The following is an 80,804-nucleotide window of genomic DNA, read 5'->3' as shown; positions in this document are numbered from 1 at the left end:
TCGGTCAGACGGTTGCGGAAATGCCGGATCGTGTTTTCGTCAGGCGTGCGGTCTCCTTGCCAGAAAACCCAGATGGCATCCAGTAATCTTGCGCCCTTTGGGTCACACTATTGCCAAAAGGATGCGTTTAATCCTTTCATGTCATATTTGCTGTGACAATCAGGGGCGTTGTCGGTATGTCCGTTGAACCAAAAGTCGCCCGGCACGGCCTTGGGAGAGGGTGCGAGAAAATCGCGCCGTGCCGGGTGTAAATCACAAAGCTTGAGTTTACTGTTTCAAGCGCTGGTTCCGGCCGGCGTGTGTAGCTTTTTGTCGACGGATCGATGTGGCAAAAGCTTTGCGCATCAACGAGTTGAGTATCGGATTTTGATCCGCGATAGATCGCCTGATCATCCAGCCTGCCGGCCTTTGTCATGCCGGATTCAGGCAAGGATGGCGCGCGCGAAAGGGCATGGGTGCCACAATTGCCGTAGAAGTCGCGCGATGCAGGCGGGTTAAAACTCAGGCATTCAAAGGTTTGGGGCTGGCGATTGGTCTAGTGCAGCCGTGCGGAACTGAGGCAGTCATATCCGGGGAAGGACAAAGCCTGGATCGTCCATCATCCGGGCGATGCCATTGCGATGCTCCCTTGCCGGAGCCGGTGCTGTGGACCGTGCGGCGGGCAGGGGACTTTGAGCTTACACAATGCCAAGCATTGACGAGATGATTGTGAACGATAGCAGCGAGCGAACCGGAATGTGTTGTCTGGAATGTGATCGGGCGCTGGTTTGTTGAAGCCTCAAAAGATTTCGCTCCCGACCTGTCCTTGGAGCGTTTCAACAAGGAACGACAAACGCGCCCGAACTTTACGTCCGGACGCGGGACAGGACTTGCTTACCCTCCGTATTCTCAAACCGACCGTATGTTCAAGCCAATGTCATTTGCGGCCTGTTCGCCAGCAGGTTGTCAACCACGCCGGGGTCGGCGAGCGTCGATGTATCGCCGAGGTTAGAGACGTCGTTTTCGCCGATCTTGCGCAGGATGCGGCGCATGATCTTGCCCGAGCGGGTCTTGGGCAGGCCGGGGGCGAACTGGATTACATCGGGCGTGGCGATCGGGCCGATTTCGCGGCGTACCCAGGCGATCAGTTCCTTGCGCAAGGCCTCGTCGGGTTCGACTTCGACGTTGCAGGTGACAAAGGCGTAGATGCCCTGACCCTTGATGTCATGCGGCATGCCGACGACGGCGGCCTCGGCGACTTTCTGGTGTGCGACCAGCGCAGATTCGATCTCGGCAGTGCCCATGCGGTGGCCTGACACGTTGATCACGTCATCGATGCGCCCGGTGATCCAGTAGTAGCCGTCTTCGTCGCGGCGGCAGCCATCGCCGGTGAAGTAGTGGCCCTTGAAGGTGCTGAAATAGGTCTGGAAAAAGCGGTCATGATCGCCCCATACGGTGCGCATCTGACCGGGCCAGCTATCTGTGATGACCAGGCAGCCATCAGTTGCGCCTTCCAGCCGGTTGCCCTCGGTATCGAGCAGCGCGGGCTGCACGCCGAAGAACGGGCGGCTTGCCGAGCCGGGTTTGAGCGGGGTTGCGCCGGGCAGGGGCGTGATCATCGCCGCGCCGGTTTCGGTTTGCCACCATGTATCGACAATCGGGCAGCGGCTATCGCCCACGACCTTGTGATACCACTCCCAAGCCTCGGGATTGATCGGTTCGCCCACTGATCCGAGCAGGCGCAGCGAGGCGCGGCTTGTCTTTTTCACCCATGCATCGCCTTCGCGCATCAGCGCGCGCAAGGCGGTTGGGGCGCCATAGAAGATCTCGACCTTGAACTTGTCGACCACTTGCCAGAAGCGGCTGGCATCGGGAAAATTGGGCACGCCTTCGAACATCACCGTCGTCGCGCCGTTCATCAGCGGACCATAGACGACATAGGAATGGCCGGTCACCCAGCCGATATCTGCCGCGCACCAGTAAATCTGGTTGGTACCATCAGCATGGGGACGATAATCGAACACATATTCGTGCGTCATTGATGCCCACACCGCATAGCCGCCGGTGGTGTGCAGCACGCCCTTGGGCTTGCCGGTGGAACCCGAGGTATAGAGGATGAACAGCGGGTCTTCCGCGCCCATTTCTTCGGGCGGGCATTCGGCAGATTGCTGTGCGGCAGCGCTCACCCAATCCAGATCGCGCCCTTCGACCAAGCCGACCTCGGCACCCGTGCGGCGCAGCATGATCACGGTATCGACGCTGGGGCAATGCTTCAGCGCCTCGTCCAGGTTGGCTTTGAGCGGCACCTTGCGGCCCCCGCGCAGTCCTTCGTCCGAGGTGAGTACCACGCGGCTGTCGCAATCGCTGATCCGGCCCGCCAACGCATCGGGGCTGAATCCTGCAAACACGATCGAATGGATCGCGCCGATGCGGGTGCAGGCGAGCATCGCCACCGCGGCCTCTGGCACCATCGGCAGATAGATCGTCACCCGTTCACCGCGCTTTACCCCGCGCGATTTCAGCAGATTGGCAAAGCGGCAGACGTCTTCGTGCAACTGGCGATAAGTGATCTCGCGGTGGGCCTCGCCAAGGCCGTCTGGCTCCCACAGGATTGCGATGCCATCGCCGCGCGTCGCCAGATGGCGGTCAAGGCAATTGGCCGAAAGGTTCAGCGTGCCGTCTTCAAACCAGCGGATGCCGAAGTCCGCCTCATGGAACGAGGTGTTCTTGACCTTGGTGAAAGGTTTGATCCAGTCGAGGCGGTTCCCGTGCTCCGCCCAGAACGCCTCCGGATCCTCAACCGACTGGCGATACATCGCAAAGTATCCTGCCTCGTCGACCAGCGCATTTTCTGACCACTCAACTGGAACCGGATAAACTGCATCGCTCACGTCACGCTCTCCCAGAAACACTGTCACCCATGTCCAAGTTTGCAGAGTTCGGGTCAAGGGTTGTGAAGCGGTATAGTGGCAGCATGTTGTGGTGAAAACAGCCGATTACATGCAACAAAACTTCGGGGTATGACGCTTGCTTGCTGCTTCTGTGGGCGGACGAATTGCACTAGCCTGACTTGGAAGCGCGGGAGAGACGCATGACGGGCACCACAACAGCCAACCCCTCAAAGGCGGCTGGCAATGAAAAGATGATTATCACGGCCTCGTCACTGGGCACGGTGTTCGAATGGTATGATTTTTACCTCTATGGCCTTTTGACCGCGATCATCGCGGCCAAGTTTCTGACTGGTCTGAACCCCACAACCGCGTTCATCATGGCGCTGTTGGTGTTTGCCGCAGGGTTCATCGTTCGCCCGTTTGGTGCATTGGTGTTTGGCAGGATCGGCGATATGGTGGGGCGGCGCTTCACGTTTATCGTGACGCTGCTGGTTATGGGTTTGTCGACGTTTCTGGTCGGCTGTCTGCCAACATACGAAACGGTGGGGGTTGCTGCGCCGATCATGCTGGTAATCTTGCGCATGTTTCAGGGGCTGGCTTTGGGCGGCGAATATGGCGGGGCGGCGACGTATGTGGCTGAGCATGCACCCGAAGGGAAGCGCGGGCTCTATACTAGCTGGATCCAGATTACCGCTACCGCCGGCCTTGCCATGGCACTGTTGATCGTGATCCTCGTGCGCTCGCCGGTGACAGGTGTGGGCGAGGAAGCGTTCAGGGACTGGGGTTGGCGTATTCCCTATCTGCTTTCAGGCCTGTTTCTGGTTATCGGGCTATGGTTGCGCTTGAAGTTGCATGAATCGCCGGTGTTCCAGAAAATGAAGGACGAAGGCACGTCATCCAAGCGCCCGCTGACCGAAGCCTTTGGCGACTGGAAAAACCTGAAGATCGTGCTGGTCGCTTTTTTCGGAGCCATCGCCGGACAAGCTGTGGTTTGGTATACCGGTCAGCTTTACGCGATGTATTTTCTTGAGAAAATGCTCAAGGTTGATGGCCTTAACGCCAATACACTGATCATTATGGCTCTGGCCTGCGCCACACCGTTTTTCCTGTTTTTCGGCTGGCTGTCTGACAAGATCGGCCGGAAGAAGATTATTCTGACAGGGTGTGCGCTGGCTGCGCTGACGATGTTTCCGGCATTCCACATGCTGACCGGGGCAGCCAATCCGGCATTGGCGCGGGCTTTGGCGACAGCGCCGGTCAAAGTTACGGCGAACGCGGCGGAGTGCTCATCGCAGTTTGATCCGGTTGGCGGCAACACGTTTGACACAACCAGTTGCGATATTGTGAAGAATGCTCTCGCCAAAGCAGCGGTGAATTATGAGAATGTCGCTGCCCCTGCGGGTGCGATTGCAGCCATTGCGATTGGCGAGACGACTGTTACTGCGCCCGACCCGGCAGTATTGACCGACAGTGACAGGAAGGCCGCCATCGATGCGTTCACGCGCGAAGTTGGCGATGCGCTTGCGGTAGTAGGCTATCCGGCCAATGCCGATCCGGATGCGATCAACAAGCCGCTGGTCGTCGCGATCCTGTTCTATCTCGTGCTACTGGTGACGATGGTTTATGGGCCGATCGCTGCGATGCTGGTGGAATTGTTCCCGAGCCGCATCCGGTACACATCAATGAGCTTACCCTATCATATTGGTAATGGCTGGCTGGGCGGGCTGCTTCCGGCCATCGGCTTTGCGATGGTGGCGGCCAATGGCGATATTTACTACGGCTTTTGGTATCCGGTTGTAGTAGCCGCAGCCACGTGCGTGTTCGGGCTGTTTTTCTTGCCCGAGACATACAAGAACAAGATCGATGATTAGAACGCCTACGATGCGATGGGGTGTGCGCCGTGCAAGGCTTTGCTGATTACCACGCGCACGTCTATTTCGATGCGGAACAGGGGGATGAAGCACGCGCCTTGTGTGTGGCCATGCGTGAAGCGCTGGGGGTGCCGATGGGCCGGGTGCACACAGCGCCAGTGGGCCCCCATCCGCGCGGATCTTGCCAGATGACGGTTCCTGCTAGCAAGATTGCCGAAGCGATTGCTTGGATCATGCGCAATCGTGGGGTTTTTACGGTATTTGCTCACGGTAACAGCGGCCATGATTTGCTGGATCACACCGCGCATGTGATGTGGTTTGGTCCAAGTAAAAAGCTGGATACCTCCCAATTTGGAACAGATTGATGATGTTTTTGCAGTGCAGCAATGTTTTGTTGCGTGCGCGCCCGCCATTGGAAAAAGGTCGTGTTCAGCTAGGGGAAAGGAAGCTGTTTGGGGGATCCGGATAATAATCTGCGCCCCCGACTTCTTCGAATAGTGTTTGAACTCGTCCTTGGCAGTCTGTGCGTGGCGACTTATCGTGCGTATAGATGCCGCAACTTGACCGGGATTTTATGCAGTCACCCTCGATCGTATTGGTGGAAGATGATGGTCCGTTGCGGACACTGACCGCCCGCGCGCTGCGCGAGAACGGCTATGTTGTGCGCACGGCGGCCACTGGCGCGGAAATGTGGGTTGCGCTGGAAGGCGAACCTGCGGATCTGGTCGTGCTTGATATCATGTTACCGGGCACCAGCGGACTCGAACTGTTCCGCCGTTTGCGGCGGCAAAGCGATGTGCCGATCATCTTTGTTTCTGCACGTGGCAGCGAAGAAGATCGCGTGCTCGGGCTGGAACTGGGGGCAGACGATTATTTGGCCAAGCCGTTCAGCACCCGCGAACTGGTGGCCCGCATTGGCGCGGTGTTGCGTCGGGGCACGACGATGGGCAGCGATTCCTCGGGCGAAACCGGCGGACGTAGCGGGGATATCCGGTTTGATGGCTGGGTTGTATCGATGGCGCGCCGTGAATTGCATTCACCCAGCGGCGCGATGGTCGATCTGACCGGAGCGGAATTTGATCTGCTGGCAACCTTTATCGGACAGCCGCAGCGCGTACTCGGGCGTGAACGCCTGATCGAATTGTCGCGTACACGCTTGGGCGATAGCTCTGATCGCAGTGTTGATGTTTTGGTCAGCCGCTTGCGCCGCAAGCTTTCGGCAGCCGGTGGACCTGCGCCAATCGTGACGGTGCGCGGCGTTGGCTACATGTTCAGGGCGGAAGTGGAGCGCGCTTGAAGCTGTCGCGCCGCTTCGGACTGCCAGAGCGGCTGCTTGCGATCCTGCTGTTGGTCGCAGGAGTGGATTTTGCTGCCAACACGCTGTTGTTTGACCGTGCGAGCCGGTTTGCCCTGCGCGAGGATGATGCATCTCGTGTGGCAGAACATCTAGTGATCGCCAGCCGGATTATAGAAGACACCAACACCACAAACCGTGCGCGCGTGGCGCGGGATTTAAGCACCAACCGTTTTTCTCTGGAATGGCATGCCAAGGGGCCGCGTCCGGTCGGGTCGGTGGCACTGGCCGGAATGCGTGAACAGATTTTGGATGTGGCGACCGAGCTTGATCGCGCCGATTTGCAATTGCACCTGAAATCGGTGGGTACATTGGGCTCGATCGAGGGTTCCGTGCTGCTGCCTGATCGCAGCATCCTGAAGTTCCAGACTTATGCCAGCGCAGCCTGGGCATTGAACGCCGGGCGCATTATGACACTGCTTTTGCCGACGCTGGTTTTGGTGATTCTGGCATGGGCCTTGTTCCGCGCTACGCTGACACCACTCAGAACACTGGTGCGGGCATCGCGCACCGTGGGTTCGGGATCGCCTGAACCCATCGCCGAGCAGGGCACGGGCGAGGTGCGCGAATTGATCGCGGCCTTCAACCAGATGCAGCAGCGCATTCATCAGTCGATGACAGACCGCATGCAGTCGATGCTGGCGATTGGCCACGATCTTCGCACGCCGCTCGCCCGCATGCAGTTGCGGCTGGAACGCACCGGGCTGGATAGCGAAATGGTCAAGGAAATGACCGCGGACCTTGGCGAAATGCGGCATATGCTGGAATCGCTGCAAGCTTTTGTTGAAACAGGTGGTTCGCGCTTGCGGGCGGAGCGGATAGACTTGGCAGTGATGACGCAGACGCTGGTCGATACAGCCGCTGATAATGGACGCGATGCGATATTTGACGGTCTTGAAAGCCTTGAGATTATGGCGAGACCGGTCTCGTTGCGGCGGGCTTTGTCGAACCTGATAGAAAACGCGCTGCACTATGCCGGAAATGTACGCGTAACGGTGCGCCGTGATGGCGATTTTGCCGAGATTACTTTTGAGGATGACGGGCCGGGCATTCCTCCCGACCGGATGGAGGACGTGCTTCAGCCGTTTGTCCGGCTGGACACCGCAAGAGGCCGCGATACGCCTGGTATGGGGCTGGGCTTGCCGATCGTTCAAAGGGCCATTGCGCTGGATAACGGTACGATGCAGTTGCGAAACCGGGTGCAAGGCGGATTGTGCGTTATTGTTCGGCTTCCTTGTGCGATCGGCTGAGGGGCTAGCAATGTTTCGTTACAAAGCGGTCTGATTCAAGCAAAGGCCCTGACATAATTATGTAGGTAATCGCGGCAAACTCGCCGCGGTCAACCTATCCGTTATGGAAAAGGGAGACTAACATGAACGAGCTTCTTGGCCGCGTTTTTAGCTTCGAAAAAACGGTATTCCCCGATAGCCGCGAGCTGTTCGGCAAGCTTTCCACAGAAGGCCAGTCACCCAAGGCCCTGATGATCTCCTGCGCCGATTCGCGTATCGTGCCCGAACAGATCATGCAGGCAGAGCCAGGTGAATTGTTCGTCTGCCGCAATGCAGGCAATATGGTGCCTTCTTATGCAACGATGAATGGCGGCGTTTCATCGACCGTTGAATATGCTGTTGTGGCGCTTGGTGTGCGTGACATCATCGTATGCGGTCATTCCGATTGCGGCGCGATGAAAGCCTTGGCTGCGCCCGAAGCCCCTGAAGGCATGCCGAATGTCGTGGCATGGTTACGCCATGGTGCAGCGGCTGAACACGTGATTTCAAGCTGCGCTCCCCATCTTCATGGCGATGAGCGCGTGCGGGCTATCAGCTTGCAGAACATTATGGCGCAGATTGATCATTTGCGGACGCACCCTTCGGTTGCCGCTGCCATTGCCCGTGGCGAAATGGCCCTGCACGGCTGGTTCGTCGATATTTCTGCTGGCGTGGTTCTCGGCCTTGATGGCGATACCGGACAATTTATGCCGATGCGCGAAGATCGCGATTTGCCGGTTGCGCTGGCTGCCTACACGCGCGTGGCCAATGAGCCTGTTGCCGCAACACCATGCGCTGTTGCAGCCGAATGAGCTCGGCCACTACAGCGGTGCGCGATCAAGCGGGGGGGACAGGTCCCTTCCGCTTTTTCGCTCGTGACTTTACCGCATCGATCGTCGTGTTTCTTGTGGCCATGCCATTGTGCATGGGTATTGCGATTGCTTCTGGTGTGCCGCCTGAAAAGGGTCTGGTGACAGGCATTATCGGCGGAATCGTGGTTGGACTGCTGGCAGGATCGCCACTTCAGGTGAGCGGCCCTGCGGCTGGCCTTGCGGTGATCGTGTTCGAATTTGTCCGCGATAACGGGTTGTCGGCCTTGGGGCCGGTTCTGGTGCTCGCCGGTGCAATCCAGGTGATCGCCGGTGTGGCGAAGCTGGGCGGCGCGTTTCGTGCGATATCGCCTGCTGTGGTTCATGGGATGCTCGCGGGTATTGGCGCGTTGATCGTGATCGGGCAGTTCCATATCCTGTTTGACGAAAAGCCACTGTCGAGCGGGCCGGAAAATCTCGCGATGATGCCGGCGCGGTTGCTCGGGCTGACGCCGTTCAATCTTCAATCCACCGAATTTGCCTTGATGCTGGGCTTGCTCACCATTGGTACAATGATCGCATGGGAAAAGTTCAAGCCCGCGCGGCTGGGACTCCTGCCGGGAGCGCTGTTGGGCGTTCTGGCAGCCACGCTTGTCGCTTCGGGGTTTGGGCTAGAGGTTGCGCGCATTACCGTGCCAGAATCCATTGCTGCGGCTTTTGCCTTGCCCGAAGCAGGTGCGTTTTCCATCCTTGGCAATTCTTCGCTGATCCTTTCAGCCATCGCGATTGCCTTTATCGCCAGCGCTGAAACATTGCTTTCGGCAGCGGCGGTTGACCGGATGCACGATGGCGTGCGGACGGACTACAACAAGGAATTGCGCGCCCAAGGCGTAGGCAATTTGCTGTGCGGCGTGTTCAATGCCCTGCCGATGACGGGTGTGATCGTGCGATCATCAGCCAACGTGCAAGCAGGGGCTATGACGCGGTTGTCCGCCGTGCTGCATGGTGTCTGGATTCTCGGTTTCGTGGCCATGCTGCCATTTGTCCTGCGTGAAGTGCCGATGGCGGCATTGGGCGGCGTGCTGGTGGTGACCGGCTGGAAACTGGTCAGCCTGAAGCAGGTGCGCCACTTGTTCCATGTCTATGGGCTGCTGCCCGCGCTGATCTGGACCGCTACATTCTTGCTCGTCGTGACAACGGATTTGCTGACAGGTGTATTAGTTGGCCTGGCGCTGTCGGTTGTTGAACTTTTGCCCCTTGTGCGAAACCTTAAGTTCCGCGTAACCGAACATTCAGTTGGCGATGCTGTTAGCTTAAAGCTTGAGGGTGCAGCGACGTTCTTGGGGCTCACACGGTTGACGAATGCTCTCGACCAATTGCCGCAGGGCCGCAATGTGCAGTTGGACTTGGCTAGCGTTCACGCCATCGATCACACAACAGCGGAAATGTTGAGCGAGTGGGTGGCGCGCAGGCGGTTGCGCGGAGATGATGTGAAGGTTGTCGGGCAAGACCGGGTAATCAGTTACTTCGCTCAGCCTGCCTAAGTTTTGGTAGTCCCCAAGCTTGGTTGGGGATGACCTACTTTTGCAAAACATTGCCAAAATGTAATTGAAAGTTTCTAAGATTCAGTAATTCTTTTTTACGAATTAGAATACTTCTAGAAATGTTGAAGTGTTAAACAATGCGCCTATCGTGATTGCTAGCGATTGTAAGATTGGCAACGCGGTAGGCGCAGGTGGAACGTAGAACCTTTAAACAGGGAGCGTTCCGAATGAAGTTCAATATCTTAAATGCTGCAATGCCAGTTGTAGCTTTCGCCGCTTTTACTACGCCTGCTTTTGCAAGTGCAGATGATGCTTCGGCAGACGTTGGCGTTGTCAGTGAAGTGGCCTCGGATGAGGTGGCACCCTCGTTTTCTTCGGGTGATTTCGGCTCAGGTTATTCGGTAAGTCCTGTGACGGCCCAGAATGTTGCGGCTGCTAACACATATTCGATGGCACAAGACGGTGCTGGTGGTGGTTCCTCGGCTCGGGAATCAAGCTACACCGTTGCTTTGAATCAAGACAGCTTCTTTGGCTTTGCGCCATCGTTCAACGGTCTTATCCCGATCAATGAAACGATGGATTTCAGCTTTTATGGTATCTTTTGGACCAAGCCTGCATTCGGCCTGGGTCAAGGCAATACCGGTGATGACCTTTGGACCGAATTCGGCGTTGGCGTGAACTTCAATCTTGCCGATGGCAAGCTGAAGGTTAAGCCACAACTCGGTTTCACCAATGGCTCGCTGCTCTCAGGCGGTGAGCGGGTCGATGGCGCAACCACAGGTGCCCGCTTCCTTGACGGTATCGTGCCGAGCTTGACGATCAACTATAGCGACGACAAGTTTGAAGCGGAATACTATGGCGGCTACTATGCCGCATTGCGTCAGCGCAATGGAAACGCATCGCTTGATTTTGCGCATACTTGGCTCAACGCTGGCTACAAGGCGACCAGCAATGTTTCATTTGGTCCGCACTATGAACTGCTGTACAATACCCGCAACACCTATGCAGGCGGCGATACCGGCAAGACCTATGAATGGTTGGGTGGTTACGTTCAGTTTGTTTTGCCAAAGGGCATGTTCGCTCGGTTCACCGGCGGCTCGTCGATTGGTGACGGGGACAGCGGCGACTTTTACAAGATGAGTGTTGGCATGAGCTTCTAAGCAGGCGATAAGGAATGCGGGGCTGTGCTGAGGACATAGTCCCGCAATCTTTCAGAAAAAGTTTCTTGCAATATAGAAACAAACAGTGATATTTCGAGGGCTCTGTTGCGACAGGGTCCCTTTGAGAGTTCCTGCGCAGCAGACGCAGGTGGAACGTGATAATCCTTACAGGGAGCGTTCCGTATGAAGATTCGTTTGGCCGCAGCCGTTGCTGCTATCGCCATTGCCACCGCTGTGACTCCAGCGTTCGCACAGGAAGAAGCTGCAAGCCCGGTCACCGTATCGGGCAACACTGCGCTTGTGTCCGATTACCGTTTTCGCGGTGTATCACAGTCGGACCGCAACATGGCCATTCAAGGTGGCATCACCGTTTCGCATGAAAGCGGCGCTTATCTCGGCACTTGGGCTTCGAACCTTTCGGGTTGGGGCACCTTCGGCGGCGCCAACATGGAACTCGATCTGATCGCAGGCTATAAGGCCACTGTTGGCGATGCCACGGTCGATGTTGGCGCAACCTGGTACATGTACCCCAAGGGCTTCGATAACACCGACTTCATCGAAGCATATCTGAAGGTTTCGGGCACAGCAGGCCCTGTTGCTTTGACCGCTGGCGTTGCTTTTGCGCCCAAGCAGGAAGCACTGGGTAGCTGGTACGATGAAAACCGCTTCGGCCTCACCGCTGGCCAGGCTGCTGCTGCTGGTACTTACACCCGCGAAGGCGACAAGAACTCGAACCTCTATGTCTGGGGTGACGTTTCGAGCGCGATTCCTGATACCGGCCTGACCTTGAAGGCTCACCTTGGCTATTCGAAGGGTAACACCGGCCTTGGCCCGTTCGCTACCTCGGTATCTCCCACCGGCGAATATGCTGATTGGCTTATCGGTGCGGACTATGCGATTGGCGGTACGCCGCTGACGCTTGGCGTTGCTTACATCGACACCGACATCTCGGATGCCGAATCGGCCTATCTTTCGCCAAGCTTCACGCGCGGCCAGGATGGCACCGGTTCGATCGCAGCCGCTACGGTTGTTGTGTCGTTGACCGCGGCATTCTGATCCAGCGTCAGAATTAGCTTCGAAAGCCCTCTCTTCCTTCGGGAAGGGAGGGTTTTTTCGTGGTTCCTTCCTCATCAGCCGCGCAAACGTGAATTTATATGGGCAGGCTTATGCAGCGCTGATAATCCCCGCCAGCAGATGCCGTACGGCGACATAACTGGCACAGGATACGACAGAGCATGATTGAAGCAGGCCCCTCGTTCAAAGATAACCTTCAACAATTGCCTCCGATTGATGGCATCAAACGCATCGATCTTTGCGACGGGAATGGCGAGGTTGTGGCCAGCATTGAAAACCAACCGGGCAAGCAAGGGTCGGTTGCGGTGTACCAATATTTGCAGCAAGTGTTCGGGGCACTGGATGCGCAGGCAGCCGAACACGGCTTGCTGGTTTTTGCCGAACACACAATAGATGCACGTAACCGCCCCGGCGCTCACCCGAATGTTGACCGTTTGCTGGAGATCGCAGCAGGCGGGCCAGTGTTGCAGATAAAGATCAAGCACTCAGACCATTGATCTGGATCACTATTGCCAGCAACAAACGCTGTTAAAAAGCGGTAGGTTTGGTGTAGGGATGGCACATGCAGATCGCCCGGTACGGTCAAGTTCTATCGGTTATATGCGGGGTGTTGCTGGGCGTAGCACCCGCGATGGCATCTACCCTTGACGAAATGCGGGCAAGGGACCGGCGCAACAAACCGGACGCGGAACTGGCGGCATGGACTGCATTTGCGCCAGCCGCGCTGAACGAGCCCCGTACCTCAGCCGCCCAGCGCGCCGAAATCCATATGCGGCTGGCCATCGCTTTGTACCATGCCAAACATTACGCCGAAGGGTGGAAAGAAGCGCAACTGGCAGAGCAAGGCGGGGCTTTGGAGCCGCAATTCAAAGGCGAATTGGCGGCCTATCAGGCCCTGCTGCTGATCGATTTGAACCGGCTGGATGATGCCAAGGCTTATGGCACGAAAGCTTTGGAGCATGCCCGTGCCTTCGGTGGTGAAGATAGCGCCGCCGTGGCGTTGCCATACGATAGCCTTGCGATGATAGAATACGCCAAAGGCGATTACATCAAGGCAGAGCGCCTGATGTGCATTTCATCGGATCGTGCGCAAAAGCATCTGCCGCCAACCGATTCACGCGTTGCATCCAGCATGCTGGCCTGCGGAATTTTCCGTTATAATCTGGATGATGATGGCGCATGGGAAATCATGCGGCAGGCAGCCACATTGGCCTATGCCAACCTGCCGCGTGAAAGCTCGGTTGTGGCCATGGCGCTTAATGGTTCGGGCGGCGCGTTGATGCAGCTTGGCCGCTTTGCCGAAGCCGAAGACATCATCCGGCGCGAAATCGATGTCGAGCGCGCGGTTTACGGCGATACCAACATCAACGTCTACTATCCCCTTTCACTGTTGGCCCGTCTGCTGGAACTGCAAGGGAAACTGGAAGAGAGCGAAACGGTTTTCCGACAGGCGGCCGATTTCATTCACCAGGTAGGAGATACGGGATCAAATCCCGAATTGCGCGGCAATAGCTGGGTCAATTTGGGGGTCGTGCTGGAAAAGCGCGGTGACATTGCCGGTGCCTTGGCCGTGCAGCAAACCGCGCTGGAGGAATTGCGGGCGCATTTGAAGCCTGATCACGAATCCATCGCGCAAGCGGAGCGGCATTTGGCCCGTCTGCTGTCTTTGACGGGACGCAACGCCGAAGCTTTGCCGCTGGCCGAGGCGACGGTGGCGAAATTGGGCGTGGCACTGGGACCGCTTCACCGCGCCACGCTGGGCGCGCGCATTGAATACGCGCGGATGCTTGATCGCGCCGGACGCACCGGGCAGGCGTTCGCCGAGGCAAGTGCGGCGGCAAAGATCCTGGAAGAGCGGCAGCTTGATCTGGCATCGAAGCGTTCGGACATGGTCTTCCTCTCGCAAGTCACCACGCGCGGGTTCAGCGATTATGCCTATATCGCGTTGCGGGCGGGCAAGCGGGAAGAGGCTGTGCATGCGGCACAATTGGCTTCGATGTCGGAACTCACACTGGTGAATGCAGAGTTGAACGCGCGGGCCGTGGGGGCGGAAAAAGGGCTTGGCGTGCTGATCGAGCGGTTGCGCAAGGCCCGTTCGGCCCAACGCAATTTGCAGACTGACCTCGCCAAAGCAGAAGGCAGCGGCACCGGCGATCCCTTGGCCATAGGCACACAATTGAAGCTGCAACTGGCCGAGATCGCCGCGCTGAACCGGCAGATCACCGAGCAGTTTCCAAAGCATGCGGCCTTGGGCCGTCCCAGTCCCGTCGCGCTGGCCGCGATTCAGGCGCGGCTCACGGCCGCACAAGCTGTCATCATTCCGTTGAGCCTGAATGATCGCACGGCAACTCTGGCGATCACATCGACAGGCGTGTTCTGGGGGGAGGGGGCGGGCAGCAATCGGGATATTGAGGGCCTTGTGGCGCGCATCCGCCGCAGCATCGATTTTGCCCGCAGCGCGCCGGACCCCGGCACTGCACCGTTTGATAGCGAGGCCGCCTTTGCCCTGTATCAGGCTGTGTTGCCGCAGGATTTGCGCCAGCACATTGACGGCAAAACCGAATGGCTGTTTCCGGCCAGCGGACCGATTTCCAGCATTCCGCCTGCGCTGATGTTGAGTCAAAAGCCCCGAACGTCTGGCCAATTCGCCGATCAGGCATGGCTGGTCCGCGACCATGCCGTGTCGATCATTTCGGATTTCTCGGCACCGCGCACTGGGGTGAAAGAGCGTAAGGCATTAGAGTTTGCAGGCATTGGCGCGCCGCTGCTGCCCGCCGGTGATCTGCCCGAATTGCCCAAGGCGCGGGCCGAACTTCTGGCGATGTCCGGCGCCTTGGGCAGCGCGAGCAACAGGGTGCTAACTGGCGCTGAAGCCAATGAGAAGGCGGTCAAGGCGATGGATTTTACGCCTTATTCCGTCGTCGCATTCGCCACGCACGGGCTGACCAGCGGTGAGCGCAACGGGGTTAGCGAACCGGCCCTCGTGCTTACGCATGCTGTCAACGATAACGGCGGCGAAGATGGCGTGCTGACCGCCACCGAGATTGCGCAGATGACCATCCCTGCCGACTGGGTGATCCTGTCTGCCTGCAACAGCGGGGCAGGGCTCAATGCCTCGGCCCCCACCTATTCAGGCCTTGCGCGGGCGTTCCGGCTGGCAGGCGCGCGCAGCTTTTTGCTGTCACACTGGCCGGTGCGCGATGATGTTGCGGCGCAGCTTACCGTGCAGAGCGTGAAAGGTTCCGCCAGCGGCCGCAGCAAGCCCGAAGCGCTACAAGCGGCCATGCTGAACCTGATCCACGACCGCAAGACCAGCGGTAGCGCGCATCCAGCTATCTGGGCACCGTTCATCCTGATCGAAGACTAATCGATTACGAGATAATACCCGGCGGCATTGCTGGAGGGATTGCTCAGCACGATCTCGAACCGACCACTGAACAGCGGGGTCCATGTGCATTGGCGGTTGCGCGCTTTGCCCGGAGGGCAGACCGGCTTTGCCTCTCTATCCAGCACCGTGAAATCAAGCCCGGTCAGAACCGGCGTCGCTACTGCCACCCGCGCTGCCCGCCCGCCATCGAACAATTGCGGCAGACGCACCGATTTGCCCGGATCAATCATGCCCGCTTTATAGGCAGGCCCCAGCACCCGCCCACGGAACGGTTGTGTGCGCGGCATTCTGGCCTTGCTGCGCCAGACCGGTACGGGGTCAACCGTGTCCGGCGCAGCGCGCGCACCCATGCTGTCTAACGCTGCCAGCGCTACGCCCAGCCGCTTGGGATCGTTCTGCGCGGCCTCAGCCTCAGCCAGCAATTGCGCGACTGCCACAACCGGTTGCGAAGGATCATAGGCAACCGGAATGTCTGGCGCGCGCGCTGCACAGCCGCTGGCGGCGAGGCACGCAAGGATCAAGATGGCGCGTTTCATGGGGCAGGCTCCAGTATGAATTGTGCGCCGCGCGGCACATCGCCCAGCCTCAGTATAAGGCCGTGGCGTTCGGCAATGGCGCGCGACAGGGCAAGCCCGAGGCCATGCCCATGCTTTTCCCCCGGAGCCGTCGCGCGGGCGAAGCGTTCAAAAATACGCTCGCGCTGGTCCTGAGCAATGCCGGGGCCATTGTCTTCGATCACGATACGGGGGCCGGGTTCAAGCGTCAGCCCGATATGCCCGCCCTCGGGCACATATTTGATCGCGTTATCCAGCAGGTTGGACAGCAGGCGGGTGATCTGCATGCGTTCGCCCAGCATCGTTACGCCCGGCGTGATATTGGTTTCCAGCAGCAGATCGGCATCTTCGGCACTGTCTTCATAAAGGTCGGCCAAACTGGCAACGATGCCGCTCAAATCAATCTCGGCAAGGCCCGCCAGTTCCCCACGGCGGCTTTCGGCGGAGGCTATGTCGAGCAGGGAGTCCAGCAGCGTGGTGATCCCGCGAATATCCTCGCGCGATTGCCCGATCGGTCCGCCCGGTGGCTCGGGACGACCCTGCATCGCCGCGCCCAGCCGGTTATCCAGATGCATCAGCGGCGTGCGAATTTCGTGGGCTACGTGCTCGGATACCTGCTTGTAGGCCTTCACCAGTTGCGCTTGCCGCGCGAGCAGGCGCGCGCCGTGCCCGGCCATTTCGTCAATCTCGTCGCCCCCGCGCAACCGCGCCGGGAAACTGCTGGCGCGCCCATCCGCAGCGGCCCCCAGTGCCACATTCACAGCATCCATCCGCCGGGCAAGATGGCGCGAGGTGATCAAGGCCACCAATGCCACAGCGCCCACGATGGCCGCGCCCACGCCCAGAAACACTGCCGAAATCACCAACAAGGAGGCTTGATCGCGGTCATACTGGCGGGCCACAAGCAATTGCAGATCGGGAGCAAGTTTCGCGCTTTGCGCATAAACGTCTGTGCCATCGGCCAGCGTGACAAACCCTTCTTCGGACAGCGCGGCATTGAGTGGCGGCCAGCGGCGGATATCTCCGGACAAGGGGCGGCCAGAACCGTCTGCGATAAGATAGCGGGATCGCCGTCCTTCAAGGCTCACCACCTCTTGCCGGTCGTTCACGCGGCGCAGCAATTCGGCGCGGCCAGCGGTTGCATAGATATCGATCAGGCCAGCAAGATCGGTGGCGACCGTCGCCGAAAGCGAGGCGCGGGTCTGGCGTTGAATGGTGATCGTCGTCACTGCAAACAGCACCGCTACGGCGATGATCGCAATCACGATTGATGCTGCCGTCAATTGGCCAAAGATCGAGCGGCTGCGCGAGCGGGGTGGAGATCTGCGGCTTGATCGCGCCATCATTCGCCGGTCGTCAGGCGGTATCCTGCGCCCCAGATCGTTTCCAGCGCAGGGCAGGCAAAGCCGTCCTCCAGTTTGCGCCGCAACCGCCCGATGTTCACATCGACCACATTGGTTTGCGGGTCGAAGTTCATGTTCCATACATCGCGCAGCAGCATTTCGCGGGTGACGGTTTCGCCTGCGTTTTCCATGAAATAGCGGAACAGCGCGAATTCACGCGGTGAAAGCGCAATGTGGCGTCCGCTGCGAAAGCCGGTGCGCGCCTTCACATGGCATTCAAACGCGCCATAGATGATCACCGCGCCGTGGACTTTGCCCGATGACCGGCGGTGCAACGCCTTTACCCGCGCCAGCAATTCCTGTGGCTCATAGGGCTTGGCCAGATAATCATCGACGCCAGCCTGCAACCCCTCGATCCGGTTTTCGCTGCGGCCCAGCGCAGAAAGCATCAGCACGGGCGTATCGACGCCTGCCGCGCGCAGCCGCGAGACCACGGTCAGCCCGTCAATATCGGGCAACATCCGGTCAAGGATGATCACGTCAAACGCTTCGGCACCGGCGCGCTGCAAACCGCTTGTGCCCGTTTGCTCCCACGCCAGCCGCTCACCATCTGCTGCGACAAGCGTGCGCACCGCCTCGGCAGCCCGCGGATCATCTTCTACATAAAGTATATTGAGCTCGCTCAACCTATTTGCCCCCAGGCAGACAGTTGCTTACACAACAAAACCGTCCGGCGTGAGTATTTCACGCCGGACGGCCTGCATGCAACAGTTCAGTTTTCAACGCATGTCCTCTATCGAGACCCAGCCCTTGGTGCCGAAGCTGTCCTGGACCTCGATAAACAGACCTTGGCGCTGACCGGTGGGGGAGAGAGCGGTCCCGGCCCGAACGGTGCGAAGGCTTGCAGAATTCTTGTCCGGGCCAGCACGCATCGCGGTGTCGACGGCGGTGGTTGCGGTCGCCGCTGCGGGGGCAAGGGGCGCTGCGGCTGGTACCATTGATGCCAGCGCGGGGCCTTGTGCCGATATCGCGTTGAAGGCTTTGATAAAGGCCTCGATCAGCATCTGACCGTCTTTGCTACCGGCATAGGCCGCGCCTGCTGCGCCATTGGCTACCGCGCCGATAGTGCCGCCGTTGCCGCCAAACGAAAGCGTGGTCTTCTTCACTTCGCCAGAGCCTTGCGCAAGGGTTTGGCCGTTGGCAGGACTGACAAGGCGGATGCCTGCAGCCACGACCTTTTTCTTGCCGCCAAAACCGCCGAACATGCCAAGCATCGCCCCGCCGCCCGGAACGCCGCGCAACAGACCGCTGGCCGCGCCTGAACGGACAAGGCCTTCCATGGCCACGCCTTTGGCTGTCTCGATGGACTTATCGACTTCCTCTTTGTCGCCTGCGATCACGTTCATCAAAAATGAAGCCGGTGTGCCGCTGGCGTTCGAATGAATGCTGAAGCAGCCTGATTCTACCGCCAACGCCGCAATCAGTTCACGCGGAGAGCCGAGGCCATATTTGGTCCACCCTTGCGTGTCGCCATCCACCAGAGCCACCGAGCCATAGCTCTTGTCACACTCGTTAAGCGTAACAGGCGGTTCTTTGTCCGCCGCTGTTGCTGCTGTCGGTATCCCGCCGAGCATGGCAGTTGCCAGCGCGAAAGTGGCGATGAACTGGTTTCTGCGGTACATGGCTGACACCCGTCGAAAACGTCCCGCCATGTTTGGCGGTGCATTCCGATCATGGTGCGGTTGTGCCGGTTGCGACACACAACAGTGCTGTTACTCCTGTGACAAATCCCGTCATCTTGCTTAACAAGTGATACTTTTTGCAGTTCTCATCGGTTGAAAGCAGATTGGGCAGGCGGGATCGTGCTAACCGGCAAAGTCTTCCAGCGGTTGCACCACACCAAAGCTTTCGTTCGAAGGTTTGCCCTTCAAGGGCGGCAATTCCACCTTCTCTTCAGCCACAGTATGGTCGGGAATGCGGTCAATCAGGTTGCGGATCAGGGTGAGGCGGCCAACTTTCTGGTCGTTGAAATTCACAAGGGTCCATGGCGCAGCGGCAGTATGTGTGGCCGCCAGCATGGCCTCGCGCGCCTTGGTATAGGCATCGTATTGCTCGCGTGCTTTCACATCGATGGGGGAAAGCTTCCAACCCTTTAACGGATCATCGTGGCGTTCGGCAAAGCGCTCTTCCTGCTTTTCCTGATCGCAGCATAGCCAGTATTTCAGCAAGATAATGCCATCATCAACCAGCATGTCTTCAAAGCGCGGCACCGCTTTCAGGAAAGCATCAACCTGCTCCTGCGTGGCATAGCCCATCACCTTTTCAACGCCTGCGCGGTTGTACCAACTGCGGTCAAACAGCACCATTTCGCCCGCCGTTGGCAGATGTTCGACATAGCGCTGGAAATACCATTGCCCGGCCTCGCGCTCGGTCGGTTTGGCCAAGGCCACGGTGCGGACCTGTCGAGGATTGAGGTGCTGGCGGATGGCCGTGATCGCCCCGCCTTTGCCCGCACTATCACGCCCCTCCATCACTACCACCACGCGCTTGCCTGTGGCTGCGATCCAACGCGCAAGATCGACCAGTTCGCGCTGGAGCGGTTCGAGTGATGCTTCGTATTCCTTGCGCTTCAACCGGCTCATTCCAATCTCCTGATCCCAATCAGCGCTTTTACTGAATATCAGATATTGCCGCGATTTCCTGCTCGGCGGCACTGGCCGCGGCGATCAGCGTGCGCAGCGCTGCGGCGGTGTCTTGCAGCAGGCCTGCGTTCAACGGGCGCTCACCGCTGACAAAGCGGCGGATCGCGCGCTCATCAATGTCCAGCCGCCGTGAAGCCGCAGTCACGCCGCCCAGAACCTGAATGCAATGCGCAAAGCGTTCGCGCGCCTCGTCCATCGTGATTGAAACAGTCATCTAAATCAGTCCTTGGCCAGTGCTTCGAGGAAAGTGCTGATCCGCCGCGCATTGACGCCCAGATCCCCGACACCAACCCGGCTGACTGAGCGCATGTCAACTTTCGATCCCCGTCCGTCCGCCGTTGGCTGTATGCGCAGGACGATGTCATCTTTGAAACGGATGAATGAAACGCTTGCCGTAGCTTCAAGATGGCCGCGTGCAGGATCGCTCTTTGCAATTTCCCATCCCGCCTCGCGGGCCAGTCGTTCGGCCTTTGCGGTTATCACCGGCACGGGCTGGGCAATGGTGATGGCGCGCAATTGGCCATAAGCTTGTGCGTGGATCTTTTGCCAGTTCTCTACTGTGTCCACGCCCACCAGATTGTCCGGGCGCAAGGCCAGCACTTCAAACTTCGGAGGATCGGTGAGGTCCGTGGTCAGATCATGCAAGGATGGTGCATCGCCTGCGGTCATCGGACGCGATGCCAGAAAACCGGTATAGAGCGCTGCAATCGCCATAGCGCCCAGCAGGCCCTTCTTGGCCGAGAGCGGCGTGTGCAATCCGCGCCACAGCGCGAAGAGCCCGAAAATCAGACCGATCAGCGCGACAAGGCCGCCAAGCGTGAAGGCCGCAAAGCCGATCATCTTGCCGACAATGTCATAGCGCGCCAGCACCAGTCCCACGGCGGCCACTGCCAGCGCGGCGATGATCAATCCCTTCGCCCACTTCGCCACGCGTGCGCCCCTGAGTGCGGGGGCTTTTCCGGATATTGCCATCATCGCCGAATCCTCAATCCCGTGTTTTCCATGCAAGTACCATCAGGCAGGTTATGCGAAGGCGTCAACCTGCATTGCAGGTGTGCCAGATGGACAAGACTCGCACCGCTGGCGGATAAGTGCCATTGGATCGCCAGATGACCGAACGGATTATCCTTGGCGGTGGCGGCCACGCGCACCTTTCTGTGCTCGCAGATTGGGCCAAGCGCCCCCTGCCGCAGACCGAACGCTGGTTGGTCACCTCTGCACGGCACACTGCCTATTCCGGCATGCTGCCGGGCTGGCTGGCGGGCAATTACCGCGCGGATGATCTGTTGATCGATCTTGAACCTTTGGCACAGTGGGCAGGCGCGCATCTGGTGATCGGCGATATCGTGAAGCTGGACGCCGACGCCGCCAAAATCGAACTGTCCACCGGCGTTCAGATGGCTTTCGATGTGCTCTCGCTGGCGACCGGCGGCGAGGCCAATGTGGTAAGCCTTGCGGCACTGGGGGAAAGGCTGTTGCCGGTAAAGCCGGTCGACGCATTCCTTCGCAAATGGACAGCCTTTGCCGAAGAGGCGCAGCAACGCGGCACGGTGGATGTTGTCGTGGTCGGCGGCGGTGCGGCAGGGGTTGAGATGGCCTTCGGGGTTGAAGCGGCGCTGCGCCTTCGCGGTGTCCGGGGCACCGTTTCGCTGGTTACCCCGCAAACCGGCTTTCTGGCGGACCATGCCGCTAAAACGCGGGCGCTGGCGCAAGCAGCCTTGGCGCGGTGCGGCATCGGGCTTCACTTTGCCAAGGCCACCGGAACCGCCGAAGGTGTGATCCTTTCCAACGACACATTCCTCCACGCCGATTGCGTAGTGGCCGCAACCGGCAGCCGTGCACAAGCATGGCTCGCACAATCGGGACTGGCCTGCACGGCCAAAGGGTTTGTGCAGGTTGGCGCGAATTTGCGCAGTATCTCGCATCCCGGCATTCTGGCCGCAGGTGACGTTATCGAACGGACAGACCGCCAACTCGCACGCTCGGGCGTTCATGCCGTGAAAGCAGGGCCGATCCTTGCCGCCAACATCCGGGCGAGCGTTGCAGGCGATAGAGATCAAGCCTACACCCCGCGCCGCCGCACGCTCTATCTGATGGCATATGATAGCCGCCAAGCCATCCTGTCATGGGGGCCATTGGCAACCGCCGGCCATTGGGTCTGGCGGCTAAAGGACTGGATCGACCGGAGTTTTGTGCGACAATATCAGGTTTAGAACGGCCCAAATGCAAACCGAAAGAAACCGCAAGTGAAGCGCACCGTCATTGCCATCGTGTTCGCCCTTGCGCTGGCCGCGTGGTTTCTGCTCGATCTGGGCCAATACCTGACGCTGGATAGCCTGAAGGCACAGCAACAGCAGTTGGATGCCTTCGCCAAGGCGCAGCCGCTGGTGGTCATCGCTGCGTTCTTCATCGGCTATGTCACGCTCACCGCGCTTTCGGTGCCGGGGGCTGCGATCATGACGCTGGCGGCGGGCGCTTTGTTCGGCGTGGTTGTTGGCACTGTGCTGGTCTCTTTCGCATCAAGCATCGGCGCAACCCTGGCATTCCTCGCCTCGCGCCATGTGCTGCGCGATGGCGTGCAGGCGCGGTTCGGAGCGCGTTTGAAGCCGGTGAACGACGGCATTGCGCGCGATGGCGCGTTCTACCTGTTCTCGCTGCGGCTGGTGCCCGTGTTCCCGTTCTTCGCGGTGAACCTGCTGATGGGCCTTACGCCCATCCGCACACGGACGTTTTATTGGGTCAGCCAGGTCGGCATGCTGTTGGGTACGGTGGTTTATGTAAACGCCGGAACCCAGCTCGCCCGGATCGAGAGCCTGTCCGATATTGCCTCGCCCGGCCTGATCGGATCATTTGTCGCCCTTGCCGCGCTGCCGTGGATCGCCCGCTGGATCATGGGACTGATCCGTGCGCGGCGCATTTATGCCCGATGGAAGCGGCCCCGCCGGTTTGATCGCAACATGGTGGTGATTGGCGCTGGCGCTGCGGGCCTTGTGTCCTCGCTGATCGCGGCAACAGTGAAAGCGCGGGTGACGCTGGTTGAAGCAGGCAAGATGGGCGGCGATTGCCTCAATTACGGCTGCGTTCCATCCAAGGCTCTGATCAAAAGCGCCAAGGTGGCCCACGCCATGCGCCATGCCGATGCCTATGGGTTTGAGCCATCAACGCCGCAGTTCAGCTTCCGCAAAGTCATGGCGCGGGTGCATGACGTGATCGCCGCGATTGAACCGCATGACAGTGTCGAGCGCTACACCGGTCTCGGCGTCGATGTGGTCAAAGGCTATGCCAAGATCATCGATCCGTGGACGGTCGAGATCGCTTGTAATGACGGTACGGTTGAGCGGCTGACCGCCCGCGCCATCGTGATTGCGGCAGGCGCAGAGCCGGTGGTCCCCGCGCTGCCCGGCTTGGCGGATAGCGGCTACCTTACCAGCGATACGCTGTGGGAGCATTTTGCCCGGCTGGACGAGATTCCCCGCCGCATAGTCGTGCTAGGTGGCGGACCAATCGGTTGTGAATTGGCGCAAGCTTTTGCCCGCCTTGGCGCGCAAGTTTCCCAAGTGGAACAGGGCGAGCGCATCCTCTCGCGTGAGGACGACGACGTTTCAGAACTGGCGCGCGCAGCTCTCACAGCTTCAGGCGTTACCGTGCTGACCGGGCACGAGGCCTTGCGCATCGAACAGCGCGATGGCCAGCGCAGTATTGTCCTGCGCGGCGGGGGCGGGGATATCGAGCTTCCCTTTGATGCCTTGATCGTGGCCGTAGGACGCAAGCCGCGCCTCACCGGCTATGGCCTTGAAGACCTTGGCATCGAAATCGAGCGCACCGTGGTGACCGATGAGTACCTCGCCACAATCTATCCCAACATCTTTGCCGCAGGGGACGTGGCAGGCCCGTACCAGCTTACCCACGTCGCCGCGCATCAGGCATGGTATGCCAGCGTCAACGCGCTGTTCGGGCAGTTCCGCAAATTCAAGGCTGATTACCGCGTGATCCCGTGGACCACTTTTATCGATCCCGAAGTGGCGCGCGTGGGCATCAATGAACGTGAAGCGCGCGAGCAGGGTATTGCCCATGATGTGACGGTCTATCCCATGCATGATCTGGACCGCGCGATCGCCGAAAGCGCGACTCAAGGCTTTGTCAAAGTGCTGACCGCGCCGGGCAAGGACCGCGTGCTTGGCGTTACCATCGTTGGCGAACATGCAGGCGAATTGCTGGCCGAATATGTGCTGGCGATGAAGCACGGGCTGGGCCTCAACAAGATCCTCGGCACGATTCACACTTATCCGACGATGGCCGAGGCCAACAAATTTGCCGCAGGCGAATGGAAGAAGAAGCACGCCCCGCAAACTTTGCTAAAGCTGGTTGAACGCTACCACACATGGCGGCGCGGTTAATCACCAACCCTTTGAATATCGAACATTCCGTCGGACCGGAGACCCCCTTTGCGCCTATCTCGCCTGCTTTTTTCCGCCAGCCTCGTGGCGGTGATTGCCAACGCAGCCCCCGCTTTGGCGCAGCAAGCCGGCATCCGGATCGCTTTGGTCGATGCGCAAAGCGGTGCGCCGCTGGCCGATACGGACATCAGTATCGAGAACGCCTCCATCGGTTATGTCCGCACGGTGCGGTCTGATGCACAAGGTTTTGTGCGCATTGAAGGGCTGACGACGGCAGGAACATATCGTGTGACGCCGCTTGCCGCCGGGCGCTTTGCGGGCGATGGCGGAGCCTCTGTCATCTTGCGCGCCAACTTCACCAGCAGTATAACATTGCGTTTGTCCCCTGCGGCTGGCGGGGCGATCACGGTTACCGGCGTGCGCAGCGTCACAGGCCTTAACACCGTCAACGCCGAAGTCTCCGCCTCGCTGGGGCGCGAGGAACTGGCGGCCTTGCCGATTGAAGGGCGCGATGTGATCGGATCGCTGGTGCGCCTGCCGAACGTGGTCGCCTCCACCGGTTTTTTCCCCGAAGCGCCGTCGATTTCGATCAACGGATCGAACGGGCTTGATACCAATTACCTGCTCGACGGGCTGGACAATAACGAGAACTTTCTGGGCGGGATCAAGTTTCCGGTGCCGCTGGGCTTCACCCGCGAAGTCACCGTTCTCGCCAATTCTTATTCGGTGGCCTATGGCCGCACCGCAAATGGCGTGGTCAATTACACCTCGCCATCGGGCAGCAACGATTTCCACGGTGAGGTTTACACACTGGTCCGGCCCGGACGCCCGCTCGACGCAGCATCGCCGTTCCCGCGCCGTGATCTGTCGGGCAATGCCGTGGGCGAAAGCTTCGAGCGCTATCAAGCAGGCGGCAGCGTGAGTGGCGCTTTGGCGCGCGACAAAACGTTCTTCTACGCCAACCTGGAATATACCCGCGACCGCAATGTGCAGGTTGTGGATGCGCCTGCGCTGGGCGTGGTCGATAGCGTCACCGCGCATAATACCTTCCTGCTCGGCTCGGTGCGGATCGATCACCGGTTGACCGAGGACTGGACCGTAGCCTTGCGCGCTAGTGCCGGGCGCGTGACGATTGACCGGCCGGGCGGCGGGCTTGGCGGCGGCAATGTCACGTTCCCCTCGGCAGGCTCGGATCAGGACCGCTTCTCGACGCTCGTCGCCGCCACGGCCAGTTATTCGGGCGATGAATGGAGCTATGATGGCGCGTTGCAATTCAGCCGGTTCCGCTGGGACTATGGCAAGCCCAAGGGCGATGCAGGACCGCAAGTCACCATCCGCGATCCCAGCGGGTTGACTGTCGGCGTGGTCGGCCATCCGGGTTACGTGTTCAACGATCTGGAGGAAACCTGGCAGACCACGCACCGCCTCCAGCGCAAACTTGGTAGCCACAAGCTTACCGTTGGAGCCGATCTGATCCGCTCGGACTTCGCCCTGCTGGGCGGCGGCAATCCCGATGGCAATTTCACGGTGGACCTTACCACCGCGCAGCTTTCATCACTGGCATCGCGAGGGCTTTCCCTGAACGCGCAGGACGTCCTCTCGCGCAATCCCGCTGTCGCCAATTATACCGTTGAACTGCGCCCACAGGCCTTTGGCACCAGCCAGACGCAAGTCGCGTTCTACATCGAGGACGAGTGGCAGCTTGGCCCGAAGCTGACCGCCACACTGGGGCTGCGCTGGGATTATGACAGCCTGACAGCGATCGTTGCACGGCAGGGCGGCAGCATGGGCGGCGATTATGATAACATCGCCCCCCGCTTCTCGCTCAATTACCGGCCCGACGCGCGGTCCACGCTGCGGTTTGGCGCGGGGCTGTTTACCGGCAAGATTTCCTACGCGGTGATTTCAGATGCCTTGCAACGCAACACAACATCGGCGGGTTTGCGCACCCAGCTGCGTCAATTGCAATCGCAGGGGTTGATTGCTCAAGGGATCGAACTTGGCAGCGTGACGTTTGACGGCAATCTGGGCGTCTCGCCGCCGTGCGCCACGGCTGCGGCGTGCCCGTCACCGGCCCAAGTGCAGGCCTTGCGCGATACGGCAACGCTGGGCGAGGCGCGTATTCTCAACCCGAACGGCTACAAAAGCCCGTGGAGCCTGCAATTGAGCGGCGGCTACCAATTTCAGGCGAGCGACACGATCACGCTTTCGGCCGATGCGATCTACAGCCGCTCGCACAACCTGATGCGCCTGCGTGATCTGAACGCGCCCGCTGCCTTCACGCCCGATCTGGCCAACTTGAACGAAGCCAACGTCGCCTTGTTGCGCAGCCAGCCAAGCAATGCGGCGCGATTGGCGCTGGCCCGCACGCTCGGCCTTGTGCGCAGTGTGGCCGATGCCGATGCGACGCGCCCGGTTGCATCGATACCCGGCGGTGCGCGCCAGATCACCGTTTCGGAATCTGCGGGGCGGTCAGAATACAAGGCGTTGATCTTGCAGGCAAACAAGGCGCGGGGCAGCGATGCATACGCCTTCCGCCTGTCCTACACGCTCGCCAACCTGAACAACGATACCGACGATATCAATTTCCGCGCTGCCAATACCAATGATTTCAGCACCGAATGGGGGCCTTCGGCCAATGACCGGCGGCATGTGATTTCGGCGGTGGGGTATCTTTATCCGCTTGATGGCATGACGCTGAGCGTGGCGGGGCTGTTCCAATCGGGCCAACCGGTAAACCTCGTGCCCGATGCGCGGATTTTCGGCACGCAAGACCTCAACGGCGATGGGGCCTCGTTCGGCGAAAACTTTGTCGGCAATTCGGACCGTTATCCCGGAGCCCCGCGCAATTCGGCGAGACTACCATGGTCGGCCAGTGTCGATCTCGGCATCCGCTATGCCGTTCCCGGCCTTGGCGGGCTGGAATTGAGCGCTGACGTTTTCAACCTGTTCAACGCCAATAACCAGTCAGGCTTTGCCAATGCCGCCACCACCTCTAATCAGGTGCAGTTCGGCGGCGGTGCGCCTTTCGTGCAGCGCAATGCCGGGCCGCCGCGCCAGTTCCAGTTCGGTGCAGCGTTGAAGTTCTAGGGGAATCTGAGGTTTATGGCGATCCTGCAACAAGCCCAGGGCCTTATCGGGATCGCGGTGATCTTGGCTCTGGCGTGGGCATTTTCGGAAGATCGCAAGACCCTGCCCGGCTGGCGCTGGGCGGCAGGCGCGATTGCGATGCAACTGGTGTTGGCGCTGCTGATCGTGCGTGTGCCTGCGGTGTGGGGCCTTGTTGGCGGCATCAACCGCGCTGTTTCCGCCATTGAAACTGCGACTTTGGCGGGGTCGAGCTACATGTTCGGCTATCTCGGCGGCGCTCCGGTGCCTTTTGTGCTGAGGCCGGGGGCGGGGCAGCCGATGGTGATTGCGTTCCAGATACTGCCGCTGATCATCGTGTTTTCCGCGCTTACCGCGCTGCTGTGGCATTGGGGGGTGCTGAAATGGGTGGTCAAAGGCTTGTCTTGGGCCTTGCGCAAGACCTTGGGCGTGACCGGCGTGGTCGGCCTGAATGCCGGAGCGAACATCTTTCTGGGGGTGGTGGAAGCGCCGCTGATCGTGCGGTCATGGTTTGCAAAGATGTCGCGGGCCGATATGTTTGCGGTGATGGTCCTGTCGATGGCCAATATTTCCGGCGCTTTATTAGTGCTTTACGCAACCACCTTGGCGCAGCAACTGCCCGATGCGGTGGGGCACATGATCGTCGCCTCGTTCCTGTCGCTTCCCGCCGCGATCCTGATTGCGCGGATCATGGTGCCTGGTGCGGGCAGTGCTGAGCCCGAAGAGCCCACCGCCGAGGTCGAATATGAGAGCACGATTGATGCGATCATCAAGGGTACAATGGACGGGGTGCAACTGGTGCTGGCGGTGATCGGAATCATCATTGTTATCTTTGCTTTGGTGAACCTTGCCGACCAGATTCTTGGCGCAACCTTGCCCCTGATCGGCAATGAACCGGTGACGGTGAAGCGTGGTTTCGGGTGGCTTTTTGCGCCCTTTATTTGGACTCTTGGCGTGCCTTGGGCCGAAACGGGCACGGCGGGCGCGCTGATGGGGACCAAAGCGATCCTTAACGAATATGTCGCCTATCTCGAGTTTGCAGGTCTGCCCGCAGATGCCCTTTCGGGGCGCAGCAAACTGATCGTCACGTATGCGCTGTGCAACGTGGCCAACCTTGCCAGCGTCGGCCTGCTCGTCTCGACCATCTCCACCCTCGCGCCCGACCGGCGGCGCGATGCGGTTTCGCTTGGCATGAAAAGCTGGATCGCGGGCAATCTGGCATCGGCCATGGGGGCGGCGGTGATCGGGCTGGTTACCCCCATCGCCATTGGCGCGGCCTGACATGTTCGACGCCCGCCTGCGCCCGCTGATCGATCCGCCGCTTAATGCCGCCGGGCGCTGGATTGCGGCGCGGGGCATCAGTGCGAATATGATCACGCTGGCGGGCCTTGCGCCTGCGTTGTTGGCTGCGTTGGCGATTGCGCAGGAGGCCTATGGCGTGGGCCTTGCCGCTATCGTGCTGAACCGCCTGCTTGATGGCCTGGATGGAGCGGTGGCGCGGGCGCGGGGGATGACGGACTTTGGCGGTTACCTCGATATCCTTGCCGATTTCGCGTTCTATGTGGCCGTGCCCATCGGCTTCGGCCTTGCGGCCCCGGCCAATGCGGTGCCTGCGATGCTGCTGGTGGCCAGTTTCACCCTGACCGGCATCAGCTTCCTTGCCTTTGCCACGATCGCTGCCAAGCGCGGCGAGGAGACGCAGGCGCACGGGCGCAAAAGCTTCTTCTATTCCACCGGCCTTGCCGAGGGTACGGAGACCATTGCGGTGTTCATCGCGATGTGCCTGTGGCCGCAGCACTTTGCGGCCATCGCATCGGGCTATGTCGCGCTTTGCCTGCTGACGGTTATCCAGCGCAGCCTGATCGCGGCCAGAACCTTCGGTTCCTAGCTATATCCTACACCGATTGCAGCGGGGCGTTGCCTTTCGCGGACCGGACGTAGCGTCCGGCAATGGCGGAGGTAAAGTCTTTGGTTATTATGGTGGAAACGGTCACGAACTCTGCGGTGGCAGCCTCATGTGTCAGGGTGACCATGGTATAGCCCTTGTGGTCCTGATCGCAGAACGCAACTTCCGGGCTTTGCGCCGCAATCACTTTGCCAAGGCCCGGCAAGAGCGAGCCATAAGACGGGCTGGTGACGGCGGTGGCCCCAAATTCGGCACCGATCAGAACGCCACTATCGTCATAAAGATCGTTGGCCCATGCGGCGTGGCTGTCTCCGGCAAAGGCGATGGTATTGGCACCCACTTTGCGCAACATGGCGTAAAGGCGTTCGCGGGCAGGGGGATAGCCGTCCCATGCATCCATGTTGAACGGGATGCCGGCCTTGAACGCATCTTGCGACCGGGAAATCTGGCCGCGATAGGCTTCAGGCATTTTTGTGAGTATGGCCTCGAACATCTGATCACCCAGCGCTGCCCGCAGATCGGGGCCGGGGACGCGGGCCATGACCACCTGATTGCCCAACAATTGCCACGGCGTTCCAGCCTTGACCGATTTGGCCAGCACGCCCTCCAGCCATTGCATTTGCGCAGCGCCCAGCAGTTCGCGCTTGGGGTCCTGGCGCTGTTCGAGCATCGTTGTGATCATCGCCGCATCAGGAACAGCGCCTTTGAAGGCCACCTGCTGATCGCGTGCCAGCAGCCGCGTTTCAACCATCGCCAGCGTGGCCAGATCACCGAATTCAAAGCTGCGATAGATCGCGGCCGGGTCTGAACCGAGGGCGGGGTTGCGGATCGGCATCCATTCGAAATAGGCCTGAAGCGCTGCGGCTTTGCGCGCGCGCCAATCGCCTTCTTTGGCCGGATCATGGTTTTCTGCGCCGCCAAGCCAGGCATCGTTGGCAGTTTCATGATCGTCCCAAACGCAAATGAATGCGGCACGGGCATGGGCTGCTTGCATCTGCGCATCGGCTTTCACTTGCGCATGGCGGCGGCGATAATCATCGAGCGTGACAATCTCGTGCGCCGGATCGGGCAGGCGGCCAATCTTCTTGCCAATGTCGGTGCCATAACCTTCGGCGCCATATTCATAGATATAGTCCCCAAGGTGAAGCACCACATCAACGCGTTCTTGGCGTGCAAGGTCGGCATAGGCGTTGAAGTAGCCGCCGGGATAAAGCTGGCATGACACCAGCGCCATCACCACTTTATCGGTTGCCCCCACAGGCAGCGTGCGCAGCCGCCCCTTGGGCGAGGTCGTGCCATTCTTGCAGGCAAACCAGTATTCGTATTCGGTGGCAGGCTTAAGCCCGGTGACTTCCACTTTCGCGGTGTGATCGGCTACGGCAGAGGCCGTCACTTTGCCTGTGCGCAAGGGCTTGGCGGTACCGGGAAGCGCAACGTACCATGTCAGCGGAACGTCACCCGTCGCACCTTGCGCCACGGTTGCCCGCGTCCAGATTATCGCGCCATCTTGCGCCGGATCGCCGCTGGCCACCCCATGCAGGAATTGCGCTTCCTTCAGCAGCGTCGCTGCCTGTGCGGCAGGTGCCAGCCCCATGGCCAACCCGGTCGTCGCGCTCGCGCCCATCAGCGAGAGCATATTGCGGCGGTTGATCTGTGCGGTCATCGTGCTGGTATCCTGTCGAACGAAGCTGAAGGCAAGGCTAGGCGTATTAGAAACGTGCCGTGAACGCAGCCCCGAAGAAGCGCGGCTCGCCCGGGATCAGCGTTGGAATGCCAAATGCCCCGCCGGTGTTGCCCGCATCCAGCAGGTAGTTCTTGTCCGTCACATTGCGCATGAAGGCCGACAATTCGTACTTGTCATCCGCAAACGCAACGCCGCCACGAATGTTAACCAGCGTTACCGCTTCCTGGCTGGTGCGCGGGTTGTTGGGCAGTTCGAAAAAGATCTTGCTGCGATAGGTGATTGATGGCGTCATGAAGAACCGCGCACCGCCGCCGAGCGGTGCATCAATGGTAAAGCCGCCTGCGGCCTGCCATTCAGGCTGAAGCCGGAAACGCGCGCCCGAAAATGTCGGGGCGAAGGTGTTGTTTTCGTCGATACCGCCATCGATGTAACCGACGTTGCCAAACACTTGGAGCCAATCTGTTGCGCGGATTGCCACTTCGGCTTCAACGCCAAGATTGGTTGCGGTGCCCGCGCTTTGCGTGAGCGTTCTGCCATCAGGCTGCACTACGCTAACCTGAAAACCATCATACTTCTGGTAATAGACGCCAAGCGAACCGGAAACCGGACCAGCGGCCCCCTTCAAGCCCACTTCGTAGTTCCATACCGTTTCTTCTGGCACAGATTGCAAGCCGGGCTGCGGCAAGCCGGCAACACGTGCTGCGCCGAGTTGCACCACGGGCGAACGGCGTCCCTTCGAGACAGTAGCAAACACGTTGGTCTTGTCTGACAAGCGATAAAGCACGTTAAAGCGCGGCAAAAAGGCGTTAGATTTGTCGCTGGCCCTAAATGTCTGACCCGCCGTGTCGATCTGGTTCGGGATCAGCGAAAATGCCGCAGGATTGAGCGCTGGCCTTGGAACGCGGGCAAAGAAGGTTGATTCACGGTCTTCCCAAACGTAGCGCGCGCCTGCTGTGAGTTCGAGTGATGGTGTTGGGATCCATGTGGCATCAGCGAACACCGAATAGGCGGTGTTCACGCCGCCGTTGATGAATTCTGATGAGTAAGGAACTTGCGTCAGAAGGCCGCGCGATAGCAGCGCGGTGGCTTGCGCCGCTGTTACCACACCTGCTGCATTGATACAGCCAAGGCCGGGGACGACGTTGGCTGCGCATTGCAGGAATGTGCCTTCCTCGGACGAAAACGGCACGGCCTGAATGCCGTCTTCCTTGAATACGTTCCAGCCGGCTGATGCGCGAATTGCGCTGGACTGGTAGCTGAAGCGGCCTTCGTGGCTGACCTGCCAACCTTTGGCGAGTTCGGCAAATTCAAGGTACCAAGCCGCGGTACCATCGGCATCAAAGATTTCGAGGCTGTTGAAATCGCGGTAACCGTTGACGGTGGTGAAGGTCAGGTCGTCGGTCAATTCCACCGCAACGGTAAGGTTGGCGTCATAGACATCGCGGTCAAGGCCAAGCTCTGCTGCGCCAAGGACTGACAGCGACAATGGCGAACCGCCGAGGTTGGCTTTGCCGAATGGATTTGCAGGGCCTGCCGTTGTGGCAAAAGTGCCCGAAACAAACGGCGTGCCGCCATTGCGCTGGCGGTCATAGGTGCCGGTGAGGTCAACCGTCACGCGGTCGCTTGGCTTCCAGCGAACCGACAAGCGAAGACCAAGCTGGTCTTGCTCGTAAAGCTCTCTGGTCTGGCTAGGGTTGAGGTTTTCAACGTAGCCGTCACGCTTGCGCCATTCAAAGGCGATGCGCGCGGCAATGGTTTCATCGCCGGAATTGAGGTAGCCACCAAGCAGGGTCTGGTTGAAGTTGCCATATCCGGCCGTCAACTGCGCGGAAACGCCGGGCTGGGGCTTTGCTGAAATCAAGCTGATCGCACCAACCGCCGAGGCTGTGCCGAACAGTGTGGCCTGCGGCCCCTTGATCACTTCAACGCGTTCAAGATCATAGATCGCCTGATAAGACCCGCGCGAGCGCGAGATATCGATGCCATTATAATAAAGTGTAACGCGTGGACCTTGCTGCGATGAGCCCGAATCCGATGTTATCCCGCGAATGACGACGCCGGGATTATTGGCGCTTTGCTCTTGAATGTTCAGGCCGGGGACATAGGCTGACAGTTCATCAAGATCAGAAATTCCAAGTTCACGGATGCGTTCACCCGTAACAGCTGAAATAGTGATGGGAACATCCACCAATTTCTGCTCAATTTTTTGCGCTGTTACGACAATAGTGTTACGATCATTATATAGTGAATCGCTCTGAGCTTCTGCCTGGGCAAAAGCTGCATTCGCAAAAAATAGCGAAGATGTCAGTGCTGTACTGACGATAAGCTTAATGTTCATTATGACCACCCGTTGTTATAATTGGTCGGATAGGGCCAAATTATTTCCGATAGATGACGTTTGACGTTTCCTTTTTCGCGCCTGCACAAAGAGACAGGACGAGGCTGTTTGGCCGCGTTTGAACCGTGCTGCGGGCAATGCCGCCGCTTCGATAGGAAGTTGCAATCTCTGCGCTTGGCGTGTTCTTAGGATTTTCAGGGTAACAGTTTTTGGGGCGATCTCGGGTGTTTCGGTGTTGAACGCGCGCTTATCCGTTCGCAATGTGTCGTGGTTGGCGCTGGCATTGGGGGGCATTTTGCCCGGCCAGGCGGTGGCGCAGCGCGTTGATGATAATGTCATTGCCAATGCCGATGATGCGTTCGGCCAGTCCGTCGGCAGTGAACGGGTGGGGCTTTACAGCGGTGAGGATATCCGTGGCTTCTCGCCGGTTGATGCAGGCAATGCCCGGATCGAAGGGCTCTATTTCGCGCCGGTGGATCGCCCGCCCAACCGCTTGATACGTGGCAACCGGGTGCGGGTTGGCATTGCCGCGCTGGGCTATCCGTTTCCTGCACCTACCGGCATTGTCGATTACGAATTGTCGGTCAGCAGCGATTCCGATCAGTTTACGGTCGGGCTGGAGCGAGGGCAGTTCGGATCGAAGGTTGCCACACTCGATAGCCAGTTCGCTATTGCGCCGGATTTACGCGCTTATGTCGGAGGCACGATCCGGCGGCAAAACCGGCATGAAGGCGGAAACTTTAAAGGCAATGTCGCCTCTGCGGGCCTTGGCTGGACACCATATGCCGGGGCGAGGGTATTCCTGTTCTATGGCATGAACCATATCTTTGATGATGAGACGCCGCCTTCGATTTTTCCCGGCGGTGATTACCTGCCGCCGCAGATCAAGCGCCGCGTCATGATCGGCCAAAGCTGGAGCGATCGCGACAACATGCAACAAGTCTATGGCGCAGTCGCCAAACTTCCCTTGGGATCGTGGCGGATCGAGGCGGGGCTGTTCCGTGCCGAACGCCGTGGCGATGCCAGCTTTACCGACGTTTTTGCAGGTCTGCGGCCCGATGGCACGGTTGCCAACCGTGTGATCGTGGCCGATGCGAACAACCTTGATCGCACGCTTTCAGGTGAGGCCCGTGTCGTGCGCACTTTTGGCGATGCCTCGTTGGCGCACCGCGTGACGGCAAGTTTTCGTGGGCGGACCGGGGACCGGCGGTTCGGGGGTGTGCAGCGCATTTCGCTTGGCCCCAGCAGCCTGAACTTTGCCGATGAACGGCCTCGGCCGACTTTTGCGTTCGGACCGGATGATACCGACGATTCAGGGCAGGCCACCGTAGGGCTTGCCTATACGCTTTCGCGGCAGGGGCGGTTTCTGGTCGATGTGGCCCTATCAAAATCCCGCTATTACAAGACCATCCGCTTCGTTTCGGCGGGGCTGACCACCGCCGTGCGTGATCAGCCGGTAACCGGCAGCATTAATGCCTCGTTCAATTTTTCGCCCGATTTTTCGGTTTATGGCGGCTATGTGCGCGGGTTTGAGGAAGTGTCGGTTGCACCGGCCATCGCCACCAATCGCGGTGCGGTGCCTCCGGCTATCCGGACGCGCCAGATCGATATGGGGCTGCGCTATGCCTTGAGCCAAAACCTCACCCTTGTTGGCGGCCTGTTCGAGATTACCAAGCCATACTACAACCTTGATAACGCGCTGCTCTATCGTGATCTGGGAGCATCATCCAATCGCGGTGTGGAAGTTTCGGTGGCTGGCACGGTGCGGCCCGGGCTCACCGTGGTGTTGGGCAATGTGTTTATCGATGCGCTGATCAGCGGCGAACTGGTCGATAGCGGCGTGATCGGCCCGCGCCCGGTCGGGACGGTGCGCCGCCGCACCATCGCCAATATCGATTGGCGGCTGGATCATGGCCAAAGCCCGCTTTCGTTTGATATGAGCTTCGAAGGCCTGTCCTCACGCATCGGCAATCCGAGCAACGGTTTGCTGGCACCGCCGCGCGAAACGATTGATCTGGGTATGCGTTATCGCTTTGCAGTGGGCCCGGCGCGGGCCTTGCTAAGGCTGCAAGTGGCTAATCTGCTTGACGATTATGGCTGGCAAGTGGCCGCAAATGGCGCTTTCCAGTATTCCGCAGGCAGACGACTGTTGGCCGAAATGCGGTTTGATATCTGAGGGCGGGCTTAGCCGACTTTATCCGTGCGCGCTTCTGCCACCGCTTCCAGCAATTGGGGCAGCGATGCCGCGCCGCCGAAGCGGGCATTACCGATCAGGATCCCCGGCGTGCCTTCAAACTTCAAAGCCTGCGCCCCTGCATTGCTGCGGCCAATGACGGTGTCGATCGCTTTGGCGTTGGTCTGCATATCCTGTTCTAGCCGCGCCCAGTCCACTTTGGCGGCATTGGCAGCGGCCTTGACCGAGGCTTCGGTCATTCGTCCGGATTGGGCAAACAGCGCGGCGTTGAAGGCGGCGTGCTTGCCCTGCCATTGGCTGGCAATAGCCGCCCGCGCGGCCAACAGCGATGCCCCGCCAAAGATCGGCCAATCGCGCCAGACAATCCGCACTTTGGGATCGCGCGCCAGCAATTGCGCCAATGTGCCGTGCAGTTTCTTGCAATAGGGGCAGCCGTAATCGGAAAAGACGATAACGGTCACGTCATAGGCTTTGGGCACCGTTTTGGGCGCAAGGGCTTCTTCCGACATGGCCGGAAAAGCAGTTGGTGGCGCTGCGGCAGCATGTGCGATGGGCAACGATGCCAGCAGCGCAGCGGCAGCCATGAGCCGGAAAGGGGATGCCTTCATTTGTATCAGCCCATGTTGGCGTCAGTTGCCTTCGGCATCAACCATAAACACAACCGGCTTGCCCCGTGATGCCGGTTCCCATCCCGCCAGCAAAGCGGCGCGGATGCTTCTTCCCACAATCGCATCGCTCAATTGCAGGCGGCCCGGAGGCAGTCCCTTCATCAACCGCTTGGGCGGGGGGAATTCTATCACAGCACCGCGCCGCGTATCTTTCTGCATCAGCAAGATGGTCGTGCCCTTCCATCCGTCAGGTTCGACCCACCGCGGCTCGGTGCGTAGTTCCCATTCATAGCGCAGCCCATCAACGTCAATGGTTCCGCCAAGCTTGTGGATGTTTGTCATGTTTGCGCGCTTAGCAGGTTTGACGCCACAAGCCACCTCGCGCGTGTGCTGTGGCGCCGCCCCGTTTCAGGTTCCGTCTGTGATCACGGTTCCGCCATCGACGACAAGATTGTGCCCGGTCACGAATGCCCCTGCCGGTGACGCCAGAAACACCGCAGCGCCTGCCACTTCGCTTACGGTTCCGTGACGTCTGAGCGGTGTCATGGCCATGCGGGCCTGCATAAACCGCGCATCTTCCAGCAAAGGGCGCGAAAGGTCTGTTGCGATAAAGCCGGGGGAGATGGCGTTCACCCGTACCGCCTGCGGCCCCCATTCGACCGCGAGGTTGCGCGCAAGTTGGGCCACTCCTGCCTTGGCAAGGGCATAGGCGTTGAGCTTGCCGTTGCCGCGAAGACCGGCAATGCTGGCCATCAGGACCGCAGCGCCGCCACCGGCAGCCGCGATGTGGGGCAGGGCAAGATTGCAAAGCACGACCTGGCTGCGCAAGTTGATCGCCAGCACCCTGTCGAAGTCGTCCATGTCTACGGTAGCGAACGGGCCGGGCTTCCCCGGAATTCCGGCGTTGCAGACCAGCACGTCCAACCGCCCGGTCTGCGCAATCGCGAAATCGACAAGCGCTGCAAGTTGCGCCTCATCGCACACATCGCACGCAATGCCAGGCATGTTCAACTCAGCCGATGTTTGAGCTGTATCAGCCTCGCTTTCGCTGGAGATAATGACCTTGGCTCCTGCCGCGATCATCGCCTCCGCCACCGCGCGGCCGATCCCCCGGGTGGAGCCTGTGACGATGGCGGTTTTGCCAGTAAGGGAGAACAGCGCGCTCATTTGTGGTCCGGTTTGTCTTCGGGCAGCGGCGCGCCGTTGTGCAAATAGGCCGGTGCCTCGATCAGAATAAAGGCAATCCGGCAAACGCGATCGGTCGTGTTGCGCCAAAGGTGATTGGTGCCGCGCTGTACGATGATCCCGCCCTGGCGGATGGTTTTCTTCGCCCCGTCTTCCAGTTCGAGTTCAACCTCGCCTTCCAGCACGATGCCATAATCGATCGAATTGGTGCGGTGCATCGGGCTTTCCTTACCGGGAAGCATATCGACGATGCGGATCACCGAGCCGCCATCCAGCGTCAGCCCGGCATCGCGGTGGCGGCCATCGGTTTCGTCATTGTTGTCAGCCGGGACAGTGGGCGTCGTCCACAGCAGCAGAAACGCAGCATCACCCGACGGAATGAGTTTAGTCGGTGAAACATCCTCTGATTTGAATACCGCGCGGCCAAGTTCGTTGTGCCCGGTAACAACCCGCTGGACGGGAGGTAATCCTGAATCAGACAGTTCCATAAGTGCTCCAATTACCGTTACGGCTGCTGCGCCAGCCAAGCCTGCCGTTATGCCAGGTACGCCGATCCGATCCTTTGTTCTGCGATAAACTTCAAGGAGCGCGGTGCCTCAGGCAAATTTGTGATATCATAGCCGCCTATCAATACAATCGTTGCGACGCTGTGGCGATCTCCTATTAATCAAGGGGGCTACGGATGGGGAGAAAAATGCGCATTGTTATTACGGGTGCGGGTGGTTTTGTCGGGCGGGAGCTTTGCCGGCAATTGCTGCTGCGTGGCGATGAAGTGGTCGGCCTGGACATTAGCGGCTATGGCCTGTGCAGCGGCATTCGGCAGGTGATCGGCGAGTTTTCCGAACCTGCTGTCCGGCGCGATCTGCTGTCCGCCGGGTTCGATGCCTTGATCCACCTTGCCACGGTGCCGGGGGGCGCTGCGGAAATGGACCCCGTCGCATCGCGGCGGGTGAACGTGGATGCCATGTACGACATGCTGCTTGAAGCCGCCGCAATACGGGCCGGTGTGCGCGTCGTCTATGCCAGTTCGATCGCGGTTCTGGGAGATGCCTTGCCAGCGACGGTCGACGATCAGACGCCCTTGGCACCTAGGATGATCTATGGGGGGCACAAGGCGATGATGGAACATGCCGTCGCCATGTTCTCCAATCGCGCGATGATCGATGGCGTGACGGTGCGTTTGCCCGGAATTCTGGCACGGCCCAAAGGCCCTTCGGGGATGAAATCGGCCTTTATGTCAGACCTGTTTCATGCCCTGAAGGCGGGGGAGCCGTTTGAGTGTCCGGTATCGCCTGATGGCACGATCTGGGCGCAATCTGTGATGAAATGTGCCGAAAATCTGATCAGCGCGGTGCATCTGGACAGCGCATTACTTCCTTCAACACGCGCGGTGACGCTTCCTGCCCTGCGCCTTTCGCTGGCAGAACTGACGGCAGAGATTGCCTTGCAATGCGGCGTTTCCCCCGGCCTTGTTTCATACAACCCGGACGTGCCGCTTGAAACCGCATTCGCGCGGCAGCCGTTGCTGGCAACCCCTGCTGCCGAGCGCGCCGGTTTGGCGCATGACGGAAATTCTGCCAACCTCGTCCGTAACGCCCTAGCCACGCTCTAGATTTCAAAACGCTTGATCGAAAGAACGTCGAAAGTTTGTTTGTAGATCTCGGTTGAGCGTTCATGGTCAGCCAATGCCAAGGCTGCGATCAGCGAGTCACTTACGCTTGGTTGGGCGATGCGGCTGGTCACCGCTTCGGTTCGAAAACGGGTTGCACGAGCCACTGCGCAGGGTCAGGCTACTGTGGCCGATCGGCCCAATCAGGCCGATGCCGAGACTCCGAACCGTTCGAACATTGTGGTGAGCGGTGTACCCGCAGTCTCATCGGTCGTGAGTGCCTGCGTATTCTGGATTCGCCAAATGGGCTAAATCCAATCTCCGCAGAGGCCTTTGTGGATGGCTCCCGCGATACCAAATTCAGCAAGACGCCAGATATTCCATCAATTGATGCCCAAAATGCTATGCCATGTGCCACAGGGTGAATCCATTGGTGCGAATGGTGTTTGAGGTGACGCGAAGGCCGTGTTCTTCGAAGAAGCTACGCGCCAGCAGGAACTCACCCCAGCGCGTAAGCCCTTGGACTTGGGCAACGGAATGCATCGCGCGAATGGCCTGCCAGCCATTGGTCTGTTCCACCACGAGATCGATCCTTGCGCAGGATTGCGCCGCCGCGAATTGGCGGCTTATATCCTCCCGCCCGTCAAAGACGACCACGGCCGAAAGTTCTGCGGCCGCTATGCTCTTTGCGGTCGATGCCAAAGCTATGGGCGCGATGCCGCAGGCCTTTAGCATATGGCGGCGATCCATGAATGCCCAGCGGTCCATCACCGGCCCTTTTTGCTCAAGTATTTGGCAATGCGCGCCAGTTGGGCATCGGAAACCTCGCCACGTGAAATGGCCGGCATATTGCCCAGCCCGTTGCGCACGACGGCGGTGGTAAAGTCTACCGGCAGATGCCGTGTTTCAAGCATAGCGACGGCCGGTTCCATGCGCCGCGCCAGAATGACTGTGCCCATACCCATCTGGCGGTGACACATGCTGCATTTCTCGACAAATAGAGCCTCGTCGGGCGAGGCCGAAGCGCGGTTCTGCATGGCTCCGCGAAATGCGTTTTCTATTTTCGTCGCGCTGTTGTTCGCCGGTTCAGACGGTTGTGCAGATGCCGCAAGTGCTGTGCCGCAAGCGAATACGAGAAGCGCGCCGCGTAGGAGGTGTGCAGTACCGGTCATGACCGCGCTCCCTTCGTCCAGATACCGCTTTTGCCCGGCGCTATGATGCCATTGGGATCAAGCGCTTGCTTCACCCGTTCGTTCAGGCGCAGCAGAGCGCGATCATTGAAATCATAAGTCGAGGCAACGAGCTCCATATAATCGATGTGCGTGCGATATTCGCCATAACGCTGCGCGCTGGCATCGGCGACAAGATCGCGAAACATGCCGTCGACCCGCGCCATCATCGGCGCATCATCCTTGTTGTAAAGGATCTGGTTCACGTTGGTCAGGCTGCGTTCGCCCATGGCGAAGCTGGCGTGATAGTCCATCTCGTACTTCTGATAGAGCGCGTAAGTCCGCTGGAATTGCTTGAGCGCAAGATCACCACTGGGCGGCAGGACCGGTGAATACCCGATATGCCCGCCGCGCCCGCCATGCCAGTTTGCATTGGCCAACGGAAAGCTGACGGGCACGCCCGACATGGGCGAGCCTTCCGGACCATCACCCTGCTTCCACCGTGCCAGCTTCTTGGAAAGCAAGGGCTTGCCGTCAAAGGCCCGGTCCAGCGCGCGAAGCGAGGCATCGACGACTTCTTGCGGGCCATAAAAGCGGATCTGCACACTCCACCAGCCGATGTTGAACCGTTTGCGGATGGCACTCACCACGGTTTCGCTCAGCGGCCCCTTGTCGCTCGTCCATTCCTCGCGCCGGGTCATCACGGCGGCAGAGCGGAGCCAGTTGCCGATCGAGGGGCTCTGCTGGATCAGGCCACTGCGCCGCAGCGGCATGATCGTATCGATGGCCCAGCCAAGGTCTTCGGGCTTGTCAAATTCCAGATCATAACCGGCGAGCGCTTCGGGTTCGGGCATCAGCCACAGGCCGAGCCGGGTCACCACGCCAAAGTTGGACTGGCAGAACATCGTGTCCCAGCCGGGGCCAAAGCCGTTGCGGTAAAGGTTCCAGGTGGGCGATCCGTCCATCGCCCCCATTCCGGTGCGGATCAGATCGCCATCGGGCAACACGACTTCCAGCCCGCAAATGCGCGACGCATGATCGCCATAGGGCGTATATCCGACCCCGCGATCCAGTGCATTACCGGCAACCGACCCCCAGCTATTGCCCGGAACCGAAAGCCAATAGGGCGCTTTGCGGGCTTGCAGAAAATCATGCAGATCAAAAAAGCTGACGCCTGGTTCCACCAGAACCACGCCGTTGGCTTCATCGAAATCAATGGCCTTCAACCGCGAAAGATCAAGGACGACCGAACCCTTCATGACTGGTGCTGCGCCGCCGTAGCCGAAGTTCTTGCCTCGGCTGATCGGCCACAGCGCAACTTTGTGCCGGTTTGCCACCCGCACGATATCACGCACCTGATCGCGGCTTGTCGGAGCAACTGCCGCGATGGGCAAATGCGTTTCGGGATCCTGTGCGAAATGATCGGCGTATGCGTTGCGATCCTGATCGGAATTGAACACGTTTTCCGTGCCCACGATGGCCGCGAAGTCCTGCAAAGCTGCGGCAAGTGTCATTGGCTAAGCGCCTTCTTCTGAAGTGCAATGATCGATAGCGAAATGCCAAATGCGACAGTCATCAGCAGCGCGCACAGATAGAACGGCGCATCGTTAGAAAGGCTGAACACCCAGCCGAACAACGGCGGCGCGACAATCCGCGATAGGGCATTGGACGCCATGTTAAGGCCCATCACACTTCCTTGTCGATCAACCGGAGCATTGCGCGACACCAGCGCGCCCGCATTGGGGAAGGCCAGACTATGCCCGGCCATCAGCAAAGCCATGAGTGCGACGGTGATGGCCGGATAGCGCAACACCGGCAGCAGCGCGATTGCCGTAAACAGCACGACAATCCCGCCTGCAATCACGCAGGATTCGCCGAAGCGTTTGACCAATGGACCGATCAGCAGTGCTTGCACCAGCAAGCCTGTGCCGCCAACCGCGAGGAAGGTCAGTCCGACTTGGCGGGACGTCCACGCATATTCCCCTCCTGTCCACAAACCGAACACCGCTTCAACAGAAGAAAATGCGGCAATTCCGATGAACGCGATCACAAACAAGCGGACCAGTATGGGATTGCTGGCAACGATCTCAAGCCCTTCGGTGTAACTGGGCATGGCACGTTGCGCACCTGTTTGCGGGAGGCGATGTGGCAAGGCCAGCATGGCCCATGTTGACGCTGCCCCGGCAAAGGCTGCGGCGGCCAAAATCGGCGTGTAAAACCCTTGCAAGCCCAGTTCAGGGCTGGCGAGGACGCCGCCTATTGCAGGGCCAATGGCAAAGCCGAGGTTAAACGATGCCCCGAAATAGCCCATGAACCGCGCACGTTCCGAAGGCGGCGTAAGGTCGGCCAGCATACCTTGTACCACGCCGAGCGTGCCACTGAAGAAGCCGGTGATCACACGGATGACAATCGCCACCAGCAAAGTCGGCGCAAAAGCAAAGGCAACGTAAGACAATGCCGCGCCCGCCGTTGTCATCACGAGAATAGGCTTGCGGCCCAAGGCATCAGAGCGCCGGCCCCAGAAGATTTCGCCAAGCACATTGCCAAACGAATAGGCGGCAAACAGGCAAGCGACCGCAAAGGGTGATGCCGCAAAGGCATGACCGTAAAACGGCAAGAGCGGCAAGATCAGACTGAAGCCCGCGATGTTCAGAAACACCAGCACCAGCAGAAGCGGTAGCGGCCCCTTCAAAATGCGAACCTTGGTTCGGGAAGACCCTTCACGCCAAGCCCGTCAACGACAAAAGTCGAGCCATCCAAAGGATCGGCCACCCGGCCAAGGAAGGACGGGTTCAGCGTGGGGACGAAAAGTCGGTCAAGCTGCGGGCCTCCAAACATGACGCTGCCGGGCAGTTTTGCCGGAAACTCAACGATCCTGTCGATGCTCCCGTCCGGCCTGAACCGGACCAGCTTGCCGCCTTCGCAAATGGCGCTCCACAAAAACCCTTCGGCATCAACCGTTGCGCCATCGGGAATGCCTCCGAGATCTTCGGTGCTGGCAAACGCGCGTCGGTTGGAAACGGTGCCCGCTTCAATGTCATAGTCATAAGCATAGATCAGTTTGCGGATACTGTCGGCGTGATAAAACGTCCGGTCATCGGGCGACCAGCATGGGCCGTTCGACAGGAAAATATCCTCGTCGATAATCCGAAGCGCGCTTGCACCCGGATCCAGCACATACAATTTGCCCCGCGCCTCTTTCATGCCTCGGTCGCTCGACCCGACAATGAAGCGGCCGCGCCGGTCTACTTTGCCGTCAGCCAGTTGAACCTCGGCATCAAGATCGAGACTGCTGGCCAGCAAGCGGGTTTCCCCGCTCGCAAAATCGAGTGTGTAAACGCCGTCGGCCAGCGCGGTGATCGCCCCGCCGCTTTTGCACAATGCCATAGACCCGATCGTTGCCGGCACGTCCCAATGCCGTGCCGATGCCAGATCGCCGTCAGCGCGGAACACTCTGCGCCCAAGGATATCGATCCAGTAAAGCGCTTGTTCTGCAACATCCCACACCGGCCCTTCACCCACAGAGCATCGGGGCACTTCAAGGCGGGTGATTTTCATTGGCAAAATCCTCTCAAACGACTCTTTGCGAGTTCGAGGATTTATATATCGGTGATAAATTTAAGGCGCAAGCGGCCTAGACATTTATTCGAGGCGCTGCGCGAGACCGGAAACGAACGCCGTCAGAGCGCTATCGAATGCGGAATCCGGATCGTGATACGCTTCCATCATCGCGTGTGTCGCGGGGCGCTGCTCATAGATTACCCAGCCCAGCACAAGGCTGGCCAAACCGCCCGCCGCCGCAGACGCCTCAGCCAAATCCATCCCGCCGTCGACAAGTGGCTTGAACAGCCGGGGAAACAGCTCATTTCGAATGCGTTCGGTCGGCGGCGCGATGCTGGCAATGATGCTGGCATCACGATGCGACAGCAGCAGTTGACGTTGGCGCTGCCCGACTTTGATGAACCACTCTTGCCAGTCCGGCCCGTCACAATCGGAAATGCTATCTTGCAGCAAGTCCTCGATCATCAAGCTGAACAACTCTTCCTTGCTGCCGATGTGCCAATAAATCGCCGGGCTTTTCACCTCCAAGGCGGCCGCAAGGGTGCGGGTCGACAATCCTGCAAGGCCGTGTTCGTCGACAATGGCCCAGGCTGTTTGAACGATCTTTTTCCGGTCAATCACTGGCTCCCCTTTACGAGGACGACCGCCTTTGCGCCGCTCCGTCACAGCTAATTCCATTTCTTGTGGCTCGGAAACTCTACCCCGGCAGAGGCGTTCCCAAAAGACTTTACGTGTGGAAAGGGAACCCTCATGTCAGAGGATCATAACCGATCCGAGCTTCCAATAGAGAAAGGCAACTACCATCAGGGCGTTCAAACAATAAGGTAAGCGAGTTTTAGACGGGAGTCACTGCCAAGCTGAGGTTCGCAGCAGTCGTTTTCGTCGCTGCTTGAATAACTGGTTTCAGCGACATCGGCGTAAACGACAGCTTGCACCAGAACCCGCCAATCGCTGAAAATGGCGTTTTTTTACAATCGGTCTTTTTTCAGTCATTGGCGACGAATAGCGGTTTGTATTGAAGCACCCAAAGCGGATGGGACTATTCCTTTGCCAGAATTCTGCGTCGCCAGCCTGACATGGCTGAAAATGCCACAGCAAGGGCTGCGCCAATGCCTAGCGCGGTGTAGGCAGCATCGCCGAAGCTGAGTTCTTCGGTGAAGAGCCCGATCGCGCAATAGATCGCCATGGCATAGGATAGAGCTACAATGAGCCAGCCCACGCCGCGCCGATAGCGCCGGACCTGTTTGGGATCTTGTTCTGTGCGCAGAAGCTGCGCGACGATTTGGCTGTCGAGCGTGTCGATCAGGAGCATTCCGGTTGCGAAGCTTGCGATGATGGCAAAGGTGGCAGACAGACCGCCACCGGTTGCAGCAATGCTGCCCCAGGCAGCAGCCTGCGTTGTTGTATCAAAGACAAGTCCGAACAGTGCGCCAACCGCGACGACTGCCATCGGATGCGAAGTGGAACGCAAGCACGATGGCAAAAGCGCTTGCCGCCACCCCGCAGGAACATAATGGTCTGTACCGATAAGGGCCTTCAGATTGAGCGTGCCGACAGCCAACAACATAGCGACTATGGCGACATCCACGGCAACCCCAAGCCAGGCGGGGAAGGTAAACCATCCTGCCATCCAGGATACGCCCAATGCCACGCCACCAACCGACATAGAGTGCCCAAGCGCAAACAGCGTTCCGATCCATGGTGCCAGTTGCGGACGTTCTTCGGCGGCAAGGAACGTCATGTTGTCGATCACGGCGATATGATCGGGATCAAGGCCATGGCGCAGGCCCAGTACGAAAATGAGCCCGAGCGCGCCAACGGTATTGGGATCGGGCAGCATCACGAAACGGAGCGACTTGTTTGATCAGAAAGCGCGCGCAGTCGTTTGCGCAGCGTGGCAAGGAGGGCCTGCTGCTCGCGGCGCGGCATGGTGCGCCACTTGCTGCATTCGGGCTTTGTCCGCCCGCATCCGGTGCACCAGCCATTGGCGCGCTCGAAGATGCAAACGTCTATGCATGGGCTGGGTAGCGTGCCTGCGGACATTATGCAGCCTTGCGCAAATCGAGGATGCCGCCATGTCCGTCTTCGCTGCCCCATGCGAGGCATTGGCCGGCTCGGTCCCATTCCAGCGCGGTGATCGCCGACTGGTCAGCCGCAGCCACGGGCAGGAACATGTCCTCATGCAATCGCGCCAGCACGACGGCACCATCGGCATAGCCCACGGCCAAGACATCTTGTGACGGGTGGAAAGCAACGCGCGTTACCAGATATGTCGAAGGTGCCAGCAATTGTGGACGTTTGCCCATCGGACCGTTGCGCCCCTCGAATGGCCAGATAATAGCGTTGGTGTCACCGCTGGTGGCAAGCCATGTGCCTTTACGGTTCCATGAGAATGAGCGGGTCTTTGCTTCATAGCCCGACATGGCCATGTCTTCCCGGCCCGGCAATCGCCAGCCATGCAGGCCGGTTTCCTGCGTGCCGGAAACGGCATAATCAGCCTTGGGAGACAGCGTTACCGCGATATGCGAGCCTTTCCATTCAAGCGGCAACGGCTGGCTTTGCGGTGACAGGGCATAGAACAGCGAGACACCCCCGTAACGGGCAGCGGCCAAACGCCGTCCTTTCGCGTCTAGAGCAAGGCCGGTCACGGTGCTGGCCAGCGAAAATCCGTGGGCTTGTGCATCGCTCTGCCGGTTCCAGACCGCCACCTCCTTGCCCACCGAAGCGGCAATAATCCCGGATTCGGCGCTTGTAACAATGTGCTCAATCCAACGGCCGGGAAAGCGGCCGAGGAGCACCGATTGCCCCGACGGTTCCGTACGGCGGACGTCACCCACGTCATCACCGCAAATCATCGCCCGGCCACAGGGGCTGCGCGCTGCACAAAGGATCGCGCCTTTATGGACAACACCGTTGCCATGCACCGCACCGTTGCTTTCGACAGCAAGAACGCGCCCGTCGCCCAAGGCAAAGCAGGCGGCATCGCCGATCCACACGAGCCCGCTGGCCGGAGCGCCAAGCGCAATCGGCCGGACATGCGCTTTGAGCGAATGATCACGGGCAAGGTCAATCATGCGGCGCAGGCCATGAAGCCGCTTTCAAGCGCTGCCGGATCGAGATTGCGGCCAATGAGCACGAGGCGGCTGATCCGTGGATCGTCAACGCCCCATTCGCGCTCCTGAAGGTCGCCAGACAGCAGCATGTGGACCGCTTGCACTACATAGCGTTTCGGCTCGTCCGGAAAGGCAATAATGCCCTTGGTGCGCAAGATATCCTGCCCTTGGCGTGCGGTGATGTCCTGAAGCCACGGCATGAATTTGCGCGGGTCAAGCGGCGTGGGGCAAGCGATCGAGATTGATGTGATCGTGTCGTCGTGTTCGTGGTCTTCTTCGTCCAGAAACGCAGGTTCGATCTCCAGAATGCGGTCGAGATCGAAGGCGCCTTGGTCGAGGATGCGGTCCAGCGGCACAGCTGAATTGACCGTCTCGTGCACCACCGCCTGATTGTTGATCACAGCGATCCGCTGACGGACATGTTCAAGCTCCTGCGGGGTGACCAGATCGGTCTTGTTCAGCAAAATGATGTCGGCAAACGCAATTTGCTCCATCGCTTCATGACTGTCGTCGAGGCGGGCAAGAACGTGCTTGGCGTCAACCACTGTAACGATGGCATCAAGCCGGGCACGGCGCTGCACATCATCATCGACAAAGAAGGTCTGGGCAACCGGTGCCGGATCGGCAAGGCCGGTGGTCTCGATCACGATGGCATCGAATGTGCCTTTGCGCTTCATCAACCCTTCGATGATGCGGATAAGGTCACCGCGTACGGTGCAGCAAATGCAGCCGTTGTTCATCTCGAACACTTCCTCGTCGGCATTGACGATGAGGTCATTGTCGATGCCGATCTCGCCGAATTCGTTGACGATCACGGCATAGCGTTTGCCTTGCTCTTCCGAGAGGATCCGGTTGAGCAAGGTGGTCTTGCCCGCCCCGAGATAGCCCGTCAGCACGGTAACCGGAATCTTGGTGTCGATCATTTGCGTTCCTGTGATGCAGTTGCAAGCTGTCCGGTTTTTTGCGCTGGCCAGCGTGGTGCTTTGGCGAAGTCTTCGGTGCGGAAGGGCGTTTCGTTGAAGATATAGGGATAGTAAAAACGGCGCAGCGCGGCATGGAACGTGCGGATGCGATCCTGATAGGCCAGTTGGGCGGCAAGATCGGTGCGGGCCAGACGATGGATCACCACCTGCACACCAACCGGGGGCAGCACGAGGCCGGCCTTGCGCGTCCAAGCGTCCCTCGCTTCTAACCCGGTGCGATAGGCCTTTACCTGTTCGCCCACCGCACGATCGCCCAGATAATGGAAAGCGTGGTACCATTTCCAATGGAAGCCACCGGTGAAGGTGGCCTTGTCTTTCCATTCAGGATGATCGCGGACGAAGGCCTGCATGGTTGCAGCTTTAGGCTTGTCCCAACCGGCGTGGACGGCCTCGCGCTGGGCCAGCGTCAGTTCCACGCCCTGCTGGACAGGAATGGCTTGGTTGACGGCAAGCAGGGCGAGTCCGGGCAGGACCAGCGTGATCGCCAGCCAGATCATTGCCAGCGAAGCAGCATTGGCCAGTGAAGCCAGCTTCATCCGGGCGATAAGCAGGCAAAGGGCGATCCAGAAAAGGAAATAGGCAGCCGCAATGCCAGCAACGATCGCGGTCATGGCGGCAGTGCTGCCTGCGATCACCGCACCGACGATAAAGGGCACCAGCAGCGCCAGCAACAACAGCCCTGCGCGCAGTACGATCCGTCGCAGCCACAGCGCGCGTGTTGATCGGGCCATGACGCCCAGCAGGACCGCGCGCCCTGCCTCACGTTCAGCGGAGAACAGATCGTGCAGCAATGCAATCAGCAGCAAAGGGGCAAGATAGGTCAGCACGAAGGCCCAATCGAACCGGCCCGGCAGCGCGAGTTCGGCGTTGTAGTTTTCGCTTTCGTTGATCTGGCTTTCGAGTGGCAAGGCGCGCACACGCAATACAAACGGTGCGATGTCGCGCTGTCCCAAGGCTGCAAATGCCAGCGAAGATGGCGAGTCCCATGTGGCATGGAAGGTGTAGTACGCTGCGTTACCGACATCGCCCTCCTTGGCCACCCATGCTGCAATTGCCGCCTCGTCCTTTGCCTGCTTTGGCTGGATGCGTTCAATGACCTCGCGTTGCCGGGCAACTTCGGCAAGCCCTGCCCATACACTGGCGCATGAGAGCGCCAGCATGAGCAGGAGTGCTGGCACTGCGATGCGCTGACGCAGGAACAGGCGCAATTCATGACCCCACAGCATCATCATAGCGCGGCTCCGATGCGGCGCGAGGCCAGCCGCAACATGGCAGCTCCTGCCGCCAGCCAGAATAACAGGAGCGCAAGACCCGGAACCGCCGCTCGCAGGCGTTCATCAAGCGAGGCAGGACGATATGTGAAGTCGGGCACGTCGTGCCAGTGCTTCGGATCAATCCTTACCCGGCGGGCCGCCTCGGGATCCTTGTTGCGATTGCCGTCATCGGCAAACGTCACCGCTTCTGCCTGAAGCCTGTTCAATTCCTGCACGATGGCATAGCGATAGGCCTCTGCCTGTTCGAGAAAGCGCTTGTGGCCATCGAGATCGGTGCCCGAAAGCGCCATTGATGCGCTGCGCAAGGCTATTGCCGGGCTTAAAAAGCCGAAGCCGGTGGCAGTATCGCCCTGTCTGGCCTGAACGGTGAACTGCGTGTCGTTGTATTTGTCGAACAACCGGGACGTGATCTTCTCACCCTCCATCGCCAGCAGACCACGATAGTTTACCGGCAGGTCGTCTACCTTGGTCACGCCATATCGCTTGAGTGTTTCTGCCTTGAACGCGGCGAAGTGCGGGTCATTGGGATTGTGACTGTCTCCGATGCGGCGCAGGTCGTCCTGGATCGCAATGTCGGTCTCAAGCCGGGTCGGCAGGGGCGTTGCGGCAAGCGCGATGTCAGGCGCAATGCGCGGCACGAGGATTGTGGTCAGCGCCCACAGGCCCAGCAGATAGAGCAGCGCCGAACGGGCATCGCGTGTCATGCTCGAAGCAGCGATCACGGCCATAACCCAAAACAGGAGGTAGATGGCGTAGCTTATTGCCAGCAGCAGTGCGCCTGAAAGCGGCGCGGCCTCTACGACAACCAGCCAGCCCAGCGAAAACAGGGCCGGCGCCAGCATCAGCGCGGCAATCCCGCCAAGCGCGAGCGCCTTTCCGGCGATGAGACTGCGGGCGGCAAGTCCTTGTGCCTTGAGATAGCGCAAGGTGCCGCTTTCGCGCTCCCGCGCTATCGTACCGAAACCGACGAATACCAGCACAAGCGGGCCTAGCACTTGCAGCACAAAGGCCGGGGTCAGTTGCCCGAAGTGCGCCAGGAGCGAGGACTGGCGCACATCACCGAAATTGGCACTGTTCTGGCGGTGGCCTTCAAGGAAGATCGTATTGCCGGTAAAGGCATCAACCCCCGGATCAAAGGCAGCAAGGGCAGGCATCGGGCGGAATACGAAGTGGCCGTAATGCACCATACGATGCGGATGGCGCGCAGGCTGTCCATCGAACTCGCGATCGGCCTGTGCCTGAAACCGCGCGCGCAAGGCGTCACTTTCGGCACGGTGGGCAATCGAGGTGAACGTGGCAATGGCAGAGAGCGCCAGCAACATCAGCAGGGCCAGACGCGCCACATGATTGCGTCGCATCAGCCGCCATTCGTTGGCAGCGATCAGGCGGGTCCTGCTCATGCTGCGGTACGCTCGCCATAACGATGATGCAGTGCGAGCACGTCGATTCCTTCGCTCGGGCGTACTTCATCCACGATGCTGCCTTGCGCAAGGAAGCCGATACGATCCGCGCAGTCTGCCGCACCAAGCAGATCGTGTGTGACCATCAGGATTGCAGTGCCGCGTGCCTTGAGCACGTTGAGCAGCGCGTTAAAATCTGCCGTTGCACGCGGATCAAGCCCGCTGGTGGGCTCGTCCAGCAGCAGGACAGGCACATCGCGCAGCACGGCCATCGCGATAGCAACTTTTTGGCGCATGCCCTTTGAATAGCCCGCAACCCGGCGTTCGCGCGCCTCGTGCTGAAGCCCGGCGGCGTCAAGCGCCCCATCCATCTCGCTCCGACCCGGTTCGCGCCCGGATAGGGCCAGAAAATAGGCGATGTTCTCATATGCCGAGAGTTGATCGTATAGCGCGACGTTTTCCGGCAGATAGGCCACTTGCGTACGCGCACGGTCCGGTTCGAGCACCGGGTCGAACCCGCCTACGCGGATCACCCCTGAATCGGGTTCAAGAAATCCGAGTATGGCCGAAAGCGTGGTTGATTTCCCTGCGCCGTTTCCACCCAGCAGGGCATAGATCTCACCACGTGAGACCTTGATCGAAAGCCCGTTGAGCACAGTCCTTGATCCCCGGACAAGGCGAAGATCCGTGATCTCTATCGGCGGGGGCGATGAATTCTCTGCAAGCAGGTGCGTTGCCAGTTCGGCGTTAGTTGAGGTGGCCTGTGTCATGGTCTCATGCATGCCGAGATCGCCGACGAGAGTCAATGAAATGTTATATTATTACATTGACTCTCGGCAAAAACCTAACCATGGGGACGAGCACGATACACTGTATCATGGGTTTAATTGGGTCAAAGGTGGGGTCAACCATGAATATCCGTCACGCGCTTCTGGCAGTTACCTGCCTTGCTTCAGTCCAGCCAGCGATCGCGCAAAGCGCACCTGACGCAGAACAGATCCTGGTGACAGGACTGCGCGATGCCAGTGTTAGCATCACGGGCACCGACACGCCCCTGTTGCAATATCCGCAAAGCGTGCGGATCATTGATTCAGAAACGATTGCGCGTCTGGGTGCTATCCGCCTGAACAATGTGATTGATCTGGCAGGGGGTGTTGCCAGGCAGAACGATTTCGGGGGCCTATGGGATAAGTACTCTATTCGCGGTTTTGCCGGAGATGAAAACACCGGACCGGACATTTTGATCAACCGCTTCGGCAGCAATCTTGGATTTAACGCTCCCATCGATACCGCGACAGTCGAGCGGTTCGAGTTCCTCAAAGGCGCGGCCGCAGCGCTGTCTGGTCGTGGTGAACCGGGTGGCTCCCTCAATATTGTGACCAAGGCTCCAAAGGACAAGGCGCATGCCTCGGCAGAATTGAGCTATGGCAGTTGGAACAGTCTTCGCGCGACGGCCGATGTCGGTGGACCGCTTTCCGATAGGCTGTCAGTTCGCCTGATCGGCGTGGTGGAAGACCGCGAAAGCTTCCGCGACAACGTTGTTAGCAACCGCGAATTGATCGCGCCTTCCATTTCCTTCACTCCCAGTGACAGCATCCGCCTGCTTTATCAGGCCGAATATATGCGCAATCGCACCACTTTTGATCGCGGCATTGTGGGGATCAACGGAAATGCGCTGGCGATGGATGTTCGCACTTTTGTGGGAGAGCCTGGTGACGGGCCAATTTCTCAGGAGATCCTTTGGCAGCAGGGCACGGTGTTTGCTACCCTGACAGATAATATGGCGCTGGAACTGGGATTCTCCCACCGGGACGGCAATCTTGGCGGCTTTGCCACGATGGTCGACTTCGGTGGCCGGGGTGTGCAGCCGGGCGGGCGGACAGCCGGCAGGCAGCGCCGCTTTACCGACAATTCGTGGAATGACCTTTCGTTGCGAGCCGAATTGACGGCGCAAGCAAACTTTCTGGGCCTCCAGCATGATCTTCGTATCGGTGTTGACCGGGTGCGCCATGGCATGGATGCCGAATTGCAGCGCGCGCGCGGCAGCGTCGCCAATCCGCTACTGGTGATCAATCTGTTCAATCCGGTTTACGCCCAGACTCTGCCCGCAACCTTACCATTTAACGACCGGCGAATCTCCTTCGCGTCCGAGAGTGTATATGCACAGGATCTGATGAGCATCGGTGATGTCACCATCCTGCTCGGCGCGAGATGGAACAATTTCGAAGAGCGCAACACCAACAACCTCGCCAATGGCGCACTGCTGACGACCAAGGACAGCGGAGTAACTCCCCGCGCGGCGCTCACATGGGCGGTTTCGCCGTTCTTCTCGCTTTATGGCAGTTGGGGGGAGTCGCTGCGCCTCAACCCTTCGGATGGCACCAATATCTTCGATGCCGAACAGAGCGAATCGTCGGAAATCGGCCTGAAATATGAACTTCTTGGCGGGGCACTGCGCGGTCAGGCTGCGCTGTTCAGCATGACCAAACGCAATGTGCTCAACCCCAATGCCGTTGATCCATTTTTCAAAACCCAGATTGGCCGCCAGCGTTCGCGCGGGGTCGAAACGGAAGTGACGCTGAATCTGGACGGGCTGTTCCTCACCGCCGTTTACACATATCTCGATGCGACCGTCCGGCAGGACCAGTCTGCGGTATTGGTAGGCACAAACTTGTCCAATGTGCCGGCACATTCCGGCGCGATCTATGCCAGCAAGAATCTCGGCCCGGTCACCATTGGAGGTGGGGTTACCCACGTGGGTGAGCGTGTCGGCGAGCCCTTCGGCGGGGGCTACATGCTGCCGGGATACACCATTGCGCGGGCGGATTTGACGCTGAAGATCAATGAGAATTTTTCGCTTCGGGCTGATGTCGATAACATCTTCGACAAGCGATACATCGCAAACTCCTATGCCAACGTCTGGACGATGCCTGGTGCACCGCGCAATTTCCGCGTCACCTTGAGCGGCCGATACTGACATGGTCTCCAGCATCCTGACTGCGGTGCAGGACAACCCTGCACCGCCTGCGGAATGGGCCGCAATTTCTGGCCACACCACACCGCTGGTTGTTATACCGCGCGATATTGGAGGACTGGCGGCTTATGCAGAAACGCTTGCCGCCGATACTCCGTTTGAACTTCGGGCTGAAGGCACTGTGGCCGAAGCTTTGGCAGGCCTTGGCGACCTGGCTGAACCATTGCGCACGGACATCGCGGAGCTTGCTTCCCGCTTTGCCGCGCTGATGGCGGTCGGCAGGGTCCGCATCAGGCTTGAAGTGATCAACACCAATGCCTGTCGCAAAATCCACGCCGATTACACGGACCTGCGCCTGATCACCACTTACTGGGGGAAAGGCACTGATTATGTGCCTTTTGGGATGGACCCCCTGGAGGACAATCTGGTTCGTTTAGCTGCCGGAGACGTGGCTTTGTTCAAGGGCCGCCTCTTCGGTGAGGGCCATGCGCCGTGCTTCCATCGTTCTCCTCCTGTTGGCGACACCAAGGAGCAGCGACTGGTTCTGGTGATCGATACGCCGCTCAATAAAGCGCGCATGGGTGCTGTGCCTCCGCCTGCGGGGGGCTGAGAAAAATGCGTGCCATTCTCGTCGCCGTGGGGGCATTGATCTCGGCAGATGCACATGCGCAACGTGCCAATGAGAATGCGGCGACGGCGGCAGATGACGGGTTCGGCAAAAGCGTTGGCAGCGAATCTGTCGGAATATATGCCAATGGCGAAGTGCGCGGGTTTTCGGCCAGCGATGCGGGCAATGCGCGGATCGAAGGGTTGTATTATAATGAATCCGGCGCAATCAGCGACCTGTTCGTTGCAGGAAGCGATATCAAGGTCGGGCTGACCGCTTTCGGACAGCCGTTTCCAGCGCCCACCGGTATTGTCGATGCCACCTTGCGGCGCGCCAATAGTGACAGGACGATCGTCACCACCCGGATCAACGCAGGGGATTATTTCGGCGTCGATGCAACGGTAGAAGCGGGTATTCCGCTCACGTCCAATCTCGGCATCTATCCCGCTATCGGCTACTTCGATGATCGTTACGCCGACGGGGTCAACGCGTGGTTCGTGAGCTATGGTAACGTGGTTCGCTGGCAGCCTGCGGCCCGCACCGAGGTCACAGCCTTCTTCAGCCGCTATGATTACGGCGATGAAGAGCGCGGCCCTCTGATCTATACGGCAGGACCGTTCCTTCCGAAGGAAATCACGCGCAGGCGCTTTTTCGGACAGGATTGGGGCCAGTGGTCAGGGCATAGCCAGAACTTCGGTGGCATCGCCAAGACCGCGCTGGGCAACTGGAAGCTGGAGGCGGGGCTGTTCAATAGCCGTTTCACGCAGGATGATTTCGCCTCGGCGTGGTTTTCGCAGGTTGATCGTTCCGGCATTGGACAGCGCTTCATTCAGTCGGGCCGCGATCAGACATATGTATCCTGGTCGGGCGAAGCGCGCGTGACGCGTGATTTCCGCGATGGTCCGCGTCGCCACCGCCTTATTGCATCAGTGCGTGGGCGCACTGTCGATGCCCGCTATGGCGGTTTTGATCTTGCGGGCCTTGGCGAGGGCGAGATCGGCGTGCCGGACCCGGTGCCCGAGCCTGAACGGCAGTATGGCCTGCTCACCGATGATCGCGTGCGGCAGACGCTTGCCTCGATCGGCTACGATCTGGTCTGGCAGGATCGTGGCGAATTGAACCTTGGCGTTACTCGCAGCGATTACCGCAAGGCCATCGATAGCCCGACTTTGCCGAACTTTTCGCGCCGCGACCGGAATTGGCTTTGGAATGCCGCGCTTGCTGTGAAGGCAACGGCAGGCTTGACGCTCTATGCAGCAACCACGCGCGGGCTGGAGGAAACCGGCGCTGCGCCGGTGAACGCTGTAAACGCCAACGAAGTGCTACCAGCGTTGCGCACAAGGCAAAGGGAAGCCGGGCTGCGCATCGCCTTGCCTGCCAGCATCCGGGCTGTGGTTTCCTGGTTCGATCTTCGCAAGCCCTATTTCGAGATCGACACCACCGACAACTTCTACCGCACCTTGGGCGAAGTGCAGCACAAAGGCTATGAGTTCTCGATATCGGGCAAGCCGGTTCAAGGGCTCAGTTTCGTGGTTGGCGCGGTGCTGATGGATCCGCGCGTGACGGGCGACGCGGTAGAAGACGGTCGCCTGGGTCACCGCCCCATCGGTCGCACACGCACACTGGTGGATGCCAGTTTTGACTGGATGCCCGCTTGGCAGCAGCGCTGGTCAGTGGATCTTCGCATGCTTTACGAAGGACAGCGCGAGGCTGATGCCCGGAACCGCTTTTCCATTCCCCAACGCCTCACTGCAGACATCGCCGCCCGTTATCGCTTCAAGATACGCAAGAGCGCGGCCATATTGCGGGTCAAACTTGCCAACATCACCAATGTGTTTGGCTGGCGGGTTTCCGGCGGTGGCGGGTTCAGAACCAACGCCCCGCGCCGGTTGACAGGATCGATTATCGCTGATTTCTGATGGTTGATAGCATGCTGGGTGGCGCCATCGGTAAGGTGCGCCCAAAACGCTTGGACCGCATTCGAGCATCTTGCGTGATGTCTCTCTCGGTCAGGTCAGTCAGGTAATCTTCCGCCAGAGCAAATTCGTGCGCGACCCGCGTTTTGCCGGGTGCGAGGCTTCTAGCGTGCCTGTGCACTGGCCTCAAAAAATCACGATATGATATCTTGTATCATATACAGAAGGTCGTTTATAGCGCCTGCGAGCCCAGTTTGCGCTGCTGTGTCTAAACAGCAGCACGGATCGCAAAAAGGATATCTTGCAATGAAACTTTCTCGCTTGCTTGCCAGCAGTACTGCGTCCGCCGCGCTGGCCTTTTCTTTTCCCGCTTTTGCGGATGAGCGCGCCGCCGAAGACGGCGATCAGAACCGCGCGCATAGCCAACCATCAACCGAAATCATCGTGACCGCACCTTATGAGCGTGATCGCGAAATGGTCGCCACGGCTGTCACAGTTCTGCAGGGCGATGCTTTGCAATTGCAGCAGCGTTCCACCATCGGCGAGACACTGGCACGCCAACCGGGTGTGTCTGCCAGCTTCTTTGGTCCGAATGCTTCCCGCCCGATTTTGCGCGGTTTGGACAATGAGCGCGTCCGCGTGTTGACCGACGGGGTCGGCAGTTTTGACGTTTCGAACACTTCTGTTGACCATGCGGTTGCGATCAATCCGCTTTTGGCAGACCGCATCGAAATTCTGCGCGGACCTGCCGCCTTGCTCTATGGTTCCGGCGCGATTGGCGGCGTGGTCAACATGCGCGATCTGCGTATCCCGCGCGAAGTACCCGACGGCGGGCCGCACGTTGATGCCGTGGCAGGTTATGCATCGGCTGCGCGTGAACGCAACATCGGCGCCTCGGTGAATGCGCCGTTGGGTGGTGGTTTTGTGGCCCACGTTGATGGCAGCTTCTTTGAATCGGATAACTACCGCAGCGGAGGCTTTGTTTTTAGCCGTGAATTGCGGGATGCTGCTGCGGAAGAAGGCGGCGAAGTGGCTGAGGATGCGGGCGCTTTTGGCAGGGTTGAGAATACCGCCGCACGCACCTGGGATGTGGCAGGCGGCCTGGCTTGGGTTGGTCAGGATGGGGCCAATTTTGGTGTAGCGGTTAGCCACCTTGCAAACCGCTATGGCATCCCCAACGGTCTTGAAATCGGCCACGATGACCATGACGACGACCATGACGAAGATCACCATGAAGATCACGATGAAGATCATGGCGATGAGCATGGCCACGGCCACGAAGATATCACACTCGATATGCGCCAGACGCGCGTCGATCTGCGTGGGGCGGTGCCGCTTGACGGCGCATTCAAGGAACTGAAGGTACGCGCAGGTTGGGCCGATTACCGCCACGACGAGATCGAAGATACAGGGGAGATTGGCACGAGTTTCTTCAATCGCAGTTGGGAAGCGCGTGTCGAACTGGTGCAAGCCGAGCTTGATGGCTGGCAGGGGGCTACCGGCATGCAAATCTTCAGCCGCAATTTCAGCGCTGTCGGGGAAGAAGCCTATATCCCTGCAAACCAGACGCGCCAGTTCGGCCTGTTCACTTTGCAAGAGTTTGATCTTGGCAGCCTGCGTTTGGAGGCCGCTGGTCGCTATGAACACAGCACTGTGAAGTCTGCTGAAATCGGCCGTGAGCGTCGATTCAGTGCTGTGTCGCTATCGGCTGGCGGGTCATTGCAACTCGGCGAAGGTTGGCGCTTGGCGTTGAGCCTTGCACGTGCCGAACGTGCGCCATCGGCCGAAGAGCTCTTTGCCAATGGCGCGCATGCAGCAACCCGTGCTTTCGAGATTGGCAACCCCAATTTCAGGACTGAGCGGCAACTGGGCGCAGAGGCTGTTTTGCGCGGGCGCGGCGCAGGTTGGCGGTTGGAATTGTCGGGCTTCTTCAACCGGTTTGACAACTTCATTTCGTTGAATGCGACAGGAGATGAAGAAGACGAATTGCCTGTGTTCCAATATGCGCAAACCGACGCGCGCTTTTACGGTTTTGAAGTTGAAGGTGCGGTCACGCTGGCGCAATTGGGGCAGACGCGCATCGAGGCAACGGGCCTTGTCGACTATACGCGCGCTGATATTCTGGGCGGGGGTGGCGCAGTGCCACGCATACCACCGTTGCGGATGATTGGCGGCGTTGAAGCCACAGGAAATGCATTGGGTGGCCGCGTGGAAGTGGAACACGCAACCGCACAGCGCCGCGTTGCCGTTTTTGAAACCGCCACGCCTGCATGGACCATGGTTAATGCCAGTGTCTCATGGAAGCCGTTTGGACCGGAGGCACAGACCACATTCATTCTGCAAGCCAATAACATTTTCGACGTGGAAGCCCGGCGACACACAAGCTTTCTCAAGGACGTAGCCCCGCTATTTGGCCGCGACATCCGCCTGAGCGCGCGCGTTAGCTTCTGAATGAAAAACCGGGGCGGCTCGTTCCGCCCCGGTTGTTTGTCATGGTTTCCGGGCCAGAATTCTGCCGTGAACGTGGATCATTCTGCCTCAAGGCCGAACTTTCGGCAATCAACGCATTGACCTTGCGCCTCGATGAGCCCCTTGAGCACCTCGAAATGGCTTGCCGGCGCGGCATCAACGATAGCGCCCCTGATCCCGGGCATTTCGACCAATTCAATCATGTGACAATCGCTACAGACCAGACAGATGTTCGCGGCAGACTGATAAACGATGTAAGCGTTTAGCGTCTCGATGCGCAGAACAGCCCGCATATCGATCAGGCGTGCCAGCGTGCGATAGATTTGGTTGGCGACAATGTGCGCGCCAAGAGCGCCCGCTTGTTCCGCAATATCAAAACGCTCAGCGGCCTGTTGGCCTGTCGTCTGAAGGCCATGTATCCAGCCTGACCGGAGGCTGAAAAATGTGCTGCACCCCATGGATCATCCATGGCTGCGCCGCTCCCTCCAGATTGAGAATTCCCTTGATGCGCAAAATTTCGGCACCTTTGAACATCGTGAGCGTGGCGATTGGGGTACGCCTGTCAGCTCACCGTGTTGACCGTACTAGCCTTTATTGCAACTGCGCTGACGTAAGTGTTGGCGGACTAGGTCTGACGCTTGGTTCGGCCAAGCTAGATGGCTTCGCCAATCTCGCGACTCTTTTCACCATCGGGAGTATCGCCGTCCGTGAAAGCTGGGGTGTAATTGACTTCGCTAAAAAGCTGACGATCCAATAGTACCGCGTGCGCGAGATAGAGCTGCGAAACGAGGCGGACCCACTTTGAGAATCACGATCTTGGGAGATGCTGGTTATCTACTAAATGTATTGGTCTCGTGATTGCACAAACGGGGCCAGCAAAGTGCATCAAAAATCTCTTATATAATCGTAATATAATGATTTTTTATTCCTGGCTGGGGCGGCAGGATTCGAACCTGCGAATGGCGGCATCAAAAGCCGCTGCCTTACCACTTGGCGACGCCCCATCAGGAGCCGCGCTTATAGCGCGGGCGAAGCGGATGAAAAGGGGGGGAGGGCGATACTTTTGGGCATTTTCCACACCCCCTGCATTTCATCACTAACCTTTGACGATGCCTTGCAGCGATTCAGGCGGTAAAGCGTTGAAATCACTGGCGTCGTGGCGCTCGGAAATACCCTTGCTGGAATTCACAAGGCGCCCGCGCAGCACGCCGGGGCGGGCGTCAATTTCGCTGACCCAGCGGCCGACATGCTCGTATTCGTGCATCGAAAGGAACGTCGCTGCCTCGCCATAAGCCTCGCCGCGATAGATGTTGCCGAACCAGGTGTAGGTCGCGATATCGGCGATGGTGTATTCATCGCCCGCCAGAAAGCGCGTCTTTGCCAGCTGGCGGTTGGCCACGTCGAACAGGCGCTTGGTCTCCATCGCATAGCGATTAATCGCATATTCGATCTTGAAGGGCGCGTAGTGGTAGAAGTGGCCAAAGCCGCCGCCGATGAACGGCGCGCTGCCCACCTGCCAGAACAGCCATGAAAGGCATTCCGCCCGCGCCGCGCCCGATGAGGGCAGCAAAACGCCGAACTTCTCGGCCAGATGCATCAGGATTGCGCCTGATTCAAATACGCGGAACGGTTCGGGGCCGGAGCGGTCCACCATCGCGGGGATTTTGGAGTTAGGGTTGATCTCCACATAACCACTGGTGAACTGGTCGCCATCAAAGATCTTGATCAGCCATGCGTCGTATTCGGCTTCGGCAAAGCCCATCTGGAGCAGTTCTTCCAGCATGATCGTGGCCTTCTGGCCATTGGGCGTGCCCAGCGAATAGACCTGAAACGGGTGCTTGCCCACGGGCAGTTCGCGTTCGCTGGTCGGGCCAGCGACGGGCCGGTTCACACTGGCAAATGCGCCGCCATTGGCCTTGTCCCATGTCCACACTTTGGGGGGAACGTACTCTTCTGACATCGCCGGCTCCTTCTCGATTATCGTTAGTGTTACTTACAATATGCCAGATTGACCCAGCCGTTCAAGCACGGATACCAGATCATCGAAATGATCGATCACCGCATCGGCTCCCAGATCATCGGGCGGCAGATCGCAAAAGCCAAAGCGCACCGCCACAACCGGCAACCCCGCCGCGCGCGCAGCGCCTGTATCGAACGTGGTATCGCCCACGAACGCCGCCTTGCCGCCGCCGCAGCGCTCAACCATCGCATGCAGCATATCGGGGCGCGGCTTGGACGTGCCCGGACCCAGCGTATCGCCACCAATCACGCAGGCAAAGCGGTGCAGCAGGCCCAGTTCCTCAAACAGCCGGACCGCAAGGCTTTCCTTCTTGTTCGTCGCAATCGCGATTTTCACGCCGCGTTCGTCCAGCGCATCAAGCATCGCCGCGCCGCCGGGAAACAGCGCGGTATGGGCGGCGATGTTGCGCCCGTAAAACGCCACCAGCTCGGCCTGAAGCCCGTCAAACGCGGCCTCGTCCACCCCGCCTGATTCGCTCAGCGCCGATCGCAGCATCTGCGCCGCGCCGCCGCCGATGTGGCGCGTCACATCCTCCAGTGGCACCGGCGGACGCCCCGCCAGCGCCAGCGCATGGTTCAGCGCAACGCCCAGATCGCGGCTCGTATCGAAAAGCGTGCCGTCGAGGTCGAATCCGACAATGTCGTAAGGAAATTTTATCATCACGCGTTCAAGTGGCTTCCCGTTCTGGAAAGCGCAAGATTTGTCTGGCAAAGGTATCTGCATGACTGAAAACGCCCCCGCCACAGCCCCCGTCGCCACCATCATCCTCGCCGCCGGAAAAGGCACCCGCATGAAGAGCGACCTGCACAAGGTCCTCCACCCCATCGCGGGCCGCCCCATGCTGATGCACCTGATGGCCAGCGCCGCGCAGCTTTCCCCCGCACGCCAAGTGGTGATCGCAGGCCACGGGCGTGACCAGTTGGAAAAGGCGCTGGGGACAACCGCCACCATCGCGGTGCAAGACCCGCAGCTTGGCACCGCCCACGCCGTGCAACAGGCAGAGGCAGCGCTGGCGGGCTTTGATGGCGATGTGCTGGTGCTCTATGGCGATGTCCCCTTCGTCAGTGCTGCCACGATGCAAGCCATGCTCGAACGGCTGCACGCGGGCGATAATCCCGCCGCCGTCGTGCTCGGCTTTGCCCCTGCCGATCCGCTGCAATATGGCCGCATCATCGCCGATGCCGATGGCCGCATCGTCAAGATGGTGGAGCACAAGGACGCAACCGAGGCCGAGCGCGCCTGCCGCATCTGCAATTCAGGGCTGATGGCGGTGCGTAGCGCCGATCTGTTCGGCCTGCTCGCGCGCGTCGGCAATGATAACGCGGCGGGCGAATACTATCTGCCCGATGTGGTCAACATCGCGATTGCGGATGGCCGCACTTGCGCGGTTGTCGTCACTGCCGATGCCGATGAAGTGGCGGGCATTAACAGCCGCGCCGAACTGGCCGATGCCGAAGGCCGTTGGCAACAGCGCCGCCGCGCGCAGGCGATGGCCGATGGCGCCACCCTGATCGCGCCCGAAACAGTGTGGTTCGCATGGGACACGCAGCTAGGCCGCGATGTCCTGATCGAACCCAACGTGTTCTTCGGCCCCGGCGTCAATGTGGCTGATCACGTGACGATCCACGCCTTCAGCCACTTGGAGGGCGCAACCCTTGCGCAGGGCGTCCACATCGGCCCCTATGCCCGCCTGCGCCCCGGTGCGGTGCTGGGGGAAAAGGTGAAGATCGGCAATTTCGTCGAGGTGAAAAACACCACGATGCACAAAGGCGCAAAGGCCAATCACCTCACCTACCTTGGCGATGCCACCGTGGGGGCAGGGGCCAATATCGGCGCAGGCACAATCACCTGCAATTATGACGGCTATTTCAAACACAAAACCGTCATCGGCGAACGCGCCTTCATCGGCTCGAACTCCGCCCTGATCGCGCCGGTAAAGATCGGCGCAGACGCCATCGTCGCCGCAGGCAGCGCCGTCTCGCGCGATGTGGCCGACGGCGAATTGCGGATGGTGCGGGCAGAGCAACTGATCAAGCCGGGCTGGGCCGACCAGTTCCATGATGCGATGAAGAAGAAGAAGGGGTGAGGGGGCGCTTCGATAGGCTCAGGAGGAGCGGGAAGGGCGGTGATCCCGCTCACTGACCTTCTCAATCTCCAGCCCTACGTTCATCATTGCCAACCCCACTCTCGCCATTCCCAACCCCGCTCTCGTCATTCCCGCGAAGGCGGGAATCCAGCGCACAACGCCAGCCTGGATTCCCGCCTTCGCGGGAATGACGAAGCGGGAGAGCAGCGCAACTATAGGGGCAACACGCTATATGAGGGCTTTGGTTATTGGCAATTCAGGGGTTTTCGTGCCTGTCACCGTAATTCCCTCAGCATACGAAGGGGACAGGGGCGATGCAATCCGCACTCTCACCTTGACCACAATCAGTCGTGTCACACGACCATTCACGACCGCGTCCCAGCCAGCACGTCCTTGCTGAGCCGGGGCGTGAGGTGGCTGTAGTGGCGTTCGTCGTGGTCCGACGTTAGAGTTCATGGCAGATGCTACCTACCAGCAGCTTTCGTAGTCGGGGTTCCTAGCGCAGAATGCATCAGCCTTTTCCATTTCTTTTTCGACATAATCATCGACAAATTTTTGCCTGTCGCTGCTTGTGCCGTCATATGTCACACCACTGCCAGCAGCAGGTTGATCAGCAGGACTTGATAGAGCAGGCGCACCAGAGTTGCCTCGCTCAATATCCTTCGAGGTCACCCCCTCAGATCCGACCTTATCGGAAGCTGCCACTTGCCCTGTATCAACAGTTGATTTATTTGTTGGCATTGCAAGCAATAGGCCCAGAGCACCCACTACAACCACAATGGTAATACCAAAGTTCTTCAAAAAACCGTTATTTTTTCTAGAATTGCACATCGTCGAAAACGCAGTTTTATGAATTTTTTTAATAAATTCTGGGCTCATATGATCGATATGGTGAATAAATCGATCTCTGAGCGCAGTCTTTCTTTGTAAAGCGGCTGTGGCCCTTAACGAGGACAAGGCATTGCTCAAATCACTATCAGAAATTTGGACATCTAGCGACAAAAGATGTGTAAATTTTTTTCTGAACTGGACCTTTTCATTTTCTATGCCAGCGTTTTGGTCAAGTGAATGGGCTAACACCATTCTCGCCACATCTTTTTTAAACTCGAAATCATCTTCATCTTTTACATACTGACTTTTGAGATATGCTGATCGCTGGTCTTCATCACGCTTTTTCCGCTCAGCTTCTCGTTTTTCGCCCTCCAGTGCCTCTTGGCGCCGGGTAGTCTCGTTTTCTATTTTTTTCGCTGCGGATAGGTATGGTGAAAGCTGAGAGAGCTCATCACGTGAAACCGTTGCCGTCTGTATTTTTGGGTTTTCTTTTAGGAATTCAACCAAAAGGGTAAATGTCTCTTCCGTCGCATTCCGCCCCGGCTGTCCCTTTGGTGCGCCCACACCTGCGCTTGCACCGACTGCTGTTCCCACAGGCCCTGCAACCAAGAACCCTAAAACTGCGCCGGCGGCAGCTCTTGAAAGTCCGTCCTTGCCCGGAACGGCAGCGATGGCACCTTTTGCTGCCTCGTGACCAATGATCTTCATAGACAGAATGTCATGCTTGAGCTGGTAGCTCTTAAAAGGCTGTGCCCTTTGGATGCAGTCCCCCAGAATGAAAAACTGCCCAAACTCCTTGCTGAATTCCATTTGGTTCCCAACTCCCAGCCCAAGAATTTTAACCAGTCAATATGATTATCTTCCCGTATAATCAACGATCGTTTCTGATTGGTGCATAGCATAATGGTTTAATCAATCAAAGATCAGTCGTGTCACACGACCATTCACGACTGCGTTCCAGCCAACACGTCCTTGCTGACCTGATGCGTGAGGTAGCCTTGGTGCACGGGAGCATTCATCTCATCGCAGCTGTAGGCTGCTCTGACTGACGACGAATGGTCGTGTGACACGACTGGGAATTACGGTGACAGGTTGGGAATTACGGTGACAGGAATTACGGTGACAGGTGCGAAAACCCCTAAATTCCCCAAACCCCACCCCCACCCCCAGACCCACAGCCACCTTGTCATCTCCCCCCGCGCTTTATATGCGGCGTATCGCGTGGGGCCGCAGGCGGGTTCGCGATCGTCTAGGGGAAATGCGTGTACCAGCCGTCGATGTCTGATCGTGTCCGCTTCCTGATCGGACTGCCGCTGAGCCTGATTTACTTTCCGCTGATGATCCTCACGCTGGTCGGCTATATGCTGATGCCGCGCGGGTTGGTGAACGATCTGCAGCAGCGCAACCGCGCCAAGGAAATCGCGGCGCGGCTGCGCGCGATGCAGGCCTATGTCGGCGCGGGCGAAAAAGTGCTCGATTTCGGCGCGGGGCGGGGGGATTTTCTCAAGAACGTCGCCAGCGTCCATGATGTGGACATCATCGGGATCGATATCATCGATTATACCGATGATGATGTTGAAGTGCTGATGTTTGATGGGGATCGCATACCGCTGCCCGATAAAAGCGTGGATATCGGCATGGCCGCTTTCGTGCTGCACCACATCGTCGATCAGGACCGCGCGATGGCCGAATTGAAGCGCGTGTGCCGCAAACGCATCATCATTTTCGAAGATACCTATTTCAGCCCGTGGCAATGGGCGTTCGTGGTGTGGAACGATTTTTATTCCAACATCCTGATGGGCAGCATCCGCGCCTATAAGGCCATCGGCAAAATGGCCATCGTCTCGATGCCCATGCCGCTGACCTTCAAGACCGTGCGCCAATGGCAGGCATGGTTCCGGGGCCACGGATTGACCGTGCTCTCCACAGATGTCCGCCACAACACGGTCAAACCGATGAGCAAAGTGACGTTTGTGATCGCGGTTTAGGCGCGAAGAATAAGCTGCAAACTTTCCCGCAGCACAAGAGTGGTCAATCCCAAAGATTGGAAAGACATTCCCAACCTATTTGTGCGATAGCGCTGCCAAGCGAAGTGACAGGATCAAGCATAAACCATGTGCGGAATTATCGGAATTGTTGGCAAGGAACAGGTCGCTGACCGGCTGGTCGATGGCCTGCGCCGCATGGAATATCGCGGTTATGACAGCGCGGGCGTCTGCCTGGTCGAAGGTGGGCAACTGGTGCGCCGCAGGGCCGAGGGCAAGCTCAACAATTTGGTGATCGAACTGGCGCGCCATCCGGCCCAAGGCCTGATCGGCATTGCGCACACCCGCTGGGCTACGCACGGTGCACCCACCACCAGCAACGCGCACCCGCATGCGACGGAACAGGTCGCGCTGGTCCACAACGGCATCATCGAAAACTTCAAACCCTTGCGTGAAGCGCTGACCGCGCGCGGCCGCACGTTTGAAAGCGAGACTGATACCGAAGTCGTCGCGCACCTCGTTTCCGAACAGGTCGAAGCGGGCCTTTCTCCGCAAGATGCGGTCAAGGCCGTGCTGCCGCAATTGCGAGGCGCGTTTGCGCTGGCCATCGCGTTCCGCACGCATGACGATATGCTGATCGGCGCGCGCCTCGGCTCGCCTCTGGTCGTGGGCTATGGCGATGGCGAGACTTATCTCGGCTCCGATGCGCTGGCGCTCGCGCCGCTCACGCAGAAGATCACCTATCTTGAAGAGGGCGATTGGGTGGTCATCACCCGCGATGGCGCGCAGATTTTCGATGCCGGTAATGCGGTTGTCGAGCGCCCGATTGTCGCCTCGGGCGCCACGGCGGCTGCCATCGAAAAGGGCAATTACCGCCACTTCATGCAGAAGGAAATCTTCGAACAGCCGGTGGTCGTCGCGCAAACCCTGCGCAGCTATTTGCGCCGCGTGGAACAGACGGTCGCGCTGCCGCAGATTGATTTCGATCTGGCCAAGATCAACCGCGTCACCATCGTCGCTTGCGGCACCAGTTTCTATGCCGCGATGGTTGCCAAATACTGGTTCGAACAATTCGCAAGGCTTCCCGTCGATATCGATGTGGCCTCCGAATTCCGCTATCGCGATCCAGTGCTCGAAGACGGCGGCCTCTCGCTGTTCATCTCGCAAAGTGGCGAAACGGCGGATACTTTGGCCGCGCTGCGCCACTGCAAGGCGGCGGGCCAGACCATCGCGGTCGTCGTCAATGTGCCCACCAGCACGATGGCGCGCGAGGCAGACCTGCTGCTGCCCACCCACGCCGGCCCCGAAATCGGCGTTGCCTCTACCAAGGCGTTCACCTGCCAGCTTGCGGTTCTCGCCGCCTTGGCCGCGCACCTTGCGGTAAAGCGCGGGCGGATGAACCGCGCGGAAGAAGCAGAAATCGTCGAACATCTGATCGAAGTGCCATCCGCCTTGAACGCTGCGCTGGCGCATGATGACGAGATCGCCGCGATGGCGCACCTGATCGTGCCTGCGCGCGATGTGCTCTATCTCGGGCGCGGGGCGGATTATCCGCTGGCGCTGGAAGGCGCGCTAAAGCTCAAGGAAATCAGCTATATCCACGCCGAAGGCTATGCCAGCGGCGAGATGAAGCACGGCCCCATCGCCCTGATCGATGATCAGGTTCCGGTGATCGTCCTCGCCCCGTCAGGCCCGCTGTTTGAAAAGACCGTTTCGAACATGCAGGAAGTGCGCGCACGCGGCGGCAAGGTTGTGCTGATTTCCGACGCAGAGGGCATTGCCGAGGCGGGTGAGGGGTGCCTTGCCACCATCGAAATGCCCAAAGTCCACCCGCTGATCGCGCCGCTGGTCTATGCCGTGCCGGTGCAATTGCTCGCCTATCACGTCGCCGTCGCCAAAGGCACCGACGTCGATCAGCCGCGCAATCTGGCCAAGTCGGTGACGGTCGAGTAACTCAGGCCGAAAGGCGGCGCACCGCTTCATCCTGCGCAATCAGGGGAAGCAGCGCCGCCATTTCAGGGCCGTGGTCCTGTCCGGTAAGTGCCTGGCGCAGCGGCAGAAACAGCGCCTTGCCCTTGCGTCCCGTGCTGTCCTTCAACGCCGATGTCAGCGCGCGCCACGGATCGCTGGCCCAATCAAGCGTCGCGGCCAGCGCGGCTGCCTGATCCAGAAATGCGCGCGTCTCATCGTCAAACGCGGGCGCGGTAACCGGCCCCGTTACCACCTGCCACCAGCCCTTGGCCTCATCGATATGGGCAAGGTTGGGGCGGATCACCTCCCACGCCACTTCGCCCATGCCCTCGGGCAGCAAATGCGCCACGCGGGCGTAGGGCAGGCGGTGCACGATCTGCGCATTCACGCGATGCAGGTCCGCCTCATCAAACCGCGCGGGCGCACGCCCAAAGCGCGACAGGTCAAAACTGGCGGCCAGCGCATCCACATCAAGCGCCGGGTCCACCGGATCGGACGTGCCCAGCCGCGCCAGCAGCGTCACGATGGCTTCGGGTTCGATCCCCTGTTCGCGGAAATCCGCCATGCCCAGCGCGCCCAGCCGCTTGGAAAGCTTGCCCTCGCTCCCCGTCAGCAGCGCCTCATGCGCAAAGCGCGGCGGCGTTGCACCCAAAGCGGTGAACATCTGAAGCTGCGTCGCGGTGTTCGAAACATGGTCTTCCCCGCGCAAAACATCGGTCACGCCCATCGCGATATCGTCAATCGCCGATGGCAGCATATAGAGCCACGATCCATCGGCGCGGCGGATGACGGGATCGGACATCTGGCGCGCATCGAAGTTCTGCACCCCGCGAATGCCATCGTCCCACGTGATCGGCTGGTCATGGTCAAGCAGGAAACGCCAATGCGGCTTCTCGCCCGCCGCCGCCTTTGCCGCATGGTCAGCTTCGGTCAGCTTCAGCGCGGCGCGGTCATAGATTGGCGGCAGCCCGCGCCCCAGCAGCACCTTGCGCTTGAGATCAAGCTCCTGCGAGCTTTCATAAGCGCGGTAAATCCGGCCAGCCTCCACCAGCCGCTGGAATTCGCGCTCATAGATTTCAAAGCGCAGCGATTGGCGCTCCTCGCCATCAACCGTCAGCCCCAGCCATGCCAGATCGGCGCGGATCGAATGGACGTGCTCCTCGCGGCTGCGCTCGGCATCGGTATCGTCGATCCGCAGCAGGAACTTGCCGCCGGTCTTCTTGGCCAGCAGCCAGTTGTGCAGGGCGGTGCGGACATTGCCGACATGCAGTTTGCCGGTGGGTGATGGGGCGAAGCGCGTTACCGTGGTCATGGCGTCCGCCCTATCGCCAACCGCGCTCAAGGGGAAGGGAGCAGTGCAACTGCGTGAACAGTTGCCTCATAAAGGGCACCATGCCGCTCTGCCCGCACAAAGCCGTCAACCGCCTGCGCAAAGCCTTCACGATCTGCGGACCGCGCGGCGCGGACCAGCGTGGAAAGCGTTACCTCATCAGGCGTCATCGCGTGGCAGCAAGGGCGGTTGACCATGAACGGCTCAGGCCAGACCTGTTTGATCGTCCGGACCAGTCCGTGCACCGCGCAGGCCGCCTCGATACTGCGATAGCGCCGCGCAAGGTCTGCCACGGGATCTCGCCCTGCCTGTTCGAACAGCGCACAAAGCCGCATCGCCATGACCATGTGCAACCCGTTCAGTGAAAGCCCGCGCACATCGTGGGGACGCGCCAGCTTTTCGACCGTGGCCGGAAACAGGGTGGCAGAACCGCTTGCAGACATGGGGAATCCTTTCTTGCGAATGACTCGCAAGTTAGGCTCTCTCCGCGCGCCCGTCAATGAGAATCATTCGCAACAAGTCAGCCCGTGCGGAAACCATGCGTGATCGGATAGCGCCGGTCGCGGCCATAATTGCGCGCGCCCAGTTTTACGCCGGGAGGGGCTTGGCGGCGCTTGTATTCCGCGATGTTCAGCAAACGCTCGATCCGTACGACCGTGGCGCGATCAAACCCTTCGCCCACAATCTGGTCCACCGACTTCTCGTTCTCGACCAGCCCGGTAAGGATCGCGTCCAGCACATCATAAGGCGGCAGCGAATCCGAATCTTTCTGGTCGGGGCGCAGTTCGGCGCTGGGCGGTTTGGTGATGATGCGTTCGGGCATTACCGGGCCATCGGGGCCAAGGCCGATCTTCGGGCGCTTGCCATTGCGCCACTGCGAAACTGCAAAGACAGTAGTTTTATAGGCGTCTTTCAGCGGGTTATAGCCGCCGTTCATGTCGCCATAGATCGTGGCGTAACCGACGCTCATCTCGCTCTTGTTGCCGGTGGTCACCAGCATCGGGCCAAACTTGTTGGATAGCGCCATCAGCGTCACACCGCGAATACGCGACTGGATGTTCTCTTCGGTGGTATCGGGCTGCTTGCCAGCAAAGACGGGGGCGAGCATCTCATCAAAGCCCAGCACCGCCGGATTGATCGGCACGGTGTCCAGCTTCACGCCCAGCATCCTGGCGCAGCCTTCTGCATCATCAAGGCTTTCCTGGCTGGTATAGATGCTGGGCAGCATCACGCACCACACCCGGTCTGCGCCCAAGGCATCCACCGCGATGGCCGCGCAGATCGCCGAATCGATCCCGCCCGAAAGGCCTAAGACCACACCGGGGAAGCGGTTCTTGTTCACATAATCGCGCAGGGCCAGTACCATCGCGCAATAGATATCTTCGGGATGCTCGGCCAGATCGTGAACCGCGCCCGATTCACAGCGCCAGCGGTGGGCGGTGCCGAATTGTGATTTCGTCCAGGCCGTGGTGACAATCGATTCTTCCCAATCGGGCATCTGCACCCACAGCGCGCCTTCGGGGCCGACGACAAAGCTGGCGCCATCGAACACGATCTCGTCCTGCCCGCCCACGCGGTTGAGATAGACGAGCGGGATGCCGGTATCGATCGCGCGGCGCTTGGCCACACCATCAATGCGCAACACATCCTTGTCGATCTCATAAGGGCTGCCGTTTACGCAGATAAAGATTTCCGCGCCCTGTTCGGCCAAATGGCGGCAAACATCGGGCTGCCAGATGTCCTCGCATATCGGCAACCCGATCATCGCGCCTTTGAACAGCACCGGTTCGGGCAGGGGGCCGGGCATGAAATAGCGCTTTTCATCGAAAGTGCCGTAATTGGGCAATTCGTATTTGAAGCGAGTCGCGGCAATCCGCCCCCCTTCCAGCAGCGCCACGCCATTATGCAGCGCGCCATCGCGCACGAACACCGATCCCACCAGCATCGCGGGGCCACCATCGGCGGTCACCTCCGCCAGTTTCTGCAATTCCGCCGCCGCGCGCTCGATCAGCGCGGGCTTCATGATCAGATCTTCAGGGGGATAACCGATCAGTTGCAGTTCGGGATAGACGATCAGATCGCTATCGCGCGCGCTTTCGCGCACTGCCAGCATCGCGGCAGCATTTGCGGCAAGGTCGCCAACCGATTGGTTGAGCTGGGCGAGGGTTATCTTGATCGTATCGGCCATATTTGATCACTAGGCGGCAAACCCCATGGCCTGCAAGAGTTGCAAACCTGTCATCTTGGGTTAATGGCCCCTTGGGGAACGAATTCGAGGGAATCGTACGCATGAAGATCATGACCGGCAACTCAAACCTGCCGCTTGCTCGCGCCATTTCGGCTTATCTCGAAGTGCCGTTGACCAACGTCAGCGTGCGTCGCTTTGCCGATGAGGAAGTGTTCGTCGAAATTCACGAAAACGTGCGCGGCGAAGACGTGTTCGTTGTGCAATCAACCAGCTATCCCGCAAACGACAATCTGCTCGAACTGTTGATCTGCATTGATGCGCTGCGCCGCGCCTCGGCCAAGCGGATTACGGCGGTGGTCCCCTATTTCGGCTATGCCCGCCAAGACCGTAAGCCCGGTCCGCGCACCCCGATTTCTGCCAAGCTGGTTTCGAACCTGATCACCACGGCTGGCGCGGATCGCGTATTGGCGGTCGATCTGCACGCAGGCCAGATTCAGGGCTTCTTCGATATCCCGACCGACAACCTGTTTGCCGCGCCTGTCATGGCAGCAGACATCCAGACGCGTTACGGTTCGCAAGAACTGATGGTTGTCTCGCCCGACGTCGGCGGTGTGGTCCGCGCCCGTTCGCTGGCCAAGCGGCTCAACAACGCGCCACTGGCCATTGTGGATAAACGGCGTGACCGTCCCGGCCAGTCCGAAGTGATGAACATCATCGGCGATGTGAAGGGCCGCATGTGCATCCTGATCGATGATATCATCGATTCGGGCGGCACCTTGTGCAATGCCGCGCAAGCGCTGCTTGATGCAGGGGCTGCCGGCGTTTCAGCCTATATTACCCACGGCGTGCTTTCGGGCGGCGCGGTGGCCCGCGTCGCAGGGTCTGCGCTGAAAGAACTGGTTATCACCGATACGATCATGGCAACCGAGGCCACCGCATCGTGTGATCGCATCCGCGTGCTCACCATCGCGCCGCTGATCGGTGAGGCTGTGCGCCGTATCGCCGATGAAAGCTCGGTTTCCAGCCTGTTTGATTGATAGCGGGTCAGGTTGGCGGTTTTTCCGCCAGCCTCAACCGCTCCAGCCACGCCCGCGCCTGCTTGGGTTCGCCCACGGCATGCGCGCCGGGTTTGCCGCGTGCAGCGAGGAACTCCTCGTGCAGCGTGAACGGTTCCATGAACAGCGTTTCGCGCGCCTCGGCAATATCGTCGGCGATTGCCTGCAAGTTTTCGATTACCGGCGCGGTGGCCGCCCGCATGATCTTGTCGGCATTGTGATCGAACAGCCCCCACTTGCCCGCCGCCGTCACGCGCAGGGCCTCGATCAGGGCTTCAAGATAATCCGCTTCCATTTCGGCGCGGCGCTTGTCGAGACGTTCGAGACGATCAGCTTTTGCCATAATGGTGCGATAGGCAGCACGAGGCCTGCTTGCAACCGGCGTGACATTATTCCCAGGGCTTGATTCCGCCCGGCGCGATTCTCTGGATCGCTTCAAGCCGACGGCTTTGGCGGGTTTCAAGACCGATGGTGATAAGCGGCTGCGGCTTTTCAACAAATTGGCGCGGGCTCATTCCGAACATTGCCGTAAATTCGCGGATCAGGTGGCTTTGGTCGTAATAGCGCAGCGCCAATTCCTCGGCTTCGTCCTGATCGGCCACTCCGCGCAAGTGGCTGGCCATATCGAGCGCGCGGGCGCGGCGCAGCACTTGCTTGGGGGTCATCCCGAAATCGCGCCGCACGATACGTTCAAGCCGTCGCTGTTCGACGCCGAAATCGTCCGCCAGTTGCGCAACCGTCACGTTGGGGTCAATAAATGCAGCGGCTTCAAAGCGGGCAGAGATCGGCTCGGGCTCTCGCACCGCGCGATCAGCGATCAGGCGGCGCATCTCCTGCTCCATGGCCAGCGTCCATTCCTCTGGCGTGCCATCCGGATCAAACAGTTTCAGCCAACGCGCTTCGGGCATGTTTAACTGTGTGAAAGTGGCCAAGTCATCGGTCAGACCGGAAACCTCCGGTCCATTCAGGGCGTGGCAAGCACCGGGGCGCAAAAAAACGCCGACGCTGGTGAAGCTGTTGGTCACGCTCACCGGCATGCGTTTGGAATGTGGGCCAAACAGCATTGCCGCACGTTCAGAATGCTTTACGCTTGTTGTGGTGGTCGCTTGCCATTTTCCGCGCGTTTGCACCCGGATGCAGGCAAAATCGCTCAACAAACCGCAATCGAGCCGATGGCTCTCGGGCATATCCACCACGGTCACATAAAACCGGCCAACCCAGCGCTCCAGATCAGGAGCCGGTGCGCGGCTGAACGAAATCGGCTGCCCGTCACGAGTCGCCCCGTTGGCCGATACGATCGCGCGATCGACCGCCGGCTTATTGCTGCGACTCATTCATGCGCCCCTTAACAATTGTTGACCTCTGAATACGCTGCACATGCGGTGTTGTCTGTGAGGTTTTGCACGGCCTATCAAAGGATAGTGCGCTAACTAAGCCGGCACGCAGCGGCTTGACCTGTGGCGCTGTAAAGGCGAACACCATGGAATGAAGCTTGATCAAGATATCGCCCTTGCCATGCGCCTTGCCGATGCGGCAGCAGCAGCAATCAAACCCTATTTCCGCACAGTCATCGCCGAACGCAAGGGTGATGATACGCCGGTTACAATGGCAGATCGCGCTGCCGAAGAAGCCATGCGCCGGATTTTAACGGCTGAAGTGCCGCGGGACACGATTATTGGTGAGGAATTCGGAGCGAGCGCCGGTTCATCGGGCCGCAGTTGGGTGCTTGATCCTATCGATGGCACCGCGGGCTTCCTTGCCGGTCGTCCGATATTCGGCACGCTGATCGCGCTGGTGGTCGAAGGTTTCCCTGTCATGGGCGTGATGGATCAGCCGATCACCGGAGAGCGCTGGATCGGTGCCACCGGCAAGGCAACTACGCTCAACGGCAAACCTGTGCGCACGCGCCCCTGCCGCGAATTGATCGAAGCCACGTTGGCCACCACCGGGCCGCACTACTTTGACGATCACGATGGCGCGCATTTCATGGGCCTTGCCGCCAAGACCGATCACAAACGCATGGTCATGGGCGGCGATTGCTACAACTACGCCATGCTCGCCACCGGTCAGCTTGATGTGGTGTGCGAAGCGGGGCTGAAACTCCACGATTGGGCCGCGCTCGTACCTATCGTCGAAGGCGCGGGCGGCACCATGGCCGATTGGAACGGCGATCCGCTCCACGCAGGCTCCGATGGCCACGTCCTCGCTCTTGGCGATCCCGCGCGGCTGGATGACGTGGTCGAGGCGTTGGCTTGCCTCCATTGATTCAGCGGATCAGCAACTCGACCTGCGTCAGTTCGATCACCGGCACTTCCCACGGATGCGCTGCCATCAAACCGGCAAGCGCCTTCTCGATGTCGTCCTCGGCGGGCGCATAGGTGGTTAGGATCACCGTGGGCGATAATGCGGCTTGGCCTGCGGTGCCAAGCGTGGGTGCAGCTTCGGGTGAGGGGGTAAAGCTTTCCCACCCGATTCCGATTTCAACGATGCCCTGATAAAGGCCAAAGTCCCCCAAGGCGTTATCTGACCGGATCACCGCCAAAAGCGCAGCCGCAGTGGCATCACGCTCCAGCGCAGAGGCATCACCGCCAAGCATTGCGTCGAGCGTTTGTGATGAGACGGGGCAGTAGATTTTTACCGCCGTCACACGGCGGCGGCCGGGTAGGGTCACAGCCCCGCCTTCAGCATCCAGTCATGGAATAGCCGCACTGGCCGCGATTGCAGCGCGCGCGGGCGGCAGACGAACCAGTACGAATAGGGGCTGTCGACATCGATGTCATATAGCCGCGCAAGGCGCGAATCGTGGCTGCGGTGATAGTGATCATCATGCATGATCGCGATGCCAAGCCCTTGCGCGGCGGCTTCAAGGATCAACTGGCCTGAATCGAAATGATCAATCGCGGCTGGTTCAAGCTTCTCAAAATGCAGCGCTTTCTTCCACGCCTCAAAGCTCATCGGCAGATCGTTGTGGATCAGGAACGTCTGTTTGGAAAGCTTGGCCACATCGGGGCGCGGCCCCAGCTCTTCGGCCATCGCGACTGACGTAATCGCGTGGACCCGGTTGTGATCCAGCCGCACCGAATGCAGCGATGCGTCCGGCCCTTCGGACAGGACAATCGCCGCATCAATCGTATCGCCCAGCTTGGTTTCAGCCGCATGGCCTGAATCGATATCGATGTGCAGTTGTGGATGCAGTTTGCGCAATTCGCCAAGGCGCGGGAACAGGCGCTGGCTGCCAAACAGCGGCAGCACACCCAAACGCAACCGCATGACCTTGCCGGTATCGATCAAGCGATCCACCCGGTCGGCCATCTCATCGATCAACGGTGCCACCGCATCATAAAGCTGCTGGCCTTCCTCGGTCAGCTTCAGTGCCTGATGCTTGCGCTCGAATAGCGGTTTTCCGACAAACTCTTCCAGCGCGCCCAATCGCCGTGACAATGCCGAAGGGCTGAGCGCCAATTCCGCAGCAGCCGTTTTGGCCGAGCCGGCCCGCACGACGCGAATAAACGCCTCAAGCGAACGCAGCGGGGGCAGGCGGCGGATCATCGGTTCGTCCTATTCGTCATCAACAGTTTCAGTTTGCGGTGCATGTAACCTGAGGCGGGTCAGGCGGCGTTCGTCGCCGCCTGTCACTTCAAGTCGCCAGCCGCTGGCATGTTCAAGCACCCGCCCGACAGGCGGCACTTCTCCAGCCAAGACCACGGCCAATCCGCCCAGCGTATCCACATCTTCCTCAACTTCTGCAAGTCTTGGGTCGATCATTTCCCCTACGTCATCCAGTTCGGCACGCGCATCAGCGTCCCATGTGTCAGGATCAATACGGCGGATCAATTCTTGCGGCGCATCGTCATGTTCGTCTTCAATTTCACCGATGATCTCTTCAACCAGATCCTCGATGGTTATGATGCCATCGGTTCCCGAATACTCGTCGATTACTACGGCCAAATGCGTACGGCGGCTGCGCATATCTGCCAATACGTCAAGTGCGCCGCGCGCTTGGGGCACAAACAACGGCTGGCGCATCAGGCTGGTCCAGTCCTTGGGCGGAGCCTTGTTCGATAGCAACATGCCCGCCACGATCACGAACACGTCCTTCACGTGAATCATCCCGATGATTTCATCGAGCGATTCACCGTAGACCGGCATGCGGCTGTGGCCATGTTCGGCAAAAGCGGCGACCAGTTCTTCGAATGAAGCGGACGCGGGTACAGCGACAATCTCGCCGCGCGGGATCGCTACGTCATCGGCATCATGTTCGCTGAAGTGGAGGAGATTGCGCAACATTTGCCGCTCAAGCGGCACAAGATCGCCCTTGCCGGTGCTGGCCGAGCGCGTTTCGCCCTCATGTTCGTCGATAGCCTCTTCAATCTGTGCGCGTAGCGACTGGTCAGAGTCCGGCCCGCGAAAGAAGACCTTGATCGCGCGCCAAAGCGGGCGGCTGCTACTGTCTGCGTCTCCAGATCGGTCTGAACCGTCTGAGTCATTGCCCTCGGGCACTATTTGTTACTCCCTGTTATCAATCTTCGACCGCATATGGGTCGGCGATGCCCATTAGCGCAAGCGACTTCCGCTCCAAATCTTCCATTTTTTCGGCTTCGGCCTCGCCAAGCTCGTGGTCATAGCCTGCCAGATGGAGCAGCCCGTGCACCACAAGGTGGGTAGCGTGGGTCTCAACCGACACGCCCTTTTCTTCAGCTTCACGCGCGCAAACGCCGTGCGCAAGGATCATATCACCCAGCATTCCAGGTGCGTTCTGACTGGCAGCAGCCACCAGCACCTCATCACGCGACAGCATTGGAAAGGACAGGACATTGGTCGGCTTGTCCTTGGCCCGCCACTGCTTATTCAGCGCATGAACCTCCTCGTCATCAGCCATGACAAGGCTTACGAGCAAGTTTTCATGCGCAATTTCTGGGACGATCTTGGCTGTTGCCTCCGCCGCGCGATTGGCCAGCGCTTCCCAATCGACATCGTCGCCCCAAACCGGGTCGATATCGATCTCAAGAGTAGGTGCGGTCATAGCAAAGCCCCATCCTCTTCAGAGGAGGGGGCTTGGGGGTGGTGGCACACAAGCGCAGCGCAACCAAGACCGCCCCTCACGCATCCTTCCCTTCATAGGCTTCAACAATCCGCCCCACGATAGGATGGCGCACCACATCGGCAATGTTGAAGCGCACTGTCGCAATCCCCTCAACGCCTTCAAGCCGCTGGACGGCATCGTTCAGCCCGCTGGCACCAACGCCGCCGGGCAAGTCAGTCTGCTTGGGGTCACCGCAAACAACCATGCGGCTGTTCTGGCCAAAGCGGGTGAGAAACATCTTCATCTGCGCAGGAGTGGTGTTCTGCGCCTCATCAAGGATCACGAAAGCATCGGCCAGCGTGCGCCCGCGCATGAACGCAATCGGCGCAATCTCGATTTCACCGCTGGCAATCCGGCGCTCCACCTGTTCGGGCGGCATGCAATCATACAGCGCATCATAAAGCGGGCGAAGATAAGGATCGACCTTCTCCTTCATGTCGCCCGGCAAGAAACCAATCTTTTCACCGGCTTCCACCGCAGGGCGCGACAGGATCAAACGCTGGACCGAACCCGACATCAATTGCGCCACGGCTTGCGCCACCGCAACATAGGTCTTGCCGGTGCCTGCGGGGCCAAGTGCGAAGATCACGTCATTGCTGATCAGCGCCTTCATATATTCGATTTGCGTCGGGCTGCGCGGAACAATCGTCTTCTTGCGCGTGCGGATCATGATCGCTGGCGGACCACCGGGCATGCCGCTGATGATACCTTCCAGCGTTGGCTCAGACGACATCGCGATCAGCGATTCAACCGCGCCGCCATCCAGTTCCTGCCCCGAAAGCAGCCGCTGGTGCATGCCTTTGAGCACGTCGCGCGCGCGTGCCACCGGATCATCCGGTCCTTCAATCAGCACGCGGTTGCCGCGCGCCGAAATGTAAACTCCCAGCCGGTTTTCTATCAGCACGAGATTGGTATCGAACTGGCCAAACAACGCGCCAAGCACTGTCTGCTCATCGAATTCAACTTCGACGCGGGCTCGTCGATGTTGATCTGGCCTGGAGTGATCCGGGCGATGATGCGCTTCATCAGAGGCGCGAGAGAATTTACGGGCCATGCTCTCCTTTCAGGGTAAGGGGCCTGAACACGAGAATAAGCTCGGATGTGACACGCGCAAGGCAGCGAAAAGGGAAATCGCGTTTGTGCGCGTTTATTCCACAGAGATTTAGAAGCCGGGATTTAGAAGCCGGGATTTAGAAGCCGGGATTTAGAAGCCGGGATTTAGAGCACACGCCCCGATAGCGAGTTTGGCCCTGCTTCGATCAGTTCAACATCCACCAGATCGCCGATGGCGAAGTCACCGATGAAGTGTACCGATTGCAGCCAGGGCGATTTGCCCAGCCACTGGCCCGGCTGGCGACCCTTTCGCTCCACCATCACGCTGCACCGCCGCCCGACGCTGCTTTGGTTGAATGCCAGCGAGTTGCGTTGCAGCCCTGCCTGAAGGCGCTGTAAACGCTCGTCCATTTCTTCAGGCGAGACGTGATCGGGCATCGTGGCCGCCGGTGTGCCGGGGCGGGGCGAATACTTGAAGCTAAAGGCTTGGGCATAGCCTACAGCATCTATTACGTGCAGAGTTTCCTCGAATTCGGAGTTTGTTTCTCCGGGGAAGCCAACAATAAAGTCGCCCGATATCGCGATGTCGGGGCGGGCTTCACGCACGCGGTCGAGCAACTTGAGATAGCTTTCCACCGTATGACTGCGGTTCATGGCTTTCAAAACGCGGTCACTGCCTGCTTGCACCGGCAAGTGCAGAAACGGCATCAACTTGTCGATTTCGCCATGCGCGGCGATCAGTCCGTCGGTCATGTCATTGGGATGGCTGGTGGTATAGCGGATACGCTGAAGATCAGGATCATCGGCGAGCGTGCGGATCAGGCCATCAAGGCCGACCTTGCGGCCCTTTTCATCTTCCGAGCCCCACGCATTCACGTTCTGGCCCAGCAAAGTAATCTCGCGCGCACCACCAGCCACAAGCAGCTTGGCTTCTTCCACCAGATCGTTGAACGGACGCGAAATTTCTGCGCCCCGCGTATAGGGCACCACGCAATAGGTGCAGAACTTGTCGCAGCCTTCCTGTACCGTCAGAAAGGCGGACGGGCCAGATTTGCGCCGCTTGGGCAGGGCGGCAAACTTGGCCTCGGCGGGCATGTCCGTCTCGGTTGCGCGGCCACCTGCGGCTGCGCGGGCGACCATTTCGGGCAAGTGATGATAGGATTGCGGGCCGACGACCACTTTCACGCTGGGCGCGCGGGCCATGATTTCATCGCCCTCGGCCTGTGCAACGCATCCGGCCACGGCAATGATCGGGGCCGAACCGTCATCGCGGCGCAGGCGGCCAATATCGGAATAGACTTTTTCCGTCGCCCGTTCGCGGATGTGGCAGGTGTTCAGCACGACAAGGTCTGCATCCTCCCCTTTGCCGACAGACGTCATGCCCTGCGCCCCCAGCAGTTCGGCCATACGCTCGCCGTCATAGACGTTCATTTGGCAGCCGAAGCTTTTGACGTGGAAGGTCTTGGGGGCAGTGGGTGCAGACATAGCCGCGCGCATAGGCGATTTGCGGGCGTTTGGCTACCGTTTGCGCGCCATGGCTGCAAGGATGCGTTCGCGGGCGGCGATGGCCATTGCTTTGCGATTGGTGGTTTCGTCTGTCGTCAATGGAGCCAGGAAATGCACGGTCACCGGTTGGCGGCGGTGGCGGGCAAGGATCTTCAAGAAGTTATCAAGACCGTGTTCTTCTCCCACCCATGCCATCTCTGCAACGTCAGGGCCATAATCCAGCCAGATTGGTTGAATTTCTATGCCGGCAGGTGGCGGATCGAGCGCGGAAAGCAGTGATGACTTGAACGGCAGCAGGCCGCTACCATCGTTCGTCGTACCTTCCGGGAATACAGTGAGCGCGCCCGTATCCGTCAACGCCGCACGCACATGTTGCACTTGTGTGTGGACAGAGCGGCGATCGTGGCGTGCAACGAATACTGTGTCATTCATCTGGCACAGCCATTTGAGCAGGCCATGATCCGCCAAGCCAGAGTGCGCCACAAACGCCGTACCCGTCGCGCCTGCAATCACGGGAATATCAAGCCAACTGACATGGTTGGCCAAAAGGAATGCGCCTTTATTCGAACGCGTGCCTTCTACTGTAACCTTGGCGCCTGCAATGCTTGCGATTCCGCCCAGAAACAGCCGAGGCCATGGATTGGGTAGCCGCGCCATGCGCGAGGCGTAATAAAGGGGAGCGCAGACAAGGAGCCACAGGACCATAGCCGCCAAACGCAGCCCGATGCGCACACGGCCTGCCCCTGAAAGGCTGGCGCTGCGGGCGGCTTCAACCGTCGCGGTCAAGTTTCACGCCATATAGCTCCATGCGGTGATCAACTAGACGATAGCCCAGTTTTTCGGCAATCTGGCGTTGTAACTGTTCAAGTTCGGGGTCGACAAATTCGATGACCTTGCCGGTTTCAACATCAATCAGATGATCGTGATGCGCTTCGGGCGTTGCTTCATAACGCGCACGGCCATCGCCGAAATCATGACGATCCAGAATGCCGGCTTCTTCAAACAAGCGGACGGTGCGGTAAACGGTGGCAATCGAGATCCGGGAATCAATCGACGATGCACGTTCATGCAGTTTTTCAACGTCTGGGTGATCATCACTGTCAGAAAGAACGCGCGCAATTGTGCGGCGCTGATCGGTGATTCGCAGTCCACGTTCTGCGCAAAGGGCTTCGATGTCGATGGCCTGGTGCACTGGGGTTCCGTCACAATGAAAGCGGCAAAAAGAAATAGACCCGCCGTTCTATAGAGCGGCGGGCCGATTTTT

The 80,804-nt window shown here is 59.3% G+C and carries 72 protein-coding genes and 1 tRNA gene; 26 read left to right on the top strand and 47 right to left on the bottom strand.

What is annotated here, in order from left to right:
- Positions 1-905: 905 nt before the first annotated feature.
- A complete protein-coding gene (acs, locus tag IP81_RS10565; RefSeq protein WP_054107963.1) occupies positions 906-2,870 on the bottom strand; it encodes an acetate--CoA ligase in 1,965 nt (654 codons plus the stop codon).
- A 200-nt stretch (positions 2,871-3,070) separates the two neighbouring features.
- Here acs and IP81_RS10560 point away from each other — a divergent pair, with 200 nt between their 5' ends.
- The 10 genes from IP81_RS10560 to IP81_RS10515 all read left to right on the top strand — a co-directional run bounded on the left by IP81_RS10560 (position 3,071) and on the right by IP81_RS10515 (position 15,317).
- Complete coding sequence (locus IP81_RS10560) at positions 3,071-4,741, top strand: MFS transporter (RefSeq protein ID WP_054107962.1); 1,671 nt, start codon at positions 3,071-3,073, stop codon at positions 4,739-4,741.
- A gap of 29 nt (positions 4,742-4,770) precedes the next feature.
- Complete coding sequence (locus IP81_RS10555) at positions 4,771-5,106, top strand: DOPA 4,5-dioxygenase family protein (protein WP_054107961.1); 336 nt, start codon at positions 4,771-4,773, stop codon at positions 5,104-5,106.
- 209 nt (positions 5,107-5,315) lie between these two features.
- A complete protein-coding gene (locus IP81_RS10550) occupies positions 5,316-6,038 on the top strand; it encodes a response regulator transcription factor (protein ID WP_054107969.1) in 723 nt (240 codons plus the stop codon).
- The gene (locus IP81_RS10545) at positions 6,035-7,345 is read left to right on the top strand and encodes an ATP-binding protein (protein ID WP_054107960.1); all 1,311 of its coding nucleotides are present in this window, start codon (positions 6,035-6,037) and stop codon (positions 7,343-7,345) included. The genes IP81_RS10550 and IP81_RS10545 overlap by 4 nt, the downstream gene beginning before the upstream one ends.
- A 122-nt stretch (positions 7,346-7,467) precedes the next feature.
- Positions 7,468-8,175, top strand: coding sequence for a carbonic anhydrase (locus IP81_RS10540; protein WP_054107959.1), 708 nt, complete (start codon positions 7,468-7,470; stop codon positions 8,173-8,175).
- Positions 8,172-9,716, top strand: a complete 1,545-nt coding sequence (locus tag IP81_RS10535; RefSeq protein ID WP_054107958.1) for a SulP family inorganic anion transporter — start codon at positions 8,172-8,174, stop codon at positions 9,714-9,716. Before IP81_RS10540 ends, IP81_RS10535 begins: the two co-directional genes overlap by 4 nt.
- Before the next feature lie 191 nt (positions 9,717-9,907).
- Positions 9,908-10,876: a DUF6733 family protein gene (locus tag IP81_RS10530; RefSeq protein WP_157573169.1), complete on the top strand. Its 969-nt coding sequence runs from the start codon at positions 9,908-9,910 to the stop codon at positions 10,874-10,876.
- Between the two features lie 183 nt (positions 10,877-11,059).
- On the top strand, positions 11,060-11,932 hold the full coding sequence (locus tag IP81_RS10525) for a TorF family putative porin (protein ID WP_054107956.1): 873 nt from the start codon (positions 11,060-11,062) through the stop codon (positions 11,930-11,932).
- A 179-nt stretch (positions 11,933-12,111) separates the two neighbouring features.
- Positions 12,112-12,447, top strand: a complete 336-nt coding sequence (locus IP81_RS10520) for a DUF2322 family protein (RefSeq protein WP_054107955.1) — start codon at positions 12,112-12,114, stop codon at positions 12,445-12,447.
- Positions 12,448-12,512: 65 nt separating this feature from the next.
- Positions 12,513-15,317 carry a CHAT domain-containing protein gene (locus tag IP81_RS10515; protein ID WP_082356097.1) on the top strand — a complete coding sequence of 935 codons (2,805 nt, stop codon included), beginning with the start codon at positions 12,513-12,515 and terminating at the stop codon, positions 15,315-15,317.
- On the opposite strand, the gene IP81_RS10510 is transcribed toward IP81_RS10515, so the two are convergent.
- The 7 genes from IP81_RS10510 to IP81_RS10480 all read right to left on the bottom strand — a co-directional run bounded on the left by IP81_RS10510 (position 15,314) and on the right by IP81_RS10480 (position 20,867).
- A complete protein-coding gene (locus IP81_RS10510) occupies positions 15,314-15,874 on the bottom strand; it encodes a hypothetical protein (protein ID WP_054107953.1) in 561 nt (186 codons plus the stop codon). The two genes, IP81_RS10515 and IP81_RS10510, sit on opposite strands and share 4 nt — an antisense overlap.
- A complete protein-coding gene (locus tag IP81_RS10505) occupies positions 15,871-17,238 on the bottom strand; it encodes a HAMP domain-containing sensor histidine kinase (RefSeq protein WP_082356096.1) in 1,368 nt (455 codons plus the stop codon). Before IP81_RS10505 ends, IP81_RS10510 begins: the two co-directional genes overlap by 4 nt.
- Positions 17,235-17,921: a response regulator transcription factor gene (locus tag IP81_RS10500; RefSeq protein ID WP_082356095.1), complete on the bottom strand. Its 687-nt coding sequence runs from the start codon at positions 17,919-17,921 to the stop codon at positions 17,235-17,237. The genes IP81_RS10505 and IP81_RS10500 overlap by 4 nt, the downstream gene beginning before the upstream one ends.
- Before the next feature lie 93 nt (positions 17,922-18,014).
- A complete protein-coding gene (locus tag IP81_RS10495; RefSeq protein ID WP_054107950.1) occupies positions 18,015-18,917 on the bottom strand; it encodes an SH3 domain-containing protein in 903 nt (300 codons plus the stop codon).
- A gap of 183 nt (positions 18,918-19,100) precedes the next feature.
- Entirely contained in the window at positions 19,101-19,877 is a 777-nt protein-coding gene (gene ppk2, locus IP81_RS10490) for a polyphosphate kinase 2 (protein ID WP_054107949.1), read from the bottom strand.
- A 28-nt stretch (positions 19,878-19,905) separates the two neighbouring features.
- Positions 19,906-20,151 carry a hypothetical protein gene (locus IP81_RS10485; protein WP_054107948.1) on the bottom strand — a complete coding sequence of 82 codons (246 nt, stop codon included), beginning with the start codon at positions 20,149-20,151 and terminating at the stop codon, positions 19,906-19,908.
- A gap of 5 nt (positions 20,152-20,156) precedes the next feature.
- Positions 20,157-20,867 (bottom strand): DUF1499 domain-containing protein, encoded by a 711-nt coding sequence (locus IP81_RS10480; RefSeq protein ID WP_197274594.1) that lies wholly within the window; start codon positions 20,865-20,867, stop codon positions 20,157-20,159.
- A gap of 179 nt (positions 20,868-21,046) precedes the next feature.
- Here IP81_RS10480 and IP81_RS10475 point away from each other — a divergent pair, with 179 nt between their 5' ends.
- From IP81_RS10475 to IP81_RS10455, 5 genes are read left to right on the top strand one after another with little or no spacing between them, the layout of a single operon-like run.
- Positions 21,047-22,150, top strand: coding sequence for an FAD-dependent oxidoreductase (locus tag IP81_RS10475; protein WP_054107946.1), 1,104 nt, complete (start codon positions 21,047-21,049; stop codon positions 22,148-22,150).
- Between the two features lie 33 nt (positions 22,151-22,183).
- The gene (locus tag IP81_RS10470) at positions 22,184-24,334 is read left to right on the top strand and encodes an FAD-dependent oxidoreductase (RefSeq protein ID WP_054107945.1); all 2,151 of its coding nucleotides are present in this window, start codon (positions 22,184-22,186) and stop codon (positions 24,332-24,334) included.
- 48 nt (positions 24,335-24,382) lie between these two features.
- Complete coding sequence (locus IP81_RS10465; RefSeq protein WP_054107944.1) at positions 24,383-27,424, top strand: TonB-dependent receptor; 3,042 nt, start codon at positions 24,383-24,385, stop codon at positions 27,422-27,424.
- A 15-nt stretch (positions 27,425-27,439) separates the two neighbouring features.
- The gene (locus IP81_RS10460; protein ID WP_054107943.1) at positions 27,440-28,723 is read left to right on the top strand and encodes a NupC/NupG family nucleoside CNT transporter; all 1,284 of its coding nucleotides are present in this window, start codon (positions 27,440-27,442) and stop codon (positions 28,721-28,723) included.
- A gap of 1 nt (position 28,724) precedes the next feature.
- Entirely contained in the window at positions 28,725-29,330 is a 606-nt protein-coding gene (locus IP81_RS10455; protein ID WP_054107942.1) for a CDP-alcohol phosphatidyltransferase family protein, read from the top strand.
- A gap of 7 nt (positions 29,331-29,337) precedes the next feature.
- Here IP81_RS10455 and IP81_RS10450 read toward each other — a convergent pair whose 3' ends face one another.
- Positions 29,338-31,011, bottom strand: coding sequence for an alkaline phosphatase (locus tag IP81_RS10450; RefSeq protein WP_054107941.1), 1,674 nt, complete (start codon positions 31,009-31,011; stop codon positions 29,338-29,340).
- A 46-nt stretch (positions 31,012-31,057) separates the two neighbouring features.
- Positions 31,058-33,370, bottom strand: a complete 2,313-nt coding sequence (locus IP81_RS10445; protein WP_054107940.1) for a TonB-dependent receptor — start codon at positions 33,368-33,370, stop codon at positions 31,058-31,060.
- A 235-nt stretch (positions 33,371-33,605) separates the two neighbouring features.
- On the opposite strand from IP81_RS10445, the gene IP81_RS10440 reads away from it, so the two are divergent.
- On the top strand, positions 33,606-35,546 hold the full coding sequence (locus IP81_RS10440) for a TonB-dependent receptor domain-containing protein (RefSeq protein WP_157573168.1): 1,941 nt from the start codon (positions 33,606-33,608) through the stop codon (positions 35,544-35,546).
- Positions 35,547-35,554: 8 nt separating this feature from the next.
- Here IP81_RS10440 and IP81_RS10435 read toward each other — a convergent pair whose 3' ends face one another.
- The 4 genes from IP81_RS10435 to IP81_RS10420 form a co-directional block, all read right to left on the bottom strand.
- The gene (locus tag IP81_RS10435) at positions 35,555-36,172 is read right to left on the bottom strand and encodes a thioredoxin domain-containing protein (protein WP_082356094.1); all 618 of its coding nucleotides are present in this window, start codon (positions 36,170-36,172) and stop codon (positions 35,555-35,557) included.
- Positions 36,173-36,193: 21 nt separating this feature from the next.
- Complete coding sequence (locus IP81_RS10430) at positions 36,194-36,514, bottom strand: hypothetical protein (RefSeq protein ID WP_054107937.1); 321 nt, start codon at positions 36,512-36,514, stop codon at positions 36,194-36,196.
- 66 nt (positions 36,515-36,580) lie between these two features.
- Entirely contained in the window at positions 36,581-37,339 is a 759-nt protein-coding gene (locus tag IP81_RS10425) for an SDR family NAD(P)-dependent oxidoreductase (RefSeq protein WP_054107936.1), read from the bottom strand.
- Positions 37,336-37,845 carry a cupin domain-containing protein gene (locus tag IP81_RS10420; protein WP_054107935.1) on the bottom strand — a complete coding sequence of 170 codons (510 nt, stop codon included), beginning with the start codon at positions 37,843-37,845 and terminating at the stop codon, positions 37,336-37,338. Before IP81_RS10420 ends, IP81_RS10425 begins: the two co-directional genes overlap by 4 nt.
- 206 nt (positions 37,846-38,051) lie before the next feature.
- Between IP81_RS10420 and IP81_RS10415 the strand changes: the two genes are divergently transcribed.
- Positions 38,052-38,969, top strand: coding sequence for an NAD-dependent epimerase/dehydratase family protein (locus IP81_RS10415; RefSeq protein ID WP_054107934.1), 918 nt, complete (start codon positions 38,052-38,054; stop codon positions 38,967-38,969).
- On the opposite strand, the gene IP81_RS19665 is transcribed toward IP81_RS10415, so the two are convergent.
- The 14 genes from IP81_RS19665 to IP81_RS10355 form a co-directional block, all read right to left on the bottom strand.
- Entirely contained in the window at positions 38,966-39,133 is a 168-nt protein-coding gene (locus IP81_RS19665; protein WP_231626396.1) for a hypothetical protein, read from the bottom strand. The two genes, IP81_RS10415 and IP81_RS19665, sit on opposite strands and share 4 nt — an antisense overlap.
- A gap of 235 nt (positions 39,134-39,368) precedes the next feature.
- On the bottom strand, positions 39,369-39,734 hold the full coding sequence (locus IP81_RS10410; protein ID WP_054107933.1) for a hypothetical protein: 366 nt from the start codon (positions 39,732-39,734) through the stop codon (positions 39,369-39,371).
- Positions 39,734-40,138 (bottom strand): cytochrome c, encoded by a 405-nt coding sequence (locus IP81_RS19660; RefSeq protein WP_082356093.1) that lies wholly within the window; start codon positions 40,136-40,138, stop codon positions 39,734-39,736. The genes IP81_RS10410 and IP81_RS19660 overlap by 1 nt, the downstream gene beginning before the upstream one ends.
- Complete coding sequence (locus IP81_RS10400) at positions 40,135-41,649, bottom strand: FAD-binding oxidoreductase (protein ID WP_054107931.1); 1,515 nt, start codon at positions 41,647-41,649, stop codon at positions 40,135-40,137. The genes IP81_RS19660 and IP81_RS10400 overlap by 4 nt, the downstream gene beginning before the upstream one ends.
- On the bottom strand, positions 41,646-42,827 hold the full coding sequence (locus IP81_RS10395; RefSeq protein WP_054107930.1) for an MFS transporter: 1,182 nt from the start codon (positions 42,825-42,827) through the stop codon (positions 41,646-41,648). Before IP81_RS10395 ends, IP81_RS10400 begins: the two co-directional genes overlap by 4 nt.
- Positions 42,824-43,693 carry an SMP-30/gluconolactonase/LRE family protein gene (locus IP81_RS10390; RefSeq protein ID WP_054107929.1) on the bottom strand — a complete coding sequence of 290 codons (870 nt, stop codon included), beginning with the start codon at positions 43,691-43,693 and terminating at the stop codon, positions 42,824-42,826. The genes IP81_RS10395 and IP81_RS10390 overlap by 4 nt, the downstream gene beginning before the upstream one ends.
- Before the next feature lie 84 nt (positions 43,694-43,777).
- On the bottom strand, positions 43,778-44,317 hold the full coding sequence (locus tag IP81_RS10385) for a TetR family transcriptional regulator (protein ID WP_197274593.1): 540 nt from the start codon (positions 44,315-44,317) through the stop codon (positions 43,778-43,780).
- A gap of 418 nt (positions 44,318-44,735) precedes the next feature.
- On the bottom strand, positions 44,736-45,536 hold the full coding sequence (locus IP81_RS10380) for a nickel permease (RefSeq protein WP_054107927.1): 801 nt from the start codon (positions 45,534-45,536) through the stop codon (positions 44,736-44,738).
- Entirely contained in the window at positions 45,536-45,739 is a 204-nt protein-coding gene (locus IP81_RS19655) for a DUF1289 domain-containing protein (RefSeq protein WP_082356091.1), read from the bottom strand. The genes IP81_RS10380 and IP81_RS19655 overlap by 1 nt, the downstream gene beginning before the upstream one ends.
- Positions 45,739-46,770, bottom strand: a complete 1,032-nt coding sequence (locus IP81_RS10375) for a WD40 repeat domain-containing protein (protein ID WP_054107926.1) — start codon at positions 46,768-46,770, stop codon at positions 45,739-45,741. Before IP81_RS10375 ends, IP81_RS19655 begins: the two co-directional genes overlap by 1 nt.
- Positions 46,767-47,732 (bottom strand): GTP-binding protein, encoded by a 966-nt coding sequence (locus tag IP81_RS10370; protein WP_054107925.1) that lies wholly within the window; start codon positions 47,730-47,732, stop codon positions 46,767-46,769. Before IP81_RS10370 ends, IP81_RS10375 begins: the two co-directional genes overlap by 4 nt.
- Complete coding sequence (locus IP81_RS10365; RefSeq protein ID WP_369800730.1) at positions 47,729-49,024, bottom strand: DUF3526 domain-containing protein; 1,296 nt, start codon at positions 49,022-49,024, stop codon at positions 47,729-47,731. Before IP81_RS10365 ends, IP81_RS10370 begins: the two co-directional genes overlap by 4 nt.
- Positions 49,021-50,466: a DUF3526 domain-containing protein gene (locus IP81_RS10360; protein WP_054107924.1), complete on the bottom strand. Its 1,446-nt coding sequence runs from the start codon at positions 50,464-50,466 to the stop codon at positions 49,021-49,023. Before IP81_RS10360 ends, IP81_RS10365 begins: the two co-directional genes overlap by 4 nt.
- Positions 50,463-51,236 carry an ABC transporter ATP-binding protein gene (locus IP81_RS10355; protein ID WP_054107967.1) on the bottom strand — a complete coding sequence of 258 codons (774 nt, stop codon included), beginning with the start codon at positions 51,234-51,236 and terminating at the stop codon, positions 50,463-50,465. Before IP81_RS10355 ends, IP81_RS10360 begins: the two co-directional genes overlap by 4 nt.
- A gap of 140 nt (positions 51,237-51,376) precedes the next feature.
- Here IP81_RS10355 and IP81_RS10350 point away from each other — a divergent pair, with 140 nt between their 5' ends.
- The 4 genes from IP81_RS10350 (at position 51,377) to IP81_RS10335 (ending at position 58,414) form a co-directional block, all read left to right on the top strand.
- Positions 51,377-53,443, top strand: coding sequence for a TonB-dependent siderophore receptor (locus IP81_RS10350; protein WP_054107923.1), 2,067 nt, complete (start codon positions 51,377-51,379; stop codon positions 53,441-53,443).
- Position 53,444: 1 nt separating this feature from the next.
- The gene (locus IP81_RS10345; protein ID WP_054107922.1) at positions 53,445-54,050 is read left to right on the top strand and encodes a DUF1826 domain-containing protein; all 606 of its coding nucleotides are present in this window, start codon (positions 53,445-53,447) and stop codon (positions 54,048-54,050) included.
- Between the two features lie 5 nt (positions 54,051-54,055).
- A complete protein-coding gene (locus IP81_RS10340) occupies positions 54,056-55,966 on the top strand; it encodes a TonB-dependent siderophore receptor (RefSeq protein ID WP_054107921.1) in 1,911 nt (636 codons plus the stop codon).
- Positions 55,967-56,269: 303 nt separating this feature from the next.
- Positions 56,270-58,414 (top strand): TonB-dependent receptor, encoded by a 2,145-nt coding sequence (locus IP81_RS10335; protein ID WP_054107920.1) that lies wholly within the window; start codon positions 56,270-56,272, stop codon positions 58,412-58,414.
- A 77-nt stretch (positions 58,415-58,491) separates the two neighbouring features.
- On the opposite strand, the gene IP81_RS20185 is transcribed toward IP81_RS10335, so the two are convergent.
- The 5 genes from IP81_RS20185 to IP81_RS10310 all read right to left on the bottom strand — a co-directional run bounded on the left by IP81_RS20185 (position 58,492) and on the right by IP81_RS10310 (position 61,112).
- A complete protein-coding gene (locus IP81_RS20185; RefSeq protein ID WP_157573167.1) occupies positions 58,492-58,635 on the bottom strand; it encodes a hypothetical protein in 144 nt (47 codons plus the stop codon).
- A gap of 178 nt (positions 58,636-58,813) precedes the next feature.
- Positions 58,814-58,966 (bottom strand): GTP-binding protein, encoded by a 153-nt coding sequence (locus tag IP81_RS19650; protein WP_082356090.1) that lies wholly within the window; start codon positions 58,964-58,966, stop codon positions 58,814-58,816.
- 395 nt (positions 58,967-59,361) lie between these two features.
- Positions 59,362-59,436: transfer RNA gene (locus tag IP81_RS10320), tRNA-Gln, on the bottom strand.
- 92 nt (positions 59,437-59,528) lie between these two features.
- On the bottom strand, positions 59,529-60,392 hold the full coding sequence (gene yghU, locus IP81_RS10315) for a glutathione-dependent disulfide-bond oxidoreductase (RefSeq protein WP_054107917.1): 864 nt from the start codon (positions 60,390-60,392) through the stop codon (positions 59,529-59,531).
- A 33-nt stretch (positions 60,393-60,425) separates the two neighbouring features.
- Positions 60,426-61,112, bottom strand: a complete 687-nt coding sequence (locus tag IP81_RS10310) for an HAD-IA family hydrolase (protein ID WP_054107966.1) — start codon at positions 61,110-61,112, stop codon at positions 60,426-60,428.
- A gap of 61 nt (positions 61,113-61,173) precedes the next feature.
- Here IP81_RS10310 and glmU point away from each other — a divergent pair, with 61 nt between their 5' ends.
- Positions 61,174-62,538, top strand: a complete 1,365-nt coding sequence (gene glmU / locus IP81_RS10305; RefSeq protein WP_054107916.1) for a bifunctional UDP-N-acetylglucosamine diphosphorylase/glucosamine-1-phosphate N-acetyltransferase GlmU — start codon at positions 61,174-61,176, stop codon at positions 62,536-62,538.
- A 468-nt stretch (positions 62,539-63,006) separates the two neighbouring features.
- On the opposite strand, the gene IP81_RS10300 is transcribed toward glmU, so the two are convergent.
- Complete coding sequence (locus tag IP81_RS10300) at positions 63,007-64,179, bottom strand: hypothetical protein (protein WP_054107915.1); 1,173 nt, start codon at positions 64,177-64,179, stop codon at positions 63,007-63,009.
- A 467-nt stretch (positions 64,180-64,646) separates the two neighbouring features.
- On the opposite strand from IP81_RS10300, the gene IP81_RS10295 reads away from it, so the two are divergent.
- Both IP81_RS10295 and glmS read left to right on the top strand, forming a co-directional pair.
- Positions 64,647-65,357, top strand: coding sequence for a class I SAM-dependent methyltransferase (locus tag IP81_RS10295; protein WP_054107914.1), 711 nt, complete (start codon positions 64,647-64,649; stop codon positions 65,355-65,357).
- 126 nt (positions 65,358-65,483) lie between these two features.
- A complete protein-coding gene (gene glmS, locus IP81_RS10290; RefSeq protein ID WP_054107913.1) occupies positions 65,484-67,307 on the top strand; it encodes a glutamine--fructose-6-phosphate transaminase (isomerizing) in 1,824 nt (607 codons plus the stop codon).
- Position 67,308: 1 nt separating this feature from the next.
- Here glmS and gltX read toward each other — a convergent pair whose 3' ends face one another.
- The 3 genes from gltX to IP81_RS10275 form a co-directional block, all read right to left on the bottom strand.
- On the bottom strand, positions 67,309-68,637 hold the full coding sequence (gltX, locus tag IP81_RS10285) for a glutamate--tRNA ligase (protein WP_054107912.1): 1,329 nt from the start codon (positions 68,635-68,637) through the stop codon (positions 67,309-67,311).
- 26 nt (positions 68,638-68,663) lie between these two features.
- Entirely contained in the window at positions 68,664-69,098 is a 435-nt protein-coding gene (locus tag IP81_RS10280) for a hypothetical protein (RefSeq protein WP_054107911.1), read from the bottom strand.
- Between the two features lie 77 nt (positions 69,099-69,175).
- Positions 69,176-70,843 (bottom strand): NAD+ synthase, encoded by a 1,668-nt coding sequence (locus IP81_RS10275; RefSeq protein WP_054107910.1) that lies wholly within the window; start codon positions 70,841-70,843, stop codon positions 69,176-69,178.
- 101 nt (positions 70,844-70,944) lie between these two features.
- Here IP81_RS10275 and IP81_RS10270 point away from each other — a divergent pair, with 101 nt between their 5' ends.
- Positions 70,945-71,880, top strand: coding sequence for a ribose-phosphate pyrophosphokinase (locus IP81_RS10270; protein ID WP_054107909.1), 936 nt, complete (start codon positions 70,945-70,947; stop codon positions 71,878-71,880).
- 7 nt (positions 71,881-71,887) lie between these two features.
- Here IP81_RS10270 and IP81_RS10265 read toward each other — a convergent pair whose 3' ends face one another.
- The gene (locus IP81_RS10265) at positions 71,888-72,241 is read right to left on the bottom strand and encodes a hypothetical protein (protein WP_054107908.1); all 354 of its coding nucleotides are present in this window, start codon (positions 72,239-72,241) and stop codon (positions 71,888-71,890) included.
- A 46-nt stretch (positions 72,242-72,287) separates the two neighbouring features.
- Positions 72,288-73,232, bottom strand: a complete 945-nt coding sequence (locus IP81_RS10260) for a helix-turn-helix transcriptional regulator (RefSeq protein WP_054107907.1) — start codon at positions 73,230-73,232, stop codon at positions 72,288-72,290.
- A gap of 151 nt (positions 73,233-73,383) precedes the next feature.
- Between IP81_RS10260 and IP81_RS10255 the strand changes: the two genes are divergently transcribed.
- Entirely contained in the window at positions 73,384-74,163 is a 780-nt protein-coding gene (locus IP81_RS10255; RefSeq protein ID WP_054107906.1) for an inositol monophosphatase family protein, read from the top strand.
- Between the two features lies 1 nt (position 74,164).
- On the opposite strand, the gene IP81_RS10250 is transcribed toward IP81_RS10255, so the two are convergent.
- The 8 genes from IP81_RS10250 to IP81_RS10215 form a co-directional block, all read right to left on the bottom strand.
- A complete protein-coding gene (locus IP81_RS10250; RefSeq protein ID WP_054107905.1) occupies positions 74,165-74,569 on the bottom strand; it encodes a hypothetical protein in 405 nt (134 codons plus the stop codon).
- Positions 74,566-75,447: a LysR substrate-binding domain-containing protein gene (locus tag IP81_RS10245; RefSeq protein ID WP_054107904.1), complete on the bottom strand. Its 882-nt coding sequence runs from the start codon at positions 75,445-75,447 to the stop codon at positions 74,566-74,568. Before IP81_RS10245 ends, IP81_RS10250 begins: the two co-directional genes overlap by 4 nt.
- A gap of 9 nt (positions 75,448-75,456) precedes the next feature.
- On the bottom strand, positions 75,457-76,398 hold the full coding sequence (locus tag IP81_RS10240; RefSeq protein WP_054107903.1) for a hemolysin family protein: 942 nt from the start codon (positions 76,396-76,398) through the stop codon (positions 75,457-75,459).
- 19 nt (positions 76,399-76,417) lie between these two features.
- Positions 76,418-76,921: an rRNA maturation RNase YbeY gene (gene ybeY / locus IP81_RS10235; RefSeq protein ID WP_054107902.1), complete on the bottom strand. Its 504-nt coding sequence runs from the start codon at positions 76,919-76,921 to the stop codon at positions 76,418-76,420.
- A gap of 76 nt (positions 76,922-76,997) precedes the next feature.
- Positions 76,998-78,035, bottom strand: a complete 1,038-nt coding sequence (locus tag IP81_RS10230; RefSeq protein WP_054107901.1) for a PhoH family protein — start codon at positions 78,033-78,035, stop codon at positions 76,998-77,000.
- A 164-nt stretch (positions 78,036-78,199) separates the two neighbouring features.
- Positions 78,200-79,519 (bottom strand): tRNA (N6-isopentenyl adenosine(37)-C2)-methylthiotransferase MiaB, encoded by a 1,320-nt coding sequence (gene miaB / locus IP81_RS10225; RefSeq protein ID WP_054107965.1) that lies wholly within the window; start codon positions 79,517-79,519, stop codon positions 78,200-78,202.
- A gap of 33 nt (positions 79,520-79,552) precedes the next feature.
- Entirely contained in the window at positions 79,553-80,326 is a 774-nt protein-coding gene (locus IP81_RS10220; RefSeq protein ID WP_231626393.1) for a lysophospholipid acyltransferase family protein, read from the bottom strand.
- The gene (locus tag IP81_RS10215) at positions 80,310-80,732 is read right to left on the bottom strand and encodes a Fur family transcriptional regulator (protein WP_054107900.1); all 423 of its coding nucleotides are present in this window, start codon (positions 80,730-80,732) and stop codon (positions 80,310-80,312) included. The genes IP81_RS10220 and IP81_RS10215 overlap by 17 nt, the downstream gene beginning before the upstream one ends.
- Positions 80,733-80,804 lie beyond the last annotated feature (72 nt).

Source organism: Novosphingobium sp. AAP83 (assembly GCF_001295795.1).
GTDB lineage: Bacteria > Pseudomonadota > Alphaproteobacteria > Sphingomonadales > Sphingomonadaceae > Novosphingobium.
Note: the sequence above shows the minus strand (reverse complement) of the source record. Positions and strands in the feature narration are given on the sequence as shown.

What these genes read in the sequence shown, in the direction of transcription:
- IP81_RS10560 (WP_054107962.1), top strand. Translation starts at nt 3,071, where the DNA reads ATGACGGGCACCACAACAGCCAACCCCTCAAAGGCGGCTGGCAATGAA.
- IP81_RS10550 (WP_054107969.1), top strand. Translation starts at nt 5,316, where the DNA reads ATGCAGTCACCCTCGATCGTATTGGTGGAAGATGATGGTCCGTTGCGG.
- IP81_RS10540 (WP_054107959.1), top strand. Translation starts at nt 7,468, where the DNA reads ATGAACGAGCTTCTTGGCCGCGTTTTTAGCTTCGAAAAAACGGTATTC.
- IP81_RS10535 (WP_054107958.1), top strand. Translation starts at nt 8,172, where the DNA reads ATGAGCTCGGCCACTACAGCGGTGCGCGATCAAGCGGGGGGGACAGGT.
- IP81_RS10525 (WP_054107956.1), top strand. Translation starts at nt 11,060, where the DNA reads ATGAAGATTCGTTTGGCCGCAGCCGTTGCTGCTATCGCCATTGCCACC.
- IP81_RS10520 (WP_054107955.1), top strand. Translation starts at nt 12,112, where the DNA reads ATGATTGAAGCAGGCCCCTCGTTCAAAGATAACCTTCAACAATTGCCT.
- IP81_RS10515 (WP_082356097.1), top strand. Translation starts at nt 12,513, where the DNA reads ATGCAGATCGCCCGGTACGGTCAAGTTCTATCGGTTATATGCGGGGTG.
- IP81_RS10510 (WP_054107953.1), bottom strand. Translation starts at nt 15,874, where the DNA reads ATGAAACGCGCCATCTTGATCCTTGCGTGCCTCGCCGCCAGCGGCTGT.
- IP81_RS10505 (WP_082356096.1), bottom strand. Translation starts at nt 17,238, where the DNA reads ATGATGGCGCGATCAAGCCGCAGATCTCCACCCCGCTCGCGCAGCCGC.
- IP81_RS10495 (WP_054107950.1), bottom strand. Translation starts at nt 18,917, where the DNA reads ATGTACCGCAGAAACCAGTTCATCGCCACTTTCGCGCTGGCAACTGCC.
- ppk2 (WP_054107949.1), bottom strand. Translation starts at nt 19,877, where the DNA reads ATGAGCCGGTTGAAGCGCAAGGAATACGAAGCATCACTCGAACCGCTC.
- IP81_RS10485 (WP_054107948.1), bottom strand. Translation starts at nt 20,151, where the DNA reads ATGACTGTTTCAATCACGATGGACGAGGCGCGCGAACGCTTTGCGCAT.
- IP81_RS10475 (WP_054107946.1), top strand. Translation starts at nt 21,047, where the DNA reads ATGACCGAACGGATTATCCTTGGCGGTGGCGGCCACGCGCACCTTTCT.
- IP81_RS10460 (WP_054107943.1), top strand. Translation starts at nt 27,440, where the DNA reads ATGGCGATCCTGCAACAAGCCCAGGGCCTTATCGGGATCGCGGTGATC.
- IP81_RS10455 (WP_054107942.1), top strand. Translation starts at nt 28,725, where the DNA reads ATGTTCGACGCCCGCCTGCGCCCGCTGATCGATCCGCCGCTTAATGCC.
- IP81_RS10450 (WP_054107941.1), bottom strand. Translation starts at nt 31,011, where the DNA reads ATGACCGCACAGATCAACCGCCGCAATATGCTCTCGCTGATGGGCGCG.
- IP81_RS10445 (WP_054107940.1), bottom strand. Translation starts at nt 33,370, where the DNA reads ATGAACATTAAGCTTATCGTCAGTACAGCACTGACATCTTCGCTATTT.
- IP81_RS10435 (WP_082356094.1), bottom strand. Translation starts at nt 36,172, where the DNA reads ATGAAGGCATCCCCTTTCCGGCTCATGGCTGCCGCTGCGCTGCTGGCA.
- IP81_RS10430 (WP_054107937.1), bottom strand. Translation starts at nt 36,514, where the DNA reads ATGACAAACATCCACAAGCTTGGCGGAACCATTGACGTTGATGGGCTG.
- IP81_RS10425 (WP_054107936.1), bottom strand. Translation starts at nt 37,339, where the DNA reads ATGAGCGCGCTGTTCTCCCTTACTGGCAAAACCGCCATCGTCACAGGC.
- IP81_RS10420 (WP_054107935.1), bottom strand. Translation starts at nt 37,845, where the DNA reads ATGGAACTGTCTGATTCAGGATTACCTCCCGTCCAGCGGGTTGTTACC.
- IP81_RS10415 (WP_054107934.1), top strand. Translation starts at nt 38,052, where the DNA reads ATGCGCATTGTTATTACGGGTGCGGGTGGTTTTGTCGGGCGGGAGCTT.
- IP81_RS10410 (WP_054107933.1), bottom strand. Translation starts at nt 39,734, where the DNA reads ATGGACCGCTGGGCATTCATGGATCGCCGCCATATGCTAAAGGCCTGC.
- IP81_RS19660 (WP_082356093.1), bottom strand. Translation starts at nt 40,138, where the DNA reads ATGACCGGTACTGCACACCTCCTACGCGGCGCGCTTCTCGTATTCGCT.
- IP81_RS10400 (WP_054107931.1), bottom strand. Translation starts at nt 41,649, where the DNA reads ATGACACTTGCCGCAGCTTTGCAGGACTTCGCGGCCATCGTGGGCACG.
- IP81_RS10390 (WP_054107929.1), bottom strand. Translation starts at nt 43,693, where the DNA reads ATGAAAATCACCCGCCTTGAAGTGCCCCGATGCTCTGTGGGTGAAGGG.
- IP81_RS10380 (WP_054107927.1), bottom strand. Translation starts at nt 45,536, where the DNA reads ATGCTGCCCGATCCCAATACCGTTGGCGCGCTCGGGCTCATTTTCGTA.
- IP81_RS19655 (WP_082356091.1), bottom strand. Translation starts at nt 45,739, where the DNA reads ATGTCCGCAGGCACGCTACCCAGCCCATGCATAGACGTTTGCATCTTC.
- IP81_RS10375 (WP_054107926.1), bottom strand. Translation starts at nt 46,770, where the DNA reads ATGATTGACCTTGCCCGTGATCATTCGCTCAAAGCGCATGTCCGGCCG.
- IP81_RS10370 (WP_054107925.1), bottom strand. Translation starts at nt 47,732, where the DNA reads ATGATCGACACCAAGATTCCGGTTACCGTGCTGACGGGCTATCTCGGG.
- IP81_RS10365 (WP_369800730.1), bottom strand. Translation starts at nt 49,024, where the DNA reads ATGATGATGCTGTGGGGTCATGAATTGCGCCTGTTCCTGCGTCAGCGC.
- IP81_RS10360 (WP_054107924.1), bottom strand. Translation starts at nt 50,466, where the DNA reads ATGAGCAGGACCCGCCTGATCGCTGCCAACGAATGGCGGCTGATGCGA.
- IP81_RS10355 (WP_054107967.1), bottom strand. Translation starts at nt 51,236, where the DNA reads ATGACACAGGCCACCTCAACTAACGCCGAACTGGCAACGCACCTGCTT.
- IP81_RS10350 (WP_054107923.1), top strand. Translation starts at nt 51,377, where the DNA reads ATGAATATCCGTCACGCGCTTCTGGCAGTTACCTGCCTTGCTTCAGTC.
- IP81_RS10345 (WP_054107922.1), top strand. Translation starts at nt 53,445, where the DNA reads ATGGTCTCCAGCATCCTGACTGCGGTGCAGGACAACCCTGCACCGCCT.
- IP81_RS10340 (WP_054107921.1), top strand. Translation starts at nt 54,056, where the DNA reads ATGCGTGCCATTCTCGTCGCCGTGGGGGCATTGATCTCGGCAGATGCA.
- IP81_RS10335 (WP_054107920.1), top strand. Translation starts at nt 56,270, where the DNA reads ATGAAACTTTCTCGCTTGCTTGCCAGCAGTACTGCGTCCGCCGCGCTG.
- IP81_RS20185 (WP_157573167.1), bottom strand. Translation starts at nt 58,635, where the DNA reads ATGATTGAATTGGTCGAAATGCCCGGGATCAGGGGCGCTATCGTTGAT.
- IP81_RS19650 (WP_082356090.1), bottom strand. Translation starts at nt 58,966, where the DNA reads ATGTTCAAAGGTGCCGAAATTTTGCGCATCAAGGGAATTCTCAATCTG.
- yghU (WP_054107917.1), bottom strand. Translation starts at nt 60,392, where the DNA reads ATGTCAGAAGAGTACGTTCCCCCCAAAGTGTGGACATGGGACAAGGCC.
- IP81_RS10310 (WP_054107966.1), bottom strand. Translation starts at nt 61,112, where the DNA reads ATGATAAAATTTCCTTACGACATTGTCGGATTCGACCTCGACGGCACG.
- glmU (WP_054107916.1), top strand. Translation starts at nt 61,174, where the DNA reads ATGACTGAAAACGCCCCCGCCACAGCCCCCGTCGCCACCATCATCCTC.
- IP81_RS10300 (WP_054107915.1), bottom strand. Translation starts at nt 64,179, where the DNA reads ATGGAATTCAGCAAGGAGTTTGGGCAGTTTTTCATTCTGGGGGACTGC.
- IP81_RS10295 (WP_054107914.1), top strand. Translation starts at nt 64,647, where the DNA reads ATGTCTGATCGTGTCCGCTTCCTGATCGGACTGCCGCTGAGCCTGATT.
- glmS (WP_054107913.1), top strand. Translation starts at nt 65,484, where the DNA reads ATGTGCGGAATTATCGGAATTGTTGGCAAGGAACAGGTCGCTGACCGG.
- gltX (WP_054107912.1), bottom strand. Translation starts at nt 68,637, where the DNA reads ATGACCACGGTAACGCGCTTCGCCCCATCACCCACCGGCAAACTGCAT.
- IP81_RS10280 (WP_054107911.1), bottom strand. Translation starts at nt 69,098, where the DNA reads ATGTCTGCAAGCGGTTCTGCCACCCTGTTTCCGGCCACGGTCGAAAAG.
- IP81_RS10275 (WP_054107910.1), bottom strand. Translation starts at nt 70,843, where the DNA reads ATGGCCGATACGATCAAGATAACCCTCGCCCAGCTCAACCAATCGGTT.
- IP81_RS10270 (WP_054107909.1), top strand. Translation starts at nt 70,945, where the DNA reads ATGAAGATCATGACCGGCAACTCAAACCTGCCGCTTGCTCGCGCCATT.
- IP81_RS10265 (WP_054107908.1), bottom strand. Translation starts at nt 72,241, where the DNA reads ATGGCAAAAGCTGATCGTCTCGAACGTCTCGACAAGCGCCGCGCCGAA.
- IP81_RS10260 (WP_054107907.1), bottom strand. Translation starts at nt 73,232, where the DNA reads ATGAGTCGCAGCAATAAGCCGGCGGTCGATCGCGCGATCGTATCGGCC.
- IP81_RS10255 (WP_054107906.1), top strand. Translation starts at nt 73,384, where the DNA reads ATGAAGCTTGATCAAGATATCGCCCTTGCCATGCGCCTTGCCGATGCG.
- IP81_RS10245 (WP_054107904.1), bottom strand. Translation starts at nt 75,447, where the DNA reads ATGATCCGCCGCCTGCCCCCGCTGCGTTCGCTTGAGGCGTTTATTCGC.
- ybeY (WP_054107902.1), bottom strand. Translation starts at nt 76,921, where the DNA reads ATGACCGCACCTACTCTTGAGATCGATATCGACCCGGTTTGGGGCGAC.
- IP81_RS10230 (WP_054107901.1), bottom strand. Translation starts at nt 78,035, where the DNA reads ATGGCCCGTAAATTCTCTCGCGCCTCTGATGAAGCGCATCATCGCCCG.
- miaB (WP_054107965.1), bottom strand. Translation starts at nt 79,519, where the DNA reads ATGTCTGCACCCACTGCCCCCAAGACCTTCCACGTCAAAAGCTTCGGC.